This window comes from Gelidibacter sp. (genome assembly GCF_053579655.1).
On the sequence record NZ_JBMDWE010000002.1, the window covers coordinates 1 to 115,343 of the forward strand.

General features: G+C 37.4%; 103 protein-coding genes, 1 tRNA gene and 1 pseudogene (1 of these 105 running past the window's edge). 45 read left to right on the plus strand and 60 right to left on the minus strand.

What is annotated here, in order from left to right:
• Positions 1–142: 142 nt before the first annotated feature.
• From ACOH2D_RS01290 to ACOH2D_RS01315, 6 genes are all read right to left on the minus strand, one after another.
• Positions 143–1,561: an efflux transporter outer membrane subunit gene (locus ACOH2D_RS01290; RefSeq protein WP_449534149.1), complete on the minus strand. Its 1,419-nt coding sequence runs from the start codon at positions 1,559–1,561 to the stop codon at positions 143–145.
• A complete protein-coding gene (locus ACOH2D_RS01295; protein ID WP_348035215.1) occupies positions 1,545–4,712 on the minus strand; it encodes an efflux RND transporter permease subunit in 3,168 nt (1,055 codons plus the stop codon). The genes ACOH2D_RS01290 and ACOH2D_RS01295 overlap by 17 nt, the downstream gene beginning before the upstream one ends.
• Before the next feature lie 19 nt (positions 4,713–4,731).
• Positions 4,732–5,856, minus strand: a complete 1,125-nt coding sequence (locus ACOH2D_RS01300) for an efflux RND transporter periplasmic adaptor subunit (protein ID WP_348035216.1) — start codon at positions 5,854–5,856, stop codon at positions 4,732–4,734.
• Positions 5,857–5,866: 10 nt separating this feature from the next.
• Positions 5,867–6,367, minus strand: coding sequence for a GbsR/MarR family transcriptional regulator (locus ACOH2D_RS01305; protein WP_449534150.1), 501 nt, complete (start codon positions 6,365–6,367; stop codon positions 5,867–5,869).
• Positions 6,368–6,490: 123 nt separating this feature from the next.
• Positions 6,491–7,510 (minus strand): phenylalanine--tRNA ligase subunit alpha, encoded by a 1,020-nt coding sequence (pheS, locus tag ACOH2D_RS01310; RefSeq protein WP_449534151.1) that lies wholly within the window; start codon positions 7,508–7,510, stop codon positions 6,491–6,493.
• Positions 7,511–7,735: 225 nt separating this feature from the next.
• A complete protein-coding gene (locus ACOH2D_RS01315) occupies positions 7,736–8,092 on the minus strand; it encodes a hypothetical protein (RefSeq protein WP_449534152.1) in 357 nt (118 codons plus the stop codon).
• A gap of 263 nt (positions 8,093–8,355) precedes the next feature.
• Between ACOH2D_RS01315 and ACOH2D_RS01320 the strand changes: the two genes are divergently transcribed.
• Entirely contained in the window at positions 8,356–8,895 is a 540-nt protein-coding gene (locus tag ACOH2D_RS01320) for a CvpA family protein (protein ID WP_449534153.1), read from the plus strand.
• Positions 8,896–9,004: 109 nt separating this feature from the next.
• On the opposite strand, the gene ACOH2D_RS01325 is transcribed toward ACOH2D_RS01320, so the two are convergent.
• From ACOH2D_RS01325 to ACOH2D_RS01390, 14 genes are all read right to left on the minus strand, one after another.
• Positions 9,005–11,194: a PepSY domain-containing protein gene (locus tag ACOH2D_RS01325; RefSeq protein ID WP_449534154.1), complete on the minus strand. Its 2,190-nt coding sequence runs from the start codon at positions 11,192–11,194 to the stop codon at positions 9,005–9,007.
• Positions 11,195–11,413: 219 nt separating this feature from the next.
• A complete protein-coding gene (locus ACOH2D_RS01330) occupies positions 11,414–11,899 on the minus strand; it encodes a DUF2271 domain-containing protein (RefSeq protein WP_348035222.1) in 486 nt (161 codons plus the stop codon).
• Positions 11,900–11,967: 68 nt separating this feature from the next.
• Positions 11,968–13,440: an ankyrin repeat domain-containing protein gene (locus ACOH2D_RS01335; protein ID WP_449534155.1), complete on the minus strand. Its 1,473-nt coding sequence runs from the start codon at positions 13,438–13,440 to the stop codon at positions 11,968–11,970.
• Positions 13,441–13,877: 437 nt separating this feature from the next.
• Positions 13,878–14,504, minus strand: coding sequence for a carbonic anhydrase (locus ACOH2D_RS01340; protein ID WP_348035225.1), 627 nt, complete (start codon positions 14,502–14,504; stop codon positions 13,878–13,880).
• A 402-nt stretch (positions 14,505–14,906) separates the two neighbouring features.
• Positions 14,907–16,217 carry a Na+/H+ antiporter NhaA gene (gene nhaA / locus ACOH2D_RS01345; RefSeq protein WP_449534156.1) on the minus strand — a complete coding sequence of 437 codons (1,311 nt, stop codon included), beginning with the start codon at positions 16,215–16,217 and terminating at the stop codon, positions 14,907–14,909.
• A gap of 178 nt (positions 16,218–16,395) precedes the next feature.
• Positions 16,396–16,689, minus strand: a complete 294-nt coding sequence (locus ACOH2D_RS01350) for a hypothetical protein (protein ID WP_348035227.1) — start codon at positions 16,687–16,689, stop codon at positions 16,396–16,398.
• Between the two features lie 227 nt (positions 16,690–16,916).
• Positions 16,917–17,675, minus strand: a complete 759-nt coding sequence (locus ACOH2D_RS01355; RefSeq protein ID WP_449534157.1) for an SH3 domain-containing protein — start codon at positions 17,673–17,675, stop codon at positions 16,917–16,919.
• A 1-nt stretch (position 17,676) separates the two neighbouring features.
• Positions 17,677–19,452: a BatD family protein gene (locus ACOH2D_RS01360; RefSeq protein ID WP_449534158.1), complete on the minus strand. Its 1,776-nt coding sequence runs from the start codon at positions 19,450–19,452 to the stop codon at positions 17,677–17,679.
• A gap of 280 nt (positions 19,453–19,732) precedes the next feature.
• Positions 19,733–20,545 carry a tetratricopeptide repeat protein gene (locus ACOH2D_RS01365; protein ID WP_348035230.1) on the minus strand — a complete coding sequence of 271 codons (813 nt, stop codon included), beginning with the start codon at positions 20,543–20,545 and terminating at the stop codon, positions 19,733–19,735.
• 149 nt (positions 20,546–20,694) lie between these two features.
• Positions 20,695–21,729, minus strand: coding sequence for a vWA domain-containing protein (locus ACOH2D_RS01370; protein ID WP_449534159.1), 1,035 nt, complete (start codon positions 21,727–21,729; stop codon positions 20,695–20,697).
• Between the two features lie 180 nt (positions 21,730–21,909).
• A complete protein-coding gene (locus tag ACOH2D_RS01375; RefSeq protein ID WP_348035232.1) occupies positions 21,910–22,914 on the minus strand; it encodes a vWA domain-containing protein in 1,005 nt (334 codons plus the stop codon).
• Complete coding sequence (locus ACOH2D_RS01380; protein WP_449534251.1) at positions 22,914–24,569, minus strand: BatD family protein; 1,656 nt, start codon at positions 24,567–24,569, stop codon at positions 22,914–22,916. Before ACOH2D_RS01380 ends, ACOH2D_RS01375 begins: the two co-directional genes overlap by 1 nt.
• A gap of 24 nt (positions 24,570–24,593) precedes the next feature.
• The gene (locus ACOH2D_RS01385) at positions 24,594–25,460 is read right to left on the minus strand and encodes a DUF58 domain-containing protein (RefSeq protein ID WP_449534160.1); all 867 of its coding nucleotides are present in this window, start codon (positions 25,458–25,460) and stop codon (positions 24,594–24,596) included.
• 109 nt (positions 25,461–25,569) lie between these two features.
• Positions 25,570–26,565, minus strand: coding sequence for an AAA family ATPase (locus ACOH2D_RS01390; RefSeq protein WP_348035311.1), 996 nt, complete (start codon positions 26,563–26,565; stop codon positions 25,570–25,572).
• Between the two features lie 584 nt (positions 26,566–27,149).
• Between ACOH2D_RS01390 and ACOH2D_RS01395 the strand changes: the two genes are divergently transcribed.
• The 3 genes from ACOH2D_RS01395 to ACOH2D_RS01405 all read left to right on the plus strand — a co-directional run bounded on the left by ACOH2D_RS01395 (position 27,150) and on the right by ACOH2D_RS01405 (position 29,748).
• Positions 27,150–27,902, plus strand: a complete 753-nt coding sequence (locus tag ACOH2D_RS01395; protein ID WP_449534161.1) for an SDR family NAD(P)-dependent oxidoreductase — start codon at positions 27,150–27,152, stop codon at positions 27,900–27,902.
• A 167-nt stretch (positions 27,903–28,069) separates the two neighbouring features.
• The gene (locus tag ACOH2D_RS01400; RefSeq protein WP_449534162.1) at positions 28,070–28,459 is read left to right on the plus strand and encodes a four helix bundle protein; all 390 of its coding nucleotides are present in this window, start codon (positions 28,070–28,072) and stop codon (positions 28,457–28,459) included.
• A 155-nt stretch (positions 28,460–28,614) separates the two neighbouring features.
• Positions 28,615–29,748: an ATP-binding protein gene (locus ACOH2D_RS01405; RefSeq protein WP_449534163.1), complete on the plus strand. Its 1,134-nt coding sequence runs from the start codon at positions 28,615–28,617 to the stop codon at positions 29,746–29,748.
• 523 nt (positions 29,749–30,271) lie between these two features.
• On the opposite strand, the gene fbp is transcribed toward ACOH2D_RS01405, so the two are convergent.
• Positions 30,272–31,297 (minus strand): class 1 fructose-bisphosphatase, encoded by a 1,026-nt coding sequence (gene fbp, locus ACOH2D_RS01410; protein ID WP_348035309.1) that lies wholly within the window; start codon positions 31,295–31,297, stop codon positions 30,272–30,274.
• A 122-nt stretch (positions 31,298–31,419) separates the two neighbouring features.
• On the opposite strand from fbp, the gene ACOH2D_RS01415 reads away from it, so the two are divergent.
• From ACOH2D_RS01415 to ACOH2D_RS01425, 3 genes are all read left to right on the plus strand, one after another.
• The gene (locus tag ACOH2D_RS01415; protein ID WP_348035312.1) at positions 31,420–31,914 is read left to right on the plus strand and encodes a GNAT family N-acetyltransferase; all 495 of its coding nucleotides are present in this window, start codon (positions 31,420–31,422) and stop codon (positions 31,912–31,914) included.
• Entirely contained in the window at positions 31,901–33,148 is a 1,248-nt protein-coding gene (locus ACOH2D_RS01420; RefSeq protein WP_449534164.1) for an aspartate kinase, read from the plus strand. The genes ACOH2D_RS01415 and ACOH2D_RS01420 overlap by 14 nt, the downstream gene beginning before the upstream one ends.
• 90 nt (positions 33,149–33,238) lie before the next feature.
• Positions 33,239–35,077 (plus strand): lysophospholipid acyltransferase family protein, encoded by a 1,839-nt coding sequence (locus ACOH2D_RS01425; RefSeq protein WP_348035287.1) that lies wholly within the window; start codon positions 33,239–33,241, stop codon positions 35,075–35,077.
• A gap of 174 nt (positions 35,078–35,251) precedes the next feature.
• On the opposite strand, the gene ACOH2D_RS01430 is transcribed toward ACOH2D_RS01425, so the two are convergent.
• From ACOH2D_RS01430 to ACOH2D_RS01480, 11 genes are all read right to left on the minus strand, one after another.
• Entirely contained in the window at positions 35,252–35,686 is a 435-nt protein-coding gene (locus tag ACOH2D_RS01430) for a TM2 domain-containing protein (RefSeq protein ID WP_348035286.1), read from the minus strand.
• Positions 35,687–35,828: 142 nt separating this feature from the next.
• Positions 35,829–36,770 carry a 2-hydroxyacid dehydrogenase gene (locus ACOH2D_RS01435; protein ID WP_449534165.1) on the minus strand — a complete coding sequence of 314 codons (942 nt, stop codon included), beginning with the start codon at positions 36,768–36,770 and terminating at the stop codon, positions 35,829–35,831.
• Positions 36,771–38,087: 1,317 nt separating this feature from the next.
• A complete protein-coding gene (gene mgtE, locus ACOH2D_RS01440; protein ID WP_348035284.1) occupies positions 38,088–39,461 on the minus strand; it encodes a magnesium transporter in 1,374 nt (457 codons plus the stop codon).
• An 18-nt stretch (positions 39,462–39,479) separates the two neighbouring features.
• Complete coding sequence (gene rsmA / locus ACOH2D_RS01445) at positions 39,480–40,265, minus strand: 16S rRNA (adenine(1518)-N(6)/adenine(1519)-N(6))-dimethyltransferase RsmA (RefSeq protein ID WP_449534166.1); 786 nt, start codon at positions 40,263–40,265, stop codon at positions 39,480–39,482.
• Positions 40,266–40,419: 154 nt separating this feature from the next.
• Complete coding sequence (locus tag ACOH2D_RS01450) at positions 40,420–40,743, minus strand: DUF4286 family protein (protein ID WP_449534167.1); 324 nt, start codon at positions 40,741–40,743, stop codon at positions 40,420–40,422.
• A 230-nt stretch (positions 40,744–40,973) separates the two neighbouring features.
• Positions 40,974–41,372 carry a type II toxin-antitoxin system VapC family toxin gene (locus ACOH2D_RS01455; protein WP_348035281.1) on the minus strand — a complete coding sequence of 133 codons (399 nt, stop codon included), beginning with the start codon at positions 41,370–41,372 and terminating at the stop codon, positions 40,974–40,976.
• Complete coding sequence (locus ACOH2D_RS01460) at positions 41,372–41,614, minus strand: hypothetical protein (RefSeq protein WP_348035280.1); 243 nt, start codon at positions 41,612–41,614, stop codon at positions 41,372–41,374. Before ACOH2D_RS01460 ends, ACOH2D_RS01455 begins: the two co-directional genes overlap by 1 nt.
• 76 nt (positions 41,615–41,690) lie before the next feature.
• Positions 41,691–43,475: a tetratricopeptide repeat protein gene (locus ACOH2D_RS01465; RefSeq protein ID WP_449534168.1), complete on the minus strand. Its 1,785-nt coding sequence runs from the start codon at positions 43,473–43,475 to the stop codon at positions 41,691–41,693.
• 381 nt (positions 43,476–43,856) lie between these two features.
• The gene (serS, locus tag ACOH2D_RS01470; RefSeq protein WP_348035278.1) at positions 43,857–45,125 is read right to left on the minus strand and encodes a serine--tRNA ligase; all 1,269 of its coding nucleotides are present in this window, start codon (positions 45,123–45,125) and stop codon (positions 43,857–43,859) included.
• A 62-nt stretch (positions 45,126–45,187) separates the two neighbouring features.
• Positions 45,188–46,540 carry an HTTM domain-containing protein gene (locus ACOH2D_RS01475; RefSeq protein ID WP_449534169.1) on the minus strand — a complete coding sequence of 451 codons (1,353 nt, stop codon included), beginning with the start codon at positions 46,538–46,540 and terminating at the stop codon, positions 45,188–45,190.
• Positions 46,521–47,468, minus strand: a complete 948-nt coding sequence (locus tag ACOH2D_RS01480; RefSeq protein ID WP_348034808.1) for a bifunctional riboflavin kinase/FAD synthetase — start codon at positions 47,466–47,468, stop codon at positions 46,521–46,523. The genes ACOH2D_RS01475 and ACOH2D_RS01480 overlap by 20 nt, the downstream gene beginning before the upstream one ends.
• 279 nt (positions 47,469–47,747) lie before the next feature.
• Here ACOH2D_RS01480 and ACOH2D_RS01485 point away from each other — a divergent pair, with 279 nt between their 5' ends.
• Entirely contained in the window at positions 47,748–51,002 is a 3,255-nt protein-coding gene (locus ACOH2D_RS01485) for a zinc-dependent metalloprotease (RefSeq protein ID WP_449534170.1), read from the plus strand.
• A gap of 186 nt (positions 51,003–51,188) precedes the next feature.
• On the opposite strand, the gene ACOH2D_RS01490 is transcribed toward ACOH2D_RS01485, so the two are convergent.
• Both ACOH2D_RS01490 and ACOH2D_RS01495 read right to left on the minus strand, forming a co-directional pair.
• Positions 51,189–52,382 carry a beta-helix domain-containing protein gene (locus ACOH2D_RS01490; protein WP_449534171.1) on the minus strand — a complete coding sequence of 398 codons (1,194 nt, stop codon included), beginning with the start codon at positions 52,380–52,382 and terminating at the stop codon, positions 51,189–51,191.
• Between the two features lie 59 nt (positions 52,383–52,441).
• The gene (locus tag ACOH2D_RS01495; protein ID WP_449534172.1) at positions 52,442–55,177 is read right to left on the minus strand and encodes a TonB-dependent receptor; all 2,736 of its coding nucleotides are present in this window, start codon (positions 55,175–55,177) and stop codon (positions 52,442–52,444) included.
• Positions 55,178–55,355: 178 nt separating this feature from the next.
• On the opposite strand from ACOH2D_RS01495, the gene dgt reads away from it, so the two are divergent.
• A complete protein-coding gene (gene dgt / locus ACOH2D_RS01500; RefSeq protein ID WP_348034804.1) occupies positions 55,356–56,699 on the plus strand; it encodes a dGTP triphosphohydrolase in 1,344 nt (447 codons plus the stop codon).
• 291 nt (positions 56,700–56,990) lie between these two features.
• The gene (locus tag ACOH2D_RS01505) at positions 56,991–57,146 is read left to right on the plus strand and encodes a hypothetical protein (protein WP_348034803.1); all 156 of its coding nucleotides are present in this window, start codon (positions 56,991–56,993) and stop codon (positions 57,144–57,146) included.
• Here ACOH2D_RS01505 and dxs read toward each other — a convergent pair.
• Positions 57,123–58,901, minus strand: coding sequence for a 1-deoxy-D-xylulose-5-phosphate synthase (gene dxs / locus ACOH2D_RS01510; RefSeq protein ID WP_449534173.1), 1,779 nt, complete (start codon positions 58,899–58,901; stop codon positions 57,123–57,125). The genes ACOH2D_RS01505 and dxs overlap by 24 nt on opposite strands.
• Before the next feature lie 61 nt (positions 58,902–58,962).
• Here dxs and ACOH2D_RS01515 point away from each other — a divergent pair, with 61 nt between their 5' ends.
• A complete protein-coding gene (locus ACOH2D_RS01515; protein WP_449534174.1) occupies positions 58,963–59,412 on the plus strand; it encodes a nucleoside deaminase in 450 nt (149 codons plus the stop codon).
• Here ACOH2D_RS01515 and ACOH2D_RS01520 read toward each other — a convergent pair.
• The 3 genes from ACOH2D_RS01520 to ACOH2D_RS01530 form a co-directional block, all read right to left on the minus strand.
• Complete coding sequence (locus tag ACOH2D_RS01520) at positions 59,409–59,645, minus strand: hypothetical protein (RefSeq protein ID WP_348034800.1); 237 nt, start codon at positions 59,643–59,645, stop codon at positions 59,409–59,411. The two genes, ACOH2D_RS01515 and ACOH2D_RS01520, sit on opposite strands and share 4 nt — an antisense overlap.
• 184 nt (positions 59,646–59,829) lie before the next feature.
• Entirely contained in the window at positions 59,830–61,587 is a 1,758-nt protein-coding gene (gene aspS / locus ACOH2D_RS01525; RefSeq protein WP_449534175.1) for an aspartate--tRNA ligase, read from the minus strand.
• Between the two features lie 102 nt (positions 61,588–61,689).
• On the minus strand, positions 61,690–62,193 hold the full coding sequence (locus tag ACOH2D_RS01530) for an RDD family protein (RefSeq protein WP_449534176.1): 504 nt from the start codon (positions 62,191–62,193) through the stop codon (positions 61,690–61,692).
• A gap of 529 nt (positions 62,194–62,722) precedes the next feature.
• On the opposite strand from ACOH2D_RS01530, the gene ACOH2D_RS01535 reads away from it, so the two are divergent.
• Together ACOH2D_RS01535 and ACOH2D_RS01540 are read left to right on the plus strand one after the other, a co-directional pair.
• Entirely contained in the window at positions 62,723–63,457 is a 735-nt protein-coding gene (locus tag ACOH2D_RS01535; protein WP_348034797.1) for a LytR/AlgR family response regulator transcription factor, read from the plus strand.
• Between the two features lie 11 nt (positions 63,458–63,468).
• Positions 63,469–65,454, plus strand: a complete 1,986-nt coding sequence (locus ACOH2D_RS01540; protein WP_449534177.1) for a tetratricopeptide repeat-containing sensor histidine kinase — start codon at positions 63,469–63,471, stop codon at positions 65,452–65,454.
• Here ACOH2D_RS01540 and ACOH2D_RS01545 read toward each other — a convergent pair.
• The 3 genes from ACOH2D_RS01545 to ACOH2D_RS01555 all read right to left on the minus strand — a co-directional run bounded on the left by ACOH2D_RS01545 (position 65,440) and on the right by ACOH2D_RS01555 (position 67,606).
• The gene (locus ACOH2D_RS01545; protein WP_449534178.1) at positions 65,440–66,078 is read right to left on the minus strand and encodes an FEKKY domain-containing protein; all 639 of its coding nucleotides are present in this window, start codon (positions 66,076–66,078) and stop codon (positions 65,440–65,442) included. The two genes, ACOH2D_RS01540 and ACOH2D_RS01545, sit on opposite strands and share 15 nt — an antisense overlap.
• Before the next feature lie 133 nt (positions 66,079–66,211).
• Positions 66,212–66,913 carry a DUF4412 domain-containing protein gene (locus ACOH2D_RS01550; RefSeq protein WP_348034794.1) on the minus strand — a complete coding sequence of 234 codons (702 nt, stop codon included), beginning with the start codon at positions 66,911–66,913 and terminating at the stop codon, positions 66,212–66,214.
• Positions 66,914–67,039: 126 nt separating this feature from the next.
• Positions 67,040–67,606, minus strand: coding sequence for a DUF3109 family protein (locus tag ACOH2D_RS01555; RefSeq protein WP_348034793.1), 567 nt, complete (start codon positions 67,604–67,606; stop codon positions 67,040–67,042).
• A 131-nt stretch (positions 67,607–67,737) separates the two neighbouring features.
• On the opposite strand from ACOH2D_RS01555, the gene ACOH2D_RS01560 reads away from it, so the two are divergent.
• From ACOH2D_RS01560 to ACOH2D_RS01570, 3 genes are read left to right on the plus strand one after another with little or no spacing between them, the layout of a single operon-like run.
• Positions 67,738–68,325 carry a MarC family protein gene (locus tag ACOH2D_RS01560; protein WP_348034792.1) on the plus strand — a complete coding sequence of 196 codons (588 nt, stop codon included), beginning with the start codon at positions 67,738–67,740 and terminating at the stop codon, positions 68,323–68,325.
• Positions 68,326–68,343: 18 nt separating this feature from the next.
• Positions 68,344–68,553, plus strand: coding sequence for a hypothetical protein (locus tag ACOH2D_RS01565; protein ID WP_348034791.1), 210 nt, complete (start codon positions 68,344–68,346; stop codon positions 68,551–68,553).
• Entirely contained in the window at positions 68,546–69,148 is a 603-nt protein-coding gene (locus tag ACOH2D_RS01570; protein WP_348034810.1) for an FAD-dependent oxidoreductase, read from the plus strand. Before ACOH2D_RS01565 ends, ACOH2D_RS01570 begins: the two co-directional genes overlap by 8 nt.
• 893 nt (positions 69,149–70,041) lie before the next feature.
• Here the strand turns inward: ACOH2D_RS01570 and ACOH2D_RS01575 are convergent.
• The 5 genes from ACOH2D_RS01575 to ACOH2D_RS01595 all read right to left on the minus strand — a co-directional run bounded on the left by ACOH2D_RS01575 (position 70,042) and on the right by ACOH2D_RS01595 (position 74,044).
• On the minus strand, positions 70,042–71,634 hold the full coding sequence (locus tag ACOH2D_RS01575) for a S41 family peptidase (RefSeq protein ID WP_449534179.1): 1,593 nt from the start codon (positions 71,632–71,634) through the stop codon (positions 70,042–70,044).
• Positions 71,634–72,065, minus strand: coding sequence for a deoxycytidylate deaminase (locus ACOH2D_RS01580; protein ID WP_449534180.1), 432 nt, complete (start codon positions 72,063–72,065; stop codon positions 71,634–71,636). The genes ACOH2D_RS01575 and ACOH2D_RS01580 overlap by 1 nt, the downstream gene beginning before the upstream one ends.
• 183 nt (positions 72,066–72,248) lie before the next feature.
• Complete coding sequence (locus ACOH2D_RS01585; protein WP_449534181.1) at positions 72,249–72,839, minus strand: HupE/UreJ family protein; 591 nt, start codon at positions 72,837–72,839, stop codon at positions 72,249–72,251.
• 203 nt (positions 72,840–73,042) lie between these two features.
• Positions 73,043–73,183, minus strand: coding sequence for a hypothetical protein (locus ACOH2D_RS01590; protein ID WP_449534252.1), 141 nt, complete (start codon positions 73,181–73,183; stop codon positions 73,043–73,045).
• A gap of 45 nt (positions 73,184–73,228) precedes the next feature.
• Positions 73,229–74,044 carry a PHP domain-containing protein gene (locus ACOH2D_RS01595; RefSeq protein ID WP_449534182.1) on the minus strand — a complete coding sequence of 272 codons (816 nt, stop codon included), beginning with the start codon at positions 74,042–74,044 and terminating at the stop codon, positions 73,229–73,231.
• A 180-nt stretch (positions 74,045–74,224) separates the two neighbouring features.
• Here ACOH2D_RS01595 and ACOH2D_RS01600 point away from each other — a divergent pair, with 180 nt between their 5' ends.
• The 4 genes from ACOH2D_RS01600 (at position 74,225) to ACOH2D_RS01615 (ending at position 76,985) form a co-directional block, all read left to right on the plus strand.
• Positions 74,225–74,485, plus strand: a complete 261-nt coding sequence (locus ACOH2D_RS01600; protein WP_348034786.1) for a hypothetical protein — start codon at positions 74,225–74,227, stop codon at positions 74,483–74,485.
• Positions 74,463–74,753, plus strand: coding sequence for a type II toxin-antitoxin system RelE/ParE family toxin (locus ACOH2D_RS01605; protein WP_348034785.1), 291 nt, complete (start codon positions 74,463–74,465; stop codon positions 74,751–74,753). The genes ACOH2D_RS01600 and ACOH2D_RS01605 overlap by 23 nt, the downstream gene beginning before the upstream one ends.
• An 88-nt stretch (positions 74,754–74,841) precedes the next feature.
• Positions 74,842–75,612: an XRE family transcriptional regulator gene (locus ACOH2D_RS01610; RefSeq protein WP_348034784.1), complete on the plus strand. Its 771-nt coding sequence runs from the start codon at positions 74,842–74,844 to the stop codon at positions 75,610–75,612.
• Positions 75,612–76,985 carry an exonuclease domain-containing protein gene (locus ACOH2D_RS01615; protein ID WP_449534183.1) on the plus strand — a complete coding sequence of 458 codons (1,374 nt, stop codon included), beginning with the start codon at positions 75,612–75,614 and terminating at the stop codon, positions 76,983–76,985. The genes ACOH2D_RS01610 and ACOH2D_RS01615 overlap by 1 nt, the downstream gene beginning before the upstream one ends.
• A 704-nt stretch (positions 76,986–77,689) precedes the next feature.
• On the opposite strand, the gene ACOH2D_RS01620 is transcribed toward ACOH2D_RS01615, so the two are convergent.
• From ACOH2D_RS01620 to ACOH2D_RS01635, 4 genes are all read right to left on the minus strand, one after another.
• Positions 77,690–78,127, minus strand: coding sequence for a DUF2147 domain-containing protein (locus ACOH2D_RS01620; RefSeq protein WP_348034782.1), 438 nt, complete (start codon positions 78,125–78,127; stop codon positions 77,690–77,692).
• Between the two features lie 18 nt (positions 78,128–78,145).
• Positions 78,146–79,081 (minus strand): outer membrane beta-barrel protein, encoded by a 936-nt coding sequence (locus ACOH2D_RS01625; protein WP_449534184.1) that lies wholly within the window; start codon positions 79,079–79,081, stop codon positions 78,146–78,148.
• A 354-nt stretch (positions 79,082–79,435) separates the two neighbouring features.
• Entirely contained in the window at positions 79,436–80,050 is a 615-nt protein-coding gene (locus ACOH2D_RS01630; protein WP_449534185.1) for a peptidylprolyl isomerase, read from the minus strand.
• Between the two features lie 176 nt (positions 80,051–80,226).
• Positions 80,227–81,225: a LacI family DNA-binding transcriptional regulator gene (locus ACOH2D_RS01635; RefSeq protein ID WP_348062944.1), complete on the minus strand. Its 999-nt coding sequence runs from the start codon at positions 81,223–81,225 to the stop codon at positions 80,227–80,229.
• 214 nt (positions 81,226–81,439) lie between these two features.
• On the opposite strand from ACOH2D_RS01635, the gene ACOH2D_RS01640 reads away from it, so the two are divergent.
• From ACOH2D_RS01640 to ACOH2D_RS01660, 5 genes are all read left to right on the plus strand, one after another.
• The gene (locus ACOH2D_RS01640) at positions 81,440–82,438 is read left to right on the plus strand and encodes a GntR family transcriptional regulator (protein WP_348034778.1); all 999 of its coding nucleotides are present in this window, start codon (positions 81,440–81,442) and stop codon (positions 82,436–82,438) included.
• A 4-nt stretch (positions 82,439–82,442) separates the two neighbouring features.
• Positions 82,443–83,372 carry an aldose 1-epimerase gene (locus tag ACOH2D_RS01645; RefSeq protein WP_449534186.1) on the plus strand — a complete coding sequence of 310 codons (930 nt, stop codon included), beginning with the start codon at positions 82,443–82,445 and terminating at the stop codon, positions 83,370–83,372.
• A 2-nt stretch (positions 83,373–83,374) separates the two neighbouring features.
• Complete coding sequence (locus tag ACOH2D_RS01650; RefSeq protein WP_449534187.1) at positions 83,375–85,021, plus strand: solute:sodium symporter family transporter; 1,647 nt, start codon at positions 83,375–83,377, stop codon at positions 85,019–85,021.
• Positions 85,022–85,023: 2 nt separating this feature from the next.
• The gene (gene galK, locus ACOH2D_RS01655) at positions 85,024–86,178 is read left to right on the plus strand and encodes a galactokinase (RefSeq protein WP_449534188.1); all 1,155 of its coding nucleotides are present in this window, start codon (positions 85,024–85,026) and stop codon (positions 86,176–86,178) included.
• Positions 86,179–86,424: 246 nt separating this feature from the next.
• Positions 86,425–87,447 (plus strand): UDP-glucose--hexose-1-phosphate uridylyltransferase, encoded by a 1,023-nt coding sequence (locus tag ACOH2D_RS01660; protein ID WP_449534189.1) that lies wholly within the window; start codon positions 86,425–86,427, stop codon positions 87,445–87,447.
• A 455-nt stretch (positions 87,448–87,902) separates the two neighbouring features.
• Here ACOH2D_RS01660 and ACOH2D_RS01665 read toward each other — a convergent pair whose 3' ends face one another.
• A complete protein-coding gene (locus ACOH2D_RS01665) occupies positions 87,903–88,829 on the minus strand; it encodes a serine hydrolase (RefSeq protein WP_348035748.1) in 927 nt (308 codons plus the stop codon).
• 487 nt (positions 88,830–89,316) lie between these two features.
• Positions 89,317–90,573, minus strand: coding sequence for a flippase (locus tag ACOH2D_RS01670; RefSeq protein ID WP_449534190.1), 1,257 nt, complete (start codon positions 90,571–90,573; stop codon positions 89,317–89,319).
• A 90-nt stretch (positions 90,574–90,663) separates the two neighbouring features.
• Between ACOH2D_RS01670 and ACOH2D_RS01675 the strand changes: the two genes are divergently transcribed.
• From ACOH2D_RS01675 to ACOH2D_RS01720, 10 genes are all read left to right on the plus strand, one after another.
• Positions 90,664–91,644 carry a helix-turn-helix transcriptional regulator gene (locus ACOH2D_RS01675; RefSeq protein ID WP_449534191.1) on the plus strand — a complete coding sequence of 327 codons (981 nt, stop codon included), beginning with the start codon at positions 90,664–90,666 and terminating at the stop codon, positions 91,642–91,644.
• A gap of 565 nt (positions 91,645–92,209) precedes the next feature.
• On the plus strand, positions 92,210–92,557 hold the full coding sequence (locus tag ACOH2D_RS01680) for a hypothetical protein (RefSeq protein ID WP_449534192.1): 348 nt from the start codon (positions 92,210–92,212) through the stop codon (positions 92,555–92,557).
• A gap of 424 nt (positions 92,558–92,981) precedes the next feature.
• Positions 92,982–93,140: a hypothetical protein gene (locus ACOH2D_RS01685; RefSeq protein ID WP_449534193.1), complete on the plus strand. Its 159-nt coding sequence runs from the start codon at positions 92,982–92,984 to the stop codon at positions 93,138–93,140.
• A gap of 85 nt (positions 93,141–93,225) precedes the next feature.
• Positions 93,226–93,426, plus strand: coding sequence for a DUF6140 family protein (locus ACOH2D_RS01690; protein WP_449534194.1), 201 nt, complete (start codon positions 93,226–93,228; stop codon positions 93,424–93,426).
• A gap of 54 nt (positions 93,427–93,480) precedes the next feature.
• Entirely contained in the window at positions 93,481–93,630 is a 150-nt protein-coding gene (locus tag ACOH2D_RS01695; protein WP_449534195.1) for a hypothetical protein, read from the plus strand.
• Between the two features lie 2 nt (positions 93,631–93,632).
• Positions 93,633–93,842, plus strand: coding sequence for a DUF6140 family protein (locus ACOH2D_RS01700; RefSeq protein ID WP_449534196.1), 210 nt, complete (start codon positions 93,633–93,635; stop codon positions 93,840–93,842).
• Between the two features lie 118 nt (positions 93,843–93,960).
• Complete coding sequence (locus tag ACOH2D_RS01705; protein WP_449534197.1) at positions 93,961–95,742, plus strand: hypothetical protein; 1,782 nt, start codon at positions 93,961–93,963, stop codon at positions 95,740–95,742.
• Entirely contained in the window at positions 95,733–96,356 is a 624-nt protein-coding gene (locus ACOH2D_RS01710) for a hypothetical protein (RefSeq protein WP_449534198.1), read from the plus strand. Before ACOH2D_RS01705 ends, ACOH2D_RS01710 begins: the two co-directional genes overlap by 10 nt.
• Before the next feature lie 3 nt (positions 96,357–96,359).
• A complete protein-coding gene (locus ACOH2D_RS01715; RefSeq protein WP_449534199.1) occupies positions 96,360–96,671 on the plus strand; it encodes a hypothetical protein in 312 nt (103 codons plus the stop codon).
• Between the two features lie 5 nt (positions 96,672–96,676).
• Complete coding sequence (locus tag ACOH2D_RS01720; protein WP_449534200.1) at positions 96,677–97,408, plus strand: YARHG domain-containing protein; 732 nt, start codon at positions 96,677–96,679, stop codon at positions 97,406–97,408.
• 101 nt (positions 97,409–97,509) lie between these two features.
• On the opposite strand, the gene ACOH2D_RS01725 is transcribed toward ACOH2D_RS01720, so the two are convergent.
• Positions 97,510–97,683, minus strand: coding sequence for a hypothetical protein (locus tag ACOH2D_RS01725; RefSeq protein ID WP_449534201.1), 174 nt, complete (start codon positions 97,681–97,683; stop codon positions 97,510–97,512).
• Between the two features lie 67 nt (positions 97,684–97,750).
• Complete coding sequence (locus ACOH2D_RS01730; RefSeq protein ID WP_449534202.1) at positions 97,751–97,921, minus strand: hypothetical protein; 171 nt, start codon at positions 97,919–97,921, stop codon at positions 97,751–97,753.
• A gap of 80 nt (positions 97,922–98,001) precedes the next feature.
• On the opposite strand from ACOH2D_RS01730, the gene ACOH2D_RS01735 reads away from it, so the two are divergent.
• The 3 genes and pseudogenes from ACOH2D_RS01735 (at position 98,002) to ACOH2D_RS01745 (ending at position 98,932) form a co-directional block, all read left to right on the plus strand.
• Entirely contained in the window at positions 98,002–98,430 is a 429-nt protein-coding gene (locus ACOH2D_RS01735; RefSeq protein ID WP_449534203.1) for a hypothetical protein, read from the plus strand.
• 22 nt (positions 98,431–98,452) lie between these two features.
• A pseudogene (locus tag ACOH2D_RS01740) lies at positions 98,453–98,500 on the plus strand (hypothetical protein); the annotation flags it as partial.
• A gap of 24 nt (positions 98,501–98,524) precedes the next feature.
• The gene (locus ACOH2D_RS01745; RefSeq protein ID WP_449534204.1) at positions 98,525–98,932 is read left to right on the plus strand and encodes a helix-turn-helix transcriptional regulator; all 408 of its coding nucleotides are present in this window, start codon (positions 98,525–98,527) and stop codon (positions 98,930–98,932) included.
• A gap of 596 nt (positions 98,933–99,528) precedes the next feature.
• Here ACOH2D_RS01745 and ACOH2D_RS01750 read toward each other — a convergent pair.
• Positions 99,529–99,610 (minus strand) — tRNA-Leu (locus ACOH2D_RS01750).
• A gap of 155 nt (positions 99,611–99,765) precedes the next feature.
• On the opposite strand from ACOH2D_RS01750, the gene ACOH2D_RS01755 reads away from it, so the two are divergent.
• From ACOH2D_RS01755 to ACOH2D_RS01775, 5 genes are all read left to right on the plus strand, one after another.
• On the plus strand, positions 99,766–100,707 hold the full coding sequence (locus ACOH2D_RS01755) for a ribose-phosphate pyrophosphokinase (RefSeq protein ID WP_348035967.1): 942 nt from the start codon (positions 99,766–99,768) through the stop codon (positions 100,705–100,707).
• 88 nt (positions 100,708–100,795) lie between these two features.
• Positions 100,796–101,431, plus strand: a complete 636-nt coding sequence (locus ACOH2D_RS01760) for a 50S ribosomal protein L25/general stress protein Ctc (RefSeq protein WP_348035966.1) — start codon at positions 100,796–100,798, stop codon at positions 101,429–101,431.
• A gap of 281 nt (positions 101,432–101,712) precedes the next feature.
• Entirely contained in the window at positions 101,713–102,345 is a 633-nt protein-coding gene (gene pth / locus ACOH2D_RS01765; RefSeq protein WP_449534205.1) for an aminoacyl-tRNA hydrolase, read from the plus strand.
• 152 nt (positions 102,346–102,497) lie between these two features.
• Complete coding sequence (locus ACOH2D_RS01770; protein WP_449534206.1) at positions 102,498–103,700, plus strand: porin; 1,203 nt, start codon at positions 102,498–102,500, stop codon at positions 103,698–103,700.
• A 70-nt stretch (positions 103,701–103,770) separates the two neighbouring features.
• Complete coding sequence (locus ACOH2D_RS01775) at positions 103,771–106,089, plus strand: inorganic phosphate transporter (RefSeq protein WP_449534207.1); 2,319 nt, start codon at positions 103,771–103,773, stop codon at positions 106,087–106,089.
• Between the two features lie 832 nt (positions 106,090–106,921).
• Here ACOH2D_RS01775 and ACOH2D_RS01780 read toward each other — a convergent pair.
• From ACOH2D_RS01780 to ACOH2D_RS01800, 5 genes are all read right to left on the minus strand, one after another.
• Positions 106,922–110,422, minus strand: coding sequence for an efflux RND transporter permease subunit (locus tag ACOH2D_RS01780; protein WP_449534208.1), 3,501 nt, complete (start codon positions 110,420–110,422; stop codon positions 106,922–106,924).
• A complete protein-coding gene (locus ACOH2D_RS01785; RefSeq protein WP_449534209.1) occupies positions 110,415–111,602 on the minus strand; it encodes an efflux RND transporter periplasmic adaptor subunit in 1,188 nt (395 codons plus the stop codon). The genes ACOH2D_RS01780 and ACOH2D_RS01785 overlap by 8 nt, the downstream gene beginning before the upstream one ends.
• 79 nt (positions 111,603–111,681) lie before the next feature.
• The gene (locus ACOH2D_RS01790; RefSeq protein ID WP_449534210.1) at positions 111,682–112,035 is read right to left on the minus strand and encodes a GxxExxY protein; all 354 of its coding nucleotides are present in this window, start codon (positions 112,033–112,035) and stop codon (positions 111,682–111,684) included.
• A 198-nt stretch (positions 112,036–112,233) separates the two neighbouring features.
• Positions 112,234–113,577 (minus strand): TolC family protein, encoded by a 1,344-nt coding sequence (locus ACOH2D_RS01795; RefSeq protein WP_449534211.1) that lies wholly within the window; start codon positions 113,575–113,577, stop codon positions 112,234–112,236.
• Between the two features lie 5 nt (positions 113,578–113,582).
• A complete protein-coding gene (locus ACOH2D_RS01800) occupies positions 113,583–114,182 on the minus strand; it encodes a TetR/AcrR family transcriptional regulator (protein WP_348036008.1) in 600 nt (199 codons plus the stop codon).
• A 122-nt stretch (positions 114,183–114,304) separates the two neighbouring features.
• On the opposite strand from ACOH2D_RS01800, the gene ACOH2D_RS01805 reads away from it, so the two are divergent.
• Positions 114,305–115,279, plus strand: coding sequence for a polyprenyl synthetase family protein (locus ACOH2D_RS01805; RefSeq protein ID WP_348036007.1), 975 nt, complete (start codon positions 114,305–114,307; stop codon positions 115,277–115,279).
• 6 nt (positions 115,280–115,285) lie between these two features.
• On the plus strand, positions 115,286–115,343 hold the start of the coding sequence (locus tag ACOH2D_RS01810; protein WP_348036006.1) for a hypothetical protein. Its footprint extends 296 nt past the window's final position; only the first 58 of its 354 coding nucleotides appear in the window; its start codon is at positions 115,286–115,288; the stop codon falls past the right edge of the window.

Here is a 115,343-nt window from a genome sequence, read left to right on the forward strand (position 1 = left end):
GGGATCTTAGGGTTCAAATGCAAAGTTAGTATATTATAACATATAGCAGTTTTTTGAAGTGCTTGACTTTTTTAATAAAAAAAGGGCCATAAACACCTTAAGTATTTATAGCCTTCTTCTGTAATCAATATTATTTTATAGCTTATTTCCAGCCACCACCAAGTGCCTGGTACAAATCAACAATAGACAACAACTGTTTTAGTTTGCTATCAATTAGATTTAATTCAGCGCTTAATGCACTTTGTCTTGCAGTCAATAAATCTAAATAATTGGCAAAACCATTTTTCAATAAGTCATTAGAATTCTGCTCTGCTCTGCGCAAGGCTTCAACTTCCAAGTTTTTGAATTTAAATTTCTCTGTCTCGGCAGTGTAGCTGTACAAAGCATTGGAGACTTCGTTTCCGGCAACCAATAATGAGCGTTTAAATTCTAACAAGGCTTGTTCTTGTTGGGCATCAGCAACTTCTTTTTGCGTTCTGATTTTACGCTGGTTGAGGATCGGTTGTGCTAAACCACCGACGATATTCGCAAAAAATGATCTGGCGTTCAATAATTGATCCAATTCTAAACTTTGGAAACCTCCAGTGGCTGAAATGGTTAACGACGGATAAAAGTTGCTGCGCGCCACATTGGTCAATTCAAAAGCTTTGACCAAGTTGTATTCTGCGGCAATAACGTCAGGTCTGTTGCTCAACAATAGTGTTGGAACTCCTAATTTTAAGTCCGTTTGTAAATGTTGGTCGTCTAAAATACTACGTGCATAACCACGTGGATGTTCGCCTAACAAAATACTCAAAACGTTCTCTGTCTGAAAAATAGCCGTCTCCAAATCTACTTGAATGGCTCTGGCATTATTGTATTGCGCCACGTTTTGATCAACCGCTACTTGAGTGACATTTCCGGCGTCTTTTAAGGCTTGAATTGTGCTCACGCTGCTGTCTCTGACCATGACCGTTCTTTTGGTGATTTCCAATTGCGAATCTAAAGCCAACAACTGATAATACGTTGAAGCGATATCAGATACCAATCGTGATTTTACCGCTTGATGTGCGGCCACTGTGCTTAAATAATCAGCATCAGTTGCACGTTTGTTGCTTCTTATTTTTCCCCAAATGTCTGCTTCCCAAGATAAACTGCCAGTCAACTCATATTGATCTGTTGATCTATTCGTTAAAAAGGAACCCAACTGACTATTTTTTGACAGCTCTTGATGTGTTATAGAAGCTTTTCCGTTAAGGGTTGGTAAATACCCAGCTTTCCCTTGTTTAGCATAGGCTTCTGCACTCAAAACTTGTTGAATGGCAACACGGATGTCGATATTGTTTTGAAGTCCTTGCTCAATATATTGCACCAAATAAGGATCAGTGAACAATTCTTTCCAGGACAGATCAGCCATGGAAAGGCTGTCTGTTGGAAGGGCATCTGTTCGATACAGATTTTGGGTTTCTTCAACTTGTGGTCGAACATAGTCTTTGGCTACGAAACAACTTTGTAAGGTAAATGCGGAAACGGTCAACACTACCATATATTTAAATGAGCGATTTTTAAGCATTGCTATCATGAGTTTGGTCTTCTATAAGTTCAATTGTTTTTGGTTGCGGTGCTCCAGATATTTTTTCTTGTAACCATTGGAAAAAGATGAACAAGATTGGAATAACGAAGACGCCAAGAATGGTTCCGATTAATACACCACCTACGGCACCTGTACCAATAGATCGGTTTCCTTGCGCACCCACGCCACTTGCAAATGCTAACGGCATTAATCCGAAGATAAAAGCGAATGAGGTCATCAAAATAGGACGCAAACGTGCTTCTGCTCCATGAACGGCCGCCTGGACCAGTGATTCTCCATTACGTCGTCGTTGCAGCGCAAACTCCACAATTAAGATGGCGTTTTTGGCCAAGAGTCCGAGTAACATAATCAGTGCAATTTGGAAATAAATATTGTTTTGTAAACCTGTAATTAGCGTTACAAAATAGGCTCCAAACACTCCTAAAGGCAAGGACAGGAGTACAGAGAACGGTACTAAATAACTCTCGTACTGAGCCGCTAATAGGAAATAAACAAACACAAGTGACAACATAAAAATAGTTGTGGTTTGGTTACCCGCATTTACCTCTTCACGCGTTAAACCGGAATAGGCTGTGGTATAATTGGCAGGCAATGTTTGAGCAATTTCATTTACTGCTTTAATAGCATCACCGGAACTATAACCAGGGGCTATTGCTGCGTTTAGGGTTACTGAGTTAAACAAGTTAAAACGCGTCACAGATTGCGGACCATAAACTCTTTTTAAGTTTACGAAAGCTGTAATTGGTGTCATCTCTCCAGTGCCTGTACGGACATAAAGTTTGGCTAAATCACTTTCATTAGCACGATCTTCCGGTAAAGCTTGAACATATACACGGTATTGTTTTCCAAATCGGGAGAAATCAGCCGCAAAAATACTTCCAATATAACCTTGAAGGGTTGAGAAAAGATCACTAATGGGAACACCTAGTTGTTTTGCCAATTCAGCATTGATTTCTATCTCATATTGCGGATATTTTGTGTTGAATGAGGATTGGGCATATTGAATTTCTGGACGGGCAGATAATTTACCTACAAATTCTTGAGTGACTTTATCTAAATCGGTAAAACTTCCTCCAGAACGGTCTAATAAATTGACTTCAATCCCCGCAGAGTTACCAAAACCTGGTACACTTGGCGGTGAAAAGAAGAGAATGTTGGCCTCCGGAATCTGCGCAGCAACACCAAACATCTGTGCAGTAATGTTTGCAACAGAAAGCGACTCATCTTTACGATCTTCCCAATCATCCAATCTGATAAAGCCTAGGCCAAAGTTGCTACCAGCACCTCCTAAAAAGCTACTACCTTCAATAAGCGATCCTCCCTTTACGCCAGGAATTTTGATTAATTTTTCATATAAATCAACGTTTACTTGGTGGGTTCTGTCTATGGAAGATCCTGCAGGAAGCTCAACGTTTACGAAGAGGATACCTCGATCTTCATCAGGTACAAATCCAGTTTTTAATACTGAAGATGACCACCAAATAGCGCCCACTGAAATGGCTAATGCCAATACGGTAATCCATTTGTTTCGGTATAAGAAATGAACAGATTTACCATACTTAGTTACGGTTGCATCAAAACCTCTGTTGAATCCGTCAAAAAAGCGACCAATGAAACCTTTCTTCTTTTTGTTCTGTTTGTCGTCATGCCCTTTTAAGAATAAAGCACATAAGGCGGGACTTAAAGTCAATGCATTAACTGCAGAAATAAGAATCGCTACAATAAGTGTCACACCAAATTGCTCATAGAATACACCCGTTGGCCCTTCAATAAACGTCACAGGAATAAATACCGCCGCCATGACCAAGGTAATGGAAATAATGGCACCGGTAATATCATGCATCGCCGCAATGGTTGCCTTTTTAGGATTACTTTCGCCTTCATCAATTTTGGCATGTACCGCCTCAACCACTACAATGGCATCATCCACCACAATACCAATGGCCAGAACCAAGGCGAAAAGTGTCAATAAGTTAATGGAATATCCAAAGAGATTTAGGAAGAAAAATGTACCAATAATAGATACGGGAACGGCAATTGCCGGAATTAAGGTCGATCTAAAATCTTGTAAGAAAATAAATACTACGATAAAGACGAGTAAAAATGCTTCGGCTAAAGTGGTTACTACTTTCTCAATAGAGGCATTTAAGAAACTATTGGTGTTGTATGGGACAAAAATTTCAATACCTTTTGGTAAATCGGCTTTAATATCTTCTAGTTTTTTCTCAATGTCAATAATAATATCACGGGCATTGGAACCTTTGGTTTGGAAAATACCCATGTTAACCGCAGGTTTTCCATTGGTAATGGAACCACCACCATAGGATTGTGCACCCAGTTCAATATCAGCAACATCAGATAGTTTTAAGAACTGTCCGTTGCCAAGCGCCTTAATGATAATGCCACTATATTGTGCTTCCGTTTTAAAACGTCCACCATATTTAATCACATAACTAAAGGCTTCACCATCATTTTCTCCAAAAGATCCTGCTGCAGCCTCTAAACTTTGTTCCCGCAAAGCTGCGGTAACATCAGTTGGAATCAGACCATAAGCTGCCATTTTTTCTGGTCGTAACCAAATGCGCATGGCGTAATCTTTCGCACCAAAAACATTCACATCACCAACACCATGTACCCTTTGTAATTCAGGGATGACATTGATTTTTAAATAGTTTTGCATAAAGGTGTCGTCATAGTCAGGATTCTCACTATAAAATGACATAAACATCAAGGCACTAGTTTGCTGCTTTGAAGTGGTAACACCGGTTTGTATGACGGCTTGTGGTAATTGTGAAGTGGCACGTGCCACACGGTTTTGAACGTTTACCGCAGCGATGTCTGGATCCACATCCTGATCAAAAAAGACGGTAATGGTAGCAACTCCCGTATTGGAAGCACTGGATGTAATGTAAGTCATCCCTTCCACACCGTTGATTTGTTCTTCAATAGGAATGATGACACTTTCCAAAATGGTTTCAGCGTTCGCGCCAGGGTAGGTGGCGTTTACGGTAATCGTCGGTGGGGCAATATCAGGATATTGCGTAATTGGCAATGCCGTTAGACCAAGGATCCCCAAGATCACGATAATGATGGAGACGACCGTTGAAAGTACTGGTCTTTCTATAAAAGTTTTTATCATAAGTTCTTATCTTGGAATATTATCTGAATAATTTGTCAATAGGTTTCGCAACACTATCGAAAGGAATTTCCATAGGTTGAATCTTAGAGTCACCTCTTAATTTTGCAACACCTTTCGCGACAATTTTATCGCCTTTTTTAACGCCTTCAGAAACGACATAAAGGTTACCCACAGAAGCTATCACGTTAATACGTGTAGCAATTGCCATATCATCAGCTTCTATTTTATAAACATAGTAGCTGCCTTGTTGCTCATAAGTAGCTTGCATAGGCACTACAATGGCATCGGTATAAACTCGAGGGACTCTTATTTTCCCACTGTTTCCGTTGGTTAAAATTCGTGCATCGTTATTAAAAACAGCACGAAACGAGATAGAACCTGTATTTACATTCACTTGAGAGTTGATGGTCTCGATAGTTCCTTCGTGGTCATAAGTGCTACCATTGGCTAAAATTAAAGTCACTTTAGGAAGATTCTTTATTTTTTCTTGGATATCTTTTCCTTCTACCTTTTGGATGAAATCAAGATATTCTTTTTCGTTCATAGAAAAATAAGCATAGACTTTACTAATGTCAGAAACCGTTGTTAAAGGTTCTTGACTCGTAGGGCTGACTAAGCTACCAGCACGCAAACGGATGGCACCAACATAACCATCAACAGGGCTTTTTATATTGGCATAACCAATGTTTGCCCCAATACTTTTATAAGCACTTTGCGCTTGCATTAATTTTGCTTTTGCAGTTTCTAACTGTACGCTACTAATGATGTTTTTTTCAACCAAAGGTTTTAGCTTATCCATCTCCACCTGCGCAGCATTAACGTTTGCTTTGGCGGCGTCAGCATCTTGAGTAAGGGATTGTGTTTCTAGTCGGAATATAGTTTGTCCTTTTTTTACTTTTTGACCTTCATCCACTAACACTTCAGTAATGTAACCTGAAATTTTTGATCGCACTTCACTGTTGTTTATACCCTCTATATTAGTTGGAAATGTGTTGAACCCCGTTACGGTTTGTTGAGGAATAGTGGTCACTTGAAAAGACATTGGTCCTTGTGGTCCTTGTGGCGCCTGTTTTTTATCTCCACAGCTCATAAAAAGAGCGATAAAACTAAGGGAGACTACTAATGGAAGTTTGATTGTTTTCATTGATTATTAATTACTGTTTAATGTTTTTTTCTATTATTTTTGATCTTAAAGTCGAAACTGATTTGGTGACTTCATCCAAAAATTGGATATAATTGTCATGAAAATCCAGATTGAATTTTGAGTCATACTTGCTGTCCAATTGATTGGTCTTTTCTTTAAATTCTTTAATTTCTAAATGCAGTTCTTTTTGGGTAAACCAAGATTCCATCATGGCATCAATACTTCGTATAATACTATCTTCATTAATGGTGTAATATTTTTTTCGATCGCCAGTTTTAGTGAAATAGACTATTTTCTTTAAATCAGCCAAATGATTTAAATGTGTAGAGATGGTACTTTTACTGGCACATAAATCTTTCACTAATTCTTCAAAAGTGGTTCCGACATTACCTGTCAAAATGATATAGGAGAGAATACGGGCAGCCACAGGAGCCAACTGTTCCTCCTGCTCCATAAAGACACCCAATCTTTCAACTAAATCTTGTTTGTCATTAAGAATTTTGCTTTCCATGTTACAAATTTTATGCAAAGATAATTGAGGTTCGGAACAATCCGAACCAATCGAAGTTAAAAAAATGTTAAATAAAAAAACCGATGAAACTTCATCGGTTATAGATATATATGTTTGATCGATTTACAGAGACGATTTGAATTGCTCTAAAAACCGCACGTCATTTTCGCTCAATAGTCTGATATCGCCAATTTGGTGTAACAGCATCGCAATACGGTCGATTCCCATGCCAAAGGCAAATCCAGAATAGATTTTTGAATCAATGCCACAGTTTTCAAGAACGTTAGGATCTACCATGCCGCAGCCCATAATTTCCAACCATCCAGTACCTTTTGTGATGCGGTGGTCTATTTCAGTTTCCAATCCCCAATACACATCTACTTCTGCACTTGGCTCGGTAAATGGAAAATAGGAAGGACGCAAACGGATTTTACTTTTCCCGAACATTTCTGTAGTGAAATATTGAAGGGTTTGCTTCAAATCAGCAAAACTTACGTCTTTATCAATGTATAAACCTTCCACTTGATGGAAGAAACAGTGGGAACGTGATGAAATGGCTTCGTTTCTAAACACGCGCCCTGGTGATATGGTACGGATTGGCGGTTTGTTATTTTCCATATAGCGCACTTGCACAGAACTGGTGTGCGTACGCAACAAGATATCAGGATCGGTTTGAATAAAAAATGTGTCCTGCATATCGCGTGCCGGATGGTATTCTGGTAGGTTTAATGCGGTAAAATTATGCCAATCGTCCTCAATTTCTGGGCCTTCACTAACGTTAAAGCCGATGCGGGAAAAGATGTCAATAATTTGATTTTTAACGATTGAAATGGGATGACGTGCACCAATGGCAATAGGTTCGCCAGGGCGTGATAAATCACCATAAATACCTTTGACTTCTTCTTTGCTTTCCAGTTCTTCCTTTAAAGCATTGACCTTGTCTTCCGCTGTTTTTTTCAGTTGATTGATGACCTGACCAAATTCTTTCTTCTGATCATTGGCAACGTTTTTAAATTCGGCGAAATACTCATTAAGCAAACCTTTTTTACCTAAATACTTGATTCGGAAAGCTTCAATCTCCTCTTTGGATTGGGCTGTAAAAGTTTCGGCTTCAGCAATAAGCTGTTTAATCTTGTCTATCATAAATCAAAAAAATGGAAATGCAAATTTAATATTTTTTGTCGAATTCTGCGTTAACGATTACGAATACAATTTTACTTTTACAAAGAAGAATTCGTGATACCGCTTCGGTAAGTTGCAGTGGAAATCCTTTTTTTTCAGATTTCTTGCCTAAGCAAGGAATATAAAAAAAGAATGTAGCGAAAAGCGCCCCCGAAGCCTCGGGGCTGAAAGGGAACGCCTAAAAAATCACTTAATATATTCTAACTCAATAAAGTAATGGACAATGGCTTCTTTCATTAAGACGCTTTGCTCACCTGCTTTTAACGGTGGCAATTGTGCCAATACTTTATAATGTGGCCATTTATCGTCATCAAAATAGTCAAATTCGTAGTAGCCATAAGGTTCTAACAAACGACAGATGGCGATATGCATCAAGTCTAATTTATGATCTTTCTTGAATTTTTTATGTAATTGTCCCAATTCCTGTACGCCTATTAAATAAATAATGGCATCCAAATCGAGTATATCTCCTTCGGCAAATTGGTTAGAAAGTTTGCTAACCACCAGCTCCCAGCGCTCTTTTAATTGTGTGTCTCTTGACATTTTTATAGTTTCAGGTTTCGAGTTTCAGGTTTCAAGTTTGAGCTTGACTGATAACTTCGCCCTTTTTTTTAGTTATTAATTATTTGTCCCTACCAAAATGGCATTGACAGATTTTAGTCGAGAATAATTTTTTTCAACTTGAATTTCGATTTCAATTTCAACTTCGTTCTCGGTTTCAAAGTTAAGGAACAATGCATTCTGTTTAAAGTTTATAACTCTAAAAATCTCAAATTTATGTACGTTTGCCAAAATATGGATCTGTTATGAGTGTTTTCGACATCGTTTTAATTGGCTTAATTGGATTTGGTCTTGTGCGCGGACTTATGAAAGGTTTTTTTGTGGAAATCGCATCACTCATAGCTTTGGTGGCTGGGGTTTATGGCGCGATTCATTTTAGTAATTATGCGGAAACGCTAATCGATGAAAACTCGGAATGGGATGAAAAAACGGTCAATATTGTTGCTTTTGCCGTAACCTTTCTGATTATTGTTTTGGTCATTGCTTTGGCTGGAAAAGCCATGACAAAACTTGCCGATTTTGCCGCTTTAGGCCTAGTGAACAAGATTTTTGGCGGTTTTTTTGGTGCTTTAAAAACGGCCTTGATTCTGAGTGTTGTGCTTAATATTTTTGATAGCATGAATCGCGCCGTTCCACTTACGGATGAAAAAAGCATTGAAGATTCTGCACTTTATAGTCCTGTAAAAGGACTAGTACCGATGATTTTTCCTCTTATTTTAGAAAAGAAAAAGGAATTGGAAAAGCCTATAGAAGATGATTCTACCTTTTCTTTAGAGTTGACGTAGGACTTATGACTTAAGACTTGGATTGTGTAAGTATGAGTAACACTTTTCTTCAAAGTCCACATTTTTCGGTCTTATGTCAAACGTCTACAAGTCTTAAGTCTGATTATACTCAATAACAATCTGATTTGATCTGGTTGGCATAGTTGCTCAACGGTTTTTTGTTGAATTCCAAACAGATAACATTCAAGGTTTGCATCACATCTTTGTACATGGATAAGGATCCACAAATCAGAATCACACCTTTGTTTGCCAATGTTTCTGCAATGTTTTTTCCGTCACGTTCTATAAGATGCTGCACATATAAACGGTCATGGTGTTGTGAATATGCCAAATGTAAACTGTTGAGTTTTTTACTATTTATGCAACTTTCAAGAAGTTTTTCGTAAAGTGCAAATGACTTTTTTGTTCGCAAACCAAAATAGGCTTCGATTTCTGCTTTTTTATGATTTTGATCCAACATGCCCAAAAAAGGAGCAATTCCTGTTCCGTTGGCAATCATGATTATTTTGGATGCTTTTTCAGGAAGATGAAAATTGACATTTTCAAGTAGTCTTGCTTTGCAAATCTCTCCAGTTTTAAAATCATTTAGATAATTGGAGCCTAAGCCGTCGTCATAATATTTAACGCTCAATTGGATGTTGCCATTCACTTTTCCCACAGAATACAAGCGTTCACGGTAATCATCTTTTGGATACACCGCTAACAAATCGCCAGAAGTAAATTGAAGATTTTTTTTTGGTTTTAAAGTTATGGTAAACGTGTTATCAGGACTATCGCCCACGTTACTTTTTGAAACAACTTCAAAGGATTTGGTGTGTTTTGGTTTGGAGATTAATTTCTCTTTTGGAATAACTATTTCTAAACCGACCTTTTCTGACCACACTTGAACCCATTGCTCAAAGCTTTCAAATGATTTGTCATTAATGGTAAACGGCGCCAGTAATTGCGTAGATTTTTCATTTAAAAAAGCTTTATCGATATCATAAGCAAATTTGCAAAAATCAGGATAGGAAAGTGATCCGAAACCAACTACCGAAAAACTATAGGTTTGGCTTTGTTTGACAAATTCTAAACGCTTTAAAAACTTGTTGGCATTGGTTGGTGCTTCGCCTTGGCCATAGGTTGACGTCAACACAATAAGATGTTCTGCTTTTTTGTATTTGCGGTATGTATTGAGTTCTGCAATATAAACGGTTTCTCCAACGGCAATTAATTGTTGTTGTAAGGCATTGGCAAAAAGTAGTGTGCCTCCATTTTCTGAACCCACTAAAATCACATATTTTGAATCACTTTTCTTACACTTGTTTTTCAACTTGGCCGCACGACGTTTGAGCGTCATGGCAAATCCTGAATAGATAAAAAATAAAATATTTGCCGAAGCAATGGCTAAAATAAGCGACCATAAAATGCTGCCTTTTCCTGTATGAAGATTAAGACTGAGGTTAGAAAAGAATTTGACCAATGGATAATCAATTTCGCTAAGGATTTCCCCAGAAAATTGATCGACAACAATTTCTTTGTTTTTTAATTGTATCGTGTAATGATCTTCAATAACATCAGAAAACGGGAATTCTACCGATTTAACTTCTGATAACTTGGTGTTTTTAAAGACGTCCATGTCTTTAAAATTCTGTTGTGGGGATTCGGTAAGGGCATCAAAATCGATGTGATGTCGCTGGCTGTCTTTTGGAAGTAAATCAAATTTATCTAAGGATAAATAAACGCCTGTTACAGTAATAATGATGATTGGGATTAGTGATAATCGACCTAAAACGACATGCCAATATTGTGAAAAATTGTCATTGACAATTTTCGAAAAGAATTTTTTAAAACTGCGTTGGCGTTTCAGGATTAAAATAGTGCCTGAAACGGCGATGAGGAATAGTAAAAACGAACACAAACCCACTAAAAAGCGTCCCGTTCCTTTTAAGAATAAGGAGCGATGCAGATTGGTCGTCCATTGAAAAAACTTGGAAATTTCTATCTTTTCACCAAGATAGGCGCCTGTTTTGGAATTGAAATAACCGTCTAAGGATTTTCCATCTTCGGTAAGTACGGAAGCGGATACAAAATCGTTGCTATCCACTTCTAAAGAGATAACTTCGGAATAATGGGATGTAAAGGTTTGAAGCGTTTCGGCTAAAGTGATCTGGTTAAAACCATCGACTTTATAGGGCTGAATCTGTTCTGAAATTGGCTGAAACGCCAAAATGATCCCAGTTACGGAGGCCATGAAGATAAAAACAAAAGAAGATATGGCCAGTGCTAGATGGCTATATCTCCAAATGGATATGGTCATATTTTATAGTGTCTTAAATATTGATGTTGTTTAAAAGGAATCAAGACCGCTTCGCTGTTAGAACATAGAATTAAGATTTTATCGTGCTTTTTATTAACATTTCAACGTCTTAATCAAAGCTTTTGGACGGAGATCAAACCTTTCAGGTTTTGAAAACCTGAAAGGTCTTTAAAGGTTTTTTTGGAGCTTCGAGCTTCCAACTTCGAGCTTCCAACTCTTTTAATTCGGCATCATCCGCACATAACGGATAAATCCGGTGCCGTCTTTTTTGCTTTTAACGGTTTCTGAAGTCAATTCAAACTCCACATCACTGGTGTAGTATTTTTGATCTTCCACAGCGGTTTCAAAACGGATTTTGTAGCCAGCGTTTATTTTCGAATCCTCAATGTCGATTACAGTTATGTTTCGTCCGCCACCAGAAACGGTCGCTCCGGTAATGGCATCTAAATTTGAGCGTTTTTTGGCATGAAATTTTTTCCACCAGTCTTCAATCGTATTGTACCATTGCGCATCATCACCTTGAACGTACAAAGTTTTTTCATAATCCCCTTTTGGGTTGATTAACGAAATCACGATATAGGCGCCCTCGCCAGTATAATTGGTCATCTGGATCATGCATTTGTACTTTGTTGCTGGTGCTTTGGCCGTAAATGACATCAATCCGAATAGGACTAGACTTAAAAATATAAAATGTTTTATTTTCATGTTGTTTTTTAACTTGTCAGTAAATGTTTTAGACCTGTCAGGTTTCAAAAACCTGACAGGTCTGTATTCTATTTTAAAAAATCTAAAGAAATATTTTTTCCTATCAATAACTCATTTTCAGAAGCCAAATCATAAGCGGTTTCATCAAAATCAGTTACGATATCTTTTTTTGCTCCAATAGACACTAAATATTTTAAGATCTCCGTATCATTTGCTTTCATTGCTGCTTTATGCAACGGCGTGATGCCTTCTTTGTTTTTGGCATTCACATCAGCTTTGAATTGTTGAATGAATTTAAGTGTCGTCATATCGTTTTTGTCCAATGCCAAATGGTATAAGGTGTTTCCGTTGGCTTGTGGTTTACCGAAATTGAATCCGTTTTGTTCTAATAAAGATAGCTTTTTGTTGAAGTCGTCTTCGTTTTTAACCGTATAGGATTGCATTAAATAGGTGGTTAAATCATTGCCATTGCCATCCACAAGCAATGTTTTTGCCTTTTTATTTAAGAGAAAAGCGACCACATCAGAGATGTTGTTTGCAACGGCTAATGCCAAAGCAGATTCGCCTTTTTTATTGGTTTGGTTGATGTTTTTGACCGTTTTTGAAAACAAAGTCACGGTTTCAAGATTGTTTTTACTGGCAGCATTCATAAATGGCGTGTTTCCAAAGCTGTCTGATTGATTGACATCGGCACCTTTTTGAATAAAATAGTTGATGATCGCCATATCTTTACTTCTAACAGCCAAGGTATGCAGTGCTGTTTCGCCATCTTTTGAAACCGCAATTGGGTTTAATCCAGCGCTTTCTAAAAACTGATAGACTTCAATACCATTCGTAATACCACGAGCACCTTGACTTGCGAAAATGAAAGCATTGTCATTGCCTTTGACACCTTTTTTAAGCAATTGGGTCATCAAAGTGATATTTCCTGTTCTCGCCGCATAATTGAATATCCCGTTGCCATCTGCATCCACACTATTCAAATCCAAACCTTTTGAAGTGAAATAAGTAATCAAACTAAAATCAGTGTCGTGAGGCGCGACTAATAATAAGGCATTCGCACCCGTAGGTGTGAGATCCTTTTGAAGATTGGCACCATATTTTATAAGTAAATCATACACTTGCGTAGTGCGCTGCCCTGATCCTGCGGCAAAATTGATGATGCTACTGCCTTTATCATCCGTAATATCAGTTTTTGCACCGTTATCGATCAGAAATTGCATCAATTCCACGTTCCCTTTATTCGCGGCCCAAAAAATATAAGTTCTGCCGTCGTGGGTTAGTTTGTTGACATCATTTCCTTTCTTTGCGATGACGTATTGAATGGTTTCGTTCGGTGCGTTTGCTAAAATGGCTTGAGCTGCACCATCAAAATTACTGGCATTCGCTTGTGCAATATCATGGCCTTCCTTGATTTTTAAATCAATCGTTTCAACACTCGGTTTTGATGCCCAAAAATCACGATCTAAAAAGATATTGGCCTGTGAGAAAATCGGACCGCCAATACCAAAAGCCAAGATGATTATTAAGAATCTTTTCATAAGTTTATTTTTTACGTCTGAGTGAGATTTATCTATAATTTCTATTCTTATTTAGATTGAATTAGGATAAGGCTCAATTTAGGCCGTAAATTTATATAGAATGAATCTAAATAAAAAGACTATCGATATCTTTTTTTTAATTTCTTTATCGTATTTGGATTTTCGGAAGAAGTAGATGTAGCTCAGGATTCTACAAAAAAAAATGAGGACTTGATTTAGCTGGAAGTACTAAAATGAGCAATAAGAGTGGATAGTATCTATACTATTGATCTAATCCTAGGGAAAATCATTGAGGTAAGAACACGTGTTGGTCGCTATTCAAAACTAGAAATATTGAGCTACTATGCAAATGGGGAGGCCAATGAAGATAGGAGTAATTCTGACGTTTACACTTTTAACTTTGTATACCAACCAAACGAGGAAGTGGCTTTTTCGATTTATTCTAATCGATAAATTTCCATGATTTTATTGAGATACTTGTTGAAATCAATTTTTAAATCGATGAGTTTTCCCGTACTGACATCAAACACCCATCCATGGACTTTTAAACCTCTTTCTCTATTGGCTCTTTGAACAGCAGCGGTTTTTATGAGATTGATGCATTGTTCGCGTACATTGAGTTCTACCAAACGGTCATATCGATTTTCTTCGTCTTCAATAGCATTCAATTTATTGCGATGTGTACGATACACATCACGAATATTACGAAGCCACGGATTCAAGATGCCCAAGTCGGCAGATTGCATGGCCGCCTTAACGCCGCCACAGCCATAATGTCCACACACCACAATATCCTTGACTTTTAGATGATCGACCGCATAATTGACTACAGACATGACGTTCAGATCAATGCTAATGACCATATTGGCAATATTTCGATGCACAAAAACTTCACCAGGTCCCATGCCCATCAATTCCTCTGACGTCACACGACTGTCAGAACAACCAATAAACAATAATTCAGGATTTTGACCTTCTGCTAAATGTTTAAAGAAATCTGGATCGATAGCCAGCTTTTCTTTGATCCATTTTTCATTGTTTTTGAATACTTTATTTAAGTCCATTCTCGCTAAAGTTTTGTTTCCGATGAAAGATTCTCATCGATATGTAGAGTTTAAAGGTAGGTAAAATATGGTTTTCTTGAGTTAAATTTTAGTTTTTATCTAATCATAACATATAACCAACTCAATCTCAAAAGACAATAATTGTGAAATCATTGTCCTTCTTTCTAAACTCAAAAAATTCTATTGCCTCAAAATCAGTTTAAACTATGTGCTTTAATACATCTCACTTGAGCTTTTAAAATTTTGACACTCCCGAAGCGTCGGGATCACGAATTTTCACAGTGAGCATACCGGTGAAAATTATTAATTATTAATTTCACGAATGCAACAGGCTTTCAGTCTGTTTTAAAAACGCCGCCAGAACGTTTGTCGGTCTGGTATGGCAATTTAGGCCATAATTGTTTATTCAATAATTTCCTGTTTCGTCGAGTTAAAGCGTAAAATGAGATACCCAATGATTGCAGAAATTACAGAACCCAATAAAATCCCAATTTTTGCCGAGTCCACATAAGCTTGGTTATTCTTAAATGCCAAGCTCGCGATAAAAATGGCCATCGTAAACCCGATTCCCGCCAAAAAGGAAACGCCAATGATATGTCTGTTGTTGATGTCTTCTGGGATTTGAGTGATTTTGAGTTTTTTAGCGACAAAAACAACAGTGGTAATACCAATACTATTCCCCAAAATCAAACAAAGCATTAAGGTGACAATCAGCGCCTCGTCTAGGCCTTGCGCATTATTGAACTTTACGCCAGCGTTAGCTAATGCAAATAATGGAATAATGACAAAGGCAACCCAATGATGCAATTTATGCTCTAAATATTGCAGGGGCGATTGGTATTTCTGAGTCCAATCTTCCAGCATGTCAATATGTTCAATTTGCTCTTTGGAAAGAATAGGCTCTTTCAATATGGTTGCATTCTTGATATTTTGGGTAATCGTTTCCAACTGTTCAATAAAAGGTCCAGTCTTAATCTTTTGATATGTCGGGATGGAGAACGCCAATAGAATCCCTGCTAAGGTGGGATGTACACCAGATTTTAAAAATAAAACCCAAATGACGATTCCGAACGTGGCCATCAAAAATTTCGAATAGTAACCTTTTGCGGAGAGGATATAAAGTAAAGCGAGCATTCCACAGGCAACAAATAACGATGTAAATTCGATATTTTCACTGTAAAAAATGGCGATAACCATAACCGCTCCCAGATCATCCACAATGGCGAATGCGGTCAAAAAGACTTTTAGGCTCAAGGGCACGCGATTTCCTAATAGTTTTAAAACGGCCAATGCAAACGCAATATCGGTGGCCATTGGAATTCCCCAGCCATGCATGGTTTCAGGATTGTTGTTTAATAAGAAATAAAATAAAACTGGGAATAACATGCCCCCAAAAGCCCCAAATAAGGGAAATGCCAACTTTTTAGTGGAGTTCAGTTCCCCAATCAGAAACTCCCGTTTAATTTCCAGACCGATCAAGAAAAAGAAAATCGCCATCAAGCCGTCATTGATCCATAAAATGAGGGGTTTGTTGAGTTCAAAACTCTCGGTGGTAAATCCCATTTCATATTGCCACAAGTTCTGGTAACTCTCGCCCCACGGCGAATTGGCCCAAATAAGGGCGATAAGGGTGGCTGTTATAAGAAAGACCCCGCTTAGGCTTTCTGTGTTTACATATTTTTGAAAAGGAGATAATATTTTTTTTGAAATCATATAATAATTTTACGAATGAGCAATAGTCCAATGATCCGATCACTGTTAGTGCTTTAAATTAGGCTATAGTGTCGATTTTGGTAAATGAATTCTAATAATAAAGTGGTAAGCAATGACTGAAAGTATGACTGAAAATTATTGGAAATATAAGGCAAACATTACTTTTTGCCTAATTGGCCTATACTAATTCAGGGGGTGGAGAAAGACACTCTGTGACATAAGGCGTATATAAGGTCAGATAGGCGGTATTTAAACTTAGCTCTTCAGAATCGAAAACTGCTAAATGGGTCAGATTACTTTCTGCACTATGTATTTTAAAGACCTTCAGGTTTTTATTGGTACTCGTGTCTTCCTCATTTAAACTGTAAAATACTGAACTATCAATCGAATCACTAAAAATGCTCAGCGTAGGCCCTGCCATAAATCCAGTAAAGAGCGCTATAAGGAAGAAAGTAATAATTTTTTTTTTCATGTAAAATCGATCCACAAGATGCAAATATAATATATGAAATTTTAAAAATTGTTAAAGTAATTGAAAATCGGAGGCGATTAACTCGTTAAAGGTTCAGTTATAGCGTGAAAAAGCAGGAAGATTCTTAGTCGTGTTAATGTTTTAAATCGATGATAAGATGCGTTTGCGTCATGATAGCTTAAAAGTCATGAATAAAATTCAGCTTGATAAAAATGATAAAAAAGGAGTTAGTAAATATTCAAGGCCTTAATATCATCATTTGGAATCCAACCTGTTTTACCATCGGCAAGTTTGATTTTCTTCCAATTGTTGACCGTATCCAAAATTTGAACTTTAGTGCCTTCATGGAGTTTAAAGGACTCAGGGCTTCTGAGGTTTGGCTCACTCTTGACCTGAGCTTCCTTAGCAAAAACAATGGCAGGCTGATCATTTTGTAACAGATGATAATTATTATAGGCCAAGGCCACTGCGCCAAACGCCAAAATTAAAAAACTCATGGCCGTAATGAACGCCAATCGTTTTTTTGTAGTACTATAATTGAAATAGTAGACCAGATAGAACACCACAAAAAGCGCCATTAAAAGCACGGATAATTTTGCCCAATTATCAAAGGTCAGCCAATTAGTGATAGACTTTGAAAGCTTGGAAAACCCGATTTCAGGTGTTTTATCAATGGCATCAATGGTCATATTGCGAGCAAACGTGATATTGTTCTGTATTTCCTTGTCTTTTGGAGACAGTTTTAAAGCCTTTTCATAGTAATAGATGCTTGGTGCAATATGGTTGAGTTTATAATGTGCATTGCCCAAATTATAGTACAACGCTGCCGAATGTTCTGCCGAAGCAATAATAGCTTCATATTTTGAAATGGCATCCTCAAAATCGCCTTTGTTGTACAAGTCATTGGCCTGCTCAAATAGCAGTTCATTCTGGCTAAACCCTAAGCTGCCGATTAAAAATGTCAGTATGTAAACAAAATTTTTCATCTTACTTAAGCTGTTTATCAATTACTGAAATCGTGTTTGCAGCCTTATCATAATCCTCCTGCATGGTCACTTCTGAAAAAGGCGTGTATCGTGCCAATTCACAACTGTCAAGAATGGTTAGGAAGTCGCTAATCATTGACTCGTCTACTTGACGTTTGGTAAGTAGCTTTTCAATCCGCTCCTTGCTCAAATCGCTGGTTTCAATATGCAATTTGGCCTTCAGATAATTATGGAGTGCTTTCTCCAAAGCAATATAAAAGGCTTCTTTTTGACCTAATGCTTTTTTGGCTTCTCCTAAATATTTTCTGGCCAATTTATCGGCCTTGCGTATTTTATTGCCTTTAACATCGGCCACACGTTCGGCTTTTTTCTTACGGAAAACCATGGCCAAAGGAATGGCTAGAAGTGGGAGTAACAAGGAACTCCAGTACCAAGACGATTGAAAAAATGGTTCCGAGATGATCGGTTTAAGATTCGCTTCAGTTTTCACAAAGGCAAATTGGTCATTGCTCATAACCACACGTTGTTTCCCATCGCCCGCTGATGCGATATTGCTGTCGCTATTGGTATTGTTTGTTGGGCCTTCCAGGACGTTGATTAAATGCTGTCCTGTAGAAATGGTTTTATAGGTTTCTGTTTTTAAATCGAAATAGGAGAAATCCACATTTGGGATCGGATACTTGCCTTTAAATTGTGGCACAATCGTATAACTATCGGCAATGCCACCTTGCATGCCATCGAGCGTTGTCCTTACGTTTTCGGTGTGTTCAGGTTCATAGACTTCCAGGGAACTTGGCAAGGTCAATTTAGGCAATTGAAATAACTTCAAGTTACCATTTCCGGTCACTTCTAACCGTGCTTGTAAGGATTCTGTAGCATTCAACTCGTCTTTGGACGTGGTCAATTTAAAATCAAAACTACCTACAGCACCCGTAAAACTCTCTGGTTTGCCAGCTTCAGGAAGTGGTTTTACTTCGAGTGTTTTGCTTCCTGCCGAAACTGTTTTTTGAACTTGCGTCATCATTTGGCTGCCAAAAAAGTCACGTCTACTCGTTGGCACTTCTACGGTAAGTTCAAGACTTAAAGGCTCGATTTCTATTTTACCTGTTTTTTGTGGGTATAAAACGATTTTACGAATCACTAAGTAGCGATATTCACGACCATTGTATTGGCCAGTTTGAATCTTGTTATCTTTTAAATCGATGTTTTGACTCCAGAAATCGTTGTATTTCGGGCTATTGAGTTCCCTGAAATTAGTGACACCAATATCTTTATAAACATATAATTTATAAACGATGGTAATGGCTTCGTTGAGGTAAGGGTTGCCTTTGGATATTTCAGCAACAAGATGAAGGTTGTCATCCACCACATTGTCCACATTGTCCGGATCATTGGGTCTCGTTACCGCTGCAGTCACTTGAACGGTAACTGGCGATGTTTTATAAATCTCCCCATCAATTTCAATGGTGGCTTGAGTGATTGTGATATTCCCTGTTTTTTTTGGCGCCAAGAAGTAGCTGTAGGTTTTTGCAAAGGAGCGAACACCATTGACCCACGAATGACTCACGGATTGATTTGGGCCACCCACGACCGTGAAATCATTGAAAGACGGCGGGTTAAAATTATCACCATCCGTATTCATTTCAAAATCCACACGTAAACGCTCATTCACACCAAGTTTGGTCTTGCTAACCTTGGCCTCAAATTTTACTTGGGCGGTAACAAAACTTGTACTTACTGCAATTAAAAATAATGTTATGTATGTTTTTAAGCTCATCTATTTAAATAAAAATTAACGAACAACGATTAACGATTATCGATTTTTTTAATTGTTGTTTTTAGAAGTTTTAATACTTGCGACAAAAATGGAAATTAGTTAATTGTTTTCATCCAAAACCTTTAATATTTTTTCTTCATTTCCAATATAGAGATTTGCACGTCGACAATATTAACGATTGACACTGCGAAATCTATAATGCGTTCTTCTAATTCATTTGTCTTCATATGGGTTCTTAAATCATAACTCGTTAATCGTTATTCATCAATCAAAAATCCATCTACCAGTCTTTATCCGTTTGTACTTTGACTCCTTTTTGTTTTTCGGCATTCATTTTTTCCTGAACTTTCTGTTCTTGATTGTTCATGGCTTCCAATAAATTATTTATCTGCTGCGGAGACAATTTTCCAGGTTGCTGTTGAGGCTGTTGATTTTCGTCTTTACCTTTTTCATCCTTTGGTTTGCCTTCGTCTTTTTTGTCGTCGCCCTCTTTTTTATCCTGGCCTTTATCGTCCTTGTTGTCTTTATTATCTTGATCTGGCTGATCTTTTTTGTCTTTATCCTGATCGCTGTCGTCTTTATTATCCTCTTTTTTGTCCTTATCTTGGTTTTCATCCGGCTGATCATCTTTTTGCTGTTCAGCACATTCTTTTGCTAGTCCAAGATTGTAACGCGTTTCATCATCGGTAGGATTATTTCTTAAAGCACTTTTATAAGCCTCAACAGCTTCTTTGCACTTTTTGTTTTTCATCAAAATGTTACCAATATTATGGAATGCTTTGTGTTTTTCGGCCTTATCTGTGGCATTGTTAGCCGCTTGTTGCTGTCTGTAAAGCGCCTCTTCATAGTTGCCTTTTTTATAATAGGAATTTCCTAAATTATAAGTGCCTGCTACAGAAGAAGGTTGTTTGGAAATAGCTTTGCGATATTCTTTTTCTGCAGAAATAAAGTTGTTGTCCTCCATCAACGCATTGGCTTCATAAACCAAATTATTGGATTTCTTTATGGCCAACAATTGTTCCTTCTCTTTCTCGTTGTCTTGAGAAAAAGCGAAACATGTAAAAAATAGGATCAAAAGTGTTAGGTTTTTCATTTTCTATATCATTATGAACTTACATTAATTTGATGTATCCCATCAAAAGTTCAATTCATCAAAATCAAATTTTATCCTCCTCATTTTTAAACAGTTCGTAAAACTAAAAAAACTATAGCGATTGGTGTTATAATGTTTTCTTAAAGTTACTAGAGGTTTTCGTTAAATAAATTCAAACGTTTCAGCCATGAGGTGCGTCTTTCCAACAGTAAAATATCAATCAAAAGGAAGAAAATAGCCGCACCCAAAAACCATTGAAATTGTGCTTCAAAATCAGCAAATTGTTTGGCTTCAAATTCGGTTTTATCCATCTTGTTTAAAATATTCCGAATGTGCTCCACTACTTTTGCAGTATCCCTTCCATTGATATAGGAGCCATGACCTTCTTTGGCGATGCTTTTTAAAGTGTCTTCATCTAAACGTGTGATGACGGTTTCGCCATTTTTATCTTTTTTATAGTTGACAATAATCCCGTTTCGCTTTTCAGGGATTGGCCCACCTTTGACATCTCCCACACCAATGGTGAAAATCCGGATGCCTGCTTCGTAAGCTTCCTGTGCCACTTGCGTTGCCAGTTCGCCATGATCTTCGCCATCAGATATGATAATGAGCACGCGATTGGTATCTTGGTCGTCATCATAATAACCTTTTGCAAGTTGGATGGCTTCACCAATAGCGGTTCCTTGTGATGAAAGCATGTCGGTGTTCATACTTTGGAGGAACATTTTGGCCGATCCATAGTCGGTGGTAATTGGCAATTGCGGAAAGGCTTTTCCCGCATAAGCTATAATTCCAACCCGATCGCTCGCTAAATTATTAATGATTTGAGTAACCAGTTGCTTTGCTTTTTCCAAACGATTGGGAGCAATATCCTCCGCCAACATACTTTTTGAAACGTCAACGGCAAATACAATATCAACGCCTTCACGCTTGACGGTTTCAAGTTTCGTTCCCAATTTCGGATTGACCAAGGCGATGACCAAGCAAGCAAAAGCAAGCGAAAGCACCACGACTTTTAAAATAGACTTGAAAATCGAAGTGTTTGGACTTAATCTTTTAAATAAAGCTTTGCTCGCAAATTTGCGTTGCATGCGGTATTTCCACAATTGCAGCATCAAAAATATAAGCACGATCAACGGAATGACCATTAATCCCCAAAACCATATTTTTTCTTCTAATTGCATTTTTTAATTTTCAGTTTTCAGTTCGCAGTCGGCAGTCATCAGTTATCAGTCATCAGTTATCAGTTATCAGTCATCAGTTATCAGTTATCAGTCTGCAGATAATGGAATAAGCCACGAATACACGAATGTTTTATTAACTTCTATAATCTTTATTCTCTTCTCTATTGTCTTAGTTGATGTCTAATTAAAACTTCTAAAAAGAGTTGATCTTAATAAGAATTCAAAAAGTAATAGTCCAAATGCTAATAATATCAGAGGACGGTACTTTTCTTCGTAATTATAATATTTAAATTCTTCAACATCCGTTTTTTCCAACTTATTAATTTCTTCATAAATGGCTTCTAACTTTTTGTTGTTGTCTGCTCTAAAATATTGTCCGCCGGTAACCTTTGCAATTTCCTTCATTAAGTCTTCGTCAATTTCCACGGGCACGCGTCCGTATTGAAAGTTGCCGTTTGGCAAAATACCAATAGGAGAAAGTGCCATACCATTGGTTCCAATGCCTATTGTGTAGACTTTAATGTCATAGGCAATCGCCAATTCACTAGCTGTTTTTGGATCAATAAATCCGGAGTTGTTGACCCCATCGGTCAATAAAATAATGACTTTACTTTTGGCTTTACTGTCTTTAATTCGGTTGACTGCCGTTGCCAATCCAGATCCAATCGCCGTACCGCCTTCAATGGTGGTATTGTATTTGATATCGTTAAGCGCTCTCAATACAATGGCTTTGTCGCTGGTAATCGGTGTTTTGGTGTAGGCTTCTCCAGCGTATTCCACAATCCCAATACGGTCATTTGGTCGGCTTTTTATAAATTCTGAAGCCACCTTTTTTAAGGCCTCCAAACGGTTTGGTAATAGGTCCTTGGCCAACATACTTGCCGAAACATCTATGGCAATCACAATGTCAATCCCTCTGGTGTTTTTTGTTTTGGTCGAAACATCCACCGTTCTTGGGCGTGCTATAGCGGTAATCACTAAGGCCAATGCCAATAGTCTTAAAACAAATAGGCCATGTCTTGCTTTTGGCAACCATGAGTTGGTCATTTTAAACCCTTTTATGGTTGACATCTTAAGTTCGGCCGTTTGCTTTTTGTGTTTAAATATATACCATATCACAATTAATGGTAGAAGTAAAAACAACCAAAAAAACTCTTTGTTTAAAAAATGAATTCCTTCCAGCATCAGTCTACTTTTCTAAGTTCTACGGAATTTAAAACGCGTTCCATAATGTCCTCGGCATAGCGATCTTCAGCATCCCAGACCAACATGATTTGTTGTAAAATATGTTCCGTCGTAAAAGCAAGAAAAACATAATTCCCTTTTCTGTAGTGATCTGGCAAGAGTCCAGGGAAGGATGCCGTTCCGTAAACCTTCAAGCCTTCAGCGGCATTAGGGGTCACGAATTTATCTCTTTTGGTAAGAATGTCCTTCACGCCATTTTGTGCCAACATTTGAAGACTTCCTTCGATTGCCAAATTCAAATCAATTTTTGTGGTATCAGGAATGTTCAACTTTGAGGTGCTGACCATAATGTTTATGGGACTTAATAAGGTGCCATAGCCAAACATCGTTGTTTTAACAGTGGCGTTCGTGTCAATAGCCTGTGATTCCACACGCTCTAAAACTACTGGTGTTGTGATGTAAATCGGCGGAACGCCATAATCACTGGTTACCCAATCGCCTTCCAATAGCTCTTTGGTGTCGTTACCGATAAGCGTGTCTTTTACATAATGAAAGCCATATTTTATTGAGAAACCTACAAAAGTGGCCATGAGTAAAAACAGGGAAACGGCAACGGTAATGATGATTTTACGGCGTTTCTTTTTGCGTTCCTGTTCCTCTTTATATTGCTGATCCAATAATTTTTCGGCTTCAGTTGGCTCTGGTAATGCTTGTTTGACATTGTCGATCTCCAGATCGATCGTATTCCTGTCAATTTTGGCCAATTCAATATCTGGAGCGGACTTGGCGAATTTTACCAAATCGGCACGTTTCAGAATGGTTTCAATGTTTCTGATATCGTCTTTAGATAGTTCGATTTGATTGCCATCTTTAAGTAAATTCAAACGGAAAATCAATTCGTCGGTGGTACTTTCCAAAGCGCGATTGTATACTTTTTCATCCAAATAACGTCGGATGATAAAGGTCAATTCAGAATAATAATCCTTGAGTTCAGCTTGCTGTAAATAATCGGATTCGTCCAATTTCTTCAGCGCCATTTTTGCGCGTTCGTAGGGTGGCAGAAGTGCAATTTCTTCTTCTTCGGTCAACGGTTTTTTACGCCAGATAAACCAATACATTAAGAAGGCTATGATAGCAAGAATGGCCAAAATGATAAGGGCTGTTTTCCACCAATCGCTGCTGCTTTTTTCGACTTTTATAAAAGGTTTAATGTCATAAAGGCCTTGTTTTGTTGAGTCTACCTGAATGTTGTTAACTTCTACTTTTAAAGAATCCGTGAAGTATTCTTTGGTGCCAATGATGATTTTTTGCCTCGGAATGGTGTAACTGCCAGAGTCAAATTGCGTTAAGCCATATTTTTTGATCAGGTTGAAACGCGCTTTGTTTTTAGTCGTATCTATTTTATAGGACTCGATCATTTCCAACGGCGAAAAAGTTTGACCTTCCGGAAATATGACTAAATCGGTAGTGTCGGCTTCGACTTCAATTTTATAGGTCATCTGCTCACCAATCTTAATTTTTGTAGGATCGACGGATGATTTGACTTGAGCGAAAGAGACAATGGAAAATAGAAAGAAAAAAATTGACAAAAGGACGGATGGCGGATGACCGACGACCGATGAGCTTTTGCCATAACCTAAATAGAAATGCTTCATTATTAATTTTAAATTCTTCATGGATTAAGCTCTGCGTTTAAAGTAGCCCAATAATTTTGTGACATAGCTCTCGTCAACGCGACAGTCAATCACGCCAGCGCCCGATTTGGTAAAGGTTTCCTTGAAATAGCTCACGCGTTCGTTGTAGTATTTACCGTAGTTGGTTCTCATGGTTTTTGAAGACGTATTCACCAATATAGATTCACCAGTTTCCTCGTCTTGCATTTGTACAAGCCCCAAGTTTGGAATATTTTCTTCACGTTTGTCATACACGCGTATGCCGGTAATATCGTGTTTGTTTGCGGCAATTTTAAGGGTTTGCTTATAATCGTCAGCAATAAAATCAGAAAGCAGAAACACAATGGCTTTCTTTTTCATTACACTGGATAGAAATTTTAGGGCACAGTCAATATCGGTCTTTTTACTTTTCGGTTTAAATTCGATCAACTCACGAATGATGCGCAACACATGAAAGCGTCCTTTTTTTGGCGGAATGTATAATTCGATGCCATCCGTAAAAAGAATCAATCCGATTTTATCGTTATTTTGGGTGGCTGAAAAGGCTAAAGTTGCAGCGATTTCGGTAATGATTTCGTTTTTAAACTGTTCTTCAGTTCCAAACCATTCTGAACCCGAAATATCAACCATGAGCATCATGGTCAGCTCACGTTCTTCTTCAAATATTTTGATATGTGGTTCGTTATATCTTGCGGTAACGTTCCAATCAATATTTCGGACATCATCGCCATACTGATATTGGCGCACTTCACTAAAAGTCATACCACGTCCCTTGAAGGTAGAATGGTATTCTCCTCCAAAGATATGATCAGACAAGCGTCGTGTCTTAATCTCTATTTTGCGTACTTTTTTTAGTAATTCTTTGGTATCCATTTTTTTTGAGTAGGCAGTATGCAGTCTTCAGTTGTCAGTCCAAAATATGAAATGCTTTTCAATTTTCAAGTAAGCACTGAAGACTGCTTACTGAAGACTGCCAACTTATTTACGGTACTTCAATTTCATTTACGATCTTGTTGATAATGTCAACAGAAGTGATATTCTCAGCTTCAGCTTCGTAGGTAATTCCAATTCTGTGACGTAATACATCATGCACTACGGCGCGAACATCTTCAGGAATCACATAGCCACGACGTTTGATAAACGCGTAACATTTTGCGGCAACCGCTAAGTTGATACTACCACGTGGCGAAGCACCAAAGGAAATCAATGGTTTTAAATCGGCAAGTTTATATTTTTCAGGGAAACGTGTAGCGAAGATGATATCGAGAATGTATTTTTCGATTTTCTCATCCATATAAACCTCACGAACCGTTTGTTGCGCTCTTAAAATTTGTTCGATGGAAACAACAGCATTCACTTTTTCATAAGCACCTTTAAGATTGGCGCGAACAATCAATTGCTCTTCTTCTATTTTTGGATAATCGATAACCGTTTTCAACATAAAACGGTCAATCTGCGCTTCAGGAAGTGGATAGGTTCCTTCTTGCTCAATTGGGTTTTGAGTTGCCATGACCAAGAATGGTTTATCCAATTTATAGGTTTCATCACCAATGGTCACTTGTTTTTCCTGCATCGCCTCCAATAACGCCGATTGTACTTTGGCAGGTGCTCTGTTGATCTCATCCGCAAGGACGAAATTTGCGAAAATCGGTCCTTTTTTAATCGTGAAATCGTTGACTTTCATATTATAAATCAGGGTTCCAACAACATCTGCAGGTAGTAAGTCTGGTGTAAATTGGATCCTACTAAAACTCGCATCAATAGCTTGGGAAAGCGTATTAATAGCCAATGTTTTTGCTAAACCCGGTACACCTTCTAACAGAATATGCCCTTGTCCCAACAATCCAATCAGTAAGCGTTCCACCATATATTTTTGGCCAACAATGACTTTGTTCATTTCAAAGGTTAGCAAATCAACAAATGCACTTTCTCTTTCAATTTTCTCGTTAATGCTTTTGATATCAACTGTTTCTTGCATCATAATAGGGATTATTTTAGACTTAAATTAGGGTCTGATTTTTTGAGTAGTGCAAATTGTTAAAATTTTTAGTGGAATGCTGTTAACGATTGGTTAAAAGTTGAGGCCTATCATCATAAGTGTGACACATTTAATACTATTTTAAGGATTCATTCCTGCGAAGGCAGGAAACCTTTAGGTTCAACGAAGTTAAACCTTTAGGATCAGTGAAGCTAAAGCTTTCGGTTCAACGAAGTTAATCCTTTAGGATCTACGGAGCTCATCTCAGGTTAAGTGTAGCTAATCCAATAACTTTAACTTAACTAATCTTAGGTTCGTCCAAGTAATACATAAAAGATCAACGGAACTACTCTTAAAATAAATAACTAAATTTGGAATAACATAAAATAGAGGTTTTCATCTGATAGTTATCAGGATAGTGACTATTAAGGTTGGAATCCAAAGGATCAGCGTAGCTAAACGTTTAGGTTCAGCGAAGCTTATCCTCAGAATCAAGAACTAAAATTAGAAATGAATTAAAATTAAAAGATTTCTGCCGAAGTTTATCTTGAGCGATAGTCGAAAGGCGGAGATGACAAATACTTATGAGAAAAACAGCATTAATTACAGGCGCCACCAGCGGCATTGGGCGCGCTACAGCACACGAATTTGCAAAACATGGCATCAATCTGATTTTATGTGGCCGACGTCAAGATCGTTTGGACACCATCAAAAAGACTTTGGAGAAAACCACCGATGTCCACACTTTGAATTTTGATGTTCGTGACAAGAACGCCACTTTTGAAGCCATTGCGTCGTTGCCAGAACATTTTAAAACGATTGATATTTTAATCAATAACGCAGGAAATGCGCACGGATTGGATCCGATTCAAACTGGAGATACAGACGATTGGGACGCCATGATGGACATCAACGTAAAAGGTTTGTTATATGTGAGTAAGGCCGTAATTCCGCAAATGACTGCCAGAGAATCCGGGCATATTATCAATATTGGCTCCTCTGCTGGAAAGGAAGTTTACGCCAAAGGAAATGTGTACTGTGCCAGCAAACATGCCGTATTAGCGATAACTGAAGGCATGCGGATTGACTTGAATCCATTTGGAATTAAAGTTGGTGCCATTAATCCAGGATTGGTAGAAACCGAGTTCTCACAAGTGCGCTTTAAAGGCGAAGCGGTTGCGGATAATGTTTATAAAGGCTACAAAGCATTACAGCCCGAAGATATTGCGGAGATTATTTATTTCGTGGTTTCTAGGCCTGCGCATGTGAATATAGCAGATTTGTTGGTGTTTCCGACGGCTCAGGCGTCGTCTACAATTTTGAAAAAAGTCAATTGATTATTTTTTATTTTTATTATTTATTGAATGTTTTAGATTATTAGAAGATTTATTGGTTTAAACAAAAAGGCATTGTTTTGAGGTGCCATTTTGTAGATCCTTTGTAATTCTTTGTATTAAGGGGATTGATCTTTTTCATTGTCTATTTTTATTATTATGAAATCGCTATGGCACACTTTAGCTCATTTGAAGATTTGGAGGTATATAAAGAAGCAACTTTATTTTGCGATGATATTTGGAATGTTATCCAAAACACATCTTTACAAAAAGATTATAAATTAAGGGAACAAATAAATGGGTCGTCTGGATCGATAATGGACAATATCGCTGAAGGTTTTGGCAGAGGTGGAAATAAGGAATTTATTATGTTTCTGGGATATTCAAGAGGTTCTTGCAGCGAGTCAAAAGCACAATTATTGCGTGCTTATAGAAGGGAGCATATTTCTAAAGAAACCTATCATGTCTTAAATAATAAAGCTCAAAATCTCATCGACCAACTTTCAAAATTCATCAACTACCTCAAAAAATCAGAACGTCGCGGTTCAAAATTCGACTAAATACGAAAAATAGATCTTGCACAAGAGTGAGAATAAATAATAGGAATAGAGAATTATTAATACGTCAGAGTAGGAATAAATAATAATAATAGAGAATAATCAATAGTCCCAAGTAAGAATAAAAAATAGTAATAAAGAATAAACAATCCCTTGTCTTGATCAACAAACGACTTCTCATAAAAAACCTATTAGCTCACAACGATGAGAGCAGTTTCTATGACAAGAAGCGGCAGATTGATATTGGCGAAAAGGAAGGGAAGGCGAAATTCTTAAAACACATTTGTGCGTTGGCGAACAGTAATCCAAAAAACAATTCTTATATCGTTATTGGTGTCGAAGATGAAGACAACAGCATTACAGGTGTTGATTTTTTTGATGACAGCAAAATCCAGAATCTGATCAATGCCTATTTGACCAATCCGCCGATTGTGCAATATGAGAATATCCCGTTTCCTCATTTACCGGATGATAAAGTGGTGGGATTGGTGACCATTCGGCCTATTGAGGGTTTGACCTCCTTAAAAAAGAACATCTGGAAGTATTATGGTGGCTCCGTCTTTTTTAGGGATGGAAGTATCAGCATGCCCAAAGTTTTTGATGTTGAGATCAAAGATGTCAATTCAAATATTGTGGAAGCTATTGAAAAGCACTCGCAAAATAACATTCAACATACGCTCGACGGCGTTTTCTATTTTTTAAATAAGCAGAAAGACTATCGTCCCCAATATTTGGTTTTTAAGGAATATTTTGTGCTTTGTTGGGCCGGGCAGAAAAAGGTTTATAAAGATGAAGTCTTTTTTAGCAGAGTTGATATTGAACTCGTCAATGAGCAAGTGCGGTTGTTTTTTTCGACCTTGGATGAAGTCACCATTACCTATGACGAGGACGCTTTTAATATTGTGGAGTATGTGAGCTTGGGCTTGCAAAACAATTATAAATATTATCCTTTGGAGGAAACTCGCATAACGTTTAACAATAATGCCACCTATCATATAGTGACGAAATTGCTTTTTGAAGCGCCACAGTATGATAAAAAAGTATTGCATCATATTTATAATACTAACAATGCTATTTTAGAAAAACTCAAAAAACAACAGCCGCTTAATGCTAATGAAGAACAGGATTTAAAAAATTTACCAGCAACTTATCTTATCTGTTATCTCAATTTATTTCATGATGCTGTTGAAAAGCTTAATGAAGCCAAACCCTTTTTAAAGGATTTCAGCCAAGAGTTGTATGGGAAATATAAAGAGTCTTTGCGTATTTTAAGAAAAGTGAAATACAGTTAGAAAAGGTCACCGGTATTTTGTGATAATGCATTTTATCGGACTTTTTGAACAGCCATTACCATTCATACAGATTTTTCTGTTAATGATAGTTTTTTATAGAATATTTCAATAAAAAACTGCAATTTTACAGCGCTATTAATCAATTATATACAATCCTGCTTCTCCCGATAATGGTTCGGCACTGAAGCAGGGTTTTTTTTTTGGCTGCATTTTGTCGGTGTTTTTATTAAGAGCTTGATCTACTTATAAACTCCATTCTAAAGCTGTACTTCATCGATTTTTTTGATCGCTTTTTGCCCTTCATACAGATATTTTGGCTAATCGTAGTTTTTACTAAACGATGTTAAAAATTAGAAATTTTTTACAGTGCTATTAACCAATTACAGCAAATCCTGCTTCACCCGAATATAAAACGGCACTGAAGCAGGTTTTTTTATAAAATACTTATTTGTCGGATTGGCACCAATTGGTTTTCCGAAACTTTTTTGAAATTTGGTGCTTTTTAAATTGGAGTTTTCTAAGTTTATTTTTTGGAATTATCAGCCTGAGCTTTCTGCATAAACTCCTCGCATTTTTCGACCATGTTTTTGCTGCCGCAGATAAAAGGAACGCGTTGGTGAAGTTCAGTCGGTTGAATGTCTAAAATACGTTGAAACCCATCGCTCGCTTTTCCATGAGCTTGTTCAGCTAAGAAGGCCATAGGATTACATTCATAAAGCAAACGTAATTTTCCGTTGGAGTTTAAGGAGCTTTTCGGATAGATATAAATGCCTCCTTTGATCATGTTTCTATGAAAATCAGAAACCAACGAGCCGATATAACGCGACGTATATGGTCGGTCGTCTTCTTCCATTTGGCAATATTTGATGTAATTTTTTACACCTTGAGGAAAGTGGATGTAATTTCCTTCGTTAACGGAATAAATACGTCCATTTTCTGGAAATTGCATGTTTGGATGTGACAAATAAAAGGTGCCAATCGCAGGATTGAGCGTAAAACCGTTGACGCCATCACCTGTGGTATAAACCAACATGGTTGAGGTGCCATAAACCACATATCCGGCAGCGACTTGCTGATGTCCTGGTTGCAGAAAATCTTCAATCGTCACGGGCGTTCCAATCGGCGTGACACGTCTGTAAACCGAGAAAATGGTTCCAACGGAGACATTCACGTCAATGTTAGATGAGCCATCTAAAGGATCAATAAGTACCACATATTTATTCTGAAATTTTTCGTCCTGACTATTAATAGCGATAAAATCTTCTTCTTCTTCGCTGGCAATCCCACACACAATATTTCTATTGGTCATGGTTTGGATGAACTTTTCGTTGGCGTAAACATCCAGTTTTTGCTGATCTTCACCTTGAACATTAACATCGCCTGCAGTGCCAATAATATCGACTAAGCCCGCTTTGTTGACTTCGTAATTAACCACTTTAGCAGCTAATCGGATCGAATTGATAAGGCTGGAAAGTTCGCCTGATGAATATTTAAAAGACGCTTGGTTTTCAATAATGAATTCACCTAAAGTTTGATGCTTTCGAAACATGAAGTATTTTGGATTTGTTTCTACAAATATCGTTTTTTTTAACGAACTACAACGTTTTCGTGAAACTTTAACGGCTTTAATTTTTTTAGTTTGCGTTATCTTTGAACACAATTTTTTTTATGATGGATTTAAAAATTAGATGGGCAGTTCGCGAAGATATGCCACAAGTGCTTGATTTAATTACCGAATTGGCAGTTTTTGAAAAGGAACCCGATGCCGTTGAAATCACAGTTTCTGATTTGCAAAACGATGGCTTTGGCGAAAATCCTGCCTTTGAATGTTTTGTGGCTGAAGTAGACGGAAAAGTAGAAGGCATCGCTTTAGTCTACAGCCGATATTCTACTTGGAAAGGTAAAATTTTGCATTTGGAAGATTTGATTGTGAGCGAAAAAATGCGAGGCAGTGGCTTGGGAACAGCGCTTTTGGATGAAGTGGTGCAATACGGCGACCAATTGGGCGTTAAACGCATTTGTTGGGACGTGTTGGATTGGAATGAACCTGCCATCGAATTTTATGAAAAGAAAGGTGCGGATGTCAAACGCGATTGGGATGTGGTGCACTTGACCGAAACCGGAATTAAAAACTATATAGCCAAATTAGAAGATGCACGTATTTAAGTTCGGAGGAGCGTCGGTTAAAGATGCTTTGGGCGTTAAAAACTTGGAACAGGTTCTAAGAAAAGTAGGCTTTGAAAACACGCTGATTGTCGTTTCGGCTATGGGAAAAACTACCAATGCCTTAGAAACGGTCGTTGGCAATTACTTTCATAATAAAAGTGAATTGCAGAGCTCACTGCGCAATGTCAAAACATATCATGAGGCTATTTTGTTGGATTTGTTTGAGGAATCACATCCTGTTTTTAAAAAAGTAGCTCTTTTGTTTGATGAGTTGCACAGTTTTTTTGACCGGAATAAATCGCCAGATTATAACTTTGTCTATGACCAATCGATTGGCTACGGCGAAATGGTCTCGACGGTAATTATTAATGAATATCTTAATTTGGTTGGTATTACCAGCAATTGGCTGGACGTTCGTGAGTGTATCAAAACAGATAATTATTACCGACGTGCCAACGTGGATTGGGAAGCAACGCAAATGGCCATCACCTCTAAATTCAATACCTCTGTTTTGAATGTAACTCAGGGCTTTTTGGGAAGTGATGCCAATAATTTCACCACCACTTTAGGTCGCGAAGGCAGTGATTATACCGCCGCCATTTTTGCTTATTGCCTAAATGCTGCAAATGTGACCATTTGGAAAGATGTTCCAGGAGTTTTAAATGCCGATCCCCGTTATTTTGAAAACGCACAATTGCTGAATAGGATTTCGTATCGTGAAGCTATTGAATTGGCGTTTTATGGTGCTTCCGTCATCCATCCAAAAACATTACAACCTTTGCAGCAAAAGGAAATTCCACTTTTCGTGAAATCCTTCAATCATCCAGAAGATCCAGGCACTATGGTTGCTAAGGGCAAAGGTATTGAACCGATGATTCCCTGTTTTATTGTCAAAAAAGATCAGGTTTTAATTTCTTTGTCCTCCTTGGATTTTTCATATATCGTTGAAGAGAATATCAGTGAGATTTTCAGACTGCTACATTTGTATAAAATGAAAGTGGCTGTCCTTCAAAATTCGGCGATTAGCTTTTCCGTTTGTATAGAAAACAGCTATAATAATCTATCCGATCTTTTGCATCATTTAAAGGCTAAATTTAAGGTAACCTGTCATGAAAATGTCTCCTTATATACCATACGACATTATAACTTGGAGGCCATAGCACAATTGGAAACGGATAAAATCGTATTGTTGAAGCAGTTAACGCAAGAAACCATGCAAATGGTAACACAATAACAAAAATTGCCAGATGGTGTTCTTTAAGATGTCACTTTTGATGCTTGTCGCACCGCTATTTTATTAAATAAATTGATTAGGTTTGTAGCCATGACCAAACAGCCGGAAACAGGATTAGTAAATGCAAAAGAAGTTGCCCAAGCCATACATTTAGATAGATATGGCGTTTTTGGTACGTTTTGCGGTTGGGTGCTTATGAAAGTACTTAAAATATCCAAAATTAATAAGGTTTATAATCGCAATAAACATTTAAGCAACGTTGAGTTTTTAGATGCTCTTTTAGACGATTTTCAGATTCGTTTTGAAATTCCTGAAGATGATTTAAAACGATTGCCAAAAGATGGCGCATACATAACCGTATCGAACCATCCGTTGGGAGGAATTGACGGGATTTTGCTGCTCAAATTAATGTTGGAGCAACGCGATGATTTTAAGATCATCGCCAATTTCCTACTAGAGCGTATTGAACCGATGAAGCCTTTCATCATGCCGGTCAATCCATTTGAAGACCGAAAAGATGTCAAGTCAAGTATTTCAGGATTTAAAGCTGCGCTTTCGCATTTGCGTGATGGACATCCATTAGGCGTATTTCCAGCAGGAGAAGTGTCCACTTATAGAGATGGTAAATTGGTTGTTGACCGCCCGTGGGAAGAGGCTGCAATGAAACTTGTCCGAAAGGCAGAAGTTCCTGTAGTGCCTATTTATTTTCATGCTAAAAACAGCCAGCTTTTTTATAAGCTTTCTAAAATCAGTGATACGTTCCGGACGGCAAAATTGCCTTCAGAAGTGCTGACCCAAAAACGACGTGTTATTAAGGTTAGGATAGGAAGACCAATTTCTGTAGCAGACCAAAAAGAATTGTCTACCCTTCAAGAGTTTTCAGAATTTTTAAGAAAGAAAACCTATATGTTGGCCAATTCTTTTGATCAAAAGGGCAATATTCTGAGCAATATTTCTTCAACCTTGAAAGTTCCAAAACCTATCAAAAACATCGTCACACCAGTGAGTGTGGAAGATATGAAGAAGGAAGTGGATTTTTTACGTGAAAATGACGGCCGACTTTTACAAAGCAAAAACTACGAAGTCTTTTTGACTGACTCCCAGAACATTCCCAATATTTTGCGTGAAATCGGACGCTTGCGTGAAATCACGTTTCGTGAAGTTGGCGAAGGCACCAACCAATCCATCGATTTAGATCCGTTTGATAATTATTATCACCACATGTTTTTGTGGGATAATGAATCTCATAAATTGGCGGGAGCTTATCGTATGGGCTTAGGTTCAAAAATATTTGCTGCTTATGGTATTGACGGGTTTTATCTTCAGGATCTATTCCGTTTTGAGCCCGAACTTTATAAAATGATGAGCGAATCCATTGAAATGGGACGTGCTTTTATCATTAAAGAATACCAGCTCAAACCCATGCCTTTGTTCCTTTTATGGAAAGGTATCGTACATACCACTTTGCGTTATCCAGAACATAAATATTTAATTGGTGGCGTGACCATTAGCGATAAATTTACCAACTTTTCAAAATCGCTGATGATTGAGTTTATGAAATCCAATTATTACGATCCTTATATCGCACAATATGTGCATCCTAAAAAGGAGTTCAAGGTCAAGTTAAAGGATGCCGATAAGGACTTTGTTTTTGATGAAACCGCAGCCGATTTGGTGAAATTCGACAGGATTATTGATGAATTGGAACCAGGCACTTTGCGTTTGCCTATACTCATCAAAAAGTACATTAAACAAAATGCGAAGGTGGTTGCGTTTAATGTTGATCCATTGTTCAACAACGCTGTGGATGGTTTAATGTACATCAGAATAGCCGACTTACCAGAAAGCACCGTGAAACCTGTGATGGAAGAATTTCAAGCGGAGATGGAGCGGAAATTTGCGGAGAATGGGGATGCTCCTGAAGTCTAAAAATAATTCCTTATTGCCTAATTCTTAATTGTAAAACTTCTCTTATTCTTTCCTTCTATAAATCTTTTGCGTTTTATTAGCAGTTGCAATATCCTCTTAAACATTGAAATAAATACAAATTTTAATTGATTTTACAAAAGCCGAATAATATAATTTTCAGCTTTTGTAAAATGATTAAAACCAAGGTTTCTTGCCTGCTTGATAGGTAGCGTAAAATTCAGCATCAGATTTTGTAAGGTAGATAATACCTTCAATTAATCCCACTAATCCTGTTGCCCAAATTACAAATATGCCAATACCTACACAGGAGAGTACCATGCCAATTAATGTGGCTCCTAATAAAATTCCGCCTTCTTTATTGTACCCTAGTATAAATTTGTGGACACCTAAAGATCCTACGAGAATAGCAAGAATACCAGCTAATATTTTTTTATTCTCACCTGGGGTGTTTCCGAAGGCTTCTTTTGCTCCTGATGAGAACTCTTTAGCACTTTTTTTAGCTCCATCTGAAAATTCCTCAGCAGAACGTTTGACGTCTTCTGTAAATTTTTTATTGTTATCTTTTGCGCTGTCCAGCATATCGTCACTTAAATTGTTATTTTCAGTCATCTTCCTTGTAATGTTTTAAAAGTTAGAAGTTTAAAGGTAGCAAAAAAAAGATTTGATTTAACAAAAAAGACTTTATGACTGAATTCAAAGCCCAACTTTTAGGGTTTTTCAATGCACATAATTAGTGTTTGAAACTTAAATATCAATAGGACTTTGAAATGGCCTTTATTTTATCAACAATAGTCTGTGCCAGTTTTTCTTTACTTTCTATGGTCCAACCTGCCACATGTGGGGTTAAGAGGACATTTTCTGCTTGGATGAGGTATTTGAATGCCTGTGGCATTTCAGAAGTAAATAGGTCTTCAAAAGATGACTTTTCGTATTCTAAAACATCTAATCCTGCGCCAAGAATTTTTTTAGATTTTAAAGCAGCTACCAAATCTTTAGTCACGACACTTTTACCACGCGCTGTATTAATGAACCAAAATGGTTTTTTGAATGCGTTGATAAAGTCGGCGTTGACTATGCCTAAGGTCAATGGTGTTTGTGGTGTATGTAAACTCACAACATCCACTTGGTCTTGGAATTCTTTTAGAGACACTTGTTTGGCATTGTCATCGCCTACATTGGCTTTGATGTCATAGCACAGCACTTCAACTTCAAAGCCGCGTAGTTTTTTGGCGAAAGCTTTGCCCATATTGCCATAACCAATAAGACCAACGGTTTTTCCATCGAGTTCAATACCTCTATTATCTTCACGAAGCCATTTCCCAGAGCGCACTTCACGGTCTGCTTTATTGAGTTTGTTAAATAAAGATAGGAGCATGCCCAAAGCGTGTTCGCCAACGGCGTTTCTGTTGCCTTCTGGTGCCGCGATGAGGTGGATGCCTTTTTGTTGAGCGTAGTCACAATCAATGTTTTCTAATCCTGCACCAACGCGACCGATAAATTTTAGGTTTTTAGCGGCATCTAAAAACTGTTTATCAATGCTAAAACGGCTTCTTAAAATGACACCGTCATAATTCTGTATTTTAGCTTCAATGGCTTGTTTGGAAGACGTATAATCTTCATCATTTTGATAGCCCATAGCGTAGAGCTGATCGATGAGTAAACGATGGTTGGTATCGAGGTGGAGGATTTTCATGGTAACATTCCTGCGTAGGCAGGAATCTATTTTTAAAAGTTCATAATTTCAAAATTAAGAAAAGGCATTTTGATTTCTGTCAATTTTACTTAAGAAATAAGAATGGTGATCAGAATATTTTCATTTGATCCTTTTTGATTTCGACGTCTTTAAAAATTTAATCACAAACTAACTTCTCCTCCTTTTGAAGGAGGAGTGGCTTCTGCTTCAGGATAGAAGCAGAAGACGAGGTGGTTTTTCAGTATAATTTCTGAGCTGTCAAACCCCTCAGGTTTTTACTTGTCCGCCGAAGCTTCAGCGTAGGAGGAAAACCTGAGAGGTTTAGTTAGTGTAATTTTTATTGGATTTGTGAGATTCTATAACCTTCCATCTTCAATTCCTTTTCTGGAATTGAAACCACCTTCCCTTGAAAAAAGGGAAGGAATTTTGAATCTTGCAGTTTTTAAAATGAGACTGATAGGAATTCTCCTCCTTTGAAAGGAGGAGTGGCTTCTGCTTCAGGATAGAAGCAGAAGACGAGGTGGTATTTCAGTATAATTTCTGAGCTGTCAAACCCCTCAGGTTTTTACTTGTCCGCCGAAGCTTCAGCGTAGGAGGAAAACCTGAGAGGTTTAGTTAGTGTAATTTTTATTGGATTTGTGAGATTCTATAACCTTCCATCTTCAATTCCTTTTCTGGAATTGAAACCACCTTCCCTTGAAAAAAGGGAAGGAATTTTGAATCTTGCAGTTTTTAAAATGAGACTGATAGGAATTCTCCTCCTTTGAAAGGAGGAGTGGCTTCTGCTTCAGAATAGAAGCAGACGACGCGGTGGTTTTGAGCTTGATTTATGAGTTGTCAAACCTCTCAGGTTTCTAAAACCTGAGAGGTTTTGTGTGGTTAATTTGTTTATGGATTTGTGAGATTTTACAACCCTTCCGTCTTTAAGCCCTTTTCTGGGCTTAAATCCACCTTCCCTTGAAAAAAGGGAAGGAATTTTTAACATCGAAAATATTGGGAGCAGAGCAGTTTTCATTTGAGATGTATTTCAAATTTTATTTCTAATTAACTACTTTTCTTTTAAATGCCAAATTCGCGTTAGCGATTGTAATGAAAATCCTTTTGCTTTTCGCAAAAGATTGCAATGGAAAGCGCGACCTGAAAGGGAACGCCCCAAATATTAAAGCCTAAAAACTTTAGAGGTCTGAAGCGATCAACTTTTTCTGTATTTGTAATTTACAACCCTTCCGTCTTCAATTCCTTTTCTGGAATTGAAGCCACCTTCCCTTGAAAAAAGGGAAGGAACCTTTGGATATGTTTATAAATTTGAGATCTTTTTTAAAACCCTAATATCATCTTAGCCACGAGAAAATAAGTCAAAATCCCGAAAACATCATTACTGGTAGTAATAAACGGTCCCGTGGCTACTGCGGCATCAATGCCACGTCGGTCCAAGAATATTGGCATTGAGGTTCCAATGACTGCGGCCATCATAATAACTGTTACCAAGGCCACACAAATGGTTAGGGATTCTAAATAGGTGGTATGAAATCCGAAATGGCTGATCATTAAAACGACAAAGGCAATTGCCAACCCGTTGACCAATCCTAAGAGTAATTCTTTAAAAAGACGATGGATAATATTGCTGTCAATGGTGCCATTAGCTAAACCTTTAACCACGATGGCGGAAGATTGTACGCCTACATTTCCTGCCGTGGCCTGCACTAACGGAATAAAAAGTAACAAGGCGGGGAATTGCATCATGGCATCACTGAATCCATTAATGATACTGGCGGCACCGATACCTCCAAACATTCCAATAAGAAGCCAGGGCAAACGCGCTTTGGTAAGTTGCCAAATGCTATCATCAGCTTCCACATCTCCCGTAATACCTGCGGCCAATTGGTAATCTTTATCGGCTTCTTCAATCATGACGTCGATAATGTCGTCAATGGTGATGCGTCCTAATAAAACCATATCATCGTCAACCACAGGAATGGCTTCCAAGTCATATTTAGCCATGATTTTTGCGACTTCTTCGGGATCTTCGTCCACTTTTACATAATCGACATTTTTGATGTAGATGTCGGCAATTTTCTCATCACTTTTGGCGATAATTAAATCTTTTAAAGACAAGCGTCCAATGAGTTTGTTTTGCTTGTTGACGACATAAATAGAATGGACTCGAGTCACATCCTTGGCCTGCCCTCTGATGCGGCGCAAACAGCTGGCAACGGTCCAGGTTTCGTAGACTTTAACCAATTCCTTGGCCATGAGTCCGCCCGCAGTATCTTCGTCATAGGCCAGTAATTCGGTAATTTCAGCCTTATGATCTTCGTCTTCCAAGTGATGGATGACTTCACGTTGACGTTCTTCAGAAAGTTCCGAAAGAATATCAGCAGCATCATCCGTGTCCAAAGCCTGTACTTCGTCAGCGATTTCCTTGGAGGACAGGTTGCGCAATATTTTTTCACGATGGTCTTCATCCAGCTCCATCAGGATTTCTGAGGTGGTTTCAGAATCGAGAAGTTTGATCACATACACTGCATCTTCCAGATCAACTTCATCTAGAATTTCAGCAATATCAGCGTAATGGAATTCATTTAAAAGTCGGTGGAGCTCGTCATCGTTTTTATCTTCGATAAGTTGCTGAACTTGTTCAATGAGTTCGTCAGTTAGCTCAAATTGTATGTTCTCTCTTTCTTCTGCCAAATGGATTGTTTTTAAAGATTAACGATCGTTTTCAATCAGTTGTGTTAGTTCGATGAACTGCTGTACGCTTAATTGTTCGGGACGTTTTCCAAAGATAGGGTTTGATTTCAAGCTTTCAGAGAGATCCAGTGAATTTAAACTGTTTCGCAGGGTTTTACGCCGTTGTTGAAAGCCTGTTTTTACCACTCTAAAAAGGAGTTGCTCGTTACAGTCCAGTTTGAAGTTTTCTTTCCTTTTTAATAAGAGCACGCCAGAATCCACTTTTGGTGGTGGATTGAATACTGAAGGCGGAACCGTAAAAAGATATTCGGCATCATAAAATGCCTGTGTTAAAACCGAAAGTATGCCATACACCTTACTGCCTTCCTTAGAGCAAATGCGCAGTGCCACTTCTTTTTGGAACATGCCTGAAAACTCTGGAATTTGATCGCGCATCTCTAAAGTCTTGAACAGGATTTGCGATGAAATATTATAAGGAAAATTCCCGATAATGGCGAAAGGCTCATCTCCAAAAACTTCTTTTAAGTTATACTTTAAGAAATCTTTTTCAATGATGCGATCGGCAAGATTAAGATAGTTTTTTTGAAGGTAGTCTACCGATTCTGTGTCAATTTCGATGACATGCGTTGTGATGTCTTTTTTAAGCAAATACTTGGTCAAAACGCCCATGCCTGGACCAATTTCCAGCACATGATCATAACCTTTAAAGGAAAGTGAATCGGCAATTTTTTCAGCAATACTTTCATCAGTCAAGAAATGTTGACCCAAATGTTTTTTTGCTCTGACTTGATTATCTTTTGACATAGTTGGAAGTTGGAAGCACGATGCTTGAAGTACGAAGTTAGTGAGAATTTATTTTTGAGAAGAGAAGTTTTTTGTTTTTCTCGCAGAGGCGCGGAGTCACAAAGTTTCAGAATGAGAAGCGTCTCTTCTCTTCATTCTTTTCTCTATTTTCTAATTAATTAAACTTAACTGAGTATTCGTCAATAACTTCCAGTTCTGTACGGAATGACAATACCTTATCGCCAAAGATTTGGAAACCGACGTCACGTAATTTATCAGCATCGTTTTTATAATAACTTTCGAGGGCTTCACGAGATTTTGCTCTGTATTGCACGGAATACGTGACACTGCCTTCAGGATCGTGGACCAGAACTTTAGTCAGTTTGGCTTCAGTAAAATGGCCTGTTGCCAAAACATGAGGAATGTGTTCTTTGATCCAAGCGAGCCATTGTTCGTGGATGCTGGCGTGTATGTTTGAGGTAACGTTGTATATGATCATAAAAAATGAATTTTAAAATTTCAAGTACCAAATCCCAATACTAGTGAGTAGAATAGTTGGGATTTCGTGCTTGTTTATTGTGTGTTAGATTTAGAATTGTTTTGCAAAGAACAGAAGTTCTTGGTTGGCATCAAAGAATTTAATCTTTTTTTGTGTTTGATAGTGTTTTGGAGGAGATAGATTTTGAAGGAAGAAGTGGTTTGTTTCTAAAACCTATATAATCAAATGCATTAGCGAGTAATCCAATTTTCAATTATAATATCTGATATCCTTTCAAACTCTTTTATGTTTTCAGTAACCATAATCAGTTCATGAGAAACAGAGGTTGCGGCAATTAACAAATCAAAATCGCTAATTAAAGTTCCTGATTTTCTTAATCTTGTTTTTTCTTTTGCGTAGGTATGAATCGCATTAAAAATCGGTAGGACTTTTACCTGTTCAGAAAACTTATCAATGAGGTCAAGATTCTTTTTTGGATTAGAGCTGTTTTCAGCTCCATAAGTGAGTTCCGCAAGAGTTATTTCAGAAATGGCACAATTCTGTAAATCAATTTCGAGAATTTTGTCAATCAAATTGAACTGTCCGCGAAAAAAATGAATACAGATATTAGTGTCCAAAAGATATTTCATTATAAATCTTCTGTGTTTAATTTTTCGATTCGAGAATTTCTTATGTCGGATATTATATCGTCAGAACTTCTTTTGTCAATCCAAGCACCGAAGAGATCTTCTGGGTTCGTTTTTTTATTTGGTTTGTTTTCCATGGACTCAGTTAATTTGAGTATTAGGTTTTTTTTCGTTCGAACGTCTAAGTTTTTCAAATAACCAAAATACTTGTCCAGAATTTTACTTGATATCGTTAATCCTCCCATGATCATCTATTTATTGCAAGTTAGTAATTTTTAAGATTTTATTTACAGATCCTTTATAATGAGACCATAATGTCAATTAATTTATCGCATCCCCACGCAACATCCGAAATTGCTTCCGCGCTTCTATAAAATAAATACTGTCCTGATGATTAAAGAGGATCTTCTCATATAAAGGTTTTGCTTTTTCAGGTTCCTCAAGGATGTTATTGTACAATTCAGCTAAATAATAATAGGCATCATCGGCTAAAATACCGTCGTTATGATAGGCAATGATGAATTCATAATTTTTAATGGCTTTGTCATATTGCTTTTTCTGAACAAAGAGTTGTGCTTGTTTAAAAAGTGCTTGGTCTTCAATGCTTTCGCCTTTGTGCTCCGTCAGAATTTTATCCAATAATGAAATGGCTTCGTCTTTTTTGTTTTGAAACGCCATCAAATCTGCTTTGGCATAAAGTTTTAATGCGACATGAAGCGAATCTTCATACTTGTTATCTGAAATCAATAATTTCAGTTCCAAAGCATCATTCGCAATAAGCTGTGAGGTGGACGCTTTTAAGACTTTCAATTGTGATTCCGCCCATTCAAAATCGCCTTTGTAATAACTGGTTTTTGCCACTTTAAATCGCGCTTCCTGTGCGATGGTGCTGTTTTTTGTGTTCGCCTGAATTTGGGTGTAATAAATGAGGCCTTCATTGAATTTTTCTTGAAATACCAATATGTCGGCCAATTTCATTTTTACTTCCGCTTGCTGTAAGGAGGAAATATTAAGCTTTAAACTTTCTTTTAAAAAGTTGCTGGCCTCTTCGGGTTTATTCAAATGGAATGCTAAAAAATTGCCATAGGCTATTTGCAATCCTAAAGTGGGTTCAGAGATGCCATAGGTGAGGAAAAGTTGTTTGTACTTTTCTTGAATTGCCGGTAAATCTTTTGGCGATGCATTTGTTGTTTCAATATCCAACAGATACTGGTTGGCCGTCAAAATAGTGCCAATATTTTGAGTGCTCGCTAGGACATACTGTAAGATTTCTGTAGCGACGTCATTTTCTTTTTCGCTCAGTGCGGTCATGGCCAGTTCGATAATTCGGCTTAAACTTTCGCGTTGACGCATGTACAAGGCTTTTTCTTGTGTAAAGGCTCTGCTGTAAGCTTTCTCTTGAATGTAGAGCCAACTGAGCAGTTCATACCAATAGGTGTCCGGTTGGGTTTGTATTTTTTTAAGCAAGAGTTTTCTTAATAAGAGATTGTTCTCATTGTCTTTATTTTCTGAAATAAAATCGCTAAACTGTGATTTGGCATTATTTAAATATTCGGGTCTGGCTTCAACGTAGGCCAAATAGTACGTGAAAAATAATTCGATATTCCCTTGTTGGCCGTACACATTGGCAAGTTCTCGATTGAAATTTAAATTGGGGTCAAGTGCCATACCTCTTTTGTAGGTCTCAATGGCGTAATCCAGCAAAGAATGCTCTTCAAACTGTCGGGCAATGAGTACAGCGAATCCAGGACGTTCTTCAATCTTGTTCATGGCTTCTTGATAGTATTTTGTCGCCTGGTCCATCGCATTCTGTAATTGAAAATTATAGCCTAATTCAATTAGTAATGCCGGATTTTGATAAATGGGTATTTTCGAGTTGATGAGTGTTTCTGCAGCCTTAAATTGTTCTAATTCCTGATGTGTTTTTATCAAAAAATAAATGTAGTTGTAATTGTCTGGTTGGGCATCATATAATTTTTGATAGGAGAGGAGTGCCTTTTCAAATTCGCCACGTTTGTAATAGTCGGCCGCCAATTGTTCTTCATCGTTTTGTGAAAAAGACAAGCATCCCAATAATAGGAAAAGGAGCGGTAAAAGCTGTTTCATGAAACTAATTTATGTAAAGATAGCCACTTAAAGCCGTTGGTATTGTGAATCTTTTTATAAAAAAAATGCCCAAACGTAAGTTTGGGCATTACCATCAAAATAAATGTGCTATTAACCATTACTTATAATGATTCAATTATCTTGGTTGGTGCTGTAAAATATTATGATGCGATAACTATATCTAAAACAAAACTCTAGTGACCAAGAGCACTAAAGATATGACGATTAAAATGCGTATAAAATTTTTCATGGGGGTCAAATTCTATTTGTGAATACTAACTTGGAGATTTTTTGGCTAAATACAAAGAAAAATGCTAAAAAATCGTTAAACAACACGGTTTTTTAGCATTATATCGAAATAAATAAGATTTTTCTTACAAGCTAGATTCTATCAAATCCTGTATAAGGAATTAAAACCTCAGGAATTTGGATGCCATCTTCCATTTGGTAATTCTCTAAAATTCCCGCTAAAACTCTTGGCAACGCTAATGAACTTCCGTTGAGTGTATGCGCCAGTTCATTTTTCCCTTCAGCATTTCTAAATCGCAATTTCAAGCGGTTGGCCTGAAAGGTCTCAAAATTTGAAACGGATGAGATTTCCAGCCAACGGTCCTGAGCGGTAGAAAACACTTCAAAATCATAGGTTAGGGCTGAGGTAAATCCGATATCGCCACCACATAAACGCAAAATACGATATGGCAATTTCAATTCATCTAAAATTTCTTTGACATGATCCACCATGCCGTCCAAAGCTTTGTAGGAATTGTCAGGATGTTCGACACGTAAAATTTCTACTTTGTCAAATTGATGCAAACGGTTCAAACCTCTTACGTGAGCGCCATAACTTCCGGCTTCACGACGGAAACATGGGGTATAGCCTGTGATGCCAATTGGCAAATCAGCAGCATCGAGAAGTTCATCCCTGAAAATGTTGGTTCCTGGTACTTCGGCCGTTGGAATCAAATAAAGATCGTCTTCCGTGACATGGTACATTTGACCCTCTTTATCAGGTAATTGTCCTGTGCCAAAGCCAGATGCGGCATTGACCAAAAGTGGTAATTGATATTCGGTATAACCCGCAGCAGTATTTTTATCTAAGAAATAAGAGATTAATGCGCGTTGTAATTTGGCGCCTTTTCCTTTATATACAGGAAATCCTGCACCCGTAATTTTGTTGCCCAACTCAAAATCGATGATGTCGTATTTTTTAGCCAATTCCCAATGTGGCAAAGCGTTGGCATGCAAAGTCGGAATGTCTCCTTTTCTGTAAACCTCCTCATTATCGTCAGCCGTAGTTCCAGCAGGAACACTGTCATGAGGTACGTTTGGAAGTTTATAGAGCAATTGGTTCAAAGCCTCTACGGTCGTATTCAGATCGTCTCCAAGTGTTTTTGAAGCTTCTTTTAATTCGCCAGTTTTTGCTTTTAAGGCATTGGCTTGATCGGCTTGACCGGATTTGTACAAGATGCCAATTTCTTTAGATAAACTGTTGGATTCTGCCAAGGTGTTATCCAATTCCGTTTGTAAACGACGTCGGGTTTCATCAAGGGCAATGACTTCATCAATCATTTGCGCAGCATCAAGGTTTCTTTTTTTCAAACCTTCGATCACTTTCTCTCTGTGATCTCTAATAAATGGTACTTGTAACATATTTGTTTAATTTGATGGTAAAAATAAGTAAATTTTAAGCGTCGTTCTGAAGTCTTTTAATTTCAGTCAAAATAATCTTGGTCTTCTGATTTTTTCGAAGTGCTTTTAAGTTTGGAAGGTCTCAGCCATGCGCTATGTTTTAATGGTTCCCATTTCACACTGCCCAAATCCACATCGGGATCAATGAATTGGTTGAGTTCGCCACCATTTACCCGAACAGAAGAATTCACAAATACCTTTACGTCGATGCCTTTAGCTGCAAACATCTTTTTTAAACGTTGGGCAAATTGCCAAATGACATCGGGTTTCGTGCTTACCGTACGTTGCTGTTTTAGAGTCAAATAATCTTCGATTTGGATCGGGATTTCTAAATTGGTTTGGGCATTAATAACTTTAAAGGTTGTGCGGCCACTTTTAGCACGGAGCATCATGCGCCATGATAAACGATGGCCTTCTTCTGTCCATAGCACATCGTCTTCAAAAAACCAATGGCGTAGTGGTAGACCGATTTGAACAATGAAATAGATGATGAATACAGTCACAAATGCTTTATGGTACTTTGGTACAATGACTTCGTCTTGATCATAAAATGGTTTCCGTTTTAAAAATAACTTATGGATGGTTTTCGTCGGGAAAAAGAAAAGGGTAAATGCCAAAGATAGATAAGGGAAAATTCCAATCTGAAATACGAAAGAATTGAACAGATGGAAGAAAATGGAAGCGAAAAACGCAAATTTTCGAGTGCGTTTCCATAACAATAATGGAATAATCAATCCGTCAAACAAAATGCCGACATAAGCAATGGTGTAATGCGTCCATTTTTGCTGCAGAACTTCTCCAACTAACCACAAATCTTTTTTGCCCTTCATCAAAACTTCAGCGACTGTGCCATCTAGCCAATCGGGGTAAATTTTCGCCACAGCGCCATAAGTGTATACGATAAACATCTGTAAGATGAATACCAAGGCACACCAATGCGGCATTGAAATTTTCTTGATGCTTGGATTTAAACGAGCGTCAACGGATGCATAGGTGTTGGCCGGTTGAAATACCATGATAGCACTGAGCAACATCAATAAATAATAATGGTTGTTGTAGGACGATTTTTGCATTAAATACGTACCTGTCCAAAGTAAAGTAAAGACGAGCATGCTCCATCGGTATTTGTAGCCGACCATGACGAAAAGTCCGCAGATTCCCATCACGATATACCAAACATACATCCCCTTTCCTGGTAAAGGTTGAAGCCATTCAAACCCAATGAACGAAAATGTTTGTTGCGGTTCAATCAAGGTGCGACGCACCCAACCTGTAAAAATTGCGCCAATACTTTCCATGAAAATAAGAAAGCCGAAAATAATTCGAAACACAATCAGTGCACTGTTGTCTATATGTTTAAAGAGGAGTTTGTGCATTGCGGTTGGCAATAATTTGTTTGGCGTTAATTCGATCCTGTCTTAATTGCTCAATAAGTGCTTCAACCGATTCAAATTTTCGTTCATCCCTGAGTCGGTCTAAAAACGAGATTTTTAAATGCCGGTCGTAAAGGTCTTCATCCAAATCAAAAAAATGGGCTTCAATAGTTTTTTTATCGCCTTCAAATGTTGGGTTAACGCCAATATTCATCATGCCATAAATGGTTTTATTTTTATAAGAAGAAGCCACAACATAAACGCCATTTTTAGGAATGAGTTTATAGGTTTCATCAACGCTTATGTTTGCTGTAGGAAATTCCATTTTTTTGCCAAAACCTTTTCCTCTTACGACGGTGCCATTAATATAATAGTCATATCCTAAAAAGGCATTTGCCGTTTTAATATCGCCAGAAAGGAGCGATGACCTGATTTTGGTGGAGCTCACGGCAACATCTTTTACATCTTGGGCTGAAATTTCTTCAACTTCAAAACCGAATTCTGCTCCAAATTTTCTCAAATCGTCGATATTGGCACTTCGATTTTTGCCAAATTGATGATCATAACCAATGATGACATATTTGGCATGAAGCGTATCAACTAAAATCGTTTTGACAAAATCACGTGCAGAAAGGTTGGCGAAATCTTTTGTAAACTCTTTTACATAAATATAATCCAATCCTAAGGCTGATAAGATTTCTTTGCGTTCAGCAATGGTATTCAGGAGTTTAATATCTGAATTTTGCTGTAAGACCATGCGCGGATGCGGAAAAAAGGTAAGCACCACAGAATTTAAGTTCTTTTCAGACGCTTTTTTTGTGAGTTTTTTGATGATTTTTTGATGTCCGATATGAACGCCGTCAAAAGTGCCAATAGTAACTACTGACGGTGTTTGCGGAATGGAACGGTCTGATGCTGTAATTACCTTCAAGTGATTTTTTTGTAAAAATAACCATTTAAGAGGTTAAAAAAAATTACTATCTGTGAATTGGAGACCATGTAGGGTAATTTAAAAGATGGTTAAGAATATTACAGTTTTACGTTGAACATTTTCGATTTTTTAGAAGAATGAATATCCGGTAAGGAACTTGGATAAATTTGTGTTTTTCAAAGGACACTTAGAATCATTATACTTTTTTTGTGATCTATTTAATTTGAACGTAACTTTCACTGCTCTAAACGTTATCGTCGCGATACAATTATACATTCTATGAAAAACAAGTACTTAAAATCAAGTGTGTTCCTTGTCATGATTTTTGCCTTTTCGATGACTTTTGGTCAGCAAGGTAATTCTCCTTGGACGATGATCACTAAGAACAGTGTTTCTCAAGAAAAAGTATTTCCTCAGGAATCTAAACCTTCAAAAGCGACCTATTATCAATTAGATATGTCGAATTTGAAATCCAAATTACAGAATGTGCCAGAGCGAACTTCGGGAATGCAATCCAAGGCGCTTCTTGATTTTCCAAATGCGGACGGCTCTATGGAGGTTTTCAGGATTATGGACTATTCAGTAATGGCGCCAGAACTTCAGGCCAAGTTCCCTGAAATCCGTTCTTATGTGGGTTATAGTTTGAAAAACCCTTCCACAGTTATTTATTTCAGTGTTTCCTCAGAAGGATTGCATACCATGACCATGTCCATGGACAAAGGCACTGAGTTTGTCAATCCTTACGCCACTGATGGTGTTTATAAAGCCTTTTCAAGACGCGATATTCCTGTGTCACAAAACTTATTTGAATGTGGTTTTATTGAAGACAATGTTTTTAATAGAAATAATTTAGAGGTTGATTTTACAGCGGCACGGAATGCCAATGATGGGACAACGCGTACCTTTAGATTGGCCGTTGGGACCAGTATTGAATACACTAATTTTCACGGAGGCACGGTAGCCTCTGCTTTGGCTGCGATTAATACCACGATGACCCGCGTCAATGGTATTTACGATAGAGAACTCTCCATGAGAATGACTTTAGTGCCTAATAATGATCTTCTGATTTCGACCACTGGCAATAGTCTTTTTTCAAATGGCGAAAATATTTCAGCTACTACCGGAATTATCAATGGACTAATTGGTGCAACCAGCTATGATATTGGACACACCTTTACCACTGGTTCGGGAGGTAGTGCGTATTTAGGCAGTGCTTGTGCAAATAACAAAGGCGCTGGAACAACGGGCTTGACAAATCCTGCAGGCGATCCATTTTCCATTGATTATGTAGCTCATGAAATCGGACATCAGTTTGGAGCTACGCATACCTTTAATGGAACTGCTGGTAATTGTTCTGGAGGAAATAGATCAAGTGAAACAGCTTACGAGCCAGGAAGTGGATCCACTATTATGGCTTATGCTGGTATTTGTAGTCCTCAAAATGTTCAAAACAACAGCAGTGATTATTTTCATCAAGCGAGTTTGCGTCAAATATGGACGAGTATTACGGTGGGCACCAGTACCTGTGCCGTTTTATCCCCTAATGGAAATACGGCACCTACAGCAAATGCCGGAGGATCCTATAGTCTTCCGATTTCTACGCCTTATAAGTTAACCGGCGCTTCAACAGATGTGGACGGCACTGCGACCCATACCTATACTTGGGAGGAATTTGATTTAGGACCAGCCGGTATGCCAGCAACAACTACAGAATTTGGTCCGATGGTGCGTTCTTTTCAAGGCACAGGAAATCGGGTGAGATACATTCCGAGATTGCCAGATGTCATTGCGAATGGTGGCATTTTATCAACCTGGGAAAAGTTGCCTTCAGTAGGAAGGGTTCTTAATTTTGTTTTAACCGTTAGAGATAATGATCCAAGAGGCGGGCAGACAGCTGTTGATGCTATGAAGGTAACAGCCGTAGCATCTGCAGGCCCATTTAAGGTCACTTCACAAACGTCCAATGTGACTTGGGAAGTGGGGGCAAATAAAACTGTTACTTGGGATGTAGCCAATACCAATGTCGCTCCCATAAACACTTCAATGGTCAACATCAATCTTTCCATAGATGGTGGCGTGACTTTTCCTTATACCTTGGCATCCAATGTGGCTAATGATGGGGCGCATCAAATTTCAGTTCCGAGCGGAACGGTCACTACTAAAGCACGAATTATGGTGGAAAGTGTTGGCAATATATTTTATAATGTGAACACTTCTGATTTCAAAATTATCAATGTTGACTTTCTTTTAAATTTCTCGAACTCATCAGTTGTAGCTTGTCAACCTAATAATGCCGTTTATAATTTTACTTACAACACGTATCAAGGGTTCAATCAAAGTGCAACTTTTTCGGCTACCAATTTACCAGCGGGAACTACGGCGACATTTAGCCCAGCGTCCGCAATTGCTAATGGTACACCGGTAACTATGACGGTTAGTAATATGGGAAATGCTACTCCAGGGAGTTATACTATTACCGCAACAGGTACTTCAGGTACTAAAATCAATAGTTCGGCGGTGTTACTTGAGGTGTTTAATGGCACTATTGCGGCAGTCCCTTTATTGACTCCGACCAATGGCGCTGACGGACTTTATAAAGACGTGACTTTAACTTGGGGAAATGATATTAATGTGGAAGAGTACATGGTGGAGATTTCAACCACTAGTAATTTTAATACGCTTTTGGAATCGCATACAACTGCAGCCACTTCTCATTCACTAAGCTTAGCGCCAGCGACGGTTTATTATTGGAGGGTTAAGGCATTAAATCAATGCTCAACAGGTACGACTTCTGCAGTGTATAGTTTTTCTACCGGAATTCCAACCTGTGGATATTCATTTACGGCAACAGATACGCCGATTGTAATCTCTGCAGAGGGTTCAAATACTTATACTTCGACAATTGCCGTGAAAGAAAATTTGCCGATAACCGATGTCAATGTAAAGGTTAATATTACCCATTCATTGGTGAGCGATTTACGTTTGATTTTGATAAGTCCGTCCGGTGCCCAAGTTATTTTGACAGAAAATAATGGCGGTTTTTTTGATGCTAATTTTACGAACACTATTTTTGATCAAGAAGCTGCAACCTCCATCACTTCAGTTGATGCTCCATTTACAGGATCTTTTAAGCCCGAAGGAGATTTATCCATCCTTTATGGCGAAATGTCTGCAGGCAATTGGAAACTTCAAGTTACAGACGCTTATACCGTCGATGGCGGAAGCATAAATGAATTTACATTAGAGTTTTGTCTGTCGCAGCCCTTATTTGTTGAGAAACATAGCTTTGAGACCTTTGATGTTTTTCCAAATCCGAACAATGGCGAATTTACGGTCAAATTAAAATCTTATTCAGGAGCCGCTATCAAAATAGATATTTATGATATGAGAGGCAGAAAGCTATTTGAAAATAGTTTTAAGAATCCGATTAACTTTAGAGAAGTGATCCGCTTGGACAATGCACCATCGGGAATGTATGTAATCCATATTTCGGATGGGTTAAGGAGCGTCACGAAGAAGATCTTAGTAAAGTAATGGTCCTTAAAAACAAGCCAAAAGCCGTCTCATGTGTCAAGTTGAGACGGCTTTTTTATGGTCGATACTTTCAATATCTATGTTAGATATGCATTTGGTCAAAAAAAAAGACCCTTTCAAAATTATGAAAAGGTCTTTTGCAAGTTAGGGACTTCACTCAAATGGTTTCAATAATTTGCAATTTAATTATAGACCTACAGTCCAACCGTTGGCCCAAGTAGGTTTAGCAGTTCCGTTGCCGGCTCCTGTAGCATTTTCGTTTATGCTGTATACTGAAGATACATCAACCGCTGCACCAACCGTGTTTTTTCCAACGGATAGCGTTGTGACCTTGTCAAACTTGACGTTGGTTGCAACCAATGAACCCGCAGTTACATAACCAATGCTTTCATCATGTTGAATGTCGAAACCTGTTTTCCAATTGCTCAAAACCAAGTTGTCAAATTTAGCTTTGGTACCCACTCTTAATTTTATGGCTTGCGATTCTGAACTGGTGTCTGCAGCTCCTAAACCAATTAACGTCAGGTTTTTGATGGTAGGATTAGAGATAGGTGTTGCCAAGTGATTGTTTGAATTGTTATCGGCTTCAATTCCTCTATTTCCTGCATTCGTTCGGATACCGTACCAGTTTTCGCCAGTTCCTGACCAACCTTCAGTCCAGTCGAACAAATCATCTCCAACCTGATCCGTGAAATTCGTCACTACCAGATATTTTGCGTTGGCAGTTCCTCCAAAAAATTCAAAACCATCATCTGAACCTTCATGAATTTGTACATATTCTATTGTTGTTCCGCTACCGACTCCAAATAATGAAAGCCCGTTGAATTCTTTTTCTGAATTGTAAGCGAAACCTGAATATTCTATTCTTAAATATTTTATAGAACCTGAATTATCAGCACTATCTCCACCGCCATAGGTTAAGTCGGAAACTTCGGCCGATGCTGTCGTGCCTTTGTTAATCGGAGCATTTCCACATACTACCAATCCGCCCCAAGCGCCAGGAGCTTGAGTGGTCGCCGTCATGACTACAGGTTTTGTAGCCGTTCCTTGCACGTCAATTTTACCGTTTTGTGCTACCGCAATATATCTTACGGAAGCAAAATCATCGTTTGATACCGAAGTTGCTTCTATTTTAACCCCTTCTTTAATGGTCAATTTAGCGCCTGCGTTTACAATGAGTTTTCCGGTTAATTTATACGTTCCGGATTCTAAAATGACTTCTCCATCTTTAATTTCTCCAGTAAGGTTGTTACGGTCTAAAATAAATGATGTGCCGTCTGGGTCAGGAAATGGATTGTCGTCATTATTTGAACAGGATGTTGTAAATATCAAGCCTGATAAAAATGCTATTCCTAAAATTTTCGAAATTGTTTTTTTCATAATGTTTAGTTGTTAATTGTTTTGATTTAAAAATGATTGTGTGGTTATAATTAAGAGGTTTAGAGTTTGTAGTTCAAGCCCAGTTTGAAAAAAGCACCATGTTTGTATGATAATACGGTAATGTTTTCTGAAGCATTTTCTTGAACTCTTTCGATAGCTGGATTCAGCAAGTTTTTGATCGTAAAATCAATGCCTAAATTTTTATTTATTTTGGTTTTAAAGATGAAGTCGAAAGTACCTACGCTCTTGTCAACCAAGTTTCCTTTAGTCTCGACCCCAAGCGCATAAAGTCTGTCTGAAGTATAAGAATAGGCCAGCGTCGCCATCAGATTCCCGTTGTTTTTGAAATCCTTGAAATAGGAGATGTCTGCATTCAATAAGAAATCCGCAGCTCCTGTAAAGCTTGAGGTGTCATGGGTAAGATTAGTGTTGTAATTGGTTTCTTTTCTTATTTTGTCAGAATCTAAATCTTGATGAGTTTGCATATAAGAGGCATTAAGTCCTGCGGAAAGTTTATGGGACTGCGCTTCATCAAAGCTGAAAATATCTTTTCTGACTTCAATTTCTGCGCCATACACATAACCAGAATCGCCTGTGTTTAGGAACGAAATATCATTGGTAGAAGAGGCTAAAGTGATTTCGTTGATGGGATCCAAAATGTATTTTCCAAAAGCGGTTAGGGATAAAAGCTCTGAGTTTTTAGGGAAAATTTCCCATTTTAAATCGAGGTTATAGTTTTGTGAAGGATAGAGGTCTGGATTACCAACTTTTACTTCGGTCACATCTTCGTAAATGAAAAGTGCGCGTTCTTTAAATTGTGGTAAGGTGTAAGTTTTACTGGCGCCTAAGCGTAAATTTTGTTTTTCATCTAATTCATACTTCAAAATGAGGCTTGGCAAAAACTCGTTTCTGTTGAAGGTGTTGCTTTTTCCCGAAGCATCCAATTGCGTTCTCCAGGATACGGTCTGTTCTACTTTTTCAAATCGTAAGCCTGCCATGGCGCTCAGTTGATCTGAAAGTTTATATTCCAAACTCGCAAAACCTGCGTGAATTGTTTGTTCGCCATTATAGGTTTGCGGGGTTAAACCTGCAAAGGATTCGATGCCAAACAACCCGTTTTCAAAGTTTTGTTGATTTAAGAATGAGTCCAAATCATCAGGATTAACCAGCGTGTTTAATTGACTTCCAGCGATCCTAAAATTGAACTGAATGGCTTCAAAATCACGTTTTTTAAATCGTCCGTTATATCCTAAGGTCATTTCCCCCTTGGAATTGCCATTCGCTTCTTCATCTAATTTATAACTTACCGATAGATTGGCGGCCAACTCATCCTCTATCAAATTTTGATAATAGCGGTGGTTGTCGGTAATGGTATTTTGCGCAAACATGTAACCGTTAGAAACGTCCGAATACTTCAAGGTGTTTTGAGTTCTATCTGGCATATCGCCTTCTACTTTATTGTAAGATGCTGCCCAATCAAAATCGAACTTATCCGACAGTTTATGATTTCCCAACAATTGGTTGATGAAGAGCGTATTCTGAATGTAGGTGCTGCGTTTAATGAGTCCGTTGTCATCTTCGGCAATGTCACGAATAAACCCTTGATAAGTATCTCTGGATTGGCTTGAGGAATTTACCATCAAAAAGTTATAGGCTATTTTATGGTTGGCGTTCATGCGGTAATTCGCATTGAACATTCCCGTGGCATTGGTGTTATAAGAAAAACGCTCTTGATGGAAAGATTTCAGTTTTGCGCCTTGTGCATTGACGCTCTGGTTAATGCCTTCGCGATATTCAAAACCATTATCAAAACTAGCGGTTGCAAATAGATTAAGACTTCCTTCTTGGCCAATATGAAAAGATTGACCGGCTTTTAAGCCAATAGAACTGCCTAACGGTTTTTCTTTGATGGTTGCCAAACTGTTTTCAAAATTATAGCCGTTAAGAGGGTTGTTAGGAATACCATAAGATGAAAAGCCAGATCTGCTTGGGCCATTCTGAAGTTTAAAGTCATTGAATTCAACCATGGCATTGGTGCCTAAAGTGCTGCCTAATGATAACTCTAACATGCCTTTTCCTTTGTAGTCGATGGACGTTATATCAACGTTTCCACCGGCAAAATCCCCCGAGATTTTAGGCCCGTAAACTTTATCAATCGATATAAACTCGACGATATCTGTAGAAAAGAGATCTAATGCAATGTTTTTCCTTTCAGGATCATTGGAACTTATCGGAAGTCCGTTAAGTGATGTCGAGTTATAGCGATCTCCCAAACCACGCACGTAAATCGCGTTGGAGCCTTCCTGTTTTGAAACTCCTGTTGTTTTGATAACCGCGCTAGCCACATCGCTTACGCCTTTTCTTGACAATTCCTCGATACCGATATTCTGCTTAATTTCAATGGCTTTTTTTTGATCCAACAATAAAGCGACTTCACTTTCTTTTCGAGTGGTGGTTGAAATGACCACTTCATCTAAAGTGTCGGCACTGGCGACCATGTCCACATTAATGCTGACGATTTTTCCCGCAGTCAGTGCCACCTCCAATTCCTGGGTTTGATACCCAACAAAACTGTAGATTAAGGTGTAGCGGCCTTCGTTTAAATTGTCAAAACTGTAAGTGCCATCCATGTCCGAGGTCGTCCCGATGGTGGTTCCTTTTATAAGTACGTTTCCAAAAGCTAAAGGCTCATCATTATATTCTTTATCAATCAATTTTCCAGCAATCGAAGCTGTAGATTGTGCGCTAAGGATGGAGGTAAAAATAAGGGGCAGTAGTGTTAAAATGTACTTCATTTGTTGTTATGATTATTCATTGCAAAGAAAGTCATGATGCCCAAGAAGGAGGTTAACTCAAGATGAAACCTAAGTCATATAATAGTTAGCTTAATGTTAGTTTTAGGTAAATTATTGCAAATCGGACTTCTTAATTTAACATTGAAAAATGTATCTTGCAGGCGTATAAAATCTTACTATGAACTGGGAGCAATTATTATCATTAAAACGATTTGGAGACACGCACAAACGTATTCGGAAAGAACAGGATGAAACACGTTTGGGTTTTGAAGTCGATTATGATCGTGTCATTTTTTCTTCAGAATTTAGAAGTCTTCAGGATAAAACCCAAGTCATTCCATTGTCAGAAATTGATTTTGTACATACTCGTTTGACACATAGTCTGGAAGTCAGCGTCGTAGGACGAAGTTTAGGCCGTCGTGTGGGCCAGAAAGTATTGGCCAAATACCCACATCTTCAAAATATTCATGGCTATCAAGCCAACGATTTTGGCGCTATTGTGGCTGCGGCTGCCTTGGCCCATGACATTGGGAATCCGCCGTTTGGGCATTCTGGGGAAAAAGCGATCGGTGAATTTTTTAGAAATGGCAAAGGCAAACATTTCCAAACCCATCTGACGGATAAAGAATATCAGGACTTATGTGATTTTGAAGGAAATGCGAACGGTTTTAAAATTTTAACGGAAAGCCGCGTAGGCAGATTGGGAGGTTTGCGTTTAAGTTATGCCACGCTTGGTGCTTTTACGAAATATCCTAAGGAATCCTTGCCTAAAAAACCAACCTCACATATCGCCGATAAAAAATACGGGTTTTTCCAAAGTGAAAAAGCGGCTTTTGTTGAGGTTGCTGAAGAACTCGGACTGGTAAACCGTACAGGAAATCAAGATTTAAGCTATGCCCGCCACCCTTTGGCTTTTCTGGTCGAAGCTGCAGATGATATTTGTTATACCATTATCGATTTTGAAGATGGTATCAACCTCGGTTTGATCGATGAGGAATATGCCTTGGAATATCTGATTAAATTGGTAAGAGATACCATCAATACGAATAATTATCATGCTTTATCCAATACGGAAGACCGCATCAGCTATTTGCGTGCGTTGGCCATCAGTACCTTGATCAATGAAACGGTCGAGTTGTTCATGACGCATGAAGAAGATATTCTCAGTGGAAAATTTGATAAAGCCTTGATGGACGTTTCGAAATATCAGGCCCAAATCAAGGATATTATAAAACTAAGTGTAGAAAAAGTTTACCAATCGGAAGAAGTCGTGGATAAGGAAATCGCCGGATTTAAGATAGTTGATGGCATCCTGGATGTTTTTACAGATACGATAGTTAACCACCACCAAGGCACCTTAAGTAACTATCATAAGTTAATTCTTAAAATTTTTCCAAAAACCTTAGATTTGAACCAAGGAACCTTATATGATAGCTTAATGGGCATTTGTAATTATGTGGCTAAATTTTCAGATAGTAAGGCTATTTTGACGCATAAGAAATTGAGAGGGACACATTTCTAAAAATTATCGTCCGACAAAGAATTAAGACCGCTGCGCTTTTAGAACCAAGAACAAAGACTGAACACGTAAAGTATTGAAATTTTGGATTATGATCTTTTTAGTGTGGATTTATAAAAACAGAAAGATTAAGAACATTAACGAATTAAAGCGCTGAAAGATCTTCATCGATACTATTGGCTAAGAAGATCAATAAAGTTTTAATTGGGTAAAAGTATTCTTTATTTGCACTTCAACGAATTAATTTGCTTTTAGTCAATTTCGTTTATTTAAAGTATTCCTAACTGAATTATTATGAAAAAGAATGCTTTTGGCGCCTTAGTTATTCTGTTGATAACGGTCGCTTTTTTATTTGTAGTTAATGATCTTTCAAAGTCGAATGATCCCGTTCATGCGAATGCACATAATGAGCATCAACAGTCCGATTTAGTTGGACTTGATCGCGAGTAACGCCACTTCAATACTTTTGACAATATGATCGGTGTCAAACTGTGCCAATTGTTGCAATTGCGCAACGCTACCTTGTTCCACGAAAGCATCGGGAACGCCTAATATCTTTATAGGAGTATAATACTGATGTTCTGCGGCAAACTCTAAAATTGCTGAGCCAAATCCACCCTTAACAGTGCCATCTTCAACCGTAATGATGTATTTAAAGGATTTGAAAACTTCATGTAAAAGTGCTTCATCCAAAGGTTTTACAAAACGCATATCATAATGGGCAATTGTATCTTTAGCATCTACTTTTAAAAGCGCTTCTTTTGCGTTTTGGGCGATGAATCCGACAGTTAAAACAGCAATGTCTTTTCCTGATTTGAGTACTTCGCCTTTGCCAATCTCCAGTTTTTTATAAGGTTGTTTCCAATCAGGAATCACACCATAGCCACGCGGATATCTGATGGCGATGGGATGTTGAAGTCCCAGTTGGGCGGTGTACATGATGTTACGCAATTCAGTTTCGTCGCGAGGTGCGAAAATGATGAGGTTGGGAATGCATCTCAAATAGGCCAAATCAAAAACGCCATGATGGGTTGCGCCATCTTCGCCCACTAATCCGGCGCGGTCCAAGCAAAAAATGACTGGCAAATTCTGCAGCGCGACGTCATGAATCACTTGGTCATAAGCGCGCTGCAAAAACGTAGAATAAATATTGCAAAAAACCACCATCCCTTGCGTGGCCATCCCTGCGGAAAGTGTCACGGCATGTTGCTCTGCAATACCCACATCAATGGCGCGATCTGGCATTTGGTCCATCATGAATTTGAGGGAACTTCCGGTGGGCATGGCCGGTGTGATGCCAACAATGTTTGGATTTTGTTCTGCTAATTCAAGTAGCGTTAATCCAAAAACATCCTGAAATTTTGTGAGCGACGATGCTGATTTTGTAATCAAATCGCCTGTTGTGGCGTCGAATTTTCCTGGGGCATGATAGATGACCTGGTTTTCTTCTGCTTGTTTTAAGCCTTTTCCTTTGGTGGTAATTACATGCAAAAACTTTGGTCCTTTTACAGTTTTTAAGCGTTGAAGTTCTTTGATAAGCGCATCCAAATCATGGCCATCAATCGGTCCGGTATAATCAAAATTTAAGGCTTCAAAAATATTGTCCTGTTTTTGAATCCCATTTTTAACATTGGTCAAATATTGTTTGAGGGCGCCCACACTTGGGTCGATGCCGATCGCATTATCATTGAGGATAACCAATAAGTTAGCCTCGGTAACGCCAGCATGATTCAAGCCTTCAAAAGCCATTCCGCTGGCAATGGAAGCGTCGCCAATAATGGCCACATGGTGTCTATCTTCGCCTTTTAATTGCGAGGCAATGGCCATTCCTAATGCTGCTGAAATAGAAGTAGAGGAGTGTCCAACGCCAAAAGTGTCGTAATCACTCTCCTCCCGTTTTGGAAAACCACTGATACCATGAAGTTGTCGATTGGTATGAAAAAGCGACTTTCTACCGGTTAATAGTTTGTGTCCGTAAGCTTGATGGCCAACATCCCAAACCAACAAATCTTCCGGTGTGTTAAAGACATAATGTAAAGCGATGGTCAGTTCAACAACCCCAAGACTCGCGCCCAAATGCCCTTCTTTGGTGGCCACGATATCAATGATAAATTCCCGCAGTTCTTTGGCGAGTTGTGGTAAATCATCTTGATTTAATGCTCTTAAATCGGAAGGAAAATTGATATGATCCAATAATTTTTTCATCTGATTACAAATGTAACACTTGAAATTGTATTTTTGATTTTTAACCCTTGAAGATTGTACCGTGGAAAATCCCTTTGACGACGTTTATTTTATGAGAAAAGCTTTGCAGGAAGCTGAGATTGCTTTTGATAAAGGCGAGATTCCTGTGGGTGCCGTCATTGTGATTGACAATAGAATCATTGCCAGAGCGCATAACTTAACGGAATTGCTTACGGACGTCACAGCGCACGCCGAAATGCAGGCCATAACTGCAGCATCTAATTTTTTAGGCGGAAAGTATCTGACTAACTGTACGCTTTATGTGACCTTGGAGCCTTGCCAAATGTGTGCAGGTGCTTTATATTGGAGTCAAATAAGCAGAATTGTTTACGGCGCAACCGATACCGAAAGAGGCTGTAAAGTATTAAATACCAAGCTTCATCCAAAAACTGTCATGGTTGGCGGTGTTTTAGCAGATGAAGCAGCACAATTGCTAAAACGATTCTTTATTGAAAAACGGAATCTGAATTAAAACTTCTTCTCCTTGCCTTTCTCGCGCATCTTGTCAAGATTTTCTTTCGTCAGCATATAGTCCTTGAAGTTTTTATCTTTCCATCGGTAATAGGAGAATATAGGAAATACAACAAAGAATAAACCAGCGATGCCAAAGCCGATCATTTTTTGAGAATATTCCGTTTCGAAAATAAAACCTCCGGCAATACTGCATAAGGTAAGAATAGATAGGATAATAATTAAATATTTCATTGTTTGTTTAAAAAATTAGACGCGAATTTTTCCCGAAATTACCCGTTCTCTGAACATACTGGCGTAAATTATTACTGTTAATTTCACGAATGAAAATAGACTTTCAGTCTGTTTAAAACCTCTAAGGTACTTTAGTTAAAGTTTGTTTTCTTATAAAAAAGTCCTGCGTTATGCAGGACTTAAATTATTTTGATTTCAAGTTCAATTTTAAACTTAATTCTTCGAGTTGTTTATCATCAATCGGCGCAGGTGCGTCAATCATCACATCACGGCCAGAATTGTTTTTCGGGAACGCAATAAAATCACGAATGGTTTCCTGTCCGCCCAAAATGGCCACTAATCGGTCTAATCCAAAGGCTAATCCACCGTGAGGAGGTGCGCCATATTGGAAAGCATCCATTAAAAATCCGAATTGCGCTTTAGCTTCTTCAGGCGTAAATCCTAAATAATCAAACATTAAGGCTTGGGTTTTTTTATCGTGGATTCTGATAGAACCACCACCAATTTCGTTGCCGTTCAATACCAAATCATAAGCATTCGCTTTTACAGCACCTGGATCTGTTTTCAAGAGTTCCAACTGTCCTGGTTTTGGCGAGGTAAATGGATGGTGCATGGCGTGGTAACGTTTGGTGTCTTCATCCCATTCCAATAATGGGAAATCGACCACCCATAACGGTGCAAATACTTTAGGATCGCGCAAGCCCAAACGGGTTGCCAATTCCATTCGTAAGGCACTTAATTGTGTTCTTACTTTATGGGCGTCTCCGGAAAGGACACAAATAAGGTCTCCAGGTTTTGCGCCAGTTATTTCTGCCCATTTGGCCAAATCATCTTGATCATAAAATTTATCAACCGACGATTTATGAGAGCCGTCCTCATTGTAACGTGAATAGACCATGCCTAAAGCACCGATTTGGGGGCGCTTTACCCAATCAATCAATTGGTCAATTTCTTTACGGGTATAACTGTTTCCGCCAGGAACTGCAATTCCTACCACCAATTCTGCAGTATTGAAAACGCCAAAGTCTTTATGTTGTGCGACGGCGTTTAATTCTCCAAACTCCATTCCAAAACGAATGTCTGGTTTGTCGTTACCATATTTTTGCATGGCTTCGTCATAGGTCATGCGTGGGAATTTTTCAATCTCTATGCCATTGACTTCTTTCAACAAATGACGGGTTAATCCTTCAAAGGCGATTAAGATATCTTCTTGCTCAACAAAGGCCATTTCACAGTCAATTTGTGTGAATTCTGGCTGTCTGTCAGCACGTAAATCTTCATCTCTAAAGCACTTCACAATCTGGAAATATTTATCCATGCCACCAACCATCAACAGTTGTTTGAACGTTTGCGGACTCTGTGGAAGCGCATAAAATTGTCCTTCGTTCATGCGGCTTGGAACCACAAAATCACGCGCGCCTTCTGGCGTTGACTTTATTAAATAAGGAGTTTCAACTTCTATAAAACCTTCTTTTGATAAATAATTGCGCACTTCTTGTGCTACTTTGGCTCTAAAAATCAAACTGTTTTTTACAGGATTTCTTCGGATGTCCAAGTAACGGTATTTCATACGTAACTCTTCACCACCATCCGTATCATCTTCAATCGTAAAAGGCGGGAGAAGTGAGGCATTGAGAATGGTCAATGCCGTCACCAGAATCTCAACATCTCCTGTTGGTAGGTTAGGGTTTTTGGAAGCGCGTTCAATAACGGTGCCTTTAACTTGAATGACGAATTCACGACCTAAGTTTTGTGCTTGTTCCATCAAGGCTTTTGGAGTGCGTTCCTCATCAAAAACAAGTTGAGTAATGCCGTAGCGGTCGCGTAAATCGATCCAAAGCATGAAGCCTTTATCGCGGCTCCTTTGAACCCAGCCTGAAAGTGTAACCTCATTATTGATATGTGATGCTCTTAACTCACCACAGTTGTGACTTCTGTACATAGTATGAAAAATTGAAGTGCAAATTTAATGAAGTTAAATGAGTATCAAATAAAAAGGGAAAACAATTGTTGGTGTTTCTCCTATGTCAGAGACATGGCGTGTTTATTCGGTCCATTGACCTATTTGGTCGATTTCAGTTGCTAGTAATTGTCCAACTTCAAACTTTGCAATATCCACGACATAGGTTTTAGAAATGGAATCATGCCAGCCTTTGCCCTTAACGCCAAGAAATGAAAGGCCGTCAAATGGAATGAGTCTACATAAAGTTCTGATTAAAATATCCTTGGGAGTCGGCTCTTCTCCATTTTGCATAATAACTTTAGTGTTTGTGGCGTATTTGCCTAAAGATCTAAAGGTTAGGCTTTCAAAAATGAAGTAATAAAGCAAAAGCAGCAAGTAGCTGATCGTCAGGTCCTCTATGGTTGATAGTTCAGTGAAAAACTGACCCATTTCGTAATATCCCAAGTAATCGCTTATATAAACGGAAGCAAAACCAAGAACGAACATGATCACATATTGAGGAATTATATCGATAAGATAGTTTAAGAAACGTTTGTTTTTACTGGCAAGCATTTCTTCAGTGATAATAATATTTTGAACCTTCATGTTTTAAGCGGCTAATTTTATCAAATATACAGTTCTCGACCAAAGATTGGAAAGGATTATTTGTCAAAATTTAAAATGAAGTTCTTGGTGATTTACAGCCATAAAAAAAGAGAGCGCAAATAGCGCTCTCTTTAACCCTCATAATTAACTAAACTAACTCACCCATTACTAAAGGATAACTTTGTATTAGTAAAGCCGTCTAATACAAAAGTCAGAGATTACCCCTGACTTTTATTGATTAATAGCATTTAATCTAAAAGTGAATCCCCACGATCACTTTTTAATTGTACTAGGAAATTAAATAAATCCCTGGTCAAATGTCATCAATTTTAATTGCATCTACGTGGATTAATGTATGGTTGGTAGGAAAAACTGTATAGTTGGTAATTCTTGCACAGTTGTTAAATTATTTCGGCTTAAAATAATTATCACGGCCTATATTTTTTACATATGTACCCGTTATACATTAAATGATACTAACTACACATCTTTAGATTAACTTCAGGACGAATAGTATTATATTTAAACTATGATAAAAGCAGTAATTGTTGATGATGAGCCTAAGGCAATCCAAAGTTTGACATGGGAGCTTTCAAACTTTAAGGATGACATTGAAGTGATCAAAACATTCACAAGTCCTGAAGATGCTATTGATTATTTGGACAATAGCGCATTGGATTGTTTGTTTTTGGATATTCAAATGCCAACCATGGATGGTTTTCAGTTTTTGGGGAAACTTACGAATAAGGATTTTGCAGTGGTGATCACCACAGCCTACAATGAATTTGCCATAAAAGCTTTAAAGCACGAGGCTATTGATTATTTGTTGAAGCCTATTGATTCCGATGATTTAAAGGAAACCATCAAGAAGGTTAAAAAGCATAGTTCTAAAAAGTTGAATTCTAACAAAATTGAAGAAGTCCTGGTTAATTTTACTTCAAAATTTAACCAAAAGAAGATTACCATTAATACCGATGGTAAGCTTATATTCTTAGATGCAGATGATATTTTATTTGTCGAATCAGACGGTAATTACAGTACGATCGTCTTAGAGAATGATCCAAAAATTGTAATCACTAAGAAATTGAAAGAAATGAGTGAGGTTTTGCCCGAAAACCAGTTTTTCAGAATTCACAACTCGTACATCATCAATTTAAAAAAAATCAAGGAATTTATAAAGAATGAAGGTTATGTGGTTATGGAATCAAATGACAGAATTCCAGTAGCAAGACAACGAAAATCAGACTTTTTAGAAAAGCTATAATCAGATTCACCATGTTTTTTATCATACACACTAGGCTTTTAAAAGAATCTTTAAGGCTGTTTCTAATGGGGATAGTGTTTTTAGGTGGCGTCATTTCTCTTGAGGCTCAAAATAAAAGCGATGCCGATTTTAAACATGTACTTGAAAGCTTTCAAGGTCATTGGCCCAAACAATATAGTGAAATGGACTCGTTATTCTCAAGGTTTAAGAATGACAGTCTGATTTTAAAGGAATTGATCACTAAATCCTCGAAGGAAAATGCCTTGGAAGTTGAGATTTATGCCCTTAACAAGTTGGGGGAAATTTATAGAAATCGATCCTTATATGATAAATCCTTAAAAACGCACCGACGAGCTGAACAATTAGCGGAAGAAGCTAGTGATATTGAGTTAAAGATTATTAGTCTCAATATGATAGGCGTCGTTTATCGGCGTATGGATTTCATAAAACCAGCACTGGATTATCATAAAAAAGCATTGGATATTGCTAATTCCGTTAAAAACCCATCCAAAGAATTAAAGTTGAGCATTGCGGTTTCTCAAAACAGTATGGGGAATATCTATTTGACACTAAAGCAGTATGATTTGGCCATTGAGCAATTTGAAAAGTCATTGGTCATTGAAAGTCAATCGGGCAACAGATTGGGCTTGGCGATTAATTACCACAACCTTGGATATGCTGATGAGGCCAAAGGACTTTTAGATCTTGCCTTACAAAATTATAAGCGCTCCCTGAATTATAACGAGCAGATCAATTCTGAAGTGGGGCGAGTCATCTGCTACAATAGTATCGGACAGGTTTATATCAAGCAAAAAAAGTTTAAGGATGCTAAGGTTATCATCGAAGAAGGCGTAAAAAAAGCACTTCAATTAGGCGATCAGTATTATTTGGCCTATGCCTATATCAATTTGGGCTGGGTGCAAAATGAATTGGAGATGGATGAATTAGCGGAGGGCAATCTTAAGAAAGGATTGGAGATTTCTGAAGCTTTTGGGTTAAAAACATCTATTGTTGATGCTCATAAGCATCTTTCAGAATTATATAAGAAAAATAGGAATTACGAAAAAGCTTTATATCATTTTGAGCAAGCCGTTGAACTTGAGAAAACCATTTTTACGGATCGTAATATGCAATATGTGAGCGATATTATCATTCAGTATGAAAATGAAGCTAAAAACAACGAGATTTTACAACTTGCCAGCGAAAATGAATTGGTAAAATCAAAGCTCCAACGCAATCAAACTATATTCTGGTCGGCGCTTTTGACATTGGCTATTGTGGCCGGCACCACGATTGCTGTCAGTAGAAACAGGCAATTGAAACATGAAAAACAGATTTTGACTTTAGAGCAGGACATGTTGAGAAGTCAGATGAATCCGCACTTTATCTTCAATTCCCTAAATTCAATTAAGCTTTATATTATCAATAATGATAAGGAAAATGCCGTTTATTATTTGAACAAATTTTCAAAATTTATCCGAAAAATATTGATCGCTTCTACTGAAAAAGTGATCTCCTTAGAAGACGAATTGGATACCATGCAGCTTTATATGAACATTGAAAACATCCGGTTTTCTAATGATATCAATTTTGAAATAAAGGTTGAACCTGGTATTAATATTTCGACTATTAAAGTGCCGTCATTGATTTTACAGCCTTTTCTTGAGAATGCATTATGGCACGGACTTTCTTCCAAAAAAGAAGACAAACAAATCGAATTACGAGTGTATAAGGTCAATAATGATTTTATTAATATTTCGACTACTGATAATGGCATTGGCAGAAAAGCTTCAGAAAAAATTAATCATGATCGGGTGCTCAAAAGAAAATCAGTTGGTTTAGCGATTACTAAAGCGCGATTGGCTAATTTTTCCAAAGGGTTTACGACAGATTATAAAATGGACATTGAGGATTTGTATGATACGCAGGAAAATCCAATAGGTACTCGTATTGTGGTACATATTCCAACACGGACCAATAATTTAAAAACGATCTAATTGCAGGCCAAAAGGTGTGGCAGGAAGTTTATTTTTCCAATCCTCGCCAAATTTTGAAATTAAGTAGGCTTCTATTCTTTTGTTGGTTTGCATCGCTGTTTTAAATGAAATTGGATCGACCACGCAGTTTTCACTGATAAATCCTACACCATAAGCGCTTTTAAAAATCTTGGCAGCTTCAGGATCGATGGCGACTAATCCATGAGCTATAAAATTTATACTGCCCAACGCGATGCCTTCTTCAAGGTGTTCTGTTGAAATGTTGGAAATGTCTTGCATTGGAAAACGCCTCTCGGTTGAAGCTGAGGCCACCTCTTTTGTTTTGTTTTCCAATCGAATGGTTATGACGTTTTTTCGTTCTGTAATCTTCACAGGATAAGATGTGAAAGCATGAACAACCTCCGAATAAAATCTAAAATGATATTTCCCATATTTAGGAAGTTGAATGGTAAAACTATCTAATGAATTGACTTGAATACTTTGATTGGTTTCTGTAATATAGAATACGCCTGAAATAGACGTATTATCAGTATTATTTTCGAAAGTGATTAGGGTTGTAATTGGCCTAGAAAAAACGGAAGTTATAGAGGTGGTTAAAACGAGGAGGCAAATAATTGCTTTCATGAGATATGTTTTGAATACATTCAAAAATAAGGAAATTGGAGCGTTCGTTTAATTTTAATTGAGCAAAAAAGGCATTTCAATGAGTGAAACGCCTTTTTATTTTAGGAAACGATTGTGAGGTGGAAAGCTGAGGTTAACTACCAAAGACACCGCCTAGCATCGAACCATAATTTGAAGGTGTAATTGAAAAGTCTGTCTTTTCCAAGGCGATGCAAGTCATCGTCATGTTGTTTTTAGATTTCTTTTTGTCAACATAGTGCATTTCCATCATGAGACCGTCGCTATATTTTTTCATCCAAGACGGATTAAATCCTTTTGGCATTTTGTTCTTTCCAGTGTTCCACATTTTGTTAAAGCTTATGGGCGCTTCATCGGTGATGTAAATTGTGACTTCACTGTCTTTGTTTTCCATGATAAAACCTTGGCATTTATAACCTAAAATGGTTTTGGAGCCTATTTCTTTAATGGTATAATCAGAAGCGTTATTGTCCGCGTCAAAATCGCTGAGTTTGATCTTCGTTTTTTGTACCACTTTTTTGCCCATCACTTCCATAAACATGGCGGTAACTAGGTTTTCGTTGTCCATGACCGTAAACATGTTCATGCCCTGTTGATCTTTGCCCATCATAGGAAGAGCAAAACCAAAATATTCGGCATCTTTTTTTAGATAATAATCAAATTGAATATCATCTTTATTGCTGGTCATATTAAGCTTATAGGTATAATCAAAATCATAGATGTCCTTAAGTTCTTTTGAATTATTTTGGGCGAGGATTAGATTTGAAGACCATAAAAATATGAAGCCAAGAACGGCTCTAAGTAGCATGTTTTTCATTTGTTTTAATTATTAGAATAATTTGTTAATAGCCTTAAAGACTACAAGTTACTAAAACAAATGTTTTGAAAACGAAGAAATGTATGGTTTGCAGTAAATGCTGTATGGTTGGTAAAAAAATGAAGACTATTGATAGTTTTCAGCCACTTTTTCAAGCTCCATATACCAATCTTCTCCAAATTTTCTGATAAGCGCCTGCTTGACAAATTTGTAAACCGGAACCTGAAGTTCTTTCCCTAAAGTACAGGCGTCATCACAAATTTCCCATTTATGATAATTAATTGCTGAAAACTCAGAATAGTCGGTAACACGAATCGGATACAAGTGACAGGATACTGGTTTTTTCCAATCGATTACGCCTTGATTGTAGGCTTCTTCAAAAGCGCAAAGCGCCGTTCCTTTTTTGTCAAATATCACATAAGCACAATCGGCACCATCAATGAGCGGCGTTTCAAAATCGCCATCTTCTGTAGTAATAAAAGTTCCTTGAGCTTCAATGGCATCGATGCCCACTTGTCGCAAAAATGGTTTGACTTTATCATAAATGTCCTCCATTATTTTTGTTTCGGCTAATTCCAAAGGTGCACCAGCATCGCCATCAATACAGCAAGCGCCTTTGCACGCAGACAAATTGCATACAAAATCCTTTTTGATAATGTCTTCTGAAACGATGGTTTTTCCTAGTTGAAACATAATGTATTAGCTTAAAAATGAGCGGGTTTTTATTCGAAAAGTGAGTGCAAAAATAGCTAATATTTGCTGTTATTTGGCATTTAAATCGGTATTAATAATTTACTTTTGCATAAAATTTAACGGTTTGTCTTATGGAACTTGATGTAAAGGAGATTTTTACAGCGTTTATGATTTTGTTTGCGGTTATTGATATTATTGGCAACATCCCGATTGTCATCGATTTGCGCAAAAAATTTGGGCATATCGAAAGTGGTAAGGCCTCTATAATTGCTGGATTGATTCTTATCACATTTCTGTTTTTAGGGCAAAATATTTTATCCCTCATAGGTATTGATATCAACTCCTTCGCAGTAGCAGGTGCTTTTATTTTGTTTTTTATTGCTTTGGAAATGACTTTGGGAATTACCTTATATAAAACTGAAGAAAGCAGTAGCATGACAGCAACCGTCTTTCCATTGGCCTTCCCGTTGATTGCTGGGCCAGGAAGCTTAACGACCTTATTGTCTTTACGTGCAGAGTATTCGGTAGAAAACATCATTGTTGCTGTTTTGTTGAATGTTGTTGTTATCTTTATCGTCTTAAAAACTTCGTCAAAAATTGAGCGTTTTCTTGGGCCAAGTGGCATCAACGTGATCCGAAAGGTATTTGGTGTTGTGTTATTGGCAATTGCCGTAAAATTATTTGCCCATAACATCAAGACTTTGTTTGAAATGGTTTAATCAAATCACTAATTTATTATGAAAATCACAACTATAGTTTTATCAATCATCGCATTGGCGCTTATTGTTTTCAATGTTACGCAACTTAATTTTAGTCATCTTTTTGAAGGCGATAGTATTGTGGCATTGATCACGATTGTGCTATCTCTTTGTGCTATTCTTTTACTACAGATTCTCCGAATTTCAAAGCGTATTGAAAAGCTTTCAAAGCAGAAGCGTAATGTATGATGTGCTGATTATTGGTGCTGGAGCTGCAGGGATGTCTTGTGCCTTGGTTTTGGGTTCAGCACAAACAAAAGTTTTTGCCATAAATAAGCGGATAGGCTTGATTGCGCACCAACGAGCTTCTCACTTGCAAACTGCGTTGTTTAATAATGTTTTGGGGTTGGAACCTGGGACTTTGGGTTCTGATATTTTATTGCAAGGTAAAGCGCAGCTCAACACTTCATATCCTCATGTTGATCAAATTGAAAACGAAAAAGTAAAGTCTATTTTAAAAACTTCTGATGGTTTTGCCATTGCAACCAATAAAGATATCTACACTTCTAAAATTGTGGTTGTAGCTGTTGGATATACGAACCTTATTAATATTGAAGGATTAGAATCTTACATTGCGCCACACCCAAAAGCTACGGCTGCAAAAGAGCGTATTTGGTTGAAAAACGAAAATCATTTGATTGCCGATGGTTTATATGTTGCAGGAACATTGGCCGGATTGAGAAGCCAATTTGCGATTGCTAGTGGCAGCGGTGCTCAAGTGGCCACAGATATTTTGACGCTTTGGAATGATGGCAATGACGCGCATGTTCACGATAAAATCTGAGGATAGAACACAGATGACGCTGATCGAGCAGATTTTTCACTGATTTTGCTGGCTCAAATTAAGTTGAAATACTTTGTTTTAGTGAGTCTCGCTTTAGCTTCTAAACATTCGGACACGGATTTCACGGATTTTCACAGACTCACTCGTTCCTTGAGAATACTGATGTAAATTAATTATCTTAAATTTCACGAATGCAGCTGATATTCGGTCTGTTGTGAAAAAGTTTATGGACGTTAGCTCATTGATTTATTTACCTATAGGAAATCAGAGAAAATCATAAGAAATCTGATCAGCGTTCCATAGGTCATATGTTAATCTGTTGGTTTGCGGCTAGTGCTAGCGCTGATATTTTGACACTAATTTCACTAATTTTCACGAATTCACTCGTTCTCTGAAAAGGCTGAGGTAAATTATTTGCTATAAATTTCACAAATGCAGCAGACTTTTTAACGCTTTGGAATGATGGAAAGGACGAGAATGTTCATGATGAAATCTGAGTATCGAACACAGATGACGCTGATTTATTAATCTCAAATTAAGATTATATGTTTCAATAAATCTCAATTCATCTTCTGAAAATTTTTACACGAATTTCACGAATTTTCACCGATTCACTCTTCTCTTAAAATACTGACTGAATTATTTATCATATATTTCACAAATGCATTTTCTTCGTCTGTTTTTTTTGAAAATTTCCTCTGAACTTAGTTTGGGTTTACTAGGCATTTTAGTCCATAATGATGTAATTGTCTGCCAAAGAAATCTGTTGACATCATAAACAATCTGCGTCACCCGCCTGAACGGACGGGCAGGTCAGCGTTCCATAAATCAAAAGCTAGCTTGATTACTCAATCCCCAATAAAAAATAAGAATAAAAAATAAATAATAGAAATCTATTCCTTGATGCTCAACTTTATCACTTCCTTAATCATCTCATCTGAAGTATTGGAGATTTCTTCTGCAGCATTTGAACCATATAACTGATCGGCTAAAGCAGCCTTGATGAGTAGTTTCATTTCGCGATTATAGGCCACAAATGTAACTTTAGCGTTTTCTTTGACATTGATATAATCTTGAAATCGTCTCACAAGATCGTCGCTGACTTCAAAATTAGAGATAAATTCTTGCTGGCTGATCGTTTTATAGCGCTCACGATCTTTATCAAGTTCCTCAAAAACAAAATAGCTAATCAGGCCACTGCGCTTGATGAAGTTTAAGGTTTCATTTTGAATACTCGAATTTAAAGGAACAAAAATATCAGGAATGATGCCGCCACCGCCATAAACAATTTTCCCTTTAGGCGTTGTAAACTTTAAGGAATCAGAAACTTGGATATTGTTCTCGTCATTAAACTCCCCACTACTTCGACGCTTGTAATAGTCATTGTAATAGTCTTCATTATGCCCGTTGTCGTAAGGCCGTTGAATGGAACGTCCGGTAGGTGTGTAATATCTGGAGACTGTTAATCGTACCGCGCTGCCATCGCCCAGGGCCATTTCGCGTTGTACTAAGCCTTTTCCATAACTTCTACGCCCAATAATAGTGCCCTTGTCATTGTCTTGCAAGGCTCCAGCAACAATCTCACTTGCAGACGCCGAATTTTCATTGATCAGAATAAATACTTCGCCTTCTTCAAAATCGCCTTTACGCGTTGCGAAACTTTTTTCAATGCGTCCCGATTTGTTTTTTGTGAAAAGAATCAACTTGCCGTTTTCTAAAAACTCATCTACAATTTGCTCCGCAATCGCTAAGAATCCGCCGGGATTATCACGTAAATCCAATGCTAATTGCGTGGCGCCTTGGTCTTGTAAATCGTCCAATGCTTTTTTAAACTCCTTATACGTAGACTCGGCAAATCTGTTGATTTTAATGTAGCCTAAATAGGGCGTAAGCATATAAGCGGCATCCACGCTGTTTATTGGAATGTTTGCGCGCTTTACGACAAAATCGAGCAGTTCTTTTTCGCCTTTTCTGTAAACTTTCAATCGGATTTTACTGTTTTTATCCCCTTTTAGTTTCTGAATGATGTCTTCATTGCTCCATTGGCTTCCGAATATAGAATCGCCATCGGCTATGATAATGCGATCACCACTTTTAATACCTGCCTTTTCGCTTGGCCCTCCTTCAAGTGGTCTGATAACTGCAATGGTATCTTTGTAGGAATAAAAGCTTACGCCAATCCCCACAAAATCACCTTTCATGTTTTCGCTCACCCTTTGCATCTCTCTTTTCGGAATGTATATGGAATGTGGATCCAGTTTTTCCAAAATGCCATTGACGGTAACATCAACGATGCTATCGGTGTTGACGTTGTCAACATATTCATAATCAATATAATCAATGAGTCGGTTGAGTTTGTCTTTTTTACTGTTTGAAGTAAATAAACGATCAGAAGTGTCCGTGAAATTTAGCTTTCCACCAATAACAACGCCAGCTGCAATGGCAACGCCAATAATTAATGGGATATATTTATTATTAAAAGCCATTATGCGTTTAAATCTTCAATAAGTTGTAATTCTATGCCAGCTTTGGCCAAGAATTCAAGTCCGGAATCGTCTTTATAGCCTTCATGATAAACCACTCGAATAATGCCAGCTTGATGGATCAGTTTGCTACATTCTTTACAAGGCGATAATGTAATGTATAAAGTCGCTCCTTTGCAGGATTGTGTTGATGCCGCTACTTTTAAAATGGCATTGGCCTCGGCATGAAGCACATACCATTTGGTGTAGCCCTCATCGTCTTCACAATAATTTTCGAAACCTGTAGGCGTCCCATTGTAACCGTCAGAAATAATCATCCTGTCCTTGACGATGAGTGCGCCAACTTGCTTGCGTTTGCAATGGGATAATTTGCCCCATTCTTTTGCTATTCTTAAGTACGCTTTATCATAGCGTAACTGTTTTTTATTTGACATTAATTTGTTTTAATATTTGATTGGCAAGCTTTTTAACAGATCCGTGGCTCTCGTGAAATTTATGAGCTTCTATTTGACCATATGAGAACGCTAATAATTCTTCAGTAAAACTACAACGAATTTAAAAGGTTCATGTTTTAATTTTTACAATTTCGAGTTAAAATTTCAGTAAAATTTAAAGGATTAGAAAAATAACTTATTGTTTATCAGCATAGGTATGATTACTCCCACAACAATTGCCGAAAGTACCACAATCCAATCGCGTTTTGAAAACCTGAAAATAGTTTCGCATAAAAAGCCTAAAAACAACACGGCAAACGCAACAATTATTTGTCCTAATTCTATGCCTATCTCAATTCCAATTAAAGGCACTATTTTACTGTCTGTTTTGGCTGTAAACATTTTGAAATCGCCGACGAAACTGAGCCCTTGGATCAAACCGAAAAATACGGTTGATAAGAACAAGATACCAACTTTTTCACTTGGTGCTTTCTTGCCTGCCGTAAAAACGTTGTACAAGGCTACAACCAAAATAGTTATAGGAATCAGAAATGCAATCAAGGTGCCTTTGATGCTGACAATGCCATAAAAAGCTAATAGCAAACTAACTGTATGACCTAAGGTGAACATGGTCACTAAAAGCAAGATGCGCTTCCAATCCTTAAAAGCATAAGGAACGGTCAATACCAATAAAAAAAGGATGTGAGTGTATGTTTTAAAGTTCAGAATATGGTTCATTCCGTACTGTATGTTGAGCCAAAAATTGTCGAGCATCTGTTTGTTATTTGGGTTGCTTCAAAGGTACAAGGATTGAGATGAGTTGCAAATAAATAGAGGGTATAATGTTGAGCTATTGTGAGGTGTGTTTAATGAGGAAGCGTAGAAGGATTAACGATTGAAGATTTTTGATTTTTGAAGTTCGCACTCGGACGGATGACGAACAGAAAATAGATGAAAGAAAGTTTCAGAGAATGCGGTCAGATGAGCGATGAACGAAGTTCATAAATTGAAATAAATTCAGTGATGTCCTCGCGATCTCTACATGAGAAATCGAGGTCGAAATCAGGCGGATTCTGTCGAGAAACGTTGATGAATCGCTCAGAATATAAATATTGGATAGCTCTTTTTCAATTCGTGTAAAAAAGACGTTCTCCAGTTTTTTTTTAGCGGTAATGCAGGCCCGCATAGGCCAGTTTTCTGAACAATCTAAAATCCAAAGCTTCGTTCTGGATATAGGAGTGTGGATTGTTTGGGTTTTCATGTGAAAAATCAAAATCGCTATGGCATTTATCAAGAATGGAAGCGGTGTTTTTTATTAGTTCTGGAAATTCACGATAGGTATCGCACAATTCCTGATACGGCAAAATTCTGTCGGTTTCCTGGCCTTGTTCACTTTTTGAAAGTTTGCTCAACAAGGTGTTGTTGTCGATGGCGCGTAATAAGCGATGGGTGTTAAAATCCTTTTTGTTCTGAAATGAAACGGTTTGCAGTACGACCAATTTATTTCGAAATGCATTCCATTTAGAGAACTTGAGATGGTTCAAGTCTTTCGGTTTAATGCCTAAAAACTCATGTTCTTTGAGATGGTATGTTTTTTTATGGATGTAGGGATAAATCACAAAAACATCATCTAATTCTGGGGCAATTTCAGGGATTTTCAATTCTGAATCGTGCAAGAATTTAGAGAGGTAATCATTGATGTTTTTATACCCGTTGTTGTTTTTGGCAATCAGTATAAATTGTTGTTGCGCACCATTTCTAAAGTCGACACCTAAAACAGGTTTGATTTTATATTTAGAAGATAATCGCACAAAATCCAAGCATGCCGAAGTGTTATTGATATCGGTCAATGCCAAAGTCTGCAAGCCGTTTTCGGAAGCAATAGCAAGTAATTGCTCTGGCTTAATAGTGCCGTAGCGAAGGCTGTAGTAGGTGTGACAATTGAGATACATTTGTTCTTGTTGTTTATGATTTCTCAAAATTAGCTATTATATGTAGTTTTCATTGCTTACATTTGTAGTAAGTCAAAAATAATCGATTTTAGATGGGATGGATTTTCGGATATCTTGCAGACAAAATTTCAATGTGTTTTAAATTTCATTTACTTGTGAAATAGGTGGTATCCTTAAAAAAAGTGATATCGATTTAATAGAATAATTATGAAAACAGAAGCTTTAAAAATCAATGTTGTTCAGCGTATCTTGAGTATTTCCGATAAGGGATTATTGCAGAAAATAGAAAATCTGTTGAATAAGGAAAATGTCTTTGCTTTTGATGTGGAGGGCAATCCTATAACTGAGAACGATTATGTCAAAAATTTGGATGCTGTCATTGATGAAATTGTTGCTGAGAAAGCCGACTTGTATACCACTACTGACGTTTTAAAACGTATTGCAGATGATAATAAGCTGGCACTCTAAAGCTGTTGACGATCTCAACGAAAATATAAAACACATTGCCAAAGAAAGTCCACAAAATGCGGTACATGTTTTAAAAACAATTACAGCGCTTTGCGATAGTTTGGGAAATATGCCCTATAAATACCCAAAGGAGCCTGTCTATAATTCAGAAAGCGTACGTTTTGTAACAAAATGGAGTTTTAAGATTATTTATAGGGTTGAGGTAGAACGCATTTATATCTTGAGAATATTCAATACTTATCAAAAGCCGGGTAACGTTTTTGAATGATTTTTTAGTCCTAAACGTTTTAAAAAAAATTAGAAATCAATACTGTGCGATACCATAATATTCGTGCATTAGTTGTAGAAAAATAAAAATGAAACACATTCAAGCAAACATAAAACATCTGCGCTCCTTAAAACAGCTCTCCCAAGAGCGTTTTGCCGACGAGTTGGGTTGGTCGCGCTCCATTGTCGGATCGTATGAAGAAGGCCGTTCGGAACCGCCCATTGATCGATTGATTGATTTATCGAATTACTTTAAAATTCCAATAGATATTTTGGTAAGAAACGATTTGCGCAAAGCAAAAGACACTTCTTTTATTGACATTGGAAGCAAACGTGTGCTGTTTCCGATAACCGTCAATGAAGATAATGAGGATTTGATTGAGATTGTTCCTGCGAAAGCATCGGCAGGTTATTTGTCAGGTTATGACGACCCGGAATATATTGAACAGCTCCAAAAAATCAAATTGCCCTTTTTGCCTACGGGAACCCATCGTGCTTTTCCTATTAAGGGTGATTCGATGTTACCAGTAAAAGATGGTTCTTTTGTGGTGGCCAAGTTTGTGGAAGATATTCAGGATGTGAAAAACGGGCGTACTTATATTGTACTCACTAAAGATGATGGTCTGGTTTATAAACGTATCTATAATTTGATAGATGACAAGCAAAGCTTATTGTTGAGCAGTGATAATAAAGTGTATCAACCCTATGAGGTTCCGATGGAAAATGTGTTGGAGCTTTGGGAATTTACCTGCTGTATCAATACTCAGGAATATGACGAAAAGGAGCTGAAAATGAGCAGTATTATGGCAATGTTCCAAGAATTGAGAGTAGAATTGGAAGCCGTTCAAAAAATGGCCTAATGGGAAAATCAAAAACCACATATACCATTATCGACGTGGAAACCACAGGGCGTGGTAATGAGATTACAGAGATTTCCATTTTTAAGCATGACGGAGAAAAGGTGCTTGAAGAATTCACGTCATTGGTCAATCCGAACGCTTTAATTCCCGATTATATTACTGCATTGACTGGTATTGACAATGCAATGGTTGCTGATGCGCCGACCTTTGCGGAGATTGCAGAAGCTGTTCTTTCCATTACCGAGGATAGCATCTTTGTGGCGCATAATGTCAATTTTGATTACAATGTGATTCGTAATGAGTTCAGGAAAATTGACATGGATTTCAGACGCCGAAAACTATGTACGATAAGATTATCGCGTGTGTTATTTCCGGGTTTTCGATCCTATAGTTTGGGGAAGTTGTGTGTTTCCATGAATATTGACTTGTTCGATAGACATCGCGCGCGAGGCGATGCTGAAGCAACCGTCACGCTTTTTGAGAAATTATTGGCGCATAAAAACTCTAAAACTGTTTTTGCTGAGTTTTTGAAAAAGGGTTCTAAAGAAGCAACCTTACCGTCACATCTGCCAAGTGCTATTTTTGATGCCATTCCCAATGGACCTGGTATTTATTATTTCAAAAATAAAAAAGGAAAAATCATTTATGTAGGAAAGGCCATCAATCTAAAAAAACGTGTTCTGGGCCATTTCTACGATAAAAAAGAAAAAGAACTTGACCTATGTCGGGAAACGGCTCATATCGATTTTGAATTGTCGGGAAGTGATCTCGTGGCAAGATTGATGGAAGATGCCGCCATCAAACATCATTTTCCGATTTACAACCAAGCGGCCAAACGCGTGCCTAAACCTTATGCCGTTTTTAGTTATGAAGATCGTCAAGGTATTGAGCATTTGGCGTTCAATACACTGAAGGCGACACCCAATCCGTTGCAAATATTTCATAGTATTCGCGATTGTAGACTTTATTTGGAGCAAGTGTGTGAGCGATTTGAATTGTGTCCTAAATATTGTCATTTACAGGAGAATGTTTGGACGTGTTCACATTATAAATTGACCACTTGCAAAGGTGTCTGTAGAGAGGAGGAGTCGGTTGCTTCTTATAATGAACGGGCGAATTTGGCTATCAATTATATGGCTAGTTCCAATCAGAATAGAATTTTAAAAGAAAAGGGACGCCATCTTGAAGAAGAAGCTTTTGTGATTATCAAAAACGGACTCTATTTGGGCTATGGTTTTGTGGAGAAATCAGAACAGATTATAAATACTGATGACTTGGAAGCGTTCTTAATTCCGCAGAAAGAAACTACTGAGATTCAAGGGATTTTGAGAAAGCTTTTGTTGGAGTCTTCGAATGTTCAAGCTTTGGTTTAAAAGTTTTTGACACGAATTTCACAAATTTTCACGGACTTACTCGTTCGCAAATAAGAATTAAATTGATTACTATAAATTATCTTTGCGACCTAGGCGAAAACAATTGTGATCTTTGCGTTTAAAAAGGAGTTTAATGGATTAACCGCAAAGGATGGAAAGTCCAGTGCAAGGGTCGCAATGATACTTCGACTGCCAATCAAATCAAAATCATTTGATGTTTTTCACTTTAGTTTTTTTCACGGATTTCACCAATTTTTACAGATTCACTACTGCACAAAAGAAGGATTAAATTAGTTACTATAAATTTCTCTTGGCGACCCTAGCGAAAAACCATTGTAACCTTTGTGTTTAAATAGGAGTTTAATCATTTAATCGCCATGAAATTGAAGTTGAAATTGAACTTGAGGCATACGGAAACATCGACATTCCGTTGCGAGCTTTGCGACAGCCTAGCGTTCTTGTGTTTAAATACGTAATGAATATTAACGGCAACGAACGCAAAGTTTAGCGCAAGCGACGCCATGAAATTGAAATTGAAATTGAAACCGAAACATCGACAGTCCATTGCGACCTTTGCGAAAAAAACCTCGCGTCCTAGCGTTTAAATACAAAATGAAGATTAATCGCAAAGAATGCAAAGTTGAGCGCAAGGGCCGCAGTGAAATTGAAGCTTCAATTGTTAATATTCGTATTACACGCGATTACTAATCGGTCACACGTTGCCAATTTTGGGTCCTGTAGAAAAATGCGATATAGCCGCGTACGTTTAACGTATTGGGAGAGTCTTTGTCAATCCACATTTTACATTTGTATTCTTTTCCTTTTTCGGGGTCAAAGATGGTACCGCCTTTGTATTCGTTATCGTTTTTGTCTTTTGACATATCTTTTACCATCACTAAACCTTCAACAGGTTTATTGTAATCTTTACCTGTACATTTTATACATAATTTGCCTTGATCTTCTGGCAATAATAATTTTACAATCTTTCCGTAAATTTTTCCATTGTCATTATAAAGTTCAACGATAGATTTGGTCTGGCCTGTTTCATCATCTACCGTTTTCCATTGGCCAAGAATGCTCTGAGCTTGAGCTAATGGAATGCTCAAGAAGAGCAATACAAGACACAATAAATAAGTTTTCATCTGTTTTACGGTTTAGGTTTATAGCATAAATCTCACGCCAACATTAATTCCGATGCCACTTGCGTTAACAAATTGGGTTGGGATTTTTCTTGCTGCGTTTTGGTTTGGCGGTGTTGTGGTGCTTTGGTTGTACTCATCCGTAAATTCAAATTTCTTTTCATAAACAGGAAGATCTGCCAATTGTTGTCCAGGTATCAGTTGCGAATTTCCGCCGGTAATTGCTTTTGTGGTGTATTCGATAATCTCTGCGGATTTACTTTTGATGCTCAAATTCTTAATTTCGACCTCGCCGAAAATGCTCAAGTTATCACTGACAGGATAATTGACGCCGATGGCTCCATAATAACCAACGCTGAATTTGGATTTTACTTCGCTTTTGGCTTCCACCATAATATCAGTGTCTGGGCCGCCACCATTTACTTTCCTTGCCATAGTTTCAATAGTCAGTTTGCCGGCTAAAGGAACAATTAATCCAATACGGGCGTAAGGGTTGACTGTTTTAAAATTGGGTGTCAAGAAAATTCCTGGAGCCACATCAACACCTCTCAAATGTGTATTTTCTTCAGAGATGGCCTGCGGACTTCTTAACCGGCCAATCAAGGTGTTGTCGCCGTGGAAATAGCTGGCGCCTAGTTCTAAACCAATATATGGGTTGAACATGTAGCCAACGGTAAGATTGGCTTTTAAGCCCGCACCGACTGTTCCATTTAGTGATTTTACATTGACCGAAGAGCCGTCTGCATTAACAGTAACATCCGTAGATTGCATAATGCCGGTAAGTCCGTTAGGATCGGCGTTGTTGAATTCGGTTTTCCCAGATTCAAAACTATAACCTGCACTGACGCGAAAGTAAAATTTTTGCGAATTGTCCATCGTCATATTATCTTGAGCTTGGGCAAAGTAGCTCATAGATGTCAGAGTACAAATGATCAACACTTTGGGTATCATTTTCATAATTCTAGTTTTTAAGATTTCATTAAAAGAGTTTATGAATTTGAAGGCACAGGGAAATTTGAGTGGTCTCGTGAATGCTTTCAAAAGCACACTTTAAAGTTAAAGAGAAAAAGATGCTGTTATGAGTCAAAAATTGACGCATTTAAGTTGTTTTTGAAGGCCTGAAACGCAATTGTGGATGCATTTAAAATGACAAAAAAATATGATGGAGCTCTATCGGATTTATGGCCTTAGTTAGATATAAAAAAGATTAGTTGTATAAGAGGTGCGACGGAGTTCTTAATATGCTGTGATCCTGATGGTCAGTATTTCAAACGATATTCATCTTATGATTTCTAAAAACATTTCGTGATTTTACTTCCATTTCACTAAAGCATCAAATTCTGATTGGGGAATCGAAACGATATTAACATCCATAGTGATCGGCGTTAGTGGTTGGTCGCTTTGGTCTCGAGGAACCGCTACAATTTTGTCCACCACATCCATCCCTTTAATTACCTGACCAAATACGGTATAGTCGCCATCAAGACGATGCAGGCCATTTTTGTTTTGAACAATATAAATCTGGCATCTCGCCGATAGCTTTTCTGGGTTGTCATCGCGTCCGGCACCGACGGCTCCATAGATATGGGTAAGTTCGGGAATGAATTCAGGCTCCAACAGATACTCAGGATCTGTAAATCCTGCCGGAGTATCAGGACAGCCTGCTTGTGCTACAAAATTTGGAATCACTCTGTTGAAAGAAAGAGCGTCCCAGTATCCTGCATCGGCCAGCTCTATAAAACTTGCTTTGTGATTTGGCGTGCGATCGTCTAAGCTAATCAGGATTTCTCCTTCAGGGGTGAGAATTTGTCCGACTTGAACTGGTTTTTCTGACTGCTGTCCGAACGCAATTTGTCCGAAGAAAAAAAAGCTTATTATTAAAAGAGTGAAGCTATTAAAACGTAGAATTTTATTTATCTTAATCATGAAGCTATATGTGTGTTTAATGTAGAATCTGCATTGAAAGCAATAAAAAGTCAATTGAAGTTTCCTTTGCCAAAAACATCTAGGACTGAGAGCTTTTTTAATTCTAAATATATATACAAAATTCTATTAAATTCAGAACTGTGGACGGCAATTCGATAAATTTTTAAATAAAAATTCTAAACCAACTCCGTCGCAATCATTTTTGTTTGAAACGGTTGCATTTGGGTGTTTTTAATACGTCTTAAAATCAATTTTGCTGCTTCAGCGCCGATTGCTTCTGCATTTTGTTCAACAATGATTAATGAAGGGTGTTGATTGGCTTGACATTGATTGCAAAAACCTGCAATGGTAATGTCATGATCTTGAGGATTAGATTTTAACTGGTTGGTAACTTGTAAGGTTTGCAAAACAGCCTGTTCATTCAGGCCAAAAATGCCATCAATAGTACTATCATTTTCTAAAGTGGAAATGAGTTTGCTATTTAATGCTTCAACCGTATCGGCTACTATTATTTTGTTTTCAATAGGTAAATTATTGGTTCTCATCGCAGCCTTAAAACCTTCAGCTCTTAATTTTCCATGATGGAAATTGTCTATAAGCGAAGTCATGATGATATTCTTAAGACCTTTGTTTTTTATGAGATGATCGGTGGTGTCGTAAACTGCTTTATAATCATCAATAATTACTTTGTCACAATCAATCCCATCACATATTCTATCAAATAACACTAAAGGCGTTCCTCTGCTAGTAAGCGCATTAATATGATCGTAAGTATTGGTGAGCTCGGTTTCTTTAGAGACACAAATAATAATGCCATCCACGTAACCTCCCGCCATTTTTCTTAAGCTTTTAGATTCTTTTTCTATGGTTTCGTTAGAAATGGATATGATGAGCTTGTAGTTATGTTGGTCTAAGTAATTTTCTATACCTGCGAATACTTTGGCATAGAAAGGATTTAAAATATTAGGAACGACCAAACCAATAGTATTGGTGTATCCTTTTCTTAAACTTGAAGCAAAATTATTAGGGATATAATTACATAATTTCGCAAAATTACGAACGCGCGTCTGTGTTGATAAACTGATTTCAGAACTGCCAGAAAGTGATTTGGAAACTGTAGAAATAGATAAATCCAAAGCCTTAGACATTTCAGCCAAAGTGGTTCTTGTTTTCATCATAACTATTTTATATTGATTTGTTTGTTGGATCGCAGTTCTTTGTAAGTAGAAATTTAGATGTGGTTTTGTGTATAAACGCAGACATCAATTACTATTATTTTATAAGAACATTGCGGCCTAAATCTAATCTGCAAATGTAGTTATTTTTTTAAAAAACAACCACCAGTACCTACCAGTTTGTATTTGCAATAAATTATTTTACATTTGTTCCATGAGAATTGTAACTGTAAAGGAAAAATCCGGTATTCCCAAGTACAAACAGATCGTGGCTTCCATCGAAGGCGCTATCGTGGCTGGCACTTTGAAAAAAGGGGACAAACTGCCTTCTTTAAACAGTATTAAGAATCAAAATTCGCTTTCAAGAGATACCGTTCTTACAGCATTTAACGAATTAAAAACGCGCGGTGTTATTAAATCGATCGTTGGCAAAGGCTATTATGTAAATAGCGAAGATGTGGATATTAATCGGAAAGTGTTTTTGTTATTTGATGAATTCAATTCCTTCAAGGAAGATTTATATAACTCTTTTATGTCTAGTTTGGGCGAAAATGTTCAAGTCGATATTTTCTTTCATCATTTTAATCCAGATATGTTTAGCAAACTCATTAATGATAATGCTGGAGACTATAGTTCTTATGTGATTATGCCGGCAAATCTTAAAAACACGGATCAGATTATTGAGCGATTACCTCAGGAGAAAGTTTATATTTTAGATCAAACCAACGAAGCCTTAAAAAACTACCCTTCGGTTTTTCAGAATTTTAAAAAAGACATCTATACAGGACTTGAAGCGGCACTAAAGCAGATCAGTACTTATAAAAAAGTGGTTTTACTATATCCGGCAGCACGCCAGCCGCAAGGTATTTTGGATGGCTTTAATTTATTTTGTTCGCATCATGGCATACAAAACGAGGTCATTGATAGTCTTGCGCATAGAGAATTGTCGCATGGAGAACTCTATATTATCTTGGATGATAAAAATTTAATACGCATCATTAAACGTATTAAGGAGCAGCATTTTTTTCTTGCAAAAGACATCGGTCTGATCTCCTATAATGACTCTTTGTTAAAAGAAATTGTTGAAGGTGGCATCACAACCATCTCTACGGATTTCAATTTAATGGGACAACGCTTGGCACAGATGATCTTGAATAAAGAGTTTGCCCAAGTCGAAAATCCAAACCGTTTAATCATTAGAAAATCAATATAAGCACTTGTACACACTTACGAAAACAGAAGCAGAAGGATTGAAATTTATTGAAATATTCAATCCGGAAAATAAGTCTAAAGCTAGCATTTGCCTGAATCAAGGCGGGAGGCTCAGCGCATTGGAATTTGATGGCATTAAGGTGCTTGCCGATTATGATCCTTCAACTTATGCAGCAAATTATGCCTCATCCATCCTCTTTCCTTTTGTGAATAGAATTAAGGATGGCAAATACACTTTTCAGGACGTTGATCATGTTTTAGAGTGTAATGAAGTCGATAAAAACAATGCCCTTCACGGACTGGTTTATGATAAGACTTTTGAATGTATTGAACAGGAACTCACTTCCAGCCACGGATCCATAAGCTTACAGTATAAACACGACGGTACCTGTCAAGGATTTCCTTTTAAGTTCGATATCCAATTGACTTATACATTAACTGAAGAAACCATTGGTTTATCTGTGGAAATCAGCAATGAAGATGATAAAACGCTTCCATTTACCGTAGGTTGGCATCCTTATTTTGTCAGTAAAAATCTGGATGAAAGTAGTATCGATTTTGAAAGCAACACACAATATTTATTTGACCAGCAACAAATAATTTCAGGAACAACGCCTTTAGAGGTTGAAATGCCTTATTCACTTAAAGGTGTAAAATTAGATGATGGCTATCCATTGCAAAACGGTAGCATTGCATTTCTCACACCCGAATATCGCTTAACTATGACGAGTACTTCTGAAGAGAATTACTTGCAACTCTATACACCCAATACTCCAAATGTTATTGCTATTGAGCCCATGACTGGCGCTGCAGATAGTTTTAATAATAAATTAGGTTTGCAAAAACTGCAGCCTAATGATAGTTATATTGTAAAATGGAATATTACTTTTGAGAATCTAACGGATAAACTAAAAACGAACCAACTAAATACATAATTATGCAATTTTTAACCTTTATTGGATTTACGGCACTTGTTGCTGTTATCTCTTATTTTAAGACCAGAAAAACGGATGAATCCTCTTCAGACGGATATTTCTTAGGTGGACGTAGTTTAACGGCCGGCGTCGTTGCAGGATCATTATTATTGACCAATTTATCTACGGAGCAGTTGGTAGGCCTCAATGGTTCTGCCTACCAAAGTGGATTATCGGTCATGGTATGGGAGACATTAGCGGCAGTGGCCATGGTGTTGACGGCTATTTTCTTATTGCCAAGATATTTAAAGGGTGGATTAACTACCGTTCCGGGATTTTTGGCAGAACGCTTTGACGTGACCACTAAAACATTGACCTCAGTTTTATTTCTTTCGGGTTATGTGGTGGTGTTGCTACCTGTGATTTTATATTCGGGATCATTGGCCATTAGTGGTATGTTTGATGTGCCAGAATTACTGGGCGTCACCCATACACAATCGATTTGGATCTGTGTTTGGGGAATTGGTATTATTGGTTCTATTTATGCCGTATTTGGCGGCTTAAAGGCAGTTGCCATATCAGATTCAATCAATGCGATTGGGTTGTTGGCAGGTGGATTGTTGATCCCTATTTTTGGTTTGATGATGATTGGCGATGGCAGTATTTTAGACGGTTTGAATATCTTAACTACTGAAAATCCTGAAAAGTTCAAATCGATGGGAGGCCCAACGGATCCAGTGCCATTCTATACCATTTTCACAGGGATGATGTTGGTGAATTTGTTTTATTGGGGAACCAATCAGCAAATTATTCAAAGAGCATTGGGAGCTAAAAACCTGAAAGAAGGTCAAAAAGGTTTATTGTTGGCCGGATTTATAAAGATATTAGGACCAATTATTGTTGTTTTACCGGGGTTGATCGCGTTTCACATCTTTCAAGGAAGTTTGGAAAATGCCGATAGTGCCTACCCAATGTTGGTTAAAAAAGTATTGCCAACGGCATGGGTCGGATTCTTTGCAGCGGTGGTGTTCGGTGCTATTTTAAGTTCGTTTAATAGTGTGTTAAATAGCTCGGTAACCTTATTCGGGATTGACGTTTATAAACAACATATCAATAAAGCAGCCGATGAGAAAACGATCGTGAAATACGGTAAAATATTTGGAACCGTATTAGCAATCGCAGCCATGTTTATCGCGCCGCTTATTGCCAATGCGGGTAGTTTATTTAATTATTTACAAGAAATAAATGGTATTTATAGCATTCCAATTTTAACGATTATCGTTGTGGGTTATACCACAAAACGTGTTCCAGCCATTGCCGCTAAGGTTGGATTGCTATCCGGATGTATTCTATACTGCATTAGTCAATTTATACTTAAGGACTATTTTATTAATAAAGCCCTTGCGAAAGCTGCCGCATCAGGAATCACGGACGCTGGAGATTTGGCATTGGTAACAGCACAAGCCTATCCTCACTTTTTAGATATTATGGCGATTCTATTCGTACTGAATATTGTCATTATGTTAATTATCGGAAAATTCAAACCGAGAGAAGTGCCGTTTGTTCAAGAATACACCAAACAAGTGGACATTACGCCGTGGAAATATGTTAAACAAGCGGGTCTTGTGATCTGTTTAATTGTGGTAGGATTATATATTTATTTTGCTTAATGATGATGAATAAGGAATTGATAGAAGAAGTAACGCATAGTTTTAAAGCGCATTTTAACTCGGAACCTTTAATCGTTTTTTCTCCAGGAAGAATCAATCTGATAGGAGAGCATACCGATTATAACGATGGGTTTGTGTTTCCGGCTGCCGTTGATAAAGGGATTGCTTTAGCGATACAAAAAAGCGATGCCAACACCAGTACGGTGGTCGCTTTTGACAAAGATGAAACCTATACGTTTGCTTTAGATATTTTAGAGCCCTTAAAAAACGGCGATTGGAGAAACTATGTTTTGGGTGTTGTCGCAGAATTGCAATTGCTTGGGAAAAATGTTGGAAATTTTAATGGCGTTTTTGCTGGAAATATCCCGGGCGGTGCAGGCATGTCCTCATCTGCAGCCTTAGAAAATAGTTTTGTTTTTGGATTGAATGATCTTTTTAACCTCGGATTATCTAAAGAGGACATGATTTTGGTGTCTCAAAAAGCAGAGCATAATTATGCAGGTGTGAAATGTGGGATCATGGATCAATATGCGAGTATGTTCGGAATCGAAAATAGCGCGTTGCTATTAGATTGTAGATCGATTACTTCGCAGCCTTATCGAATAGATTTCAAGGATTATGAGTTGATGCTTATTAATACCAATGTGAAGCATGACTTATCAGAAACTGCTTATAATGACCGTCGTGAAGTCTGCGAAAAAGTATCAAAATTATTGAATGTCGTAGCCTTAAGGGATGCTTCAAAAGAAGATTTAGAAGCCATTAAAACCGATTTATCTGAAGGCGATTATCAAAAAGCATTATACGTCATTGAAGAAAATAATCGCGTAAAGCAATTTTCGGAAGCGATAGAAAAAGAGGATTTAGAAACCTTGGGCGATTTACTATTTCAATCTCATGAAGGTTTGAGCAAAAAATATGAAGTGAGCTGTGCAGAACTTGATTTTTTGGTGGATAGAGCACATGAAAGTTCCAGTGTTATTGGTGCCCGAATGATGGGTGGTGGTTTTGGTGGTTGTACCATAAACTTGGTGCTGAAAACTGAAATGGAAGCTTTCAAAGAAGATGTTTCAAATCGTTTTAAAGATGAATTTGGAAGCGCTTGTACGATATATAATGTCAAACTGTCTCAAGGGACGCATATTGTGAAGGGGTAGTTTTGGGAAAAGAATTAAGACCACTTCGACAAGCTTAGTGAACACCGCTTGGTTAATAGAATTAAGAATCAAGATCGCTTCGCTTTTAGAACTAAGAGCAAAGACTTGAATCGTGAGACATTGAAAGTAGGGATTTCAAAACTTAATTTCGCTCAAAAGTCATTATAAACATTAATTTTTACTGGGTTAACTATTTTTTTCAGACGATCATAAGTGTAAAGTGACACTAATAAAAACAACAATAACATGGACAATAATTTACAAGATTATTCACATAAACGCTATAACATTCTAACAGGCGAATGGGTGCTTGTTTCTCCACATCGAGCGAAGCGTCCTTGGCAAGGTCAAAATGAAACTATTTCTAATGAACAGCGACCTGCACACGACCCAAGCTGTTATTTATGTGCGAGAAATACACGAATTAACGGCGAAATAAATCCTGATTATAAAGACGTCTTCATTTTTACGAACGATTTTGCAGCATTGCAAACGACTTCGCCTATATTTTCGGTAAACGATGGTTTGTTCAAGGCAGAAAGCGAGCAAGGCATTTGTAAAGTGATTTGTTTTAGTCCAGATCACTCTAAAAGTTTGGCCGACATGGAAGTGGAAGACATCAATAAAGTAGTCGAAGCTTGGCAAAAGGAATACATCTTATTAGGTTCCAATGAGATGATCAATTATGTTCAGATCTTTGAAAATAAAGGCGCCGTTATGGGTTGCAGCAATCCGCATCCGCATGGACAAATCTGGAGTCAATCCACCTTGCCAAATGAAGTGGAAAAGAAAGATCAACATCAAAAGTCCTATTACGACAAGAATAAAAGGAGTCTGTTGGGCGATTATCTAAAGCAGGAGCTTGAAGTCAATGAGCGCATCATTTATCAAAACGACGACTTTGTTGTGTTGGCACCATTTTGGGCAGTCTGGCCGTTTGAAACCATGATTGTTCCTAAAAAAGCCTATACAAATATTACGGAGCTTTCTGCATCAGAAAGTTTAGCGTTTGCAGAGGCGATATCCAAAATCACGAAGGCTTATGATGCCTTGTTTCAAACGTCATTTCCATATTCGAGCGGTATTCATCAAGCACCAACAAATGGAGAGAATAATGACCACTGGCATTGGCACATGAGTTTCTATCCGCCATTATTAAGAAGCGCTACCGTGAAGAAATTTATGGTAGGTTATGAGATGTTTGGATCACCGCAAAGAGATATTACTGCGGAACAAGCGGTGGATAGACTGAAGGCACTAGTAAAATAATACCTATAACATTTTAAAAATAAAGGCTCCACTATATGTTGGAGCCTTTATTGATTTCAAATTAAGTTAAGTCCCCACCAGAACATTTGTCGAGCCCGCAAGAATGTATGTCGGGCTGGTGCTTAGTGCGTCTCGCTTTAGCTTCTAAAAATTTTGACACGAATTTCACGGATTTTCACGAACTTACTCATACCATGAGAATGCTGGTTCAAAATTTTCACTATAAATTTCACGAATGTAGCAGACTTTTAGTCTGTTTTGAAAATCCACACTAGAACGTTTGTTGGTCAGGAATGGTGCTTTAGTCCATAGATTTAGTTAGTTGTCTAAGAGAAATCATAAGTAATCTGCGTCATCAGCGTTCCTTAAATCATATGTACATCTAAGTCTATAGATTTATTCCCTTTAAAAAAGAAGAACCTCAGTATTTCTGTTGAAGTCTGAATAAGGTGTTTTCAATAGCGCAAACCCTTGACCAAATCTTCAAAGCTATCAGCAGGCTTCCAATCGGATTTGGGTTCAAAATAGTGCCATAAATAGGCCGAAATACGTCTCTGTAATTGCCAGGCCTTATTATCAAAACTCCAAGATTCATCTTTGTTATTCTTAGTAGCGATATAAAACACATAATCGCCACTTGGCGCATTGACCATGACCAATTCTGATCGTGATTTATCGACCATGCCTTGTTTGGCAGCGGTCTGTACATAAGGCGGGATTTGCGAAAGTGAATAGTCCGTATAGAACGAATTGCTCATGATCCGATACATTTCATCACTCGATGCGGCATCCACCAAAGTTCTTTGTCTCATTTTCACCAACAAGGAAACCATTTCGCGAGGTGTCGTTTGTCCCCAGCCATAAGTCTCCCAATCCTTGGTTCGGCCTTCCGTTCTGCTATTGACTCGGGTATGCAACAAGCCTAAATCAGCCATCGTTTTATTGATAACTATTCCTCCGCCTACAAGTTCTTGGCACCATAAGGACGTCGTGTTGTCACTCATGGTTATCATTAACGATGCTAATGTCCGTAAATCCGTGACCGTACTATCTTTATAAAATTGCATAACACCCGATCCACCATAGACTCTTTTGGCATCATATATCAAGGTGTCATTCAGTTGAAGGTTTCCTGCTTTTATTTGATTGAACACTTCGATTAAAATGGGCACTTTCACGACACTTGCCGTTGGAAAAATAGTATCAGCATGGATTGCTGCCTCTTTTTTGGTCTTCAGATTATAGACGTAAATGCCAACATCGCCTTCAAAGTTTTTGACAAGTTCGACAAGTTCTTTTTCCAGTTTTTTATCGGTTTGTTGCGCCGTAAGATGAAGGTTGCATGAGAAAAAAAGAAATAGAACACATAAAGCTGTTTTCATAAAAAAGTTTAGGTTAGTTAGAATTGGGGATAATTTACAAAATTTTAGTCCTATAAAATCTTGTGTTTTGATAAAGTACTTTTGTTAGAGTAGTCAAGACTTGCTCAATATCATATTTCCTTAACTTTTCAGTTTACTTCCTGAAGGAATACTTAAGATTTTCCTAGGTGTAATTTTTTTTAAGATTGCTGCCTATAACGATATTTTGGATCGAAAATATTTATAATTAATGATACTTGATTAAAGCTTGCAGTACTTCGTGCAATCTTGTATAATTAGAGGTCTTTAAGGTTTTGTTCAACAACAAGCTTCTTTTGTTTTTTACTACAAACGCTTATAAAAGACGTGAATTTGGACGTGGTGTTAAATGTTAGCACTGATGCTTTCAAAGTTTTACGAGGTGAGTCTATTTTCTATGTTCTATCAACGCACTGTAGATTACTGAACTTGTCGAAGTATCTTGGTTCTTTTATCGAACCATTGTGATTTAGAACAAAGACAGCACTTGTTTTCTGCTTTTCTCATCTAAAAAAACATAGACAACGTTAGTTATAAAGTGACTTATCAAAACGGCGATTGCTGCCCCGGTGGCGTGCCACATCGGAATTAATAAATAGCACAAAATGACGTTTGAAACACAGCCAAGCATAAAGCGATACACGTTTTTTTGTAGATCGTTGGTGTTGACTAAGTGTTTTTCGTAAATCATGCCTATAAAAATAAAAAGTGGCGCCCAGCAGAAAATTAATAATGGGGTTTTAGCTTCAGCATAAGAGTTCGTGAAAAAAGCATCTAAAATAGCAGCGCCAAAAAGTGTATAAAAACCACCAATTCCTAAGCCCAAAACCAGCATCATTTTAAAAAGTGCTTTTATTTTCTTCTGATAGAGGATGCTGTCCTCTTGAAAGGATTCTGCTAAGGATGGATACAAGGCATTGATGATAGAAAATCCGATATTCCAGCTCAAAACGATGACTAAAAACTGTACCGTAGCAAAAATGCCGTTAGCATGATCGCCATGGAAATATTTGAGAAACAATTCGTCAATTGTAATGTAAAACATGATTAGCCCATTGGAAATGATCAACGGAAAAGACATTTTTAATAATGATTTACCCAACGTCCAAGAAAACGTCCATTGCTTAAATACAAGTAGTTTTTTATGCCTTAGAATGATGGTGTAAATAAGTCCTTGAATAAAGAAATCGAGCACAATAAGTTTGGCGAAATAATACACGTCCAGCTGATTTCTGACACCATAGTATTGTAAAGCCACGATAATCCCTAAACTCGTTATTTTGCTTATGAAAATAATTTTCGTCCATTTTTTTGCGAGTAAATAATATTCAAAAACATCAGTCAGTTTAAATAAATAACTACACGCGATAATAAGGTACAAGGATTCTAAAGGACTGTTTTTAGTTAGACTAAAATAGAGAATAAGTCCTATAAAAATAACAATCCAACTGATGAATCTGAGATAGAACGCTGTCGCCAAAATAAGATGAGCGCGTTTTGGATTGAAAATAATTTCCCGAATACATATCGCAGACAAGCCGAGGAAAAATAGGGGCGTGAACATCTCTAAAACCGATTCGACAAATTTAAGTTTTCCGATATCTACCGTGCCTAGCGAGCTAAAAATTTGAGGAACTATAAAAACCCCAGTAACAAGTTGAATGATTTTTTCGAGCGTAAACCACTTGGTCGCTATAAAATCTTTTTTACTAAAAACCGCTGTCATGAACTGGATTTGGGTCCTCAAATATATAAAAACTGATTCCCTTTAACTGTTTGAAAGTAAATTATTACATTCGTTTTTATAAATAGTCCTATGACCCCAGAGTTTCTTCGTCGTTATTACATTTTACGTGTTATTTCAAATTCTAAAGTGTATGGGATTGAAAAAAACGGATTTGTCCCACTTACCGATTTGCAAAATGCATTGGATCAATTGCGTGTCGATAATATTGATGATCCGCTTTACGACAAATTAAATCAATATGGACAAAAGACCATTAAGCGCGATCTCGACAAAATAAAATCCTATTATCAAACTGTTATTTTGCACAAACGTAATTACGGGTATTATATTGAAGGTTATGAGGTAAGTGAAGCTTTAAAGGAAGTTTATGAAAAAACAGAAATCTATTTGCTGCACCATCATGCACATACGTGGAAGACCCATGTGACGACCTCACGGACGTCTTTAAGTTCCCAAATTGATTTAGTGCCGCTCATCCATGCCATAGAGCAACAGGTTTTAATCGAATTGGAATATCAAGGTTGGTATGATGATAATGATTTTCAAACTATTTCTGGCTTCTTTCAACCGTTGCATCTCAAAGAAATTAACAAAGCTTGGTATTTAATGGCTCATAATCAGCACTATGGTATTTATGCTTTCTGTTTGGACGATCGAATTAAATCTTTTAAAATTCACAAGCAGCAAGTCAAGCAGCCTATAGCTTTTAATTCCTTTGAATATTTTAAAAACGCCATTGGTATCCTAAAAGCAGGTATGGCACCCGAATGGATCCATATTCAAGTGGCGAACCACCATTTTAAGTATTTAACCAATAATCCCTTACATCACTCGCAGCAGATTGTAGCATTTCCTAAAGAAGCCAATACCCCTGAATTAAATTATAGTAATCCAGATATGTGGGGCGAAATTAAAGTGCACATCGAACCTAATTATGAGTTTTTAATGGAGATTTTGAAATACAATCTTTGGGTCAGAGTGGTCAGTCCACTGCACGTTAAAGACTATGTGAAACAGCATTTGAGTTGTGTTGTGGAGTATTATAAATAGGGGTTTCCAATTTAATTACACAGAGATACACTGAGGTTTCACGGAGATACACTGATAATTTTGAGAATGGTGTTGCTAATAATGCCCTATACCGAATCCTTTTTTAAACATGTTTTCAGTCTGCACTTTCAGTTTTAAATTCAACTTCAGTTTCAACTTCTACCCCCTCATTCCTACTGCCTGTTTTCCTCTATATTCTTTGTTCTTTCACTTGTCTTGATTTTTAAACACGAAAGTAATTTCTTCACTTTCCAACATTCCCAGTATATGGGAAAACCATCTCCTATTATTGCATTATAAAAGTAAAAGATTTTCAAACGGACATGTACTGTCTGTTTAGACGATAGTTTTGAAATTTAAATTAATGCCAGGGAGAAGGTTTTTGAGGAGAATTAGGAATAGTCTCCATTTAATTAATTGGCTTTGTCAACATTTGAATTTAAAACAAAAGAAAGTATGAATGCTAATGCGGAATAGAACGTTAGCATAAATGCTTCCGAGAAACCAAGTTGAGAAACATTTAAATATCAAAATAAACAATTTTAACCTCTTAAAATATTTTGTAATGACAGCAGTATATATAATCGGAATTGTAATCGGAATCATTTTATTCTTTGTATTAGGATATTATTTATGGTCCACTGCAATTGATAAATATGACTATAACATATTTAATTTGGGAGTGATAATTAGAGGACTACTTGCAATAGGTTGTCTTTGGTTTGCGATGGTTATGGTTGATGCCGGCGATGGCTCAACAACTGTTTGGTTTATTGTTTCGGGTGTTTTATGGTTATGGACTTTTTTAGCTACTGCATTCAGAACCAGTATTTTTATTGCGTTTTTTTCATTAGTGTATCAGCTATTTGCAGTATTGTTAATTAGATCGGCTATAAATAAAATTTTGAAATAATTGGAGTGGATAATAAAAACTATTGTGTTCCGATTAAAACGATGCACTTCGGGTAACCATAGATAAGTAAGGGTCTTTCAGGGATTGGTCTGCCCGTCTATTCAGGTGGATCAACAATGTCCTTTCCTTTATTAGAAACACCAATAAAACATGTTAATCCAGATTAAACTCCGATTTTAGATTGCGTGTTTTCAATACTGAGCAGTCCAAGTTCTGATAGATCGGGGCGCTCTTGAACCTTTTTTCGGACAATAGTGAAAACAATTCAAATCATTTTTTCATATCCTAACATTCCCAGTATTTGGGAAAAGGTTCATCTATTATTGCATTATAAAAGTAAAAGATTTTCAAACGGTCATATTTTGTCTGTTTGGAAAATAGCTTTGACTCTTTGAATAAAAATACTAACCCAAATACTAAACCTATGGCAACCTACAAATGTCAACACTGTGGCGTCATCAAAAATGACACTCTAAATTCTCAATTAAACACGAGTATTACCTGTACTGCTTCAATCGCTAATACTGAAGTGGTGTTTCATGGTTGGGCGAAGGTTTCCGAGGAGGATTTGGTGTGTGACTAGGGCGTATAGACTTTTTTTATGCTGTCATGCGGTTTCCCGCAAAGAGGAGTGGTGGGTTTGATATAGGTTTGAAAGATTTAAAATTATGGCAACATTTGAAATTAAAACGAAGCGCGCAATGAACGTGCAAAGCGAATATGTCGATGCAGGTTTGTCGGTACAGGTAAGCAGTATGTTTTCTAATTCTTTTGATGAGGTGGATAAAATACTTAAAGCATTTATGAGGGTGCATGGCATTGACTTGAAACCTGAGGGGTATTTGAAGTTTGGGGTGGTTGGAGTCTAGCGAATTGTAAGTTATTTCTGAATAAATAAATAAATAAATATAAAATCGAAAATAATGGCAACCTATAAATGCAGAACATGCGGCATCACTAAAAACGATACCTTATTATCCAAAATGAGTACACCAATAAAATGCAAGCAAGCAAACTCCAGTGCGACACTTTCGCATCATTCTTGGAGTCAAATTTCTAAAGAAGATTTATAACTATGGCAACATTTGAAGTAAAAACTAAACAGGCTATGAACGTGCAAGGCGAGTATGTCGATGCAGGTTTATCGGTACAGATAAGCTCCATGTTTGCTAACCCTTTTGATGAAGTGGATAAAATACATAGGGCATTTTTAAGAGTGCATGGCATTAACTTGAAACCTGAAGGGTATTTGAGTATGGGGTGGTTGGAGTATAAATTGATTTAGTTTTAATGAACCACGGATTCATAAAAAGAATTTAAATCCGAAAGTTAAGTTTAGTGGGATGTTTTTAGATGTGTCAAAATTAAAACACACTTTATGATTATTAATTTTAAAAATTATTATGAAAGAAATTGAATTGGCAATTAGATTTTCTAGCAACTATTCTAACGAAGAGATTGCTGCGTCAATAGGTAAAATTGCAAGAGAAAATTTTGCAATTAAGCATCCTTCGACCAATAAACCACAACGCATTTCTAGGCGTCAGTTAGTAAGCTTGCTAAATAAAAGGCATAGAAACTTAAATCTAGCTGATACAGTGGAGGTTAATGAGTTAGTTAGGTTGAGTTTTGAAATGAATTCAAGCGTCGTTAGGGAGGCAATTGTTGAGACCATAAAAGAGAATATAGGAAATGATTCTGTTTATAATCCTAAACGAATTTTCCCTTCTAACCACGTTTCTCAGTTTTCTGAAAAAGAGAAAGATGGTTTAATTGCTAAATGTAATTTACTAAAATCTAATGCTACTGAGATAGATAGTGAAGAGTCTAAAGCTAAAATTGAGACAACCCTTGTAAATACTCAGAAATTGGAGTTCAAGAAAGAATTTCTTGGTATTGGTAATGCAGATAGCGCTAAAACATACGCGAAAAATGTTCTGTCAGGCTATGAATCGATGATAGGAGAATACGATAAGATAAAAAACATTAATTTAGATTTGATCAATGATTTTCTTATTTTACGTAATGAACTTAAAAGCGAAAGAGATGACGTTGTACAGCTATTGATTGATTTAATAGGTGCTCGTGCAAAACAACAATATCCTGAACTCTTTGATTTTACTCAAATAGAATGGTTAGATTTCGAAAACTCTTGGAACAAGCTCAATTTAAGTTATAATAAAATAAATCAACAGCATCAAGAGTTTTTGAACACAGTTGATGTAGCTTTAAATGATTTCGGTAATTCTATATCAACTCAGTCTAGAGCCGCTTGGAACAACATAAGTGCTACCTCTAAAAAAAGAGATTTAAATCAAGGCGATCTGCTTAATGCAGGAGTTCAAATAGCATTTGCTGCAGGTGCTTCTGCTATAACAGGAGCTCTTAATTCTCGAAATAAATCCAAAGAAGTAGTTGCTCTAATTCAGCGTGATGTTGAAATTCTTAAGCTCGAAATGTGTGAGGATAATGAATTGATTATAGCGGACATTTTTAGACTAGGAAAAATATATTCTAAATTATCACACTCAATTTTACCAAATTACAGCAGTTTTATTAAAAGTAATTCAGAACTCATATTGTCTGATTTAAAGCCATTATATGACAACATTATGCGAAATCCGACTCTTAATAAAGCTAAGCAAGAAAATAACGTCATGGTTAAAAGGCAAAGGTTCTTGGGTCAAAAGATTATTGATTTCAACAACAATATAGAATATTCAAAAGAAGAAGAAATTCGACTTGGTAAAATACTGGCAATTAAAAAAGAAGAGTATAACATAGCTCTTTCTTTAAAGCCTGATAAACCTTTCGTATTAGTTGATCTATTTACATTCGGAAGAGCTACGAATATTTATCTTGTGACTCTGCAGGAATGGGGGACTTACTGTAAACCTGTGATTGATGATTATCAGTATTTGCAAGGAGAAAAAAGAGGGGAGACAATCAAGCGTAAAGTAATAAAAGAAGCAATTTCTGAATGTGAAGAAGAGTTAAGCTCAATAAATCTTAAAATTAGCTCAAATTCGGAGATCATTATGAACGAGTTTAACAAGCATCCAAATTCAAAAAATGAAATTGTTCAACTCATTACGGTAGTTAAAAAAATAATTAATGCAAGTAGGAATGTTTTAGAAATTGAATTGGAGCAGGAATTACAGGAAAAGGCTGTTGTATGGAACTAAGAATTAATAAAATAAAAGAGGTTGGAGAAGAAGTGAAAGCCATTTTGAATGATGTTGAAATTAGAGCAGTATTATCTAAAAGTGTTATATCTGCCTATAGTGATTTTGAATCAGAATATGAAAATGGTTATTTACATAAAGTCTCATCTAAATTAGAAAATGCCTTAAATGTATATCTAGACGAGAGTTTAGATGCAGAAACAAAGTTAGTTTCAAAGATAGAATCGTATTTATCAAATCTTCCTTTACCTAAAGGTATTGATGTGGATAGAGCAGCTAATTTTAAAAATGATTTAGCAAAATTAGGTTTGGAGACTCTGCGGGTAGAGTTAAAGGTTTTTAATATCAATCAAGAAATTAGATCCATTAAAAGTAAAAATCAACTCGACGAGAAGCAGTTAGCTAATAAAATTTTAAATTATGCAGAAGATTTAAAAAGAAATATTGAATTTAATAAGACAAATCACGAAGATGTTAAAATTGCTTTGTCAAACAACAGTTTAGAAGGGCTTGACAAGGCCGCTAAAATCATTAACCCTAATGCCAAAAACTATAACGAAAATCTAGATCAAGAAATTGAGGATTTTCTGAATGGAGGCGACTTAATATTATAAATTATGAGTGAAGTAAATTTTGGATTAACAATGAAAACTGCTTGGAAAGGTTTTCTATTAGGTAAAGATTACACTGATTATAGACGATTTGAAAAAGTCCATCATAGTTTTGAAGACATAAGGGTTCGTCTTTACAAATACAATTATAGATTATTTGTGTTATTGGTATTTGCTGGCTTTTTCTTTTCTATGAGCTTCAAAATTTTAATTTTTAGCTTGCTATGGTATAAGCCTGTTTGTCACGCTCTCCATTTAAAAAATAGAGTTAAACGCTTCAATATAGAAAAGTTTAAAAGTTATAAAGGTTTAGAATAACTAATATGTGCAAATCAATTAAAAAAACAATATTTTTTATAAGTATACCTCTAGTACTTTCGTCTTGCTTAGATCATTTGCTTGAACCAAATAAAGTTGAAAGCAATGTCGTAAGTGCTGATGATAAAAATAATAAAAAGTCAATTGAAGTTGACGACAGGACTGTTCCGGTAGAGAAAAATAGTTTTGGTAGATACCCAATTACCTCACAAAGATTGCTTACGTCTCACGAATTACAAAACAGTGAGTACTCATCATCTGACTTATCCGTTATGCGTAATGAGATTTTTGCACGGCATGGGTATAAGTTTGTAGCAGGTGGTGAGATGGATCAATATTTTAAAAACCAAAATTGGTATCAACCGAAGTATAATGATGTTAGTTCTTTATTATCTAAGGTGGAACAACATAATGTTGATCTGATTTTAGAAGTTATTGAGGCTATTAATAATACTGATTCCATTCAAGACGATATTCCTCAATTGGAAGATGAAGCTGGAGGTTACGGAGATGTTTTAGTCGAAAACTTAAGGCTCAGAGATAAACCTGCTCTAGATGGAGGAACTGTTGCATTATTAAAGAAGGGTTCATTTGTTAATGTTAAGGAGGAAAGTACTTTCAGAACAACAATAGAATTAGATGGTCGAGAGATAAATGATGTATGGTTTAAAATTATTTCAGAGGAAGGAGAGATTGGCTGGGTTCATGGCTGTTGTATCGATGTAACATGGCCTTAAAAACCAGTTTTGTTTCGGATCGATCAAACCAAATTTTAAAATCACATTTTTATTTTTGAAAAATCAAACCCCAAAGCATCCAGCTTTGGGGTTTGATAAACTTAAGCTTTAGTAGCCTTCGCTATAGCATAACCAATGCAAGCTACGCCTGCGCCAAGAGCAATCGGTATCGCAAAAGCAATCCCTGCAGAAACAGCGATTAGGGCGCCAACGCCGGCGCCTGCGGCACCAATGGCTGCAACTATTCCTGTTACGGTTGTTTTTTCATCTTTCATAAATGTGTGGTTTTAAAGTTTTCTCTCCTTATTTTTTGATTGGTCTTTGAGATGAAACCAATATGAATTAGACATCTAAAGTCCTCAGTATACCAATGAAAGCCAAAGTGAAACCTACTGTAATAAGTGCGACTGTAATTTCATCTTTGCAGAAATCATCTTCGCCACCTTTATTGTAAGGCATATCATATGGTGATATGTTGCTTAATTGATCCAATTGTGATTTTTTTAAATCCATAAGGCATTGTTTTTTATTGTTTGAAACAAAGTTAATCTGTAGCTTTCCCAGATAATGGGAAAGTAAAAAAATCAATAATTATGAGTAAAGACATTCGGCGGTATTTAGTTTTTTTGGAGCTCTTGTCACAGGATGGTGGCTTGGTAACTTGGGAGCAAATAGAAACTGCGCTGAAAAGGGAAGGCTTAAATTTTTCGACCTCTTCCTTAAATAGAGATTATAAATTTTTGGTTGACCTTGGATTTAAAATTCACAACGTCAAAACCAAAGGTTATAAGTTAGAGGTAGAAAACACAGAAGAATTTTCTTTCTTAACCAATCTCTTCAAACGGATTGCCTTATCAAACTTGCTCAATAAAAGCGTCACTTTAGAGAAAGAGACCCATAAATATCTGTCCTTGGATGAAACCAGTTTGGTTAAGAATTTCCAATATTTTGATGTTATTTTGGAAGCGATAAAAAACCGAAAAGAAATTAGTTTTCAGCACCAGTTTTTATCATACCTATAGAAAAGATCCCAAGACTCATGCTATAAAACCGCATTTACTTAAAGAATATCAAAACAGATGGTATGTCGTAGGAGAAAATGATCAAGGTTTTCGGGTGTTTGGTCTCGATAGACTCGCAGATTTAAAAGTTTTAGATAAGCCATCTTTTAAAAACAAAACGGAAGAAGCTAACAAAAAACTATCTCATACTATTGGTTTAAATTTTAGTGATCATAAACCGACACGCATGGTTCTGCGTTTTCATGCCAGCCAGAAGCCTTATTTGGAATCCTTGAAGCTGCACCGCTCACAAGAAGAGGTCGCCGATGGTTTAGACGGCTTTTACACCATTAAATTATTTGTGAGCTACAATTTTGAGCTGAAGCAGCAATTGTTGAAATATGGAAGCTTGGTGGAGGTTTTAGAGCCTGATTTTGTAAGAAATGATATCATGACGGAATTAGAAAATGCGTTTAAGGCATATAGTCATGGCTTAGTTAAACCAATTCACGGCATAAAGTGACATTCAGCTGTCAAGCAATTTGACGGACTTGACCGTGCAGTGATCTGGTTGGCTTTTTGTAATAAATTGAAAGTATGTTGGAATTGCAGAGGGTAGCCAATTCCATTTCGTTTTTCTATCTGGGTAATTTTTTGGAAATATTTTTCGGCCGAAACCTTCATGCGTCCTGCACGGCAAGTAATATGGAAAGGGGTTTAACACAATTTACAGCCAATGAATAGTACTCTCAAATAGGCGTTAAATGAACATTGGGTCAATTTGTACCACAATAACAACTACTTTTTTGCAGTGTTTATACAGCCATCTATATAACCAGCTTTAGAATAAGTCAAAAACCTAAAGAAGCTCCTCTTTGATGCTTAGAAAGTGGCAGGATAAAGGCAGGATAAAGGCAGGGTAAAGGCACGTTAATGCCATAGATGTTAAATGTAATTTGTGGCTTATAAAGAAGCCTATCAACGCCTATAAATTCTTCCTCTATAGACTGACCAAATTATATGCGTAATTTGTAATTTGTGCTCCTCCCCAACAATATTCCTTGATCCGTTATTTATGAAAATAAAAAAAGGCTCCAACATTTCTGTTGAAGCCTTTCGTACTCAAGGTGGGAATCGAACCCACACGTCTCGCGACATTGGATTTTGAATCCAACGTGTCTACCAATTCCACCACTTGAGCATGTATTCGGTAATAAGACTGCAAAACTATAAAATATTTTTCTACAAACAACTAAAATATCTCACTTTTATACTTTTTCTGTCCAAATAAATGTTTAAATTTGCAGCCTGTTAAATAAAACGAGCATTAATTCGTTATAAAACAATCTTTTACCGATGCCTAACTTTGTTCCAGAAGCCAAAATTTTTGCATGCTCACAGAGCACAGAACTTGCTGAGAAAATAGCAAAGACCTTTGGTGTGTCTTTGGGAAATGTCATTACCTCCACGTATAGTGATGGTGAGTTTCAGCCTTCTTACGAAGAGTCCATCAGAGGGACGCGTATTTTTATCATTGGATCAACACATCCTGGCCCTGAACATTTGATGGAAATGTTATTGATGATTGATGCTGCAAAGCGTGCTTCAGCGAGACATATTACTGCAGTGCTACCTTATTTTGGTTGGGCAAGACAGGATAGAAAAGATAAGCCAAGAGTGCCGATTGCTGCTAAATTAGTAGCGAAAATGCTGGAAGCAGCTGGAGCAACCCGTATTATCACTATGGATTTACATGCGGATCAAATTCAGGGGTTCTTTGAAAAACCAGTAGATCATTTATTTGCATCTACCGTGTTTTTACCTTATTTGAGAAGTTTGAATCTCGAAAACTTGACCATTGCTTCTCCTGATATGGGCGGTTCTAAAAGAGCCTATGCCTATTCAAGAGCTATGGAAAGTGATGTCGTGATTTGCTACAAGCAACGTGAAAAAGCCAATGTCATTTCACATATGGAATTGATTGGCGATGTCAAAGGTAAAAACGTGGTTTTGGTAGATGATATGGTGGATACCGCCGGAACATTGACCGCTGCTGCCGATTTGATGATGGAACGTGGCGCCTTGAGCGTTAGAGCTATTTGTACGCACCCTATTTTATCGGGGAATGCTTATGAACGCTTGGAAAACTCAAAATTGCAAGAACTAATCGTTACCGATTCAATTCCTTTAAAACAAAAAAGCGATAAGATTAGAGTTCTCAGCTGTGCTGAGTTATTTGCTGAGGTAATGCACAACGTACATTACAATAAATCGATCAGCTCTAAGTTTTTAATGTAGTAGTCCCATCCCGACCTTCCCAAAGGAAAGGAGAGAGTGGGATTAACAATAATAAATAATAGTAATAATTAATAAATAATTTTCAAAAATGAAATCAATTACAATCAATGGATCTCCAAGAGAAAGCGTAGGCAAGAAAGCAACAAAAGCCTTACGTAATGCTGGCCAGGTTCCTTGCGTACTATACGGAGGAGACAAAGCAGTGCATTTCTCAGCACCTGAATTGGCTTTTTCTAAACTGGTTTATACGCCAAATGCGCATACAGTTGTGATTGCCTTAGAAAACGGAGCGTCGCTTAATGCAATTATGCAAGACATCCAATTTCACCCAGTAACAGACAGAATCTTACACATAGATTTCTATCAGTTATTTGACGATAAAGAAATTACTATGGAAATCCCTGTTAATTTCATCGGATCTTCTAGAGGAGTATTAAATGGTGGTGTGTTACGTAAAAACCAACGTCACCTTAAAGTAAAAGCAATTCCTGCAAACTTACCTGATTTTATTGAGGTTGATATTACACCTTTAAGAATTGGAAGTAAAATGTATATTACTGAATTGCCTAATCCAGACTTTACATTCTTGCACCCAGACAATACTGTAGTTTGTCAAGTGAGACGTTCTAGAGCAAGTGTTGCTGAATTTGATTCAGAGGAAGAAGAAGAACTAGAAGGAGGAGCGGAAGCAGCTGCAGAAGCAACTTCAGAAGGTCAAGAGTAAATCTTGCTTCACCATATATTTTAAAGCATTCTGTGTATTCAGGATGCTTTTTTTTATTAATGAAACTCAGTTTTGATAAGTTGTAAAGCGACGCAGTCAAAAAAGATAGTTCCACTCATCCGCTTTTTCTTGAAATCTCAACTTTCTAGGTCTAAGGTTTGCACTGGGGTTTAATTCCTTTTATTTTTGCCCTGCACCAAATCATTTGTGAGGATAATTCTTATATTTTCAAAGAAATCATTGTTATTTCGCTTTAAGAAATGCCATAAAATATTTCGTGTATGCTGAGGTTTTTAAACTCTCTTTTTAAATTTTCAAAAAACTCAACGCTGGTTGAAGAAGACATTATGAAAAAATATCTCATTGTAGGTTTAGGTAATATTGGTAGTGAATATGCCAATACCCGACATAATATTGGTTTTAAAATCTTAGATCATTTAGCGAAAAAGGAAGATTTAAGTTTTGAAACCCAGAAACTAGCAGACGTCACGGTCTATAAATTTAAAGGGCGACAGTTTATTTTAATAAAACCCAATACCTATATGAATTTGAGTGGGAAGGCCATCCAATACTGGATGACCAAAGAGAATATTCCTCTCGAAAACTTATTGGTCATTACCGATGATTTTAATTTGCCTTTTGGAACCATTCGTCTAAAAACGAAAGGCAGTGACGGTGGCCACAACGGATTAAAGGATACACAGGATAAATTGCAAACCACCAACTACAATCGTTTCAGATTTGGGATCAGTGACGCTTTTAGTAAGGGCAGGCAAGTAGATTATGTTTTGGGAGAATGGACGCCTGAAGAAGAATCAAAATTGGATGAACGTCTGGATAAATCCATTGAGCTTATAAAATCATTTGGAACGGCGGGTATCAATATTACCATGAATACGTTTAATGGGCAATAACTGGATTTTATCTACCAGTTTTTGATGTGAGATATAATAAGTTGTGGTGCATATTTATTCTATCATAGAATCTAATCGTCTATAATTATTTTAAAAACTTTAATGTTTAAGAAATATTAAAGTCAGTTCTTTGCATACGAACTATACAGATCATGAAACTTCAACTCGTACTAATATTATTGTGCTTTTCAGTCTTTTCAGTTATTTATGCACAAGAAACGGATGCTCCCAAGTTTGGAAACGGGCTCATTAATCTCAAGGGAAAAGATAGTACCTGGGCAATGAAAGTCGGATTTCAACTCCAATTTCAAGGCATGGCACAATGGGAGGAACAGAACAGCAGTTTTTCGGATGTAGAATCTAATTTTTTGATCCGAAGAGCCCGCCTAAAATTGGATGGATTTGCCTACTCGCCCAAATTAACTTATAAAATAGCACTCGGACTTTCTAATAGAGATATGTCTGGAGCTTCCGTATATACCTCCAATGCGCCTCGCTATATTTTGGATGCGGTCATGAAATGGAATTTTTATGACAACTTCGAATTGTGGTTTGGTCAAACTAAACTTCCAGGCAATAGGGAGCATGTCATTTCATCAACTAATCTTCAGTTTGTTGATCGCTCACTATTAGATAGTAATTTTACGATTGATAGAGATCTTGGAATTCAATTAAGACATCATTTTAAGTTTTCTGAGAAGTTTATTGTTAAGGAAGCTTTTGCTTTATCTCAAGGTGAAGGCCGAAATGTTACAACTGGTAATCTCGGCGGTTTTCAATATACCTCTCAACTTGAAGTGCTTCCATTTGGTGAATTTACTAAAAAAGGTGATTATGTTGGTGGTGATGTCTATAGAGAAAGCACTCCAAAGCTGGCTTTAGCTATTAGTTATGACTTCAATAACGATGCGGTTAAAACGCGGAGTAATCAAGGTGCTTATATGGTTACGGATACCGGTCTTCATAAAAGTAATATTTCTACTTTGGTCGTGGATGCCATGTTTAAGTACCAAGGACTCTCTTTTATGAGCGAATATGCTCACAGAACCGCTTCTGATCCATTCGCTAAAAATTCTGATGGTTCGCTTACAGGAGATGAGGTTAATATAGGAAAAGGGCTGAATCTTCAGGCAGGTTACCTATTTGTAAACAATTGGGAAGTTTCAGCAAGATTTACCAACATCGCATTTGACCAAGTTATTACGGGAAGAGATCTTGAAAACCAGTACACCTTAGGGGTTTCGAGATATATTTTAGGCCATAAATTGAAAGTTCAAACCGATATGAGCTATTTAGCGATGAATACATCAAGCGATCAACTCATGTGGCGACTGCAATTTGCCATCGATTTTTAAAAAATTAACATTGAGGTAACATTGCTCTTGAAAACTGTAAGGATATTTGCAAACTAGTTTAAACTAACTTATGGATAATATTTATTTTTACATGATGATTGCCTTGGCCATTTTAGCGGTTGCTGATTTGGTGGTTGGGGTGAGCAATGATGCGGTAAACTTTTTGAATTCAGCCATGGGTTCAAAAGCGGTTTCATACCGAACGTTGATGATTGTGGCCAGTTTTGGAATTGGAATTGGCGCGATATTTTCGAGTGGCATGATGGAAATTGCTCGTAATGGTATTTTTCTTCCTGAACATTTTATGTTCAATGAAATCATGATTATTTTTATGGCGGTCATGATTACAGATATCTTACTGTTGGATCTCTTTAACACCATTGGACTGCCAACTTCTACCACGGTTTCTATTGTCTTCGAATTACTTGGAGCGGCTGTTGCGATGACCCTGATTAAACTCAGTCATAATGGCGATAGTTATTCAGCGGTATTCGACTATATCAATACAGACAAAGTATCGGAAATCATGTTTGGAATATTACTTTCTGTGGTTATAGCGTTCTCTATTGGGGCACTTGTGCAATGGGTTGCAAGGTTATTGCTTTCTTACGATTTTGAAAAAAAAGCCAATTGGGTAGGTGCTTTATTTGGTGGTTTCGCTTTGACATCCATGACTTATTTCATCTTTCTAAAAGGTATTGGTGGCACTAGCTTTGCTGATCAAACTTTCGATATTTTTGGAGGGACGACCATAAAGGTGTTTTTAGAGGGTCAAGCAGAGTATATCATAGTAATCAGCTTCGTTTTTTGGACGATATTGTCGTACGCTGCAATGGAGTTTTTGAAGACGAATATTTATAAATTAGTTATTTTGGTTGGTACTTTTGCATTGGCCTTAGCTTTTGCAGGAAATGATTTAGTTAACTTTATTGGGCCTTCTATGGCTGCATTTCAGGCCTATTCTGATTTTATGAGTCCGGCGGTGAATACGCTGGGGCTTTCTGCTTCAGAATTTTCGATGACAAGCTTGGGTAAATCAGCTTCAACGCCTACATTATTTTTGTTCATAGCAGGTGTTGTGATGATATTGACGCTTTGGTTTTCTGCGAAAGCTAAAAATGTGATGAAAACAGAAATCGATCTTTCGAGCCAAGGAGATACTAAAGAACGCTTTGAGCCTAACTTTTTGTCAAGAACTTTCGTTAGGCTAGCAATCGGAGTGTCGCAAGCAGCCTCCTATGTGTTACCAAAGTCATGGGAAGAGAAGATTGATAAACGATTTGAGATCCCTGTAATTCAATTGCCGAGAGATAAAGTACACGAATTGCCATCTTTTGACTTGGTAAGAGCCGCTGTAAATCTTATGGTTGCCGGTGTATTGATTGCTGTTGCAACGTCTTGGAAATTGCCGTTGTCCACAACATACGTAACATTCATGGTCGCGATGGGGTCATCATTAGCGGATAGGGCTTGGGGAGCAGAAAGTGCTGTTTATAGAGTTGCGGGTGTGCTCAATGTTATTGGTGGTTGGTTTTTCACCGCATTCAGTGCATTTTTGGCAGCAGCATTAGTGGCTTATTTGCTGAATTTGAATATCACGGTCATGTTCCCGATTTTATTAGTAGTAGCTTTAGGTTTACTCATCAGAAGTTCCATTTCCTTTAACGAAAAAGTGAAGGAGAACAAAGCTGAAGATCGTTTGAATAAAACAGAAAGCAGCTCTGTACAAGGCGTGATTCATGAAAGTGCAAAAAATATTTCCAATGTCATTAAACGCGGTAACAGAATTTACACTAACTCTATTAATGGGTTGGCTCTGCAAGACCTTTCGTTATTAAAGAAGAATAAGAGGCAGGTTAAGAAACTATCGGATGAAGTTGACGAATTGCGTGACAATATCTTTTACTTTATCAAGAATTTAGATGATTCGAGTGTTAGCGCCAGTAACTTTTATATCAATATTTTAGGGTATTTGCAGGATATGACGCAGTCTTTAGAATACATTTCTAAAGTAAGCCATAAACACGTCCACAACAACCATAAAAAATTAAAGTTTAGTCAAATAAAGGAGCTAAAGGAAGTCGACGCGCGTTTTGAGCGTTTCTTTGAAAACACAAAAAATGCCTTTGAATCCCTGTCCTTTGACGAGATTGGTATCATTTTAGGTAGAAAAGCGGAAATTATAAGCCTTGTTACGGATAAAATCCAAAAACAAGTGGAGCGTACACGTTCAGAGGAATCGAGTCCTAAAAACACTACGCTATATTTTGGAATCTTACTAGAAACCAAAGATTTGTTAACCGCTACCATGAATTTATTGGAAGAGTATCATAAGGCCCATGACAGTTCGGTAAGGCCTGCACAGGCTCCGGATAAGCCTAAGAAGTAGGTTGCTTTTAACTTTTATAAACCCAAACACCCTTAGTTGACTTTTTGTCCGCTAAGGGTGTTTTTTTTATTGGATGGTTCTGTCGGTAATTTAGACAGGCTCAATGTTCGAGGAGGAGAAGACGAATCTGTAACTAAACCTTAAAATATATCTAAACCATAAACTTCCTTCCCTTATTTCAAGGGAAGGTCGATTTAAGCCCAGAAAAAGGCTTAAAGACGGAAGGGTTATTAATCACAAAACCTCTCAGGTTCTAAATACCCGAGAGGTGTGATAATTTAAAATCAAACTGAAAACCATTTCATCTTCTGCTTATATGTTGAAGCAGAGGTCATTCCTCCTTTAGAATGAGGGGAAATTAGATTTTAACTCAACAAGAAGCATAATGATCAAAGTGGGTATGAATCATAAGCCCAAAAGGCAAACAAATCATTTAATTTTAAATAAGGATTACTAAGTCAAGAATTCTAAGTCAAAATAGGATAAACTACGCTTAGAAGAAGCAAATCAGATTATGTAAAACATTTATCAAATCATTGTTGTCCGATTAAAGTTGCGTTGATCTTCTAAAAATAGTGATCAATAAGTTCTTTCAACGTTTTTGATCCTCATCTCCTTCATTTCTCGGTTTTTGAAAACTATTTCTAAAACATCATAATCCATTCTAATTATGAATTTCACAGCCCATATTTTCAATTAATTACGTGTTTAGTCTTTGTTCTTGGTTCTATCAGCGGAGCGGTCTTAATTCTTTTATGGACCATAGTGTTATCAAAAAGATAAGGGCTAAATGAACACTGCCATTTAGCCCTTTTAATGCTATAATTTGACCTTATTCTGCCAACTCTTGATCCAAGTCCCTATTGACAGATTTTATTTTTACTCGCAGCCACATTTTAAACTTAGTGACTAAGAAAAATAAGATTGGTACGACGATCAATGTAAGGAATGTTGCAACCAGCAATCCGTATATCACAGTCCATGCCAAAGGTCCCCAAAAGACCACGTTATCTCCGCCCATGTAAATATCGGCGTCAAAGTCTTTGAACAGTGAAAAGAAGTTAATATTCAGGCCAATAGCCAAAGGCACCAATCCTAAAATGGTGGTAATGGCGGTTAATAAAACAGGACGTAAACGTGCTTTACCCGCTCTTACAATGCTTTCGTAAAGATCTTCAACTTCTAAATAATCATCTTTTTCAAGGTTGAGTTCATATTTTTTTCGTTCAATGAGTAATTCGGCATAATCTAAAAGGACCACCCCATTATTGACCACAATTCCGGCTAAGGCAATAATTCCTACCATAGTCATCATAATCACAAAGGCGCTTCCTGTAATAACAATCCCTCCAAATACACCAATAAAGCTTAAAAAGATGGCCAACATAATGATTGCTGGTTTTGAAATCGAGTTAAATTGGAATATAAGAATGAAAAATATCAATCCAAGACCTGCTGCAAAAGCACCCAACAGGAATGTCATTTGCTTTTGTTGCTCCTCAATTTGTCCGGTGTAATCCACTTTAATCTTATCAGGCATGCCTTTATAGCTTTTCATTTCATTTTGAATTTGAGCTACAATAGCACCTGCATCGGTATATCCCGGAGCTAATGCCGAATATAAGGTAACCACACGATTGGTGCCCTTGTGTTTTATCGCACTAAAACCAGAGGTGTTCTCATATTTGATGAGGGTTGATAAAGGGATGTTCTTAATCTGTCCTTTATTATCTCTAAAAGTTATGTTTTGGTTGAAGAGCGCACTGGTATTATAGCGGTTGGCTTCATTAAAACGCACGTAAATATCAAAATTATCGCCGCCTTCTTTATAGATGCCCGCTTTGGCTCCAAAGATGGAATTACGCAATTGCTGCCCAATCTGAGAGGCGCTAACGCCAAGTTCGCCAGCCTTTTCGCGATCAATCGTCACGCGCATGGTTGGCTTATCCTTATTGACATCAATTTTAAGTTCATCTATACCCGCGATGTTTTTCGCGTTGATGAATTCCCTCATATTTTCGGCTGTGGAAATCAATTCGTTATAATCTTCGCCTTGAATTTCGATGTTAATAGGCGCGCCAACCGGTGGCCCATTGGCATCTTTTTCCACCGAAATCAAAACACCAGGATAAATGCCCACCAAGGCTTCCTGAACTTTTTGACGCAACAATTCACTGTCAGCACCTTTTCGGTATTTATACTCGCGCATAGAGGCGGTTATCTTTGCTTTATGAGGCATTTCAGCAGCTGAACCCATATCGGCCTGCGGGTCGCCAGCACCTTCACCAACTTGGGAGACGGCACTTTCTACCATAAAGTTATAATCACCTTCCTTATATTGGTTATCATTCAAAACCGCGTAAACACGTTTTTCAATCTGTTTTGTGATGGCATTTGTTTTTTCTATAGCCGTACCTTGCGGATATTCAATGTAGACAATGATTTGATTCGGTTTATTGTCAGGGAAAAACTCCACTTTGGTGCGTTTTGAAGATAAAGAAGCGCCAAAACCCACAAAGGCCAAAATCAACAAGGCTAGAGTTCCGAGACTTAAAATGTAAGGCATTCTTCCCGAAAGTGAGCGACGCAATTGGCGTTCATACCAGTTTTCTAATTTAACAAGGGAACTGTTTTGAAAGTTGTTGGCCCATTTTCTTAGGAAAAAACGATATACCCAAAGCATGATCGCCGTAAATATCATTAAGGTGCCAAGGGCACGATATTCTCCAGCTGTAAAAAACACGATCAAGCCGATAATTACCATCACACTTGTAGTGATAATAATGCGTTTTAAAGGCATGTTTTTATCTTCAATACTCATGAATTGTGAGACCAAAACAGAGTTGAAAAATATAGCAACAAATAATGACGAACCTAGAACTACCGATAAAGTAATTGGTAAAATCATCATGAATTCGCCCATGATCCCTGGCCATAATCCTAAGGGAATAAAGGCTGCCACGGTTGTAGCTGTTGAGATAATGATAGGAAAGGCGATTTCTCCAATCCCTTTTTTAGCAGCTTCTAATCGGCTCATGCCTTCTTCATCCATCAAGCGATAGACGTTTTCAACCACGACAATCCCGTTATCCACCAACATTCCGAGACCCATAATCAACCCAAAAAGCACCATGGTATTCAAACTATGGCCTAATAAATTTAAGATCATTAAGGACATGAACATCGACATCGGAATCGCAAATCCGACGAAAATCGCATTCTTAAATCCTAAAAAGAACATCAAGACGGTAACCACCAAGATGACTCCAAAAATGATGTTGTTGACTAAATCATCTACCTGAGCTATAGTGACGGAAGATTGGTCATTGGCAATCGTGATTTTTAGATCTTGTGGGAAAACTTCCGTCTTCGCATGCTCTATAATGGCCCTCACTTGCTCAACCGCATCGACCATGTTTTTTCCTGCACGTTTTTTAACGTCCAACATGACGACCGGCTGTCCGAATTCGCGGGCGAATGTTGTTTTGTCTTCTTCTTGAAAAGTAACGGTGGCAACATCTTTAAGGTAAATGGCCTTGCCATCCTCTGATTTTACTACAAAATCCTCCAATTGTTTTGGCGAGTCAATTTCGCCTAAAACACGAATCGTACGTCGTTGTCCACTTGAAATTAAATTTCCTGCAGACATGGTCACGTTACCACTTTTTATGGCTCCTATGATGTCATTAAAGGTCACTTGGGAGGCCATCATTTTATAGATGTCTACCGCAATTTCTACTTCCTTATCTTGAGCGCCACGAATGTCGGCTTTTTTAATTTCTTGAATGTCTTCAATTTCATCTTGAAGGTATTCGGCAAATTCTTTTAGTTTTTCGACGGTATAATCTCCTGAAATATTGATGTTAAGAATTGGCATTTCTTCTGAAAGACTCATTTCAAAAACATTGGGGTCAACTTTAGCATCATTAAATGTTGGCCAGTCTTCACTAGAAATTTCACTGTCTATCTCATCCTTTACTTTCTGTTTGGCTTGTTCTACGGTAATATTTTCATCAAATTCAACGACCACCATAGAAAAGTCTTCTTGAGAAGTTGAGGTGATTTTTACCACGTTGCTCAAGGTCTTTAACTTATCTTCAAGAGGATCCGTAATGAGTTTTTCAATATCTTCTGCGGTGTTTCCAGGGAAAATGGAGCTCACAAAAATTTTCGTGATATTAACTTCTGGGAAACTCTCCCGAGGCATTTTGAAAAAGGCAGAAATCCCTAAATAAAAGATCACGACAATAAGGACGTACATGGTCGTTTTATTGGTGATGGCCCATGAAGACAAGCCAAATTCCTTGTCCACTTGTTTTTTCTTCTTAGTCATTCTTATTGTTGTCAATGATTAGTACTTCCACGGTTTGTCCGTCTTTTACACTTCTGGCGCCTTCTTGAATTAATTCGACATTATCCGTGATGCCTTCTAAAACTTCAATATTATCGCCTTGTGTACGTCCAGTTTTGATGATCACTCTGGAAGCCGTGCCTTGATTTTTGGCGTTTTTATCCTTCACAACATACACATATTGTTCTCCTTCGGCGTTTTCAGAAATGATGCTTTGCGGAATCATTATGGCATTCTCATTGGTGTAATCGTTAATTTTAAGACGTGCGGTAAGATTTGGTTTTAGGTCTTTCTCTTTGTTAGGAATGGCCACTTCTGCTCTAAATGTTCGGTTGGTAGGATTGATCACATGACTGGTTTGACGCACTTTAGCGGTAAAAGTTTTGCCTAGCACAGGGAAATTGACCTCTACATTTTTCCCTTCCGTAATATTGTTGATATAACGCTCCGGAACTTCAGTTTCAATATACATATTATCCAAGTTCACGATACGCATTAACTGCGTTTGACCTGCTGCAACAACGCTACCTTGTTCAGTGATCACAGCGTCAATAGTTCCTGAAAAAGGAGCTTTGACAATCGTTTTGGCTATTTGTTGCTGTATTTGATTGACTGCTTCCTGTTGCGCTTGGTACGTCGATTTGGCCTGAAGAAACTGAATTTCACTACCAATTTTTTCATCCCATAATCTTTTTTGACGCTCAAAGGTTGTTTGGGCCAGATCGGATTGAATTTGTTGTTGTGCCAATTGTTGACTCAAGCCACCATCATCAATTCTAGCTAAGGTTTGTCCTTTGCTCACTTGCTGTCCTTCTTTCACATACATATTGGTAAGAATTCCATTGTACTCCGGTGTCAAGGTCATTAAGTTTTTGGTGGTGACATTCCCTTGCAGTTCCAATTTGTGATTGAATTCTTCTGTTTTCGCCTTAAAGGTTGTAATCAGTGGAATGTTTTTGGTCGTGTCCAAAACGGAGATTTTGTCATCAAGCATTTTGATTTTATCATTAAGGGCTTGTTGTTCATCCACCAATTCAGCTCTTTTTTTTCTGATGATTTCAAGATTATTGCTTTCCAAAGCCTTTTCAACGGTGTTTTTTTTGTCTTCACCACAGGAGGTAAAGAGAATGCTTAGGGTTAAGATGACGAGTATGTGTTTCATAGTTTATTGGTTTAATGGGTGTAATGGTGCCGAGGCTAAAAAGATATTGTTTGTTGTTATAAGTTATTTGCGATTCTTTTTATTCCGTTTTTAATAAGAGCGACATAAAGTTGAGAAGCATCCCTAATTTGCAACTTGATAATTTCAAGTAGGTTAGAACTTGTGCTGTATGGACATCATTTAATGCCTCAACTGATTTAATTTCTAATATGACTTTGTTTTCTATGATCAAATCTACTCTATAGCCAACCTCTAGTTTTACATCTTCATATATCAGCGGTAATGGCTTTTGTTTTTCAACCAGAACTCCAGCCTTTCTTAGTTCATAAAACATACAAGCTTCATACGAACTTTCGAGAAGTCCAGGACCCAATGCTCTATGTACTTTCATGGCGCAGTCAAAGACTATTTTAGATATTTCGTTTTCTGTCATTTTTATTTTTTAAACGCAAGGTGCGCAAGGTTTTTTTGCAAAGGTCGCAAGGCGTTGCGCTTTATTCTATCTTACTTTTAGAGTTCTTTTTGTCTTTTCGGTTTTTTTTAATGTATCGGTCGTAAGGTTTTGTTGCAATGGTCACAAGGTTTTTGTTTTTTCCTTGCGTGCTTTGCGCAGTCTTTTGCGTCCTTGCGGTTAGTTAGTTACCACATTCAAAGCCGTCTCCAAATCCGCTTTAGCTTTAATTACATTCAACATCGCTTGTAAAAATTCCTGTTGTGCGGAGTAAAGCTGAATTTGTGCCTGACGCAAATCAAAACTTGAAGAAATACCTTCAAAAAACTTGGTCTGGTTTTTTGTTTCGATGCGCTCCGCTAGTTTTAGACTTTGCTTTTTGTTATCGTAATCTTCTATGGCAAATCGATAATCACTTTTCGCGGAAGCAATTTCCAAGGCGATGGTTTGCTCTTTTTCTGTAAGATCAGTTTTGGCCTTTTCCAAATTAATCTGTGCACGTTGCGTGGCTGCACTGCGCATTCCGGAACTGAAAATAGGGATATTTAAACCGACTCCAAATAAGGAGGATCCAAACCAGTCTTGATCCTTGTGTGCAAAGCTAAAAGTATCACTGAAGGCCGAATAACCACCATTGATAAAAGCATTCAGCGTTGGCAAGGCTTTGCTTTTTTCTAACTTTAACATAAGTTCTTTGGTCATTTTATCATTTTCTGCAATTTGATAATCGATGGTTTTTTCAACATTAGCTTCTGTTTCCAACAAGCCTAAAGAAATGTTTTCTTCAGTTAAACGCTCTAAGTCGTCGGTTAAAAGGGTTTTACGATTGATGTTCAGACCAAGCGTCATATTAAGCATTTGGTAAGCCAGAGTTTTCATGCGGTTCACATTGTTCAAATTGCTTTCAATACCAGCAAGTGTAATCTGTAATTGTTCTACACTTTCTTCTTCGCCCAATCCGTTTTCAACAATTTTTGTGGTTTCGATGAGGTTTTTTTGAAGGACTTCTAAGTTTCTTTGTAAGATTCGTACGCTTTCTTCTGCTAACAACACATTGCCATAGGCGTTGATGACTGCTTTTCGGACTTCTAGATCTGTTTTAGTCTTAGCGTTTTTTGAGATTTCCAGAAACACTTTCGCCGCTTGCAATCCGACAATATATGAGCCATCAAATACTTTTTGAGTTAAAGTGGCCGTCGCGTACATGTTTTGTTTGGTACCAAAAACCACTTCAGCAAATTCACCAGAGTTGCCGCCAAAAAACTCAGCAGGTAATAATTGTACTTGTTGTTTTATAAAATTTTGGTAATCCACTGTGGCACTTAATTGTGGCAATCCGGTAGCTGTAGTTTCCCATTTTTGTGCTTTTGCTGCGTCAATATCGCGTTGTGCGTTGATGGCATTGCGATTGTTTTGAAGTGCAAAATCAATAGCTTCCTGTAAGCTGAAATTTGTAGGTGCTTCCTGTGAAACCCCAAGAAAAGGCGATAGCGTCAATAAAATTATATAAAACTTGTTTTTCATTAGATTTATGATTGATTGTTGATTCTTATTAAAACTTCCAGACCCTTTGGCGTACAAATGCCTCTGACGTGATATTCCAGATAATGATCCATTAAGGAGTTCATCGAAAAATTGATCAACGGGAACAGTTGCTTGTCCTTTAAGGCCATAATGCAGGTAAAATAAATTTTGGAAATAAATTCAATTTGTATATTGTCTCTGTATAGACCAAGAGTGATCCCACGGTTAAGGTTGTCTGCCACACAATCTTCCATCAAACCGTATTGTTTAGACCTTAGGGAATTGAAAATTTTTGGATAATATTTTTGTAATTGATGATAGGGAGATGACTTTTCGTCTTTTAAATGTTCCATAACAAGCTTTTTTATGTCGTAAATTTCTTCAATGGGATCTTTCTCCAAGTGACAAATTTCATCAATACCCTGTGCAATAAGCTCAAACATTTCTAAAGTTGTGGCTTCTACAAGTTTGGTTTTGTTTTCGAAATGGACGTATATAGTTTTCTTTGATATGCCCAATTCATTGGCAATATCATCCATTGTAACGCTTTTGAAGCCAAGTGTTAGGAATAATTCCGTGGCCTTATTTATAATGTTTTCTCTCATAATATGTAGCAAATGTACAATAGGAAACTTTAAAAACAAAAATAGTTTCCAGGGTTTAATAATTTTTTAATGTTGAACTCATTGGCTTCGTTTCTTAAATGAATTTGCTTTATTTTTGCGGCATGCAAAACATTCTATTTTATCACAACGCATTTATCGCCCATTTGGAGGAAAAGATGCCATCCCAAGAGCCGGCATCACTTTACGATCCGATACATTATATCCTAGGACTGGGAGGGAAGCGCTTGCGTCCCATCTTGACCTTAATGACTGCCGAGGCTTTTAATGCGGAATTTAAACATGCGCTTAACGCCGCTTTAAGCGTTGAGATTTTTCATAATTTTTCTTTGATACATGATGATATTATGGATGCGGCACCATTACGTCGTGGCAAGCCAACCGTACATGAAAAATGGGATATCAATACGGGGATATTATCAGGAGATGCGATGCTCATTATGGCCTATCAGCTATTTGAAAATTATGATGCTAAAACCTTTCAGGAATTGGCGAAATTGTTCAGTAAAACAGCTTTGGAAGTTTGTGAAGGGCAGCAATACGATATGGATTTTGAAACCAGAGATGATGTTTCAATCGCTGAGTATCTCAAAATGATCGAATTTAAAACCGCTGTGTTAGTTGGTGCCGCCATGAAAATGGGCGCCATAGTGGCTTCGGCTTCTAAAAGTGATCAAGACCATATTTACGAATTTGGAAGATTATTAGGCATAGCGTTCCAACTTCAGGATGATTATTTGGACGCTTTTGGAGATCCGGAAACTTTTGGAAAACAAGTGGGTGGCGACATTATCGAGAATAAAAAAACCTTTTTGTATATCAAAGCCATCGAATTTTCCAATTCTGAAGACCAATTGCAATTGCAGCATTTGTTTAGTGTCAGTCCAACCGATGCCTCAGACAAAGTTGAAGCTGTAAAACAGATTTTTCAATCCAGCGGCTCAGCAGATGCCACGCGAAAGGAAATTGAAAATTACACTAAAAAAGCCTTTGCCGTATTAGAAGAGCTTTCCATTCCTGAAAACAAAAAGAAAGTGTTGAAGGATTTTGGTCATGATTTAATGGATAGAAGAGTTTAGGGACTAATGACAGATTTAAAAACCTTCGACGATTTGGTCGCTAAAGCCAATCAGTTAGAACTTT

Excerpts from the sequence above, each read along its gene's own strand:
- ACOH2D_RS01290 (WP_449534149.1), bottom strand. The coding sequence starts at position 1,561 with ATGATAGCAATGCTTAAAAATCGCTCATTTAAATATATGGTAGTGTTG.
- ACOH2D_RS01295 (WP_348035215.1), bottom strand. The coding sequence starts at position 4,712 with ATGATAAAAACTTTTATAGAAAGACCAGTACTTTCAACGGTCGTCTCC.
- ACOH2D_RS01300 (WP_348035216.1), bottom strand. The coding sequence starts at position 5,856 with ATGAAAACAATCAAACTTCCATTAGTAGTCTCCCTTAGTTTTATCGCT.
- ACOH2D_RS01305 (WP_449534150.1), bottom strand. The coding sequence starts at position 6,367 with ATGGAAAGCAAAATTCTTAATGACAAACAAGATTTAGTTGAAAGATTG.
- pheS (WP_449534151.1), bottom strand. The coding sequence starts at position 7,510 with ATGATAGACAAGATTAAACAGCTTATTGCTGAAGCCGAAACTTTTACA.
- ACOH2D_RS01315 (WP_449534152.1), bottom strand. The coding sequence starts at position 8,092 with ATGTCAAGAGACACACAATTAAAAGAGCGCTGGGAGCTGGTGGTTAGC.
- ACOH2D_RS01320 (WP_449534153.1), top strand. The coding sequence starts at position 8,356 with ATGAGTGTTTTCGACATCGTTTTAATTGGCTTAATTGGATTTGGTCTT.
- ACOH2D_RS01325 (WP_449534154.1), bottom strand. The coding sequence starts at position 11,194 with ATGACCATATCCATTTGGAGATATAGCCATCTAGCACTGGCCATATCT.
- ACOH2D_RS01330 (WP_348035222.1), bottom strand. The coding sequence starts at position 11,899 with ATGAAAATAAAACATTTTATATTTTTAAGTCTAGTCCTATTCGGATTG.
- ACOH2D_RS01335 (WP_449534155.1), bottom strand. The coding sequence starts at position 13,440 with ATGAAAAGATTCTTAATAATCATCTTGGCTTTTGGTATTGGCGGTCCG.
- ACOH2D_RS01340 (WP_348035225.1), bottom strand. The coding sequence starts at position 14,504 with ATGGACTTAAATAAAGTATTCAAAAACAATGAAAAATGGATCAAAGAA.
- nhaA (WP_449534156.1), bottom strand. The coding sequence starts at position 16,217 with ATGATTTCAAAAAAAATATTATCTCCTTTTCAAAAATATGTAAACACA.
- ACOH2D_RS01350 (WP_348035227.1), bottom strand. The coding sequence starts at position 16,689 with ATGAAAAAAAAAATTATTACTTTCTTCCTTATAGCGCTCTTTACTGGA.
- ACOH2D_RS01355 (WP_449534157.1), bottom strand. The coding sequence starts at position 17,675 with ATGAAAAATTTTGTTTACATACTGACATTTTTAATCGGCAGCTTAGGG.
- ACOH2D_RS01360 (WP_449534158.1), bottom strand. The coding sequence starts at position 19,452 with ATGAGCTTAAAAACATACATAACATTATTTTTAATTGCAGTAAGTACA.
- ACOH2D_RS01365 (WP_348035230.1), bottom strand. The coding sequence starts at position 20,545 with ATGAAAAACCTAACACTTTTGATCCTATTTTTTACATGTTTCGCTTTT.
- ACOH2D_RS01370 (WP_449534159.1), bottom strand. The coding sequence starts at position 21,729 with ATGCAATTAGAAGAAAAAATATGGTTTTGGGGATTAATGGTCATTCCG.
- ACOH2D_RS01375 (WP_348035232.1), bottom strand. The coding sequence starts at position 22,914 with ATGCTGGAAGGAATTCATTTTTTAAACAAAGAGTTTTTTTGGTTGTTT.
- ACOH2D_RS01380 (WP_449534251.1), bottom strand. The coding sequence starts at position 24,569 with ATGAAGCATTTCTATTTAGGTTATGGCAAAAGCTCATCGGTCGTCGGT.
- ACOH2D_RS01385 (WP_449534160.1), bottom strand. The coding sequence starts at position 25,460 with ATGGATACCAAAGAATTACTAAAAAAAGTACGCAAAATAGAGATTAAG.
- ACOH2D_RS01390 (WP_348035311.1), bottom strand. The coding sequence starts at position 26,565 with ATGCAAGAAACAGTTGATATCAAAAGCATTAACGAGAAAATTGAAAGA.
- ACOH2D_RS01395 (WP_449534161.1), top strand. The coding sequence starts at position 27,150 with ATGAGAAAAACAGCATTAATTACAGGCGCCACCAGCGGCATTGGGCGC.
- ACOH2D_RS01400 (WP_449534162.1), top strand. The coding sequence starts at position 28,070 with ATGGCACACTTTAGCTCATTTGAAGATTTGGAGGTATATAAAGAAGCA.
- fbp (WP_348035309.1), bottom strand. The coding sequence starts at position 31,297 with ATGTTTCGAAAGCATCAAACTTTAGGTGAATTCATTATTGAAAACCAA.
- ACOH2D_RS01415 (WP_348035312.1), top strand. The coding sequence starts at position 31,420 with ATGGATTTAAAAATTAGATGGGCAGTTCGCGAAGATATGCCACAAGTG.
- ACOH2D_RS01420 (WP_449534164.1), top strand. The coding sequence starts at position 31,901 with ATGCACGTATTTAAGTTCGGAGGAGCGTCGGTTAAAGATGCTTTGGGC.
- ACOH2D_RS01425 (WP_348035287.1), top strand. The coding sequence starts at position 33,239 with ATGACCAAACAGCCGGAAACAGGATTAGTAAATGCAAAAGAAGTTGCC.
- ACOH2D_RS01430 (WP_348035286.1), bottom strand. The coding sequence starts at position 35,686 with ATGACTGAAAATAACAATTTAAGTGACGATATGCTGGACAGCGCAAAA.
- ACOH2D_RS01435 (WP_449534165.1), bottom strand. The coding sequence starts at position 36,770 with ATGAAAATCCTCCACCTCGATACCAACCATCGTTTACTCATCGATCAG.
- rsmA (WP_449534166.1), bottom strand. The coding sequence starts at position 40,265 with ATGTCAAAAGATAATCAAGTCAGAGCAAAAAAACATTTGGGTCAACAT.
- ACOH2D_RS01450 (WP_449534167.1), bottom strand. The coding sequence starts at position 40,743 with ATGATCATATACAACGTTACCTCAAACATACACGCCAGCATCCACGAA.
- ACOH2D_RS01455 (WP_348035281.1), bottom strand. The coding sequence starts at position 41,372 with ATGAAATATCTTTTGGACACTAATATCTGTATTCATTTTTTTCGCGGA.
- ACOH2D_RS01460 (WP_348035280.1), bottom strand. The coding sequence starts at position 41,614 with ATGGGAGGATTAACGATATCAAGTAAAATTCTGGACAAGTATTTTGGT.
- ACOH2D_RS01465 (WP_449534168.1), bottom strand. The coding sequence starts at position 43,475 with ATGAAACAGCTTTTACCGCTCCTTTTCCTATTATTGGGATGCTTGTCT.
- serS (WP_348035278.1), bottom strand. The coding sequence starts at position 45,125 with ATGTTACAAGTACCATTTATTAGAGATCACAGAGAGAAAGTGATCGAA.
- ACOH2D_RS01475 (WP_449534169.1), bottom strand. The coding sequence starts at position 46,540 with ATGCACAAACTCCTCTTTAAACATATAGACAACAGTGCACTGATTGTG.
- ACOH2D_RS01485 (WP_449534170.1), top strand. The coding sequence starts at position 47,748 with ATGAAAAACAAGTACTTAAAATCAAGTGTGTTCCTTGTCATGATTTTT.
- ACOH2D_RS01490 (WP_449534171.1), bottom strand. The coding sequence starts at position 52,382 with ATGAAAAAAACAATTTCGAAAATTTTAGGAATAGCATTTTTATCAGGC.
- ACOH2D_RS01495 (WP_449534172.1), bottom strand. The coding sequence starts at position 55,177 with ATGAAGTACATTTTAACACTACTGCCCCTTATTTTTACCTCCATCCTT.
- dgt (WP_348034804.1), top strand. The coding sequence starts at position 55,356 with ATGAACTGGGAGCAATTATTATCATTAAAACGATTTGGAGACACGCAC.
- ACOH2D_RS01505 (WP_348034803.1), top strand. The coding sequence starts at position 56,991 with ATGAAAAAGAATGCTTTTGGCGCCTTAGTTATTCTGTTGATAACGGTC.
- dxs (WP_449534173.1), bottom strand. The coding sequence starts at position 58,901 with ATGAAAAAATTATTGGATCATATCAATTTTCCTTCCGATTTAAGAGCA.
- ACOH2D_RS01520 (WP_348034800.1), bottom strand. The coding sequence starts at position 59,645 with ATGAAATATTTAATTATTATCCTATCTATTCTTACCTTATGCAGTATT.
- aspS (WP_449534175.1), bottom strand. The coding sequence starts at position 61,587 with ATGTACAGAAGTCACAACTGTGGTGAGTTAAGAGCATCACATATCAAT.
- ACOH2D_RS01530 (WP_449534176.1), bottom strand. The coding sequence starts at position 62,193 with ATGAAGGTTCAAAATATTATTATCACTGAAGAAATGCTTGCCAGTAAA.
- ACOH2D_RS01535 (WP_348034797.1), top strand. The coding sequence starts at position 62,723 with ATGATAAAAGCAGTAATTGTTGATGATGAGCCTAAGGCAATCCAAAGT.
- ACOH2D_RS01540 (WP_449534177.1), top strand. The coding sequence starts at position 63,469 with ATGTTTTTTATCATACACACTAGGCTTTTAAAAGAATCTTTAAGGCTG.
- ACOH2D_RS01545 (WP_449534178.1), bottom strand. The coding sequence starts at position 66,078 with ATGAAAGCAATTATTTGCCTCCTCGTTTTAACCACCTCTATAACTTCC.
- ACOH2D_RS01550 (WP_348034794.1), bottom strand. The coding sequence starts at position 66,913 with ATGAAAAACATGCTACTTAGAGCCGTTCTTGGCTTCATATTTTTATGG.
- ACOH2D_RS01555 (WP_348034793.1), bottom strand. The coding sequence starts at position 67,606 with ATGTTTCAACTAGGAAAAACCATCGTTTCAGAAGACATTATCAAAAAG.
- ACOH2D_RS01560 (WP_348034792.1), top strand. The coding sequence starts at position 67,738 with ATGGAACTTGATGTAAAGGAGATTTTTACAGCGTTTATGATTTTGTTT.
- ACOH2D_RS01565 (WP_348034791.1), top strand. The coding sequence starts at position 68,344 with ATGAAAATCACAACTATAGTTTTATCAATCATCGCATTGGCGCTTATT.
- ACOH2D_RS01570 (WP_348034810.1), top strand. The coding sequence starts at position 68,546 with ATGTATGATGTGCTGATTATTGGTGCTGGAGCTGCAGGGATGTCTTGT.
- ACOH2D_RS01575 (WP_449534179.1), bottom strand. The coding sequence starts at position 71,634 with ATGGCTTTTAATAATAAATATATCCCATTAATTATTGGCGTTGCCATT.
- ACOH2D_RS01580 (WP_449534180.1), bottom strand. The coding sequence starts at position 72,065 with ATGTCAAATAAAAAACAGTTACGCTATGATAAAGCGTACTTAAGAATA.
- ACOH2D_RS01585 (WP_449534181.1), bottom strand. The coding sequence starts at position 72,839 with ATGCTCGACAATTTTTGGCTCAACATACAGTACGGAATGAACCATATT.
- ACOH2D_RS01600 (WP_348034786.1), top strand. The coding sequence starts at position 74,225 with ATGAAAACAGAAGCTTTAAAAATCAATGTTGTTCAGCGTATCTTGAGT.
- ACOH2D_RS01605 (WP_348034785.1), top strand. The coding sequence starts at position 74,463 with ATGATAATAAGCTGGCACTCTAAAGCTGTTGACGATCTCAACGAAAAT.
- ACOH2D_RS01610 (WP_348034784.1), top strand. The coding sequence starts at position 74,842 with ATGAAACACATTCAAGCAAACATAAAACATCTGCGCTCCTTAAAACAG.
- ACOH2D_RS01615 (WP_449534183.1), top strand. The coding sequence starts at position 75,612 with ATGGGAAAATCAAAAACCACATATACCATTATCGACGTGGAAACCACA.
- ACOH2D_RS01620 (WP_348034782.1), bottom strand. The coding sequence starts at position 78,127 with ATGAAAACTTATTTATTGTGTCTTGTATTGCTCTTCTTGAGCATTCCA.
- ACOH2D_RS01625 (WP_449534184.1), bottom strand. The coding sequence starts at position 79,081 with ATGAAAATGATACCCAAAGTGTTGATCATTTGTACTCTGACATCTATG.
- ACOH2D_RS01630 (WP_449534185.1), bottom strand. The coding sequence starts at position 80,050 with ATGATTAAGATAAATAAAATTCTACGTTTTAATAGCTTCACTCTTTTA.
- ACOH2D_RS01635 (WP_348062944.1), bottom strand. The coding sequence starts at position 81,225 with ATGAAAACAAGAACCACTTTGGCTGAAATGTCTAAGGCTTTGGATTTA.
- ACOH2D_RS01640 (WP_348034778.1), top strand. The coding sequence starts at position 81,440 with ATGAGAATTGTAACTGTAAAGGAAAAATCCGGTATTCCCAAGTACAAA.
- ACOH2D_RS01650 (WP_449534187.1), top strand. The coding sequence starts at position 83,375 with ATGCAATTTTTAACCTTTATTGGATTTACGGCACTTGTTGCTGTTATC.
- galK (WP_449534188.1), top strand. The coding sequence starts at position 85,024 with ATGATGAATAAGGAATTGATAGAAGAAGTAACGCATAGTTTTAAAGCG.
- ACOH2D_RS01660 (WP_449534189.1), top strand. The coding sequence starts at position 86,425 with ATGGACAATAATTTACAAGATTATTCACATAAACGCTATAACATTCTA.
- ACOH2D_RS01665 (WP_348035748.1), bottom strand. The coding sequence starts at position 88,829 with ATGAAAACAGCTTTATGTGTTCTATTTCTTTTTTTCTCATGCAACCTT.
- ACOH2D_RS01670 (WP_449534190.1), bottom strand. The coding sequence starts at position 90,573 with ATGACAGCGGTTTTTAGTAAAAAAGATTTTATAGCGACCAAGTGGTTT.
- ACOH2D_RS01675 (WP_449534191.1), top strand. The coding sequence starts at position 90,664 with ATGACCCCAGAGTTTCTTCGTCGTTATTACATTTTACGTGTTATTTCA.
- ACOH2D_RS01680 (WP_449534192.1), top strand. The coding sequence starts at position 92,210 with ATGACAGCAGTATATATAATCGGAATTGTAATCGGAATCATTTTATTC.
- ACOH2D_RS01685 (WP_449534193.1), top strand. The coding sequence starts at position 92,982 with ATGGCAACCTACAAATGTCAACACTGTGGCGTCATCAAAAATGACACT.
- ACOH2D_RS01690 (WP_449534194.1), top strand. The coding sequence starts at position 93,226 with ATGGCAACATTTGAAATTAAAACGAAGCGCGCAATGAACGTGCAAAGC.
- ACOH2D_RS01695 (WP_449534195.1), top strand. The coding sequence starts at position 93,481 with ATGGCAACCTATAAATGCAGAACATGCGGCATCACTAAAAACGATACC.
- ACOH2D_RS01700 (WP_449534196.1), top strand. The coding sequence starts at position 93,633 with ATGGCAACATTTGAAGTAAAAACTAAACAGGCTATGAACGTGCAAGGC.
- ACOH2D_RS01705 (WP_449534197.1), top strand. The coding sequence starts at position 93,961 with ATGAAAGAAATTGAATTGGCAATTAGATTTTCTAGCAACTATTCTAAC.
- ACOH2D_RS01710 (WP_449534198.1), top strand. The coding sequence starts at position 95,733 with ATGGAACTAAGAATTAATAAAATAAAAGAGGTTGGAGAAGAAGTGAAA.
- ACOH2D_RS01715 (WP_449534199.1), top strand. The coding sequence starts at position 96,360 with ATGAGTGAAGTAAATTTTGGATTAACAATGAAAACTGCTTGGAAAGGT.
- ACOH2D_RS01720 (WP_449534200.1), top strand. The coding sequence starts at position 96,677 with ATGTGCAAATCAATTAAAAAAACAATATTTTTTATAAGTATACCTCTA.
- ACOH2D_RS01725 (WP_449534201.1), bottom strand. The coding sequence starts at position 97,683 with ATGAAAGATGAAAAAACAACCGTAACAGGAATAGTTGCAGCCATTGGT.
- ACOH2D_RS01730 (WP_449534202.1), bottom strand. The coding sequence starts at position 97,921 with ATGGATTTAAAAAAATCACAATTGGATCAATTAAGCAACATATCACCA.
- ACOH2D_RS01735 (WP_449534203.1), top strand. The coding sequence starts at position 98,002 with ATGAGTAAAGACATTCGGCGGTATTTAGTTTTTTTGGAGCTCTTGTCA.
- ACOH2D_RS01755 (WP_348035967.1), top strand. The coding sequence starts at position 99,766 with ATGCCTAACTTTGTTCCAGAAGCCAAAATTTTTGCATGCTCACAGAGC.
- ACOH2D_RS01760 (WP_348035966.1), top strand. The coding sequence starts at position 100,796 with ATGAAATCAATTACAATCAATGGATCTCCAAGAGAAAGCGTAGGCAAG.
- pth (WP_449534205.1), top strand. The coding sequence starts at position 101,713 with ATGCTGAGGTTTTTAAACTCTCTTTTTAAATTTTCAAAAAACTCAACG.
- ACOH2D_RS01770 (WP_449534206.1), top strand. The coding sequence starts at position 102,498 with ATGAAACTTCAACTCGTACTAATATTATTGTGCTTTTCAGTCTTTTCA.
- ACOH2D_RS01775 (WP_449534207.1), top strand. The coding sequence starts at position 103,771 with ATGGATAATATTTATTTTTACATGATGATTGCCTTGGCCATTTTAGCG.
- ACOH2D_RS01780 (WP_449534208.1), bottom strand. The coding sequence starts at position 110,422 with ATGACTAAGAAGAAAAAACAAGTGGACAAGGAATTTGGCTTGTCTTCA.
- ACOH2D_RS01785 (WP_449534209.1), bottom strand. The coding sequence starts at position 111,602 with ATGAAACACATACTCGTCATCTTAACCCTAAGCATTCTCTTTACCTCC.
- ACOH2D_RS01790 (WP_449534210.1), bottom strand. The coding sequence starts at position 112,035 with ATGACAGAAAACGAAATATCTAAAATAGTCTTTGACTGCGCCATGAAA.
- ACOH2D_RS01795 (WP_449534211.1), bottom strand. The coding sequence starts at position 113,577 with ATGAAAAACAAGTTTTATATAATTTTATTGACGCTATCGCCTTTTCTT.
- ACOH2D_RS01800 (WP_348036008.1), bottom strand. The coding sequence starts at position 114,182 with ATGAGAGAAAACATTATAAATAAGGCCACGGAATTATTCCTAACACTT.
- ACOH2D_RS01805 (WP_348036007.1), top strand. The coding sequence starts at position 114,305 with ATGCAAAACATTCTATTTTATCACAACGCATTTATCGCCCATTTGGAG.